116 protein-coding genes, 2 tRNA genes, 1 other RNA gene and 2 pseudogenes (2 of these 121 cut by a window edge) are annotated in these 110,564 nt (G+C 64.3%); 51 read left to right on the top strand and 70 right to left on the bottom strand.

What is annotated here, in order from left to right:
• A protein-coding gene (locus HDC29_RS15770; RefSeq protein WP_179499234.1) for a hypothetical protein crosses the window boundary here: on the bottom strand, positions 1-478 show its 5' portion. It extends 89 nt beyond the left edge of the window; only the first 478 of its 567 coding nucleotides appear in the window; its start codon is at positions 476-478; its stop codon lies beyond the left edge, outside the window.
• A gap of 150 nt (positions 479-628) precedes the next feature.
• On the opposite strand from HDC29_RS15770, the gene HDC29_RS15765 reads away from it, so the two are divergent.
• The 7 genes from HDC29_RS15765 to HDC29_RS15735 all read left to right on the top strand — a co-directional run bounded on the left by HDC29_RS15765 (position 629) and on the right by HDC29_RS15735 (position 2,960).
• Complete coding sequence (locus HDC29_RS15765) at positions 629-898, top strand: hypothetical protein (protein WP_179499233.1); 270 nt, start codon at positions 629-631, stop codon at positions 896-898.
• 42 nt (positions 899-940) lie between these two features.
• The gene (locus HDC29_RS15760; protein ID WP_179499232.1) at positions 941-1,171 is read left to right on the top strand and encodes a hypothetical protein; all 231 of its coding nucleotides are present in this window, start codon (positions 941-943) and stop codon (positions 1,169-1,171) included.
• A 284-nt stretch (positions 1,172-1,455) separates the two neighbouring features.
• Positions 1,456-1,662: a cold-shock protein gene (locus HDC29_RS15755; RefSeq protein WP_179499231.1), complete on the top strand. Its 207-nt coding sequence runs from the start codon at positions 1,456-1,458 to the stop codon at positions 1,660-1,662.
• A 2-nt stretch (positions 1,663-1,664) separates the two neighbouring features.
• Complete coding sequence (gene infA, locus HDC29_RS15750) at positions 1,665-1,925, top strand: translation initiation factor IF-1 (protein ID WP_179499230.1); 261 nt, start codon at positions 1,665-1,667, stop codon at positions 1,923-1,925.
• A 90-nt stretch (positions 1,926-2,015) separates the two neighbouring features.
• The gene (locus HDC29_RS15745) at positions 2,016-2,162 is read left to right on the top strand and encodes a hypothetical protein (protein ID WP_179499229.1); all 147 of its coding nucleotides are present in this window, start codon (positions 2,016-2,018) and stop codon (positions 2,160-2,162) included.
• Between the two features lie 25 nt (positions 2,163-2,187).
• Positions 2,188-2,391, top strand: a complete 204-nt coding sequence (locus HDC29_RS15740; RefSeq protein ID WP_179499228.1) for a hypothetical protein — start codon at positions 2,188-2,190, stop codon at positions 2,389-2,391.
• Between the two features lie 35 nt (positions 2,392-2,426).
• A complete protein-coding gene (locus HDC29_RS15735; protein WP_179499227.1) occupies positions 2,427-2,960 on the top strand; it encodes a GNAT family N-acetyltransferase in 534 nt (177 codons plus the stop codon).
• 22 nt (positions 2,961-2,982) lie between these two features.
• Here HDC29_RS15735 and HDC29_RS15730 read toward each other — a convergent pair whose 3' ends face one another.
• From HDC29_RS15730 to HDC29_RS15705, 6 genes and pseudogenes are all read right to left on the bottom strand, one after another.
• Positions 2,983-3,279, bottom strand: a complete 297-nt coding sequence (locus HDC29_RS15730; protein WP_179499226.1) for a hypothetical protein — start codon at positions 3,277-3,279, stop codon at positions 2,983-2,985.
• Between the two features lie 244 nt (positions 3,280-3,523).
• Positions 3,524-4,627, bottom strand: coding sequence for a choice-of-anchor A family protein (locus HDC29_RS15725; RefSeq protein WP_373562820.1), 1,104 nt, complete (start codon positions 4,625-4,627; stop codon positions 3,524-3,526).
• A gap of 152 nt (positions 4,628-4,779) precedes the next feature.
• On the bottom strand, positions 4,780-5,442 hold the full coding sequence (locus HDC29_RS15720; RefSeq protein ID WP_257018327.1) for a DUF6445 family protein: 663 nt from the start codon (positions 5,440-5,442) through the stop codon (positions 4,780-4,782).
• Positions 5,443-5,447: 5 nt separating this feature from the next.
• Entirely contained in the window at positions 5,448-6,761 is a 1,314-nt protein-coding gene (locus HDC29_RS15715; RefSeq protein WP_218844656.1) for an RNA polymerase sigma factor, read from the bottom strand.
• Positions 6,762-6,839: 78 nt separating this feature from the next.
• Positions 6,840-7,199: pseudogene (locus HDC29_RS15710) on the bottom strand (YciI family protein); the annotation flags it as partial.
• Positions 7,200-7,287: 88 nt separating this feature from the next.
• On the bottom strand, positions 7,288-8,301 hold the full coding sequence (locus HDC29_RS15705) for a GlxA family transcriptional regulator (RefSeq protein ID WP_179499223.1): 1,014 nt from the start codon (positions 8,299-8,301) through the stop codon (positions 7,288-7,290).
• 126 nt (positions 8,302-8,427) lie between these two features.
• Here HDC29_RS15705 and HDC29_RS15700 point away from each other — a divergent pair, with 126 nt between their 5' ends.
• Positions 8,428-9,255: an alpha/beta fold hydrolase gene (locus HDC29_RS15700; RefSeq protein WP_179499222.1), complete on the top strand. Its 828-nt coding sequence runs from the start codon at positions 8,428-8,430 to the stop codon at positions 9,253-9,255.
• A 54-nt stretch (positions 9,256-9,309) separates the two neighbouring features.
• Complete coding sequence (locus HDC29_RS15695; RefSeq protein ID WP_179499221.1) at positions 9,310-9,804, top strand: hypothetical protein; 495 nt, start codon at positions 9,310-9,312, stop codon at positions 9,802-9,804.
• Between the two features lie 49 nt (positions 9,805-9,853).
• Here HDC29_RS15695 and HDC29_RS15690 read toward each other — a convergent pair whose 3' ends face one another.
• Together HDC29_RS15690 and HDC29_RS15685 are read right to left on the bottom strand one after the other, a co-directional pair.
• Entirely contained in the window at positions 9,854-10,630 is a 777-nt protein-coding gene (locus tag HDC29_RS15690; RefSeq protein WP_179499220.1) for a CPBP family intramembrane glutamic endopeptidase, read from the bottom strand.
• 314 nt (positions 10,631-10,944) lie between these two features.
• Positions 10,945-11,664, bottom strand: coding sequence for an AraC family transcriptional regulator (locus tag HDC29_RS15685; RefSeq protein WP_218844654.1), 720 nt, complete (start codon positions 11,662-11,664; stop codon positions 10,945-10,947).
• Positions 11,665-11,756: 92 nt separating this feature from the next.
• Between HDC29_RS15685 and HDC29_RS15680 the strand changes: the two genes are divergently transcribed.
• Both HDC29_RS15680 and HDC29_RS15675 read left to right on the top strand, forming a co-directional pair.
• Positions 11,757-12,176: a VOC family protein gene (locus tag HDC29_RS15680; protein ID WP_326914583.1), complete on the top strand. Its 420-nt coding sequence runs from the start codon at positions 11,757-11,759 to the stop codon at positions 12,174-12,176.
• 65 nt (positions 12,177-12,241) lie between these two features.
• Positions 12,242-13,213 carry a nitronate monooxygenase family protein gene (locus HDC29_RS15675; RefSeq protein ID WP_179499218.1) on the top strand — a complete coding sequence of 324 codons (972 nt, stop codon included), beginning with the start codon at positions 12,242-12,244 and terminating at the stop codon, positions 13,211-13,213.
• A gap of 67 nt (positions 13,214-13,280) precedes the next feature.
• On the opposite strand, the gene HDC29_RS15670 is transcribed toward HDC29_RS15675, so the two are convergent.
• The 13 genes from HDC29_RS15670 to HDC29_RS15610 form a co-directional block, all read right to left on the bottom strand.
• Positions 13,281-13,760, bottom strand: a complete 480-nt coding sequence (locus HDC29_RS15670; RefSeq protein WP_179499217.1) for an AHH domain-containing protein — start codon at positions 13,758-13,760, stop codon at positions 13,281-13,283.
• A complete protein-coding gene (locus tag HDC29_RS15665) occupies positions 13,757-14,590 on the bottom strand; it encodes a hypothetical protein (RefSeq protein ID WP_179499216.1) in 834 nt (277 codons plus the stop codon). The genes HDC29_RS15670 and HDC29_RS15665 overlap by 4 nt, the downstream gene beginning before the upstream one ends.
• A 112-nt stretch (positions 14,591-14,702) precedes the next feature.
• A complete protein-coding gene (locus tag HDC29_RS15660; protein ID WP_179499215.1) occupies positions 14,703-16,664 on the bottom strand; it encodes a potassium transporter Kup in 1,962 nt (653 codons plus the stop codon).
• A 39-nt stretch (positions 16,665-16,703) separates the two neighbouring features.
• A complete protein-coding gene (locus HDC29_RS15655) occupies positions 16,704-17,372 on the bottom strand; it encodes a tetratricopeptide repeat protein (RefSeq protein ID WP_179499214.1) in 669 nt (222 codons plus the stop codon).
• A complete protein-coding gene (locus HDC29_RS15650; RefSeq protein ID WP_218844685.1) occupies positions 17,369-17,794 on the bottom strand; it encodes a cytochrome c-type biogenesis protein in 426 nt (141 codons plus the stop codon). The genes HDC29_RS15655 and HDC29_RS15650 overlap by 4 nt, the downstream gene beginning before the upstream one ends.
• Positions 17,795-17,796: 2 nt before the next feature.
• Positions 17,797-18,327: a DsbE family thiol:disulfide interchange protein gene (locus tag HDC29_RS15645; RefSeq protein ID WP_179499212.1), complete on the bottom strand. Its 531-nt coding sequence runs from the start codon at positions 18,325-18,327 to the stop codon at positions 17,797-17,799.
• Complete coding sequence (locus HDC29_RS15640) at positions 18,324-20,294, bottom strand: heme lyase CcmF/NrfE family subunit (RefSeq protein WP_179499211.1); 1,971 nt, start codon at positions 20,292-20,294, stop codon at positions 18,324-18,326. The genes HDC29_RS15645 and HDC29_RS15640 overlap by 4 nt, the downstream gene beginning before the upstream one ends.
• Before the next feature lie 133 nt (positions 20,295-20,427).
• Complete coding sequence (gene ccmE / locus HDC29_RS15635) at positions 20,428-20,883, bottom strand: cytochrome c maturation protein CcmE (protein ID WP_179499210.1); 456 nt, start codon at positions 20,881-20,883, stop codon at positions 20,428-20,430.
• Positions 20,880-21,035: a hypothetical protein gene (locus tag HDC29_RS15630; protein ID WP_179499209.1), complete on the bottom strand. Its 156-nt coding sequence runs from the start codon at positions 21,033-21,035 to the stop codon at positions 20,880-20,882. Before HDC29_RS15630 ends, ccmE begins: the two co-directional genes overlap by 4 nt.
• A 2-nt stretch (positions 21,036-21,037) precedes the next feature.
• Positions 21,038-21,772 (bottom strand): heme ABC transporter permease CcmC, encoded by a 735-nt coding sequence (gene ccmC / locus HDC29_RS15625; RefSeq protein WP_179499208.1) that lies wholly within the window; start codon positions 21,770-21,772, stop codon positions 21,038-21,040.
• Between the two features lie 95 nt (positions 21,773-21,867).
• The gene (locus HDC29_RS15620; RefSeq protein ID WP_179499207.1) at positions 21,868-22,221 is read right to left on the bottom strand and encodes a YbaN family protein; all 354 of its coding nucleotides are present in this window, start codon (positions 22,219-22,221) and stop codon (positions 21,868-21,870) included.
• 173 nt (positions 22,222-22,394) lie between these two features.
• Positions 22,395-23,447, bottom strand: a complete 1,053-nt coding sequence (locus HDC29_RS15615) for a Glu/Leu/Phe/Val dehydrogenase (protein ID WP_179499206.1) — start codon at positions 23,445-23,447, stop codon at positions 22,395-22,397.
• A 97-nt stretch (positions 23,448-23,544) separates the two neighbouring features.
• Positions 23,545-23,621, bottom strand: a tRNA-His gene (locus HDC29_RS15610).
• 103 nt (positions 23,622-23,724) lie between these two features.
• Here HDC29_RS15610 and HDC29_RS15605 point away from each other — a divergent pair.
• Positions 23,725-24,405 (top strand): 2OG-Fe(II) oxygenase, encoded by a 681-nt coding sequence (locus HDC29_RS15605; RefSeq protein WP_179499205.1) that lies wholly within the window; start codon positions 23,725-23,727, stop codon positions 24,403-24,405.
• A 75-nt stretch (positions 24,406-24,480) separates the two neighbouring features.
• On the opposite strand, the gene HDC29_RS15600 is transcribed toward HDC29_RS15605, so the two are convergent.
• The gene (locus tag HDC29_RS15600) at positions 24,481-25,224 is read right to left on the bottom strand and encodes an SIMPL domain-containing protein (RefSeq protein WP_179499204.1); all 744 of its coding nucleotides are present in this window, start codon (positions 25,222-25,224) and stop codon (positions 24,481-24,483) included.
• A gap of 134 nt (positions 25,225-25,358) precedes the next feature.
• On the opposite strand from HDC29_RS15600, the gene HDC29_RS15595 reads away from it, so the two are divergent.
• Complete coding sequence (locus HDC29_RS15595; protein WP_179499203.1) at positions 25,359-27,134, top strand: ABC-F family ATP-binding cassette domain-containing protein; 1,776 nt, start codon at positions 25,359-25,361, stop codon at positions 27,132-27,134.
• 105 nt (positions 27,135-27,239) lie between these two features.
• Here the strand turns inward: HDC29_RS15595 and HDC29_RS15590 are convergent, their stop codons facing one another.
• Positions 27,240-27,722, bottom strand: a complete 483-nt coding sequence (locus tag HDC29_RS15590) for a DUF6456 domain-containing protein (protein WP_179499202.1) — start codon at positions 27,720-27,722, stop codon at positions 27,240-27,242.
• Between the two features lie 88 nt (positions 27,723-27,810).
• On the opposite strand from HDC29_RS15590, the gene HDC29_RS15585 reads away from it, so the two are divergent.
• Both HDC29_RS15585 and HDC29_RS15580 read left to right on the top strand, forming a co-directional pair.
• Positions 27,811-28,371, top strand: coding sequence for a helix-turn-helix domain-containing protein (locus HDC29_RS15585; protein WP_179499201.1), 561 nt, complete (start codon positions 27,811-27,813; stop codon positions 28,369-28,371).
• A gap of 116 nt (positions 28,372-28,487) precedes the next feature.
• Positions 28,488-29,654, top strand: a complete 1,167-nt coding sequence (locus tag HDC29_RS15580) for a glycosyltransferase (protein WP_179499200.1) — start codon at positions 28,488-28,490, stop codon at positions 29,652-29,654.
• 60 nt (positions 29,655-29,714) lie between these two features.
• On the opposite strand, the gene secF is transcribed toward HDC29_RS15580, so the two are convergent.
• Genes secF through yajC form a run of 3 tightly spaced genes read right to left on the bottom strand, consistent with a single transcriptional unit; the run spans position 29,715 to position 32,710 of the window.
• Positions 29,715-30,695, bottom strand: a complete 981-nt coding sequence (gene secF, locus HDC29_RS15575) for a protein translocase subunit SecF (protein WP_179499199.1) — start codon at positions 30,693-30,695, stop codon at positions 29,715-29,717.
• A 15-nt stretch (positions 30,696-30,710) separates the two neighbouring features.
• Complete coding sequence (secD, locus tag HDC29_RS15570; RefSeq protein WP_179499198.1) at positions 30,711-32,324, bottom strand: protein translocase subunit SecD; 1,614 nt, start codon at positions 32,322-32,324, stop codon at positions 30,711-30,713.
• 56 nt (positions 32,325-32,380) lie between these two features.
• On the bottom strand, positions 32,381-32,710 hold the full coding sequence (yajC, locus tag HDC29_RS15565; RefSeq protein ID WP_052182143.1) for a preprotein translocase subunit YajC: 330 nt from the start codon (positions 32,708-32,710) through the stop codon (positions 32,381-32,383).
• A 278-nt stretch (positions 32,711-32,988) separates the two neighbouring features.
• Here yajC and HDC29_RS15560 point away from each other — a divergent pair.
• Together HDC29_RS15560 and HDC29_RS15555 are read left to right on the top strand one after the other, a co-directional pair.
• Positions 32,989-33,065, top strand: a tRNA-Pro gene (locus HDC29_RS15560).
• Between the two features lie 119 nt (positions 33,066-33,184).
• On the top strand, positions 33,185-33,928 hold the full coding sequence (locus tag HDC29_RS15555; RefSeq protein ID WP_179499197.1) for a sulfite exporter TauE/SafE family protein: 744 nt from the start codon (positions 33,185-33,187) through the stop codon (positions 33,926-33,928).
• A gap of 50 nt (positions 33,929-33,978) precedes the next feature.
• Here HDC29_RS15555 and HDC29_RS15550 read toward each other — a convergent pair whose 3' ends face one another.
• Positions 33,979-34,293 carry an EF-hand domain-containing protein gene (locus HDC29_RS15550; RefSeq protein ID WP_179499196.1) on the bottom strand — a complete coding sequence of 105 codons (315 nt, stop codon included), beginning with the start codon at positions 34,291-34,293 and terminating at the stop codon, positions 33,979-33,981.
• A gap of 94 nt (positions 34,294-34,387) precedes the next feature.
• Complete coding sequence (locus HDC29_RS15545; RefSeq protein WP_179499195.1) at positions 34,388-35,365, bottom strand: NADPH:quinone oxidoreductase family protein; 978 nt, start codon at positions 35,363-35,365, stop codon at positions 34,388-34,390.
• 72 nt (positions 35,366-35,437) lie between these two features.
• Here HDC29_RS15545 and HDC29_RS15540 point away from each other — a divergent pair, with 72 nt between their 5' ends.
• Together HDC29_RS15540 and HDC29_RS15535 are read left to right on the top strand one after the other, a co-directional pair.
• On the top strand, positions 35,438-36,007 hold the full coding sequence (locus HDC29_RS15540; protein WP_179499194.1) for a glycoside hydrolase family 108 protein: 570 nt from the start codon (positions 35,438-35,440) through the stop codon (positions 36,005-36,007).
• 64 nt (positions 36,008-36,071) lie between these two features.
• Positions 36,072-36,485, top strand: a complete 414-nt coding sequence (locus HDC29_RS15535) for a holin family protein (protein ID WP_179499193.1) — start codon at positions 36,072-36,074, stop codon at positions 36,483-36,485.
• A gap of 132 nt (positions 36,486-36,617) precedes the next feature.
• On the opposite strand, the gene HDC29_RS15530 is transcribed toward HDC29_RS15535, so the two are convergent.
• From HDC29_RS15530 to dapA, 13 genes are all read right to left on the bottom strand, one after another.
• Positions 36,618-37,103: an SRPBCC family protein gene (locus HDC29_RS15530; RefSeq protein WP_179499192.1), complete on the bottom strand. Its 486-nt coding sequence runs from the start codon at positions 37,101-37,103 to the stop codon at positions 36,618-36,620.
• 11 nt (positions 37,104-37,114) lie between these two features.
• A complete protein-coding gene (gene alaS / locus HDC29_RS15525; RefSeq protein ID WP_179499191.1) occupies positions 37,115-39,763 on the bottom strand; it encodes an alanine--tRNA ligase in 2,649 nt (882 codons plus the stop codon).
• Positions 39,764-39,826: 63 nt separating this feature from the next.
• On the bottom strand, positions 39,827-40,567 hold the full coding sequence (locus HDC29_RS15520; RefSeq protein ID WP_179499190.1) for a hypothetical protein: 741 nt from the start codon (positions 40,565-40,567) through the stop codon (positions 39,827-39,829).
• Between the two features lie 102 nt (positions 40,568-40,669).
• Positions 40,670-41,263 (bottom strand): hypothetical protein, encoded by a 594-nt coding sequence (locus HDC29_RS15515; RefSeq protein ID WP_179499189.1) that lies wholly within the window; start codon positions 41,261-41,263, stop codon positions 40,670-40,672.
• Complete coding sequence (locus HDC29_RS15510) at positions 41,253-41,903, bottom strand: glutathione S-transferase family protein (protein ID WP_179499188.1); 651 nt, start codon at positions 41,901-41,903, stop codon at positions 41,253-41,255. The genes HDC29_RS15515 and HDC29_RS15510 overlap by 11 nt, the downstream gene beginning before the upstream one ends.
• 15 nt (positions 41,904-41,918) lie before the next feature.
• Complete coding sequence (gene speB / locus HDC29_RS15505) at positions 41,919-42,734, bottom strand: agmatinase (RefSeq protein WP_179499187.1); 816 nt, start codon at positions 42,732-42,734, stop codon at positions 41,919-41,921.
• 150 nt (positions 42,735-42,884) lie between these two features.
• Positions 42,885-43,964 (bottom strand): recombinase RecA, encoded by a 1,080-nt coding sequence (gene recA, locus HDC29_RS15500; protein ID WP_037518780.1) that lies wholly within the window; start codon positions 43,962-43,964, stop codon positions 42,885-42,887.
• Positions 43,965-44,084: 120 nt separating this feature from the next.
• Positions 44,085-44,438 carry a response regulator gene (locus HDC29_RS15495; protein ID WP_179499186.1) on the bottom strand — a complete coding sequence of 118 codons (354 nt, stop codon included), beginning with the start codon at positions 44,436-44,438 and terminating at the stop codon, positions 44,085-44,087.
• Entirely contained in the window at positions 44,428-46,815 is a 2,388-nt protein-coding gene (locus HDC29_RS15490; protein WP_373562824.1) for a response regulator, read from the bottom strand. The genes HDC29_RS15495 and HDC29_RS15490 overlap by 11 nt, the downstream gene beginning before the upstream one ends.
• Before the next feature lie 90 nt (positions 46,816-46,905).
• Positions 46,906-48,957, bottom strand: a complete 2,052-nt coding sequence (locus HDC29_RS15485) for a M13 family metallopeptidase (protein WP_179499185.1) — start codon at positions 48,955-48,957, stop codon at positions 46,906-46,908.
• Between the two features lie 96 nt (positions 48,958-49,053).
• On the bottom strand, positions 49,054-49,668 hold the full coding sequence (locus HDC29_RS15480; RefSeq protein ID WP_179499184.1) for a DUF2062 domain-containing protein: 615 nt from the start codon (positions 49,666-49,668) through the stop codon (positions 49,054-49,056).
• Complete coding sequence (smpB, locus tag HDC29_RS15475) at positions 49,665-50,150, bottom strand: SsrA-binding protein SmpB (RefSeq protein ID WP_037554711.1); 486 nt, start codon at positions 50,148-50,150, stop codon at positions 49,665-49,667. The genes HDC29_RS15480 and smpB overlap by 4 nt, the downstream gene beginning before the upstream one ends.
• A 9-nt stretch (positions 50,151-50,159) precedes the next feature.
• On the bottom strand, positions 50,160-51,035 hold the full coding sequence (gene dapA / locus HDC29_RS15470) for a 4-hydroxy-tetrahydrodipicolinate synthase (protein ID WP_179499183.1): 876 nt from the start codon (positions 51,033-51,035) through the stop codon (positions 50,160-50,162).
• 100 nt (positions 51,036-51,135) lie between these two features.
• Here dapA and HDC29_RS15465 point away from each other — a divergent pair, with 100 nt between their 5' ends.
• From HDC29_RS15465 to HDC29_RS15455, 3 genes are all read left to right on the top strand, one after another.
• Complete coding sequence (locus tag HDC29_RS15465) at positions 51,136-53,166, top strand: lytic transglycosylase domain-containing protein (RefSeq protein WP_179499182.1); 2,031 nt, start codon at positions 51,136-51,138, stop codon at positions 53,164-53,166.
• Between the two features lie 702 nt (positions 53,167-53,868).
• The gene (gene gntA, locus HDC29_RS15460; RefSeq protein ID WP_179499181.1) at positions 53,869-54,543 is read left to right on the top strand and encodes a guanitoxin biosynthesis heme-dependent pre-guanitoxin N-hydroxylase GntA; all 675 of its coding nucleotides are present in this window, start codon (positions 53,869-53,871) and stop codon (positions 54,541-54,543) included.
• Positions 54,540-55,133: a DUF1989 domain-containing protein gene (locus tag HDC29_RS15455; protein WP_179499180.1), complete on the top strand. Its 594-nt coding sequence runs from the start codon at positions 54,540-54,542 to the stop codon at positions 55,131-55,133. Before gntA ends, HDC29_RS15455 begins: the two co-directional genes overlap by 4 nt.
• A 44-nt stretch (positions 55,134-55,177) precedes the next feature.
• On the opposite strand, the gene HDC29_RS15450 is transcribed toward HDC29_RS15455, so the two are convergent.
• The gene (locus HDC29_RS15450) at positions 55,178-56,227 is read right to left on the bottom strand and encodes a glycosyltransferase family 2 protein (RefSeq protein WP_218844651.1); all 1,050 of its coding nucleotides are present in this window, start codon (positions 56,225-56,227) and stop codon (positions 55,178-55,180) included.
• A 3-nt stretch (positions 56,228-56,230) separates the two neighbouring features.
• A complete protein-coding gene (locus HDC29_RS15445) occupies positions 56,231-58,384 on the bottom strand; it encodes a catalase (protein WP_179499179.1) in 2,154 nt (717 codons plus the stop codon).
• 322 nt (positions 58,385-58,706) lie between these two features.
• On the opposite strand from HDC29_RS15445, the gene HDC29_RS15440 reads away from it, so the two are divergent.
• Positions 58,707-59,351: a sigma-70 family RNA polymerase sigma factor gene (locus tag HDC29_RS15440; RefSeq protein WP_179499178.1), complete on the top strand. Its 645-nt coding sequence runs from the start codon at positions 58,707-58,709 to the stop codon at positions 59,349-59,351.
• A gap of 350 nt (positions 59,352-59,701) precedes the next feature.
• Here HDC29_RS15440 and HDC29_RS15435 read toward each other — a convergent pair.
• Positions 59,702-59,791, bottom strand: a pseudogene (locus tag HDC29_RS15435) (integrase catalytic subunit); the annotation flags it as partial.
• Between HDC29_RS15435 and HDC29_RS15430 the strand changes: the two are divergent.
• The 3 genes from HDC29_RS15430 to HDC29_RS15420 all read left to right on the top strand — a co-directional run bounded on the left by HDC29_RS15430 (position 59,776) and on the right by HDC29_RS15420 (position 62,698).
• Complete coding sequence (locus tag HDC29_RS15430) at positions 59,776-60,036, top strand: cupin domain-containing protein (RefSeq protein WP_179499177.1); 261 nt, start codon at positions 59,776-59,778, stop codon at positions 60,034-60,036. The pseudogene HDC29_RS15435 and the gene HDC29_RS15430 sit on opposite strands and share 16 nt — an antisense overlap.
• Before the next feature lie 157 nt (positions 60,037-60,193).
• Positions 60,194-60,775: a cupin domain-containing protein gene (locus HDC29_RS15425; RefSeq protein ID WP_179499176.1), complete on the top strand. Its 582-nt coding sequence runs from the start codon at positions 60,194-60,196 to the stop codon at positions 60,773-60,775.
• A 117-nt stretch (positions 60,776-60,892) separates the two neighbouring features.
• Positions 60,893-62,698: a PAS domain S-box protein gene (locus tag HDC29_RS15420; RefSeq protein ID WP_179499175.1), complete on the top strand. Its 1,806-nt coding sequence runs from the start codon at positions 60,893-60,895 to the stop codon at positions 62,696-62,698.
• Positions 62,699-62,767: 69 nt separating this feature from the next.
• Here the strand turns inward: HDC29_RS15420 and HDC29_RS15415 are convergent, their stop codons facing one another.
• The gene (locus tag HDC29_RS15415) at positions 62,768-63,115 is read right to left on the bottom strand and encodes a response regulator (protein ID WP_373562819.1); all 348 of its coding nucleotides are present in this window, start codon (positions 63,113-63,115) and stop codon (positions 62,768-62,770) included.
• Between the two features lie 898 nt (positions 63,116-64,013).
• Between HDC29_RS15415 and HDC29_RS15410 the strand changes: the two genes are divergently transcribed.
• The 3 genes from HDC29_RS15410 (at position 64,014) to HDC29_RS15400 (ending at position 68,138) form a co-directional block, all read left to right on the top strand.
• A complete protein-coding gene (locus tag HDC29_RS15410; protein WP_306455592.1) occupies positions 64,014-64,697 on the top strand; it encodes a PilZ domain-containing protein in 684 nt (227 codons plus the stop codon).
• Between the two features lie 341 nt (positions 64,698-65,038).
• A complete protein-coding gene (locus tag HDC29_RS15405; RefSeq protein WP_179499173.1) occupies positions 65,039-65,896 on the top strand; it encodes a transporter in 858 nt (285 codons plus the stop codon).
• Positions 65,897-66,137: 241 nt separating this feature from the next.
• A complete protein-coding gene (locus tag HDC29_RS15400; protein WP_179499172.1) occupies positions 66,138-68,138 on the top strand; it encodes a bifunctional diguanylate cyclase/phosphodiesterase in 2,001 nt (666 codons plus the stop codon).
• Positions 68,139-68,396: 258 nt separating this feature from the next.
• Here the strand turns inward: HDC29_RS15400 and HDC29_RS15395 are convergent, their stop codons facing one another.
• The 4 genes from HDC29_RS15395 to traA form a co-directional block, all read right to left on the bottom strand.
• The gene (locus HDC29_RS15395) at positions 68,397-69,539 is read right to left on the bottom strand and encodes a sensor histidine kinase (RefSeq protein ID WP_373562818.1); all 1,143 of its coding nucleotides are present in this window, start codon (positions 69,537-69,539) and stop codon (positions 68,397-68,399) included.
• Positions 69,514-70,323, bottom strand: coding sequence for an alpha/beta fold hydrolase (locus HDC29_RS15390; RefSeq protein WP_179499171.1), 810 nt, complete (start codon positions 70,321-70,323; stop codon positions 69,514-69,516). Before HDC29_RS15390 ends, HDC29_RS15395 begins: the two co-directional genes overlap by 26 nt.
• Positions 70,324-70,626: 303 nt before the next feature.
• Entirely contained in the window at positions 70,627-71,346 is a 720-nt protein-coding gene (locus HDC29_RS15385; RefSeq protein ID WP_179499170.1) for a DUF6118 family protein, read from the bottom strand.
• A gap of 7 nt (positions 71,347-71,353) precedes the next feature.
• Entirely contained in the window at positions 71,354-74,269 is a 2,916-nt protein-coding gene (traA, locus tag HDC29_RS15380; RefSeq protein WP_179499169.1) for a Ti-type conjugative transfer relaxase TraA, read from the bottom strand.
• A gap of 172 nt (positions 74,270-74,441) precedes the next feature.
• Here traA and HDC29_RS15375 point away from each other — a divergent pair, with 172 nt between their 5' ends.
• From HDC29_RS15375 to HDC29_RS15365, 3 genes are read left to right on the top strand one after another with little or no spacing between them, the layout of a single operon-like run.
• The gene (locus HDC29_RS15375) at positions 74,442-74,747 is read left to right on the top strand and encodes a conjugal transfer protein TraD (RefSeq protein ID WP_179499168.1); all 306 of its coding nucleotides are present in this window, start codon (positions 74,442-74,444) and stop codon (positions 74,745-74,747) included.
• A 4-nt stretch (positions 74,748-74,751) separates the two neighbouring features.
• Positions 74,752-75,027 carry a conjugal transfer protein TraD gene (locus HDC29_RS15370; protein WP_373562817.1) on the top strand — a complete coding sequence of 92 codons (276 nt, stop codon included), beginning with the start codon at positions 74,752-74,754 and terminating at the stop codon, positions 75,025-75,027.
• Positions 75,024-75,191, top strand: a complete 168-nt coding sequence (locus tag HDC29_RS15365; RefSeq protein WP_179499166.1) for a hypothetical protein — start codon at positions 75,024-75,026, stop codon at positions 75,189-75,191. The genes HDC29_RS15370 and HDC29_RS15365 overlap by 4 nt, the downstream gene beginning before the upstream one ends.
• A gap of 2 nt (positions 75,192-75,193) precedes the next feature.
• Here HDC29_RS15365 and HDC29_RS15360 read toward each other — a convergent pair whose 3' ends face one another.
• From HDC29_RS15360 to HDC29_RS15330, 7 genes are all read right to left on the bottom strand, one after another.
• Positions 75,194-75,625, bottom strand: coding sequence for a MucR family transcriptional regulator (locus HDC29_RS15360; protein WP_179499165.1), 432 nt, complete (start codon positions 75,623-75,625; stop codon positions 75,194-75,196).
• A gap of 72 nt (positions 75,626-75,697) precedes the next feature.
• The gene (locus tag HDC29_RS15355) at positions 75,698-76,201 is read right to left on the bottom strand and encodes an RNA polymerase sigma factor (protein WP_179499164.1); all 504 of its coding nucleotides are present in this window, start codon (positions 76,199-76,201) and stop codon (positions 75,698-75,700) included.
• Positions 76,198-76,689 (bottom strand): hypothetical protein, encoded by a 492-nt coding sequence (locus HDC29_RS15350; protein WP_257018322.1) that lies wholly within the window; start codon positions 76,687-76,689, stop codon positions 76,198-76,200. The genes HDC29_RS15355 and HDC29_RS15350 overlap by 4 nt, the downstream gene beginning before the upstream one ends.
• A gap of 284 nt (positions 76,690-76,973) precedes the next feature.
• A complete protein-coding gene (locus tag HDC29_RS15345; RefSeq protein WP_179499163.1) occupies positions 76,974-77,741 on the bottom strand; it encodes a hypothetical protein in 768 nt (255 codons plus the stop codon).
• A 6-nt stretch (positions 77,742-77,747) separates the two neighbouring features.
• Positions 77,748-78,671 (bottom strand): HEPN domain-containing protein, encoded by a 924-nt coding sequence (locus HDC29_RS15340; RefSeq protein ID WP_179499162.1) that lies wholly within the window; start codon positions 78,669-78,671, stop codon positions 77,748-77,750.
• 118 nt (positions 78,672-78,789) lie between these two features.
• The gene (locus tag HDC29_RS15335) at positions 78,790-80,538 is read right to left on the bottom strand and encodes a ParB/RepB/Spo0J family partition protein (protein ID WP_179499161.1); all 1,749 of its coding nucleotides are present in this window, start codon (positions 80,536-80,538) and stop codon (positions 78,790-78,792) included.
• Positions 80,539-80,801: 263 nt separating this feature from the next.
• Complete coding sequence (locus tag HDC29_RS15330; RefSeq protein ID WP_179499160.1) at positions 80,802-81,290, bottom strand: hypothetical protein; 489 nt, start codon at positions 81,288-81,290, stop codon at positions 80,802-80,804.
• Positions 81,291-81,947: 657 nt separating this feature from the next.
• On the opposite strand from HDC29_RS15330, the gene HDC29_RS15325 reads away from it, so the two are divergent.
• From HDC29_RS15325 to HDC29_RS19415, 5 genes are all read left to right on the top strand, one after another.
• The gene (locus HDC29_RS15325; protein WP_179499159.1) at positions 81,948-82,565 is read left to right on the top strand and encodes a hypothetical protein; all 618 of its coding nucleotides are present in this window, start codon (positions 81,948-81,950) and stop codon (positions 82,563-82,565) included.
• A gap of 142 nt (positions 82,566-82,707) precedes the next feature.
• Positions 82,708-87,654, top strand: a complete 4,947-nt coding sequence (locus HDC29_RS15320; protein WP_179499158.1) for a YadA-like family protein — start codon at positions 82,708-82,710, stop codon at positions 87,652-87,654.
• 42 nt (positions 87,655-87,696) lie between these two features.
• On the top strand, positions 87,697-88,137 hold the full coding sequence (locus HDC29_RS15315; protein WP_179499157.1) for a cell envelope protein SmpA: 441 nt from the start codon (positions 87,697-87,699) through the stop codon (positions 88,135-88,137).
• A 19-nt stretch (positions 88,138-88,156) separates the two neighbouring features.
• On the top strand, positions 88,157-88,687 hold the full coding sequence (locus HDC29_RS15310) for an OmpH family outer membrane protein (protein WP_179499156.1): 531 nt from the start codon (positions 88,157-88,159) through the stop codon (positions 88,685-88,687).
• 170 nt (positions 88,688-88,857) lie between these two features.
• Positions 88,858-89,262 (top strand): DUF1153 domain-containing protein, encoded by a 405-nt coding sequence (locus tag HDC29_RS19415; protein ID WP_306455591.1) that lies wholly within the window; start codon positions 88,858-88,860, stop codon positions 89,260-89,262.
• Between the two features lie 352 nt (positions 89,263-89,614).
• Here the strand turns inward: HDC29_RS19415 and HDC29_RS15300 are convergent, their stop codons facing one another.
• Positions 89,615-90,478, bottom strand: a complete 864-nt coding sequence (locus tag HDC29_RS15300) for a LysR family transcriptional regulator (RefSeq protein WP_179499154.1) — start codon at positions 90,476-90,478, stop codon at positions 89,615-89,617.
• Between the two features lie 136 nt (positions 90,479-90,614).
• Between HDC29_RS15300 and HDC29_RS15295 the strand changes: the two genes are divergently transcribed.
• From HDC29_RS15295 to catC, 3 genes are all read left to right on the top strand, one after another.
• Positions 90,615-91,046, top strand: coding sequence for an ester cyclase (locus tag HDC29_RS15295; protein ID WP_179499153.1), 432 nt, complete (start codon positions 90,615-90,617; stop codon positions 91,044-91,046).
• Positions 91,047-91,059: 13 nt separating this feature from the next.
• Positions 91,060-92,055, top strand: a complete 996-nt coding sequence (locus tag HDC29_RS15290) for an aldo/keto reductase (protein ID WP_179499152.1) — start codon at positions 91,060-91,062, stop codon at positions 92,053-92,055.
• Between the two features lie 177 nt (positions 92,056-92,232).
• Positions 92,233-92,520: a muconolactone Delta-isomerase gene (gene catC, locus HDC29_RS15285; protein WP_179499151.1), complete on the top strand. Its 288-nt coding sequence runs from the start codon at positions 92,233-92,235 to the stop codon at positions 92,518-92,520.
• A 24-nt stretch (positions 92,521-92,544) separates the two neighbouring features.
• Here catC and HDC29_RS15280 read toward each other — a convergent pair whose 3' ends face one another.
• Positions 92,545-93,705 carry an alkene reductase gene (locus HDC29_RS15280; protein ID WP_179499149.1) on the bottom strand — a complete coding sequence of 387 codons (1,161 nt, stop codon included), beginning with the start codon at positions 93,703-93,705 and terminating at the stop codon, positions 92,545-92,547.
• An 84-nt stretch (positions 93,706-93,789) separates the two neighbouring features.
• On the opposite strand from HDC29_RS15280, the gene HDC29_RS15275 reads away from it, so the two are divergent.
• The 5 genes from HDC29_RS15275 to greB all read left to right on the top strand — a co-directional run bounded on the left by HDC29_RS15275 (position 93,790) and on the right by greB (position 97,194).
• Positions 93,790-94,164: a helix-turn-helix domain-containing protein gene (locus HDC29_RS15275; RefSeq protein ID WP_179499147.1), complete on the top strand. Its 375-nt coding sequence runs from the start codon at positions 93,790-93,792 to the stop codon at positions 94,162-94,164.
• A gap of 381 nt (positions 94,165-94,545) precedes the next feature.
• A complete protein-coding gene (locus HDC29_RS15270; protein WP_179499342.1) occupies positions 94,546-94,773 on the top strand; it encodes an AlpA family transcriptional regulator in 228 nt (75 codons plus the stop codon).
• On the top strand, positions 94,770-94,976 hold the full coding sequence (locus tag HDC29_RS15265; RefSeq protein ID WP_179499146.1) for a hypothetical protein: 207 nt from the start codon (positions 94,770-94,772) through the stop codon (positions 94,974-94,976). The genes HDC29_RS15270 and HDC29_RS15265 overlap by 4 nt, the downstream gene beginning before the upstream one ends.
• A gap of 73 nt (positions 94,977-95,049) precedes the next feature.
• On the top strand, positions 95,050-96,687 hold the full coding sequence (locus HDC29_RS15260; RefSeq protein WP_257018320.1) for a recombinase family protein: 1,638 nt from the start codon (positions 95,050-95,052) through the stop codon (positions 96,685-96,687).
• 18 nt (positions 96,688-96,705) lie between these two features.
• Positions 96,706-97,194: a transcription elongation factor GreB gene (gene greB, locus HDC29_RS15255; RefSeq protein ID WP_179499145.1), complete on the top strand. Its 489-nt coding sequence runs from the start codon at positions 96,706-96,708 to the stop codon at positions 97,192-97,194.
• A 27-nt stretch (positions 97,195-97,221) separates the two neighbouring features.
• Here the strand turns inward: greB and HDC29_RS15250 are convergent, their stop codons facing one another.
• From HDC29_RS15250 to HDC29_RS15215, 8 genes are all read right to left on the bottom strand, one after another.
• Complete coding sequence (locus HDC29_RS15250; protein WP_179499144.1) at positions 97,222-97,377, bottom strand: hypothetical protein; 156 nt, start codon at positions 97,375-97,377, stop codon at positions 97,222-97,224.
• A gap of 71 nt (positions 97,378-97,448) precedes the next feature.
• Positions 97,449-97,837, bottom strand: an RNA gene (rnpB, locus tag HDC29_RS15245) — RNase P RNA component class A.
• 38 nt (positions 97,838-97,875) lie between these two features.
• Entirely contained in the window at positions 97,876-98,565 is a 690-nt protein-coding gene (locus HDC29_RS15240) for an N-acetylmuramoyl-L-alanine amidase (RefSeq protein WP_179499143.1), read from the bottom strand.
• Between the two features lie 67 nt (positions 98,566-98,632).
• Entirely contained in the window at positions 98,633-99,490 is an 858-nt protein-coding gene (locus HDC29_RS15235; protein ID WP_179499142.1) for a protein-glutamate O-methyltransferase CheR, read from the bottom strand.
• Positions 99,487-100,599: a chemotaxis-specific protein-glutamate methyltransferase CheB gene (gene cheB, locus HDC29_RS15230; protein WP_179499141.1), complete on the bottom strand. Its 1,113-nt coding sequence runs from the start codon at positions 100,597-100,599 to the stop codon at positions 99,487-99,489. The genes HDC29_RS15235 and cheB overlap by 4 nt, the downstream gene beginning before the upstream one ends.
• Positions 100,600-100,609: 10 nt before the next feature.
• Complete coding sequence (locus HDC29_RS15225; RefSeq protein WP_039575078.1) at positions 100,610-100,984, bottom strand: response regulator; 375 nt, start codon at positions 100,982-100,984, stop codon at positions 100,610-100,612.
• A gap of 76 nt (positions 100,985-101,060) precedes the next feature.
• Positions 101,061-101,498: a chemotaxis protein CheW gene (locus HDC29_RS15220; RefSeq protein ID WP_179499140.1), complete on the bottom strand. Its 438-nt coding sequence runs from the start codon at positions 101,496-101,498 to the stop codon at positions 101,061-101,063.
• Positions 101,495-103,930, bottom strand: coding sequence for a chemotaxis protein CheA (locus HDC29_RS15215; protein ID WP_257018318.1), 2,436 nt, complete (start codon positions 103,928-103,930; stop codon positions 101,495-101,497). The genes HDC29_RS15220 and HDC29_RS15215 overlap by 4 nt, the downstream gene beginning before the upstream one ends.
• A 161-nt stretch (positions 103,931-104,091) precedes the next feature.
• Between HDC29_RS15215 and HDC29_RS15210 the strand changes: the two genes are divergently transcribed.
• Positions 104,092-104,649 (top strand): hypothetical protein, encoded by a 558-nt coding sequence (locus HDC29_RS15210; RefSeq protein ID WP_179499138.1) that lies wholly within the window; start codon positions 104,092-104,094, stop codon positions 104,647-104,649.
• A gap of 11 nt (positions 104,650-104,660) precedes the next feature.
• Positions 104,661-105,257, top strand: a complete 597-nt coding sequence (locus tag HDC29_RS15205) for an OmpA family protein (RefSeq protein WP_179499136.1) — start codon at positions 104,661-104,663, stop codon at positions 105,255-105,257.
• A 21-nt stretch (positions 105,258-105,278) separates the two neighbouring features.
• On the opposite strand, the gene HDC29_RS15200 is transcribed toward HDC29_RS15205, so the two are convergent.
• Complete coding sequence (locus tag HDC29_RS15200; protein ID WP_179499134.1) at positions 105,279-105,920, bottom strand: histidine phosphotransferase family protein; 642 nt, start codon at positions 105,918-105,920, stop codon at positions 105,279-105,281.
• Between the two features lie 178 nt (positions 105,921-106,098).
• Between HDC29_RS15200 and HDC29_RS15195 the strand changes: the two genes are divergently transcribed.
• The 4 genes from HDC29_RS15195 to mtgA all read left to right on the top strand — a co-directional run bounded on the left by HDC29_RS15195 (position 106,099) and on the right by mtgA (position 109,517).
• A complete protein-coding gene (locus tag HDC29_RS15195; protein WP_179499132.1) occupies positions 106,099-107,055 on the top strand; it encodes an RluA family pseudouridine synthase in 957 nt (318 codons plus the stop codon).
• Between the two features lie 78 nt (positions 107,056-107,133).
• Positions 107,134-108,036, top strand: coding sequence for an RNA polymerase sigma factor RpoH (gene rpoH, locus HDC29_RS15190; RefSeq protein WP_179499130.1), 903 nt, complete (start codon positions 107,134-107,136; stop codon positions 108,034-108,036).
• A 91-nt stretch (positions 108,037-108,127) separates the two neighbouring features.
• A complete protein-coding gene (locus HDC29_RS15185) occupies positions 108,128-108,742 on the top strand; it encodes a hypothetical protein (RefSeq protein ID WP_179499128.1) in 615 nt (204 codons plus the stop codon).
• Between the two features lie 61 nt (positions 108,743-108,803).
• A complete protein-coding gene (gene mtgA, locus HDC29_RS15180; protein WP_179499126.1) occupies positions 108,804-109,517 on the top strand; it encodes a monofunctional biosynthetic peptidoglycan transglycosylase in 714 nt (237 codons plus the stop codon).
• Between the two features lie 187 nt (positions 109,518-109,704).
• Here mtgA and HDC29_RS15175 read toward each other — a convergent pair whose 3' ends face one another.
• Positions 109,705-110,241 (bottom strand): J domain-containing protein, encoded by a 537-nt coding sequence (locus tag HDC29_RS15175; RefSeq protein WP_179499124.1) that lies wholly within the window; start codon positions 110,239-110,241, stop codon positions 109,705-109,707.
• Positions 110,242-110,296: 55 nt separating this feature from the next.
• Positions 110,297-110,564 carry the 3' end of a polyphosphate kinase 2 family protein gene (locus tag HDC29_RS15170; protein WP_179499122.1) on the bottom strand. 518 nt of this gene lie beyond the right edge of the window, so 268 of the gene's 786 nt are visible here — the last part of the coding sequence; the start codon falls outside the window, past its right edge — the gene reads right to left on this strand; its stop codon occupies positions 110,297-110,299.

Genomic DNA, 110,564 nt, shown 5'->3' with positions numbered 1-110,564 from the left:
CGAACAACAAGGACCGCGGCAGCGTCACGTCACCCGTCCCGGTCGCAAGCACCGCGCTGTCGGCGTTGACCGCCTTGACCTGACCCAGCACGCTGTTGCCTCCGGCGCTGCTGACATTGGCGCCGACCTTCAGCTCCTTGTCGAGCGCCGCCGCATTTTCCTGTGCGGCCTGCTGGACCGATGCCACCAGCTGGGCCTTGGTCACGCTCAACGCCGGCCCGTTGTCGGTCTGCATAAAGGCGTTCGCGGGCACGACGATCCCGTTGTTGCCGACCGCGACCGCGACCCGGCCGCCTTCGACCTGCATGATCGTCCCGACGACCTCGCCCGCCGAGTCACGGACCTTGGTCCCCGGCGTCAGCGTCGCCGCAGGCGCGGCGGTCGGCGCGGGATTGCCCTGCGTCGCCAGCGCCGGCGCCCCGTGAACCGCCGCGCCCGCAAGGCACAGCGATGCGATAAAGCCGAACGGCTTTTTCATGGCTTGTCTCCTGTTGATGGATGGGAACCCCGACCATGACGGCGCCCGGCGGCGCTGGCCAACGATGGGCTGCCCGGCCGTGCCCCGCGCGGGACGAGCCGAGCCTTGCGGGCGGAATTACGTGGCTTCCTGCCCCTTGGACAGCGACGGATGGAGAAGCCACCACCGCTGACCCCATCGTCGCGGGGCAATCGTGCCAACCCGCTCGCCGCGCTCTGGAAAAACATCCCGATCGCGAATGAAGTTGCGCAGATTTCCGCCGATCCCGCTCCCGGCGCTTATGTCGAACAGACCCCCGAACAGCTCGCCGCCGAAATGACCGTCTGGACCGACCACGAAACGGGCCGGCGGCGCACCTATTTCCCGCCGCCCGACGATTTCATCGGTACCGAAGTGGGCGAATTCGGCGATTACAACTAAGAACGCACCCTCGATCCCGACGAGGAAGAGGCGTTTGTCGCCATGCGCGAAGCCGGCCTCGCCCCGCTGCGCCGCGCCGGCGAAGCCGCGCGCCGCGCCTTCCTCGCGCTGCCCGGTCCCGCCAACAACGCCGGAGCCGATACCCGGGCCGATGCCCGGGCCCGTCCGGAAATCGGCGAGCGGATAGCGCCTGCCCCGGCAGCTTTGCCCCGACGATCGATCCACCGATGCAGCGACGCGGGAAAGTCCGTGCAAAATTCGCCTCCCGCCTGAAAATAATCGCGGTTTATTTCCGCGGCCGGCCGAAATAAATCACTGCGTCCTTATCGTGTTGCGCGCCGCATCGGGCGCCCGAACGCGCTCGATAATTCGCCGCAATTTCACGGCAATTTGCCCATGATCTTGACTTTTCGCGATCAATCCTCCATATGGGTCCCGCTAACGTCGCCTGCGACGGAATTTGACGGCCCCTTGGGGCAGACTCTTCCCTTCACATGCTACCAGCTCCGCCGGTGCTTTTGCCGGTGGATTCCCGTTTCTCGTGAAAGGAAACACCCATGGCCATCGGCACAGTAAAATTCTTCAACAGCGACAAGGGCTACGGCTTCATCGAAAATGAAGACGGCTCGGGCGACAGCTTCGTCCACATCACCGCGGTCCAGGCCGCGGGCATGGACACGCTGAACAAGGACCAGCGCGTCTCGTACGAGCTCGAAACCGGCAAGAACGGCAAGGTCTCGGCGATCAACCTCCAGTCGGCCTGATTTTGGCCAAAGAGGAACTCATGACCTTCGAGGGGCAGATCGACGAGATCCTGCCCGACGGGCGCTTCGGCGTCATGCTCGAAAATGGTCATCGGGTCATCGTCTACACGGCTGGCCGGATGCGGCGTTTCCGCATCCGGTCGGTCGTCGGCGATGCCGTGCGCGTCGAAATGACGCCCTATGACCTGACCAAGGGCCGCCTCGTCTATCGCGAACGCGGTGGCGGGCCGGTCGTCCCCGGCCAGCGCAAGCAACGGCGCTGACCCTTAGCAACGACGGCCGGCGCGAGAGGCGCCGGCTTCCACGACAACAATAACTACAATGACTTGTAATTAAAAATAAAGATGATGACTATGTTTGATACCCATTCGATTTTCCCGCGTCTTGCGGGGCTTCCGCTCGCCGGCAAGGCGATCACCCTTCCCTCGGCGCCGCGCCGCCGTTCGCCGACGCTGTCGCGCCGCGAACTCCGCCGCCTGATCGCCGACATGGTCGACTAAGACCCAGCTCGAAAGGCCCGCTTCGATGTCCGCCACCCGCGAATTCTATCTGGCACAGGCCGCCAAGTGCGGCACCGAGGCCGCGGAGACGGCGTTGGGGCAGGTCCGCGACCGCAATTTGCGTGCCGCCGCCGCGTGGCAGGCGATGGCCGACAAGCTCGAACGCGCCGAAACCGCGCGCGCCGAGCGCGAAGAGGCCGTCGCCAAGCTCCGCGCCGCCACCTCCTAGACCGCTCCCGACCCCGTCCGCTACAGGCCGACGCGATGTTCACGCACCGCATCGCCACCGCCGCCGACCTCGACGCCCTGCGCGACGTGATGGCGCGCGCCATCGCCGAACTGCAAAAAGGCTTTCTGTCCGCCGCGCAGATCGCGGCGAGCCGGGCGGTCATGGGCCTCGACACCCAGCTGATCGCCGACGGCACCTATTTCGTCGTCGAGAACGGCGGCCGGATCGCGGGGTGCGGCGGCTGGTCGCACCGCGCGACGCTCTATGGCGGCGACCACAGCAAAGACCTGCGCGATCCCGCTCCGCTCGCCCCCGCCGTCGACGCCGCGCGCATTCGCGCCATGTATACCCATCCCGATTTTGCCCGCCGCGGCGTCGGCCGGCTGGTCATGACGCTCTGCGAGGATGCGGCGCGCGCCGCGGGATTCCGCCGCGCCGAAATGATGGCGACGCTGTCGGGCGAACCGCTCTACCGCGCCTGCGGCTACACGCCCATCGAACGGGTCGAGGCGCCGGGTCCGGACGGTGTCCCGGTTCCGCTCATCCGCATGGGGAAGGCGCTGCGTTGAGCCCCGGTCGTGCGCCGGGGTCTCAGTCGGCGACCCAATAATCGGCGGCGCCCCCCGGCTCAAACCCGCGCCGGCAAATCACCTCGCCCCCACTCGACAATTCGGCCCATTCGCCGATCGGCTCGCGATCCATCATCGCCAGCGCCGCGGCGACATCCTCGGCCTCGAACGCGACGCGCTTCTCCATCCCGAACCAGGCGTCGCGATATCTGAGGACGAAAGCGGTCAGGGGGCGGACGTCGGCAACGGAGTCGGGGCGCGGCAGGCAGTCGCAGCCGCCGTCGCCTTGCCCGATGGATGTGGCATGGGGGAATTTCATGGGGGAGAGCCTTCGGTGGGGGAAACGAAGGGGGCGGTCGCATCGGCCCGTCGAGCCATGACCGCCGCCGGGCGAGATTTGGCGGGTGAGTTACCTCCTGTCGGCGCGCAAGCGCGATCGGATCATCACGCCGGAACGCCGCGATGCCCATAAAAAGATACGTTATTTCATTGTCATAAGTCGCACCTCGGCCCGCCCTCACCTTCGACGAGCGGCCGGTTCAAATCGACAAACGACTTGACGGTTATCGCTCGCCCCGACGCGCGCGGCGACGTTGCCAAAGGATCAACCCGGCGACACCCAGCCCGAACAGGCCGAACATCCCCGGCTCGGGAACCGGAACCGCGTCGCCGCCGGACGAACCGCCGCCCGACGATCCCCCCGTCGAGCTGTCGCCGCCGGTCGATGTGCCGCCCGGCGGCGGGGTCACATAGCCGCCCTTGAAGGTGCCGATGTGCATTTCGCCGTTCTGCCTGAGGTTGCCGAACACCCCCGACCCCTGGATATAATTGCGCGTCTCGGCGTCGGCGAGCGGCGCGAGCACCGAACCGCCCCACGCGGTCGTCAGCGTCAGTTCCTCGGCGTCGGGAAAATTCCAGATCACCCGCTCGCCAAGGTTGTTCGTGCCGCCGAGGAAATTGTCGTTGAGCGTGGCGGTCCGGCCGCTGACGTTGACGATCGCGGTGTCGGCGCCGCCCAGGTCGAATTGAATCTCGCCGATCCTGTCGAGGTCGGCGGCGGTGATGTTGAACACCGCGAGCCCCTGCGCATTCGGCTGCGCGCTGAAAACGCCCCGATTGCCCTGCACCGTCATCCGACCGGTCGCCGCCAGCGTGCCCATGTCGAACGACAGGCTGCCGAGGCTGCTCTTGAGGTCGGCCTTCTGCTGCTGCAGCCCCAGCCCGAACGCCGGGTTCGTCGCGTCGAGGTTCGCGACGACCATATTCTGGTTGACGTTGGTGTTGCGGATCATCCCGCCGACCTTCACCGTCTGGTTCGGTCCGTTGAGGTTGAAACCGCTCGTCACATTGCCGCCGACGACCGCTCCCGACCCGTTGTTGAGGTTCTTGTGGCTTCCGTTGACGTTGCCGACGACGGTCAGCCCCGGCTGGCCGTTCGGCGACGCCAAGGCGCGGATGCCGTAATTGGACGAATTGCCCGCCAGATTGCCGCCGACGAAGGTCCGCCCCTCGACCTCGGACGAGGATTCGAGGTTGCCGAGCACGACGAGGTTCCATTCGCGAAGCGCGTCGATGCCCGTTATCGTCGCCGTCTGCGCGGCGAGTGGCGGGGTCAACGCGATCGCGAGAAGCGCGGCGGAAATCGGGATGCGTGTCGGGAAAGCCACGGGTTTGTTGTCCGGTTGCAAATGGGAAAGCGCGGGCGCTCCTAGGGTGTTCGTCGTCGCACCTACACCGAAGTGCGACGGGCCGTTGTCCCGTTCCGGAACATCGAACGATTTTCGGCGAAGGACCGTTGGAAATTTGCGACAGGCGCCGGTCAGCCGATCGACAGGAAGGCAGTCACCGTCAGCCGCCCCTCGATCGGATCGGGGGAAAGCGTGGTGGCCGCCGAAATTGCCCCGCTGTGGATGTTCCAGCTGCGATAAAGCAATGCGCGATTATAGCGTGCATGCTCGATATGGACAGATTCGAACAGCGGCGTGTCGCCCAGCACATAGGCCGGCGGCGGAACCCCGCCATGGCGCATCGCCAGTTCGAGGTGGTGAAAGAACAGCTCGCGCCGTGCCTCGTCGATCCTCTCGAACCCCGTCGCCCGGTGACGGAAGAATGCGGTGCCATCGCCGCCTTGTGGCGACAGATAATGGACGAGCGCGATACGGTCCGCGGTGAAGGCATCGACATGCGGCAGACGCTGCGGGATCGTCAGCTCGTCGCGCGGGGTCGATACGATCGAAAAGCTCGCATCGACGACGCTGACCGGGCCGGTGCGACCAAAGGCCTGGGCCGCCGCGGCGGCGATAAGCGGAAGCTGCGTCGCGAGATAGGTTTCGGGAAGGTCGGCGCGCACGCCCGGAAAATGGTTGCGCGCCGGGGTGAATTCGGCCGTCGCCGCGAAGCTTCGCAAGGCGTTGGGGTCGGGCGCGAAATCATCGAGCACGACCAGCGGCTGCGCCTCGGTGCCGATCGTTTCGATACGCATCGCGGTCATCCGCCGCATGCCGCCGCGCGGCCCAACAGGAAATCGCGCTCGCGCTCATTGCCCGTCAGTGCCGCCGCCGCCTCGAACGCCGCCCTGGCCTCACGGTGCCGTCCGGCGCGAAACAGAAAATCGCCGCGCGCGGCGGGAAGCGGGGCATAGTTGCGCAGCATCGCCGCGTCGGCGATTTCATCGACCAGCCGCAACCCCGCCTCGGGGCCGAAGGCCATGCTGTGCGCGACCGCGCGGTTCAGCTCGACCACCGGCGACGGCATCACCTGCCCCAGCCGGTCATAGAGGCCCGCAATGCGCCGCCAGTCGGTCGCCTCCGCGGTGCGCGCCCGCGCGTGGCATGCCGCGAGCGCCGCCTGAAGTGCATAGGGGCCATCCGAACCGCCCAATGCCTCAGCCCGATCAAGCGCATTCAGCCCGCGACGGATCAGCAGCTGGTCCCAGCGCGCGCGATTCTGTTCGGTCAGCGGGACGAAGCGCCCGTCGGGCCCGGAACGCGCGGCCAATCGCGACGCCTGAATTTCCATCAGTGCGAGCAGGCCGAGCACCTCGGGCTGTTCGGGCATCAATCCGGCGAGGATGCGCCCCAGCCGCTGCGCCTCGGCGCAGAGCGGCCGCCGGACAAGCGACGCCCCCGTGGTGGCGGCATAGCCTTCGTTGAAGATCAGATAGACGATCTCGAGCACCGATGGCAGCCGGGCGTTGAGTTCGGCGCCGCGCGGCACTTCAAAAGCGACCCCCGCCTTGCCGATCGCCTTCTTAGCCCGCGTGATCCGCGCCGCGATCGCGGCCTCGTTCGACAGGAACGCCCGCGCGATCTCCTCGACCGTCAGCCCGCCGACCAGCCGCAGCGTCAGCGCGGCACGCGCCTCGGACGTAATCACCGGATGGCACGCCGCGAAAATCAGCCCGAGCAGTTCGTCGCCCAGCGGATCGTCGAGCGCCGCCTCGAGGGCCTCGGCGCTCATGTCGTATTTCGCGTCGAGTTCGCGAGCGATTTGGGCATGTTTCCGCTCCCGCATCGACCGGTGCCGCGCGCCGTCGATCAACCGCCGTTTCGCCGCGGCGGTCAGCCAGGCGCCCGGATTATCGGGCACCCCGCCCTTCGGCCATTCGGTCAGCGCGATCAGCAGCGCCTCCTGCGCCAGTTCCTCGGCGCGGTCGAGGTCGCGCGTCATCCGTGCGAGCGCGCCGATCAGCCGTGCGCGCTCGATCCGGAATACCGCCTCGATCGCCCTGTGGGTGGGGTCCGCCGCCATCCGCGCCTTGTCCGCGAAAGCGGGCGCCAAGGCAAGGCGGGCGGCGGACATGGCAGCTTATTCGCCGGCCAGCCTGTCGCGCAGCCCCTGTTCGTGCGCCGCGATTTCGGGCGTCACCGCATCGCCGAAATCTTCCATTTCATAAAAGGGACGGATCTCCAGATCGCTCGGCCCGCGCATCGGATTGGGGCAACGCTTCGCCCAGGCGACCGCTTCGTCCATGTCCTTGACTTCCCAGATCCAGTAACCCGCGACCAGCTCGCGCGCTTCGGCGAAGGGGCCGTCGATCACCGTGCGGTTCGCGCCGTCGAAGTGGATCCGCTTGCCGAACGACGAGGGCTTCAGCCCGTCGCCCGCGACCATCACCCCGGCATTGACCAGTTCCTCGTTGAACTTGCCCATCGCCTCGAACATTTCGGTCATTTCCTCGGTCGGGGGCAGACCCTGTTCGCTGTCGTCGGTCGCTTTCACAAAAACCATCACACGCATTTTCCGTCTCCTTTTGTCGGGCCAACAGCGGCTCCTATCCAGACGACGAACGAGCCATCGTCAAATCGACACGAGCCGGAAAAAAATTTCAGGCGACCTCCGCCAGCGACTGCGGCGTCGAAAAACGCTGCCGATATTCGTGCGGCGACAGGCCGATCAGGCGGTGGAACAATTTGCGGAAGGCCGCCGCATCCTCATACCCCACGCTCCACGCGATCTGGTCGACCGTGCGCCGCGTGAACTCCAGCAGCTCGCGCGCCTTGCCGACGCGCAGGTGCTGGACATATTCGACCGGGGTCATTCCCGTCGCGGCCTTGAAGCGCCGCTGGAAGGTGCGCTCCTCCATCCCCGCCTCGCGCGCCATATCGGCGACAGCGACCGCCCCGGCCCCGCGCGCCTGCAACCAGTGCTGCACCTTCAAAATCGCCTCGTCGCCATGGGTCAGCTTGGGCGCGAAGCTCGCGTAATTCTTCTGTTCGCGCCCCGACGGATCGATCAGCAGAAAGCGCGCCGTCTCCATCATCACCGTCGGCCCGAGCAATCGCTCGACGATACGCAGCCCCAGGTCGGTCCACGCCATCAGCCCGCCCGCGGTGACGATATCGCCATCGTCGATCACCATCCGGTCGGCCTCCAGCCGCACGTCGGGAAAGCGGCTCCGGAACTCCTCGGCAAAAAACCAGTGCGTCGTCGCCGGCCGGCCGCTCAGCAACCCCGTCGCGGCGAGCGCGAAGGCGCCGCCGCAATTCGACGCCAGCACCGCGCCATGCGCGTGCCGGTCGAGCAGCCAGCGCGCATAGGGTTCGACCTCGCCCGGTTCGAGCAGCTTGTGCAGGCTCCCCGGCGCGATCAGCACCGCGGGCGAATTGCCCGGCGGCTCGTCGGGATGGCTGTCGTAAAAGCGCGCAAAACCCCCGCCATTCTGCAAGCGCCAGTGGCTGGCACGGATCGGCGACCGCCCATGATCGACCGCGAAGCGCCCTGCGACGTCGAACAGGTCGGTGATGCCGTGCACCATGCCCATCTGGCAGTCGGGATAGGTCATCATCCCGACCTCGATCAGCGGCACATTCGCGGCGTCGGGCACCTTCAATCTCGGCATATCGGCTCCTTTGTCGGAATCGGACCGCATAATGTCGTATCCGCCAATCCCGCGCAAGCGCGTCCAAGCCTATCTCCTGTTTCATCGGGACGGACACCCCGCCCTCCAGACTGAAAGGCAAATATCATGACCACCATCACCACCAAGGACGGCACCAACATCTTCTTCAAGGACTGGGGTCCGAAGGACGGACAGCCGATCGTCTTCTCGCATGGCTGGCCGCTGTCGTCTGACGCCTGGGACGCGCAGATGGTCTTCTTCGCAAGCCAGGGCTTTCGCACCATCGCCCACGACCGCCGCAGCCACGGCCGTTCGGACCAGGTCTGGGACAATAACAATATGGACCAGTATGCCGACGACCTTGCCGAACTGATCGAACAGCTCGACCTGAAAGACGTCATCCTCGTCGGCCACTCGACCGGCGGCGGCGAAGTCACCCGCTATATCGGCCGCCACGGCACCGCCCGCGTCGCCAAGGTCGCGCTGATCGGCGCAGTCCCCCCGCTGATGCTCAAGACCGAAGCCAATCCCGACGGCCTGCCGCTCGACGTCTTCGACGGCATCCGCAAGGGCACGTTCGACAACCGCCCGCAATTCTTCAAGGATCTGACGATCCCCTTCTACGGCTATAACCGCGACGGCGCGGCGGTTTCGGAAGCGGTGCGCGACGAATTCGTGCGGCAGGGCATGAACGGCGGCCTCAAGGGCCTGCTCGACAGCATTCGAGCCTTTTCGGAAAGCGACTTCAACGAGGATTTGAAGAAGTTCGACAAGCCGACCCTCGTCCTCCACGGCGACGACGACCAGATCGTGCCGATCGGCGCCGCGGCGCTCTCGACCGTCAAGATCGTCAAGCAGGCTGTGCTCAAGGTCTATGAAGGCGGCAGCCACGGCCTCACCGTCACCGAGCAGGACCGCTTCAACGCCGACCTCCTCGACTTCATCAACAGCTGATCGACCCGGCGGGCGGCGGCGATGCCGTCGCCCGCTCAACAAGAGAGTAAGACCATGATCCTCGGCCTCACCATATCGCAGTTCACCGCCCTGCACGTCGCGATCAGCCTGATCGGCATCGGTGCGGGCCTCATCGCCCTCCCCGCCTTCGCGCGCGGGCGCCTCCTCCGCCGCACCACCGACATCTTCCTCTGGGCGACGCTGCTGACCAGCCTTACCGGCTTCCTGTTCCCGATCGTCGCCTTCACCCCGGCGCTCGGCGTGGGCATCCTCTCGACGCTGATCCTCGTCGCGAGCTTTGCCGCCTATTACGGCCGCAAGCTCGCTGGGCGCGCCGCGACGGTCTATGCGGTGAGCGCGACCGCCGCGCTCTACCTCAACCTCTTCGTGCTCGTGGTGCAGTCCTTCCTGAAAGTGCCCGCACTGAACGCGCTCGCCCCGAACGGCACCGAACCGCCGTTTTCCGCCGCGCAGGGCGCGCTCCTCCTCGCCGCGATCCTCTTCGGATATGTCGCGGTCAAGGCCAGCCGGCGGCCGATCGCCGCCTGACCTGCCTGACGACAATGCAAGGGCGGCCCAACGGCCGCCCTATCGCGCGTCAGGCCCACAGCGCGTTGAGCGCGATCACGATTGCGACCTCGGTGAAATTGCCCAGCCCGTGCGCGACGATCGGGGCGAGCAGGCTGCGCGACCGCTCCATCAGCCAGACATAGATGAGGCCCCAGACAAAGGCGTAAATCTGCTGCGCCATCGCCTGATAGAAGGGATCGACGGTAAAGGATTTCCAGTGCGCCAGCCCGAACATCAGCGCGACCAGATAGGCCGCGACCGGCAGGTCGAGCGCCCCGATCCGCAGCCGCCCCGGCACCAGCACGACGAGCATCCCGACAAGCAGCCCCCGAAAGATCGTCTCCTCCGCCAGCCCCGTCGTGATCATGCCGAGCAGATAGCCCGCCGAATCGAGCGGTGCCTTCGAATAGCTCATGTTCGGCGCTGTCTGCGCCGCAAGCGCGGGCCAATAGTCGGCAACGAGCATCACCAGCCCCATGCCGATGCCGATCGCTATCGCGATCCCGACGTAGCTCGCGCCCGGCGGCCAGCGCAGATGCGGGTCGGCGGCGGGCAGCACCCGGCGCATGACGAGGATGGCGGCGAGCCCGAGCAGCGCCTGGAACGCGATCGCTGTCAGCAGAAAGACCGAGATATAGCCGTCCCAAAGCGGCGCCCCGGCAAAATAAAGTTCACGCGCCGCGATGCGCCCAAGTTCGAGGATGGCCTGCATCAGCACCGCGGCGACCAGGATCGGCCACAGGCGAAAGCGAAAACCGGAAAGCGCCACAAACGGGCGCGGCGAAGCAGGGGAGAGACTTGTCATGCGACCCGCCTAGCGCGCGGGTTCGGCCCGCTTCTTGAACAAATGTGACCTTTGACGGGTTTCGACCGGAAGCTGCCTTCTCTTTCTTCGTCACCCCGGACTTGGCCCGGGGGTCCACGACTTCAGCGCCGCAGTGGATCCCGGAGCAAGTCCGGGATGACGAAAGATTGAAACCGACCGAAAAGTGGCGCTTGGTGTCTCATTAACTCGTCATTCCCGCGAAAGCGGGAACCCGGTGTGGGATCAGCCGACGCACGCTCCGGGTTCCCGCTTTCGCGGGAATGACGACTGTGGGGAATGGCAGCAATCCACGCCTAAACTGTCATCCGGGCTAACCGCCACCGCCGCGGCGACATTCCGGTCAGCCGCGTCACCGCCCGCGTCATATGCGCCTGATCGGCATAACCCGCCTCGACCGCGATCCCGGCAAGGCTGTCGTCACCGCCGACGATCATCCGCCACGCGCGTTTCGTCTGGCAATCGGCGCGATAGGCGGCGGGCGAGACGCCATATAGCGTCTCGAACCTGCGCGACACATGCTCGCGCGACCGGCCATGCGCCGCGGCCCATTCGCCGATCCGCGGCGATGCCGATGCGCGCAGCGCGACGGACAACTGGTCGGGCAAATCATCCTCTTCGACCGCCGCTACGGGCGCGAGCCCGTCGAGCAATGCCGCGACCGCCTCGACCGGATCGCGTTCGGCCAGCCGGACGATCCGGTCGGGATCGGCGATCTGCGCATGTGCCGGCCAGTCGCGGTCATCGAACGGCAGCGGCAGATCGAGCACCGCCGTCCGCTTCGCCGAGATCCGGTCGCGGTGTGCCGAAAAGGGGCCGTGGAGTAGCACTTCGCCTTCGCGCACGGCGATACGCCCGGCATCGCCGGCTTCCTCATAGCCACCCGCCAGCACGACCGTAGCATAGGGTTCGCGATGACGATGACGCGCTATGTCGGCCGCGGCGGGCAACAGGCTGGGCTGGAGCAACTGCATCGCCCGACTTTGTCGCGCCCGGTCGGGGATCGCAACCGCCACCGGACCAACCTCCGTCACCGGTCGATGGACAGCCGCTCCATGCATCAATTACAAACCTTCATCCGAGCATGGAATTTCGAGGAGCGACCGCCGTGGATACACCCCCCTTTACCCTTCGCACGATCGACCATGTGGTCCTTCGCGTCGTCGATCTCGACCGCATGGCCCGCTTTTACCAGGATGTTCTCGGCTGCACCGACGAGCGCACGCAGGCCGAAATCGGCCTCTATCAATTGCGCGCGGGCGCTTCGCTGATCGACCTCGTGACCGTCGACGGCAAACTGGGCGCGATGGGCGGCGCGGCGCCGGGTACCGAAGGCCGCAACCTCGACCATTTCGCGATCGCGATCACCCCGTTCGACGAACCAGCCATCCGCGCCCATCTTGCCCGCCATGATATCGCGATCGAGCAGGCGGGGCCCCGGTACGGCGCCGAAGGCGAAGGGCCGTCGATCTACATCCGCGACCCCGAAGGCAATATCGTCGAGCTCAAGGGCCCCGCCTTCGACTGAACATCTTGCGCAGCCTTCCGTTTACGTTAAGGTCAGTTGCATAAAGCAACCGGAGAGTTTGATTCATGGCCCTTCCCCCGATTTTCGACCGTCTTCGCCTGCCCGTCATCGGCTCGCCGCTGTTCATCGTATCGGGCCCCGAGCTCGTCATCGCGCAGTGCAAGGCGGGCGTCGTCGGCAGTTTCCCGGCACTCAACGCGCGGCCGCAGTCGCTGCTCGACGAATGGCTGCACCGGATCACCGAGGAACTGGCGGCGTGGGACCGCGACAATCCCGACCGGCTTTCGGCGCCCTATGCGGTCAACCAGATCGTCCATAAATCGAACGACCGGCTCGAGGCGGACATCGCGACCTGCGCCAAGTGGAAGGTGCCGATCACGATCACCTCATTGGGCGCGCGCGAGGAACTCAACCAGGCCGTGCACGGCTGGGGCGGCATCACGCTGCACGATGTCATCGACGACCGCTTCGCGCGCAAGGCGGTCGAAAAGGGCGCCGACGGCCTGATCCCCGTCGCGGCGGGCGCCGGCGGCCACGCCGGTCGCCAGTCGCCCTTCGCGCTCGTTCAGGAGATCCGCGAATGGTTCGATGGCCCCGTCGCCCTGTCGGGCGCGATCGGCCACGGTCGCTCGGTGCTCGCCGCGCAGGCGTGCGGCGCCGACCTCGCCTATATCGGCAGCGCCTTCATCGCGACGTCCGAAGCCAATGCCGAGGATGGTTACAAGAACGGCATCGTCGAAGGCGGCGCCGCCGACATCGTCTATTCGAACCTGTTCACCGGCGTCCACGGCAATTATCTGCGCCAGTCGATCGTTTCGGCGGGGATGGATCCCGACAATCTGCCCGAGGGTGATTTGAAGACGATGAACTTCGGCTCGGGCGGCAACACCAAGGCAAAGGCGTGGAAGGATATCTGGGGCTCGGGCCAGGGCATCGGCCCGGTCACCGCGGTCCGGCCGGTCGCCGAATTCGTCGCCGAACTCGAGGAACAATATCTCGCCGCCCGCCGCGAACTCGAAGCGAAGGTGCGGCTTTAAACCCGCGCTGCCAGGCCGTTGGCCAATGCCGGCTTTGGGTGGGTAGTTCGAAACTCCACACCATCCTTCACTCGCCGAACAGCTTGTCGATTGCCTCGTCGAGATAGGGGCGGTCGACGAACAGCCGCATCGGATCGCGCCGGTTAAGCCAGAAGCCCGCACCATGCCGGTCGGTCAGCGCGCGGCGCGTGGTGTCCTGGAGCAGGCGCAGGCGCATTACCGCCACTCGCCGCGCGATCCGCATATCGACGGCGGCCTGCGCCGCGAAATGCGCGCGGATGCGCTCGACCCGGGCGGTGACGACATCGCTGTAGCCCCGGTGCGGCCCGCGATGCAGCGCGTGACCCAGCGAAAGCGCGGCGGGTTCCGATGCCGGCAGCATCAATCCGTTGCGCGCGAAATGCTGGAGCGCGAAGCCCTCGGCATGGAGCTGGTCGAACATAGCCCCCATCTGCGGTCGGTGCAGCAAGGCGATCGGGATCAGGTGATGGCGCTGGAAACCGGTTCGCGGCGGCGGCGCGCCCTGCCAACCGCCGCGCCGCGTCAATCGCCGCGACCGAATTCGACGACGACGGTCGGCTGGCGGTTTCCGGTTACCGGTCCCGGCGTCAATCCGATCCATTCGCCGGCCGCAAGGCCGCGCGTCGTGCGCGCGCCCAGAACCGGGCCGTTGAGCATCATGTCGAGCGCCAACCGCGACAGGCGCCGGACCATTTCGGCGACCGTCCAGCCCTTCGGGACAAGCGCTTCCAGCTCCTGCCCCGCGAAAAGCGCCAGCCCGCGCGTCCGCATGATCGCAGCTTCGCCGGTGTCGCTGCGGCGAAACGCAATCAGGTGCAGCACCGGCGGCATCCCGCTCGCCAGCATTTCGGCGATCGCGGTGCGAAACTGCTGGGCGTCGGACCACAGCCTTGCGGGTGACCAGAAAAGATGGCTCGCATCGAACAGGTCGATGAGCAGAACCATCATCTTGAAAAATTCGCGCATCCGCGAAGCCTGGCCGGGAGAATGCCCGGTTTCGCCGCCGCCTTCGGGTATGAACAGCCAGCATCGGCCGCTGTCGCGCCAGTCGCGCGGCAGGCTGGCGGCGAGCAGGCTGGTCGACGGATCGGCAGGATCGGCGAGATCGAGCGCCCTGTCATCCGCCCGGCCCGCCAATATCGATATGGAACCGAAGGTCAGGCGAAATCGTGGCGGTGCGATCTGCGCGGCCATGTCGGAATCGTGGTCCGGCACGCGCTCGGGCCGAAGTCCCATGTGGCGGAGCGCCCTTTGCAGCACGTCGTCCGGCCCACCCTGCATCGCGGCGCTGACGATCAGCGCAAAGGGTTCCGGGGGAACGGGCAGGATCAAAGCGTCACGATTGCCGGCATCCATAGCGGGTCGATCTTTGTGGGTCCCCGCTAGATTGCAAGACTGGCCCCGATGTTCAAACGCTTATTCGAATATGTCCGAAAGTTAACCTTGCCCGACGCCTCGCCTAGCCGCGTCAGATGGCGACCTGGCTTCCCAGCTCGACGACGCGATTGGTTGGCAGGCGGAAATATTCCATCGCGCTTTCCGAATTGCGCAGCATCCATGCGAAGAGTTTCTCGCGCCAGATCGGCATCCCCGGCTTGCTCGCGGCGATCAAGGTCTGCCGCGACAGGAAAAAGCTGGTTTCCAGCATCTTGAATTCGCCGCCGCAACTGGTGACGCGTTTGAGCGCGTCGGGAACATCGACGGGCTGCATAAAGCCATAATTCAGAATCAGCCGGTGGAACCCCTGTCCCAGATCCTCTAGCGCGCAGTGATTTTCCTCGCGCACGAACGGCACGTCGGCGATCTTGATCGTCAGCAGGATGATCCGCTGGTGCAGCACCTTGTTGTGCTTGAGGTTGTGGAGCAGCGCATGCGGCACGCCGTCGCTGCTCGACGTCATGAACACCGCGGTGCCCGGCACCCGCGTCGCGCTGTTCGCGGCCGACTTTACGAACACCGGGATCGGCATCGCGCCTTCGGCCATTTCCTGCTGCATCAGCTTGCGCCCGCGCGACCAGGTCGTCAGCATGGTAAAGATCGTCAGCCCGATCGCGAGCGGCACCCAGCCGCCGTCGGGTACCTTGATCAGGTTGGCGCCGAAATAGGCGATGTCGACGATGAAAAAGACCGCCAGCACCGGCAGCGCCTTCCAGGCCGGCCATTTCCACAGCGTGAAAAGCACGACGCTGAGCAGGCAGGTGTCGATGAACATCGCTCCCGTAACGGCGATGCCATAGGCCGCGGCAAGGTTGCTCGACGACCCGAAGAAAAGGACGAGGATGATGACCATCACCATCAGCCCCCAGTTGACCACCGGAATATAGATCTGCCCCGCCGCCGACGCGCTGGTATGCTCGACGCGCAGGCGCGGCATGAAACCAAGCTGGATCGCCTGCTGGGTCAGCGAAAAGGCGCCCGAAATCACCGCCTGGCTCGCGATGATCGTCGCCAGCAGCGCAAGGATGACGACCGGCACTTCAAGATATTGCGGCATCATCTGGAAAAACGGATCGGAAATCAGATCGGCGCGCGGCCCCGCTTCGGCGGCGAGGACCATCGCCCCCTGCCCCATATAGTTGAGCATCAGCGCGGGCAGGACGAAGGCCAGCCAGCTCAGCCCAATCGGCCCGCGCCCGAAATGCCCCATGTCGGCATAGAGCGCCTCGGCGCCCGTCACCGCGAGCACCACCGCGCCCAGCGCGATAAAGGCGGTAAACCCATCGACATAGAAAAAGCGCAGCGCGTTCAACGGATTGATCGTCTCGACGATGATCCACGGATTTTCGGCTATGTGCATGACGCCCAGCCCGGCCAGCGTCAGGAAATAGAGCAGCATGATCGGCCCGAACAGCGCGCCGACCTTGGCCGTTCCGCGCGACTGGATCGCGAACAGCCCGATCAGGATCGCAAGCGCAATCGGCACGATATAGGGAGCGAACCCCGGGTTGATATAGCGCAGCCCCTCGGTCGCCGAGAGCACCGACATCGCCGGGGTGATCATGCTGTCGCCATAGAAAAGCGCGGTTGCGAATACGCCGAGCAGGATGATCGGCCAGGTCCAGCGCTTTTCGCCCGACGACCGGCTGATCAGCGCGAGCAGCGCCAGGCTGCCCCCCTCGCCCTTGTTGTCGGCCTTCATGATCGTCAGCACATATTTGAAGGTGACGACGAGCATCATCGACCAGAAGACAAGGCTGAGCACGCCATAGATGTGCAGCCGGTCGGGCTCGATCGGGTGATGGCCGGCAAAGGTTTCGCGGAACGCGTAAAGCGGACTCGTCCCGATGTCGCCGAACACGACGCCGACCGCACCGACGGCGAGCTTCAGCTTGCCGTCGCCCTGATGGCCGTGGCCATAATGGCCGGTGTTGGCGGCAGTGGGGGCGACGCCCGAAGCGCCGCCGGCCGCCTGTTGCGACTCAGCAGTCATCGCGCGCCTTTAGACGAGCCGGCGCTTCAGGAATAGGTTTCAATTTGGGACGCCCCCGGGCGATACATCGGCCGCTTCACCCGGCAACCGCGGCCCCAGCGCCTGCCGTATCTGCGCCAGCCGCATTTCGAGATCAGGTCGCCACGGCGCATCGGCCGGGCTGCGCGCGAGAAGCTCGCTCCATACGGCCTCGGCGCCCTTCAGGTCGCCGCCCTGCGCCAGCGCCAGCCCCGCGAAGAAGGGCGGTGCAGGATGCGACGGATCGCGCTTTGCCGCCTCGTCGAACGCCAGCGCCGCCGCCGGCGACATCATCCCTCCGCCGTGCGACGCGAGCGCATTGCCAAGCCCGACCCACAGGTCGACATTGTCGGGATATTTTTCGAGCCCCTTCTCCAGAGTCTTTGCCGCAAGCTCGGTCTTGCCCGTACGCGCGAAACCGTCGGACATGCCGAGCCACTGCGCCGCGGGGCCGAAACGTTCGGCCATCCCCTGCCGCTGGTCGGTCAGCGCCTCGCCAAAGCCTTCGGGTTCCTCGGGCGCCGCGACCGGCTTGCCCGGCAGCGACGGGCTGCCCTGCAACGCATAACCCGCGAGCCCGAGCATCACCGCCGCCCCGGCGAGCGGCCGCGCCGCCGCGGGCAGCTTGCCGAGCCACAAAATCCCGCCGATCGTTACCGCCGCGGAAAGGATGACCCACAGCCAGATCATGCGATATCGTCCCCGTCGCTCGCGCCGCGCCGGAACCGGCCGAACGCCAGCCATCCGCCCACCGCGAGGAACAGCAGCGGCCCCAGCCACAGGAGCGCCGTCGCCCCGTCGAAGGGCGGATCATAGCTTACCCAATTGCCATAGCGCGCGACGAGCCAGGCCTTGATCTCGTCGGGGCTCTCGCCCGCCGCGATCTTGCTGCGCACCTCGTGCCGCATGTCGCCCGCGAGCGGTGCGTCCGAATCGGCGATCGACTGCCCCTGACAGACGAGGCAGCGCAGTTCCTCCATCAACGCCTTGGCGCGCGCCTCCTTGGCCGGATCGTTGAGCTGCTGATAGGCATAGGGCGCCGGCGGCAAACGGTCCTGCGCCGCCAGCGGCAGCGTGAACGCGCCAAGCAGGCAGAACAGGATCAGCCGCAACCTCACTTCATCGCCTCGATCTTCGCAACGATTTCGGGCACCTGATCCGCCAGGATCACGCCCTGGATCTGCTCGCGGATGATGCCCTTGCCATCGATCAGGAAGGTTTCGGGCACGCCCGAGGATCCCAGCGCGATCTGCACGCTGCTTTGCATGTCGGACCCGATGCGGTCGAACGGATTGCCATATTCATTGAGGAACATCGCGACATCATCGGGCCGGTCGCGGATCGCGATGCCGTCGATCGGGACCCCGGCGGCTTTCAGCGCCTCGAGCTGCGGCGCCTCGGCGCGGCACGGGATGCACCAGCTCGCGAACACATTGACCAGCCGCGGCTTGCCGTCGGCGAGCTGACTGCTCTTCAGCCCTTCGACCCCGGCGGTCGCGGGCGGCAGGTCGAACAGGGGCATCGGCTTGTCGATCCACTGCGACTGGATCAGCGTCTCGGCGGGCGTCGTCAGCCGATAGATGAAGGCACCGAACAACAGCCCCATGACCGCCAATGGCACAAAAAGGACCCAGCGATTCTTCATGGCGCAAAACGCTCCTGTGACTTGCGGTGGCGGCGCGAGCGCCAGATGGCGAGCAACTGCGCGCGGCCGAGCAAAGACAGCGTCGCGCCGATCGCGATCAGCGCGCCGCCGAGCCAGATCCACCACACCAAAGGTTTCCACCACAGGCGGATCTGGTAGCGGTCGGCGCGGCCGTCGTCGCTCGTCACCGGCTGGCCGAGCACCGCATAAAGCTGTCCGCCCGGCCGCGTGAGCAGCGCCGCCTCGTTCGTCTCGGTCGGCGCGGTGCCCATCAACCCCGGAAATGTCCGCGCCTCAGGACGCATCGTGAAGCGGCTTCCCGACGCGGTGGTCGCAACCAGCGTGCCCTCGATCGCGGTATAATTGGGCCCCGCGACGGGCTTCACCCCGGCGAACTTCACCGAAAAATCGCCGATCCGGATGTCGTCGCCGGGCGCCGCCGCGACCAGCCGCTCCTTGATGAAGGCGCTTTCGGCGCCCATGCCCGCAAGGCAGACCGCGACGCCGAAATGCGCGACGACCATGCCCCAGGTCGGCAGCGGCGTGCGGCGGAGGTTGCGTCCCCACAAGGGCGCGAGGCTCGCGACCGCGACGACGCCCGCGACCGTCATGCCGAGCAGCGGCAATATGCCGACCTTGCCGCCGAACAGCACGAGCCCGAACAGCACCGCCGCCCCTGCGAACACCGCCAGCGGCAGCCGCGACCACAGCCGCTTCCCGTCGTCCTTGCGCCAGCTCAGGAGCGGTCCCGCCACCATGACGAGGCAGAGGATCAGCGCGAGCGGCCCCGCAACCTTGTTGTAATAGGGCGGCCCGACCGAAATCTTCTCGCCCATCGCCTCGGCGACGATCGGATAGAGCGTCCCCAAAAGCACGAGCGCGAGGATCGTCGTGAGCAGCAGGTTGTTGATGACGAGCGAGCCTTCGCGGCTCAGCAGCGCGAATTTCTTGCCTTCGGCGACGCTGCCGGCGCGCAGCGCGAACAGGGTCAGCGCGCCGCCGATATAGATCGCCATCAGGACGAGCAGGAATGTCCCGCGCTCGGGATCGACGGCAAAGCTGTGAACGCTCGTCAGCAGCCCCGACCGCACGATGAAGGTCCCGACCATCGACATCGAAAAGCCGATCACCGCCAGCATCACCGTCCACGCGCGCAGCGCGTTGCGCGTCGCGGTCACCGCGACCGAATGGAGCAACGCCGCACCGGCAAGCCAGGGCACGAGCGACACATTCTCGACCGGGTCCCAGAACCACCAGCCACCCCAGCCGAGCTCATAATAGGCCCAGTAGCTGCCCGCCGTGATCCCCAGCGTGAGGAAAATCCAGCTGCCGAGCACCCATGGCCGCATCGCGCGCGCGAAGGCCGGGCCGATTTCGCGCGTGATCAGTGCGCCCACGGCAAAGCTGAACGCCACCGACAACCCGACATAGCCGACGTAAAGCGTCGGCGGGTGGAAGGCGAGCCCGATGTCCTGCAGCAGCGGATTCAAACCCTGCCCGTCGGGCGGCGCGACCGGCAAGCGCTTGAACGGGTTCGACGAAAAAAGCAGGAAAGCGAAGAAGCCAAGACTCAGCGCCGCTTGGGCGCTCAATGTCGCAACCAGCGTATCCTCGCGCAGCCGTTTCTCGAAAATCGCGATCAGTCCGCCCGACAGCGACAGGATCATCAGCCACAGCAGCATCGACCCTTCGTGATTGCCCCACGTTCCCGCGACCTTGAAGATCATCGGCTTCAGGCTGTTGCTGTTGCGCGCGACCAGTTCGACCGACATGTCCGATCGCACGAACAGCGCGATCAGCAGGCCAAACGCCGCTGCGGTCAGGACGCCCTGCGCAACGCTCGCCGGGCGCACCAGCGCCGCCAGATCCTTCGGCCCGCCGCGCAGGAACAATATCCCCGCGACGAGCGACAGGCACGCAAGCGCCGCGGCGATCCACAACAGGGCCAGGCCGAGCTCGGCGATCATCGGGCGAAGCCCTTACACCACAGGCCGTCATTGCGAGGAGCGAAGCGACGAAGCAAACTCCAGCTATCGGCACGAAGGATCGCGAGCTGGAGATTGCTTCGCTCCGCTCGCAATGACGGAAATGCAGTGAAGCTCATGGCCACGTCGTCGCCTTCACATTTTTCGGCGCCTTCATATTCTTCGGCATCTCGCCCATCTGCGGCGGCATATAACGCTCGTCATGCTTCGCAAGGATGCGGTCCGCCACAAAAGTCCCGTCGGCGCGCATCCGGCCGTCGGCGACCATGCCGCTCTCCTCGCCGAACAGGTCGGGGACGATGCCCTTATATTCGACCGGCACCGTCGCCTTGCCGTCGGTCGCGACGAAGCGGATCGTGAGGCCATCCGACTGCCGTGCGATGCTGCCCTTGGCGACCATGCCGCCCAGCCGCATCGCTTCGCCGACCGCGGCCTTGCCGCCCGCGACTTCCGCGGGCGTGCGAAAATAGGCCGCCTCGTCGCGCAGCGCGCTCGCCGCGAGCACGCCCGCGCCGGCAATGCCGCCCAGCGCGACCAGCGCCAGGGCCAGCCGTTGATGCTTGGCCTTCACTTGCGATCCTTTCGCAGCGCGTCGCTGCGCTTTTCGGCCTTTTTCATCGCGCGCCAGTTCGTCCACAGCACCGCGCCGGTCAGCACCGCCGTCAGCCCATAGGCCGCGGCGACGAACGCCCATTGACCGCCCCCGCTGATCACCCCCGTCACGTTCAGACCCCCTCGTCGTCGGCCAGTCGCCGCAGCCGCGCCGTGACGCGGTTGTCGGCGATTATCCGCCGCATCCGCATCAACACCAGGGCTCCGAATAACAGCGAAAAGCCGAACAGGGTCAAGCCCAGCGGCCACAGCAAGGCGCCGTCGATGCTCGAACCGCGCAGCGTGATGCTCGGCCCCTGATGCAGGCTGTTCCACCAGACGACGCTGCGGTTGATGATCGGAATGTTGATCGCGCCGACCAGCGCATAGATCGCCGCGCCGCGCGACAGCGAGCCGCCCTGCCTTTGCCCGTCGTCGCCGCTCGTCAGCGCGATGAATCCGGCATAGAGGAACAGCAGCACGAGCATCGACGTCATCCGCCCGTCCCATTCCCACCAGGTCCCCCAGGTCGGGCGGCCCCAGATCGATCCGGTCGCGAGGCACAGCGCGGTGAACAGCATCCCCGGCACCGCGATCGCGCGCGCCGCGATACCCGACAGCGGGTGCCGCCACACGAGTTGCACCAGCCCGGCGATCGCCAGCGACGTCCAGCCGCCCATGCCGAGCCACGCCGAGGGAACATGGACGTAAAGGATGCGCGCGGTCTCGCCCTGCTTGTAATCGCCGGGGACCATCGCCAGCCCCGCCCACGCGCCGGCGAGCACGAGCAACAGCCCGACGCCGAGCAGCCACGGCGTCAGCGGCTTGGCGATCGCCAGGAAACGGGTCGGATTGGCATAGGCGTGCATCGGTTTCGCGTCGTCCTTAGGCGAGCCGCGCAGGCCGGTCCAGCAATTTGCCCCGCGCGCTCGACGCACCGCTGTCACAGCGGCGCGCAGCAAAGTCACCCCTCGGGCCGCGTCCAGATCCAGCTTCCCGTCACGACGGCGGCCACCACCGGCAGCATCACCCACGGCCAGGGCGACAGGATCGCGGCAAGGACGATGCTGACAGCGAACGCGGCGGTGGCGGCGATCTTGCCCTTGCGGCTGATCGCGCCCTTCTCGCGCCACGCGACGATATGATGTCCGAAATGCGGGTGGTTCAGCAGCCAGTTTTCAAGCCGCGGCGACGAACGCGCAAAACAAAAGGCCGCGAGGATGACGAACGGTACCGTCGGCAGCAACGGCAGGAAGGCGCCGATCGCGCCGAGACCCAGCGAAGCCCAGCCTGCGACCAGATAGAAATGCCGTTTCATCGGGTGCTGGCTTAGCGGAATTGGCGGAGCGCGCCAGCCCTGCCGCGAGCGCATGACCGCTCTGGATTGCTTCGTCGCTTCGCTCCTCGCAATGACGAAACTTTGCGAATCTCCGTCATTGCGAGCGAAGCGAAGCAATCCAGCGCGTCCCAGCGGCCAGTCCGATCTTCGAGCTAACCCCGCCCGATCAGCTTCTGCGCCATGCGGTCGGCGACGACCGACGCGGGGGTGCCGCTCGTCTTGCTCTCGGCCCAGATTTCGGCGAGGCGGCCGGGGATCTGGTGGATGCGGCTTTCGACTTCTTCGCGGTTACCCTGTCCCAGATATTCGAGCGCGACGTTGATGATGCCGCCCGCGTTGATCACATAATCGGGCGCAAAGACGATCCCGCGGTCGTGGACGCGCTGGCCGTCGAGCGCGGTCGCCAGCTGGTTGTTCGCGCCGCCCGCAACGATCGGCACGCGCAGCTTTGCGATGCTCGCCTCGGTCAGGATCGCGCCGAGCGCATTGGGGCTCAGCACATCGGCCTCGACCTCCATGATCGCCGCCGAATCGGCAAGATCGGCGCCCAGTTCCTCGGCGAGCGCCTTCGCGCGCGCCAGATTGACGTCGGCGAGGGTCAGCTTGGCGCCCTCGGCCGCGAGCCGCCGCGCGACGCCGCCGCCGACGCTGCCGACGCCCTGGATCGCGATGCGGACATCCTTCGCACTGTCGGTGTTCAGGCCCTCACGGATCGCCGCCTTGATGCCCAGATAGACGCCCAGCGCGGTGAACGGCCCCGGATCGCCGCCGGCATCCGCGCCGCTCACCACCGGCAGTCCGCTGACATGCTTCGTATGTTTGGCGATTTCGACCATGTCGGCGTCGTTGATCCCGACGTCCTCGGCGGTCACATAGGCGCCGCCCAGCGACTCGACCGCGCGGCCGAACGCCGCGAGCAGTTCGGGGGTCTTCGCGGCGCCCTCGTCGGCCAGGATCACGCCCTTGCCGCCGCCCATCGGCAGCCCCGCCATCGCATTTTTATAGCTCATCCCGCGCGACAGGCGCAGCGCGTCGGTGATTGCGGCGGCGCGCTGCGGATAATGCCAGTAGCGCACACCGCCCGCGCCCGGCCCGAGGTGCGTCGAATGGACGGCGATGACCGCGGTCAGCCCGCTGGCACGATCGCGGAACATGTGGACATGTTCATGATCGTCGAAATCGGCGAAATCCCAGACAGCAGACATGCGCGGCTCCTCGCATTAGAAAATTACGTCAAAACGCAATAATCCAATAAGGGCGGAGAGTCACCCCAAATCCCGCATATGCGCAACGATCAAGTAATGGGGCGACCAACGGGGCTCGAACCCGCGACCTCCGGTACCACAAACCGGCGCTCTAACCAACTGAGCTATGGTCGCCACACGCCGCGCGAAACCGCCTGCGACAGCGCGCGGCGATAGGCGCGCCCTCCCCCTTCGTCAAGCATTGTTCGCACGCGCGCAAGCCACTAAAAGCCGCCTCATGGCTGGCAAGGATCACGTCGACTTGGCGACATCGGGCGCCGACCGCACCGCGCAGCGGCTCGCCGCCGTTCCCGGCATCCGCCGCGCGCCGACGCCAAAGCTGCAACAGTTCATGCTGTCACGCTTCCTCGACTCCGAAACCTGCGCCGCGCTGATCGCGCAGATCGACCGCGACGTGCGGCCTTCGACGATCGCCGACCCGAACGGCGACGAGGCGTTTCGCACCAGCACGACCTGCGACCTCGACCACCGCGACCCGCTGGTGATCGGCGTGAACGACCGGCTCCACGACCTCACCGGCATCCCGCGCGAATATGGCGAGCCGATGCAGGGCCAGCGTTACGACGTCGGGCAGGAATTCAAGGCGCACACCGACTATTTCGACCCGCACGGCGCCGACTGGGAAACCTATTGCGCGATCCCGGGCCAGCGAAGCTGGACGCTGATGATCTATCTCAACGAGCCGGCGGCGGGCGGCGCGACGCGCTTCCTCGCCACCGGCAAGATGCACCAGCCCGAGGTTGGCAAGCTGCTCGCGTGGAACAATGTGCGCCCCGACGGCACCGCCAACCCCGACACGCTCCACCACGGGATGAAGGTGCGCAAGGGCCGCAAATATATCATCACCAAATGGTTCCGCGAACGGCCGTGGCCGTGGGCGGAGGGGGAAATGGGCTAACGGCCATCTCAAAACCCGTTCGTGTCGCGACACGAACGGAAATAGGGGTCGATTTGCACCGACCCCTCGTTAGAATTACCGCACCAGCCGATACTGGAAATTCAGCGTCAGCGTGTTCGCGACCTGCCCCGGCTCGACCGGCGTCGCCTTCGCCTCGGCTGCCATCAGCCCGCGCGCATAGGGCATCGGCGGCTGCGGCCCGCCAAAGCTGCCTTCGCTGATCGAGACCAGCTCGACCCCGCGAAAGCCGGCGAGCCGCGCATAATCCTGCGCCTTGGCCTCGGCCGATTTGATCGCCGCGCCGCGCGCGCCGACCAGCTGCGCGTCGGCGTCCTTCATCCCGAACCACGGCCCTTCGATATTGGTGCCGCCGGCGGCGACGAGCGCGTCGAGCAGCGGGCCGATATCGTCGATCTTTCCCGTGGTCGCACGCACCGTGTTGCTGACCTGATAGCCCAGGAAACGCGGCGGCTGGCTGTCGGTGCGGTTGTTATAGTCATATTGCGGCGACAGGTTGATGCCGCTTGTCTGGATGTCCTCGGCCTTGATCCCGCGCGCCTTGGCGGCGGCGATCAGCTTGTCCATCGCGGCGGCATTGGCGCGCATCGCCTCGACCGCGGTCGGCGCGGTTGTGGTGACACCGGCACCGACCGTCGCCTGGTCGGGGCGCGAGCGCACTTCTTCGCTGACCGAAAAGGTCAGGATCGGGCCCTGGGTCGTTGCTGCCGTCACCGTCGAACCTCCTTGCTGCGCGATTGCGGGCGTGGCGGCGATCAGCGCCAGTCCGGTTGCCATAGCGGTGAGCATTTGCTTCGTCATTTCATTCTCCTGTGAACCGAGGTTCCGGCCGTATCTGATCTCCACCCCGTAACGCAGACGGAATGGACCCGTTCCGGCCTTTGCGCGGACGGCGCTTGCATGATGCTGAACGCCGCAGTAGCGCGCCGTTCATCATGGCTGCTCCCATTCTCTCCTATGAAGGCCTCGGCCTCGTCCAAGGCAGCGGCTGGCTGTTCCAGGACCTCGACATCTATGTCGGCGAACGCGACCGGCTGGCGCTGATCGGCCGCAACGGCGCGGGCAAGACGACCTTGCTCAAACTGCTCGCCGGCCGCATCGATCCCGACAAGGGCAAGCGCGTGATCGTTCCCGGCACGCATGTCGTGATGCTCGAACAGGAACCCGATTTCCGCCCCTTCGCGACGCTGATGGATTTCGCGATTGCCGCGCCCAATGCGCCCGAGGAATATGAGGTCGCCGCGATCGCCGACCAGCTCGGCATCGACATGAGCCGCACCGCCGCCAGCGCCTCGGGCGGCGAGCGCCGCCGCGCCGCGCTGGCCCGCGCGCTCGCGCAAAACCCCGACGTGCTGCTGCTCGACGAACCGACCAACCACCTCGACCTCGCCGCGATCGACTGGCTCGAATCCTGGCTCGCGCGCTACACCGGCGCCTTCGTCGCGATCAGCCACGACCGCACCTTCCTCACCCGCCTCACGCGCCAGACTTTGTGGCTCGACCGCGGCAGCATCCGCCGCAAGGAAATCGGCTTCGGCGGCTTCGAGGAATGGAGCGACGTCGTCGCCGCCGAGGAAGCCCGCGCCGCGCAGCGCCTCGATTCCAAACTGCGGCTCGAGGCGCACTGGCTCGAACGCGGCGTCACCGCGCGCCGCAAGCGCAATCAGGGGCGGCTCGAGAAGCTCAAGGAAATGCGCGCCACCCGCGCCGCAATGATCGGGGGCCCCGGCGTCGCCAAGCTCGGCCTTGCCAACGACGACGTCCGCTCGAAGTCCGTCATCGTTGCCGAGGGTGTGTCGAAAAGCTTCGGCGACCGCACGATCATCAAGAATTTCGATTTCCGCGTTCAGCGCGGCGACCGCATCGGCATCGTCGGCGCGAACGGCGCGGGCAAGTCGACCCTGCTCAAACTGCTCACCGGCGAGATCGAGCCCGACGAGGGCAGCATCACCCTCGCCCCGACGCTCGACGGCATCATCATCGACCAGCAGCGCAGCCTGATGTCGCCCGACAAGACCGTCCGCGACATCCTCGCCGACGGCGGCGACTGGGTCGAGGTGCGCGGCGTCAAAAAGCATATCCAGGGCTATCTCAAGGAATTCCTCTTCGACCCCGGCGTCATGGAAGCGAGCGTTGGCGCGCTGTCGGGCGGCGAACGATCGCGGCTGTTGCTGGCGCGCGAATTCGCCCGCGAATCGAACCTGCTCGTGCTCGACGAACCGACCAACGACCTCGACCTCGAAACGCTCGACCTGTTGCAGGAAGTGATCGCCGACTATGCCGGCACCGTGCTGCTCGTCAGCCACGACCGCGACTTCCTCGACCGCACCGTCACCGTGACGCTCGGCCTCGACGGATCGGGCAAGGTCGATATCGTGGCCGGGGGTTACGCCGATTGGGAAGCGAAGCGGGTCAAGCCGAACAGCGTCAAAGCCAAGGCCGCGACCGCCGCAGCCCCGCCGCCGCCAACCGCGCGCAAGAAATTGAGCTACAAGGATCAGCGCGACTACGACCTCCTGCCGAGCCGGATCGAGGCGATCGAAAAGGAAATGGCGGGGATCGAGAGCGAATTATCCGACGGCAGCCTCTTCACGCGCGACAACGCGCGATTTAGCGCACTGACGGCGAAACTCGAAACGCTGCGCGAGGAAAAGGCGGCGGCGGAAGACCGCTGGCTGGAACTGGCCGAAGAGGTCGAAGCGCTGGGATAATCGCCCCCCTAGCGTCTACTTTGGGGTGGGGAGCGGACGTTGACCTTCTCCCGCACGCGGGAAGAGAGACGAATGTCCACTTCCGGTCGAAACCAGCCATTCTCATCACCCCGTCCCGTAAAAGCGCGCCAGCCGGTCGAGCGCCAGCCCCAGCACCAGCTTGCCCGACCGCGCGGGCCACCCCAGCCCTTTCTCTGCGCCGCCAATCCCCTCCCCCGCGCAAATCACGCGCCAGCAAATATCGGCCAGCCCCGGCCCCACCGCATCGAGCGCCGCGTGAAAGCGCCGGTGCGCGTCGATCCGCGCGAGCGACGCGTCGGACGCGCGCGCCCCGCCCCGGCTCTTTCCCGGCGGGGCGGCGTCCCAGCGCATCGTCACGCGCGACGACAGGCCCGCGCGCTCGTAATCGGCGCGCAACCGCTCGCCCGCGCCCAGTTGCGCGGGGGTAAGCATCCCGCGTGACGCCAGCCAGCCGATCGGGCTTTCGCCGACATTCACCGTCACATGCCGCATCGCCTGCGGCCCCGTCTTGCCGGGATCGATCCGGTCGTCGGGGTGGATGCGCGTTTCGAGGCGGCGTGCGGTCATGCGATTCTCCTTTGCTGCACGCCGCGCTTGACACTGGATTATTTTGTAGGAAAGAAGAAACCGATTTGGTTATTCAAGGGTCGGCCATATGATCAACAGCATTCGTTCCGTCCGCCGTGCCAAGGGCCTGACGCTCGAGGAAGTCGGCCAGCGCTGCGTTCCGCCGACCACCGCGCAGACGATCGGCCGGCTCGAAACCGGCACGCGCACGCTGTCGCTCGGCTGGATGAACCGCATCGCCGCCGCGCTCGGCGTCGATGCCGCCGAACTCGTCCAGCTGCCGCAGGACACGCAGCTCACGATCACCGCGCTGCTCGGTGCCGAGGGCGCGCAGGCGCCGACACGCATCGAACAGGCGCTCACCGCGCGTCCGGGCGAGGATATGGTCGCGGTGCGCGTCACATCGTCGATCGGCGACTATCGCGCGGGTGATGAAATCTGGTGTCGCCGGATCGAGGGCGACTGGGCCAGCGCGCTCAACCGCGATCTGCTCGTCCCCCGTCCCGCCGGCCGCTTCTTCTTTGCGCGCCTGCTCAACGTCGACGGCGAAAAGCTCCACCTGCTCCCGCTCGGCACCGGCCAGCGCCAGCAGGTCGTCAGCAACCCGCCTTGGGCCGCGGTCGCCGTCCGCCTGCTCCGGTCGCTGTAAACCCATGACCCACATGACGGGATTCGTCATTGCGAGCGAAGCGAAGCAATCCAGGGCGGTTAACGCAAACCCTGGATTGCTTCGCTTCGCTCGCAATGACGCCCGGGGTTGATCGGATGCCCCCCCTCCGCGTCCTCAGCATCGCAACCCTCTTCCCCGACGCCGCGCGCCCCAACTTCGGCCTGTTCGTCGAGAAGAGCCTTCGCGCGCTCGCCGCAGAGCCCGGGATCGACCTCACGATCGTCGCCCCGGTCGGCCTGCCCCCCTTTCCGCTGTCGCTTCACCGGCGCTACCGCGCGCTTCGCGATCTGCCGCCGGCCGAGCAACGGAACGGCCTCACCGTCCTGCGCCCGCGCTTCACCTTGATCCCGCGCTACGGCGCGCGCTTCAACCCGGCAGCGGTCGCGCGCGCGGTCCTCGCTGCCGTGCAAAACCGCCCATTCGACGTCGTCGACGCCCAATTCTTCTACCCCGACGGCCCCGCCGCGATGCGCGTCGCCGATGCCCTCGGCCTCCCCTTTTCGGTCAAGGCCCGCGGCGCCGACATCAGCCATTTCGGCCATGATCCCGCGACACGATCGCAAGTGATCGAAGCCGGCGCGAAAGCCGCGGGCCTGCTTGCCGTCTCCGACGCGATGCGCTGCGATATGGCCGCCATCGGCGTCGATCCGGCCAAGGTCGCCGTCCATTATACGGGGATCGACACCGCACGCTTTCACCCCGGCGACCGCGCTGCGGCGCGCGCCGCGCTCGGCATGGGGGGCGCCCCCGCGATCCTGACGGTCGGCGCGCTCATCGCGCGCAAGGGACAGGCGCTGGTGATCGACGCCCTGCCCGCGCTGCCGGGCGTCCATTACTGGATCGCCGGGGCCGGCGAAGAGGAAGCCCGCTACCGCGTGCGCGCACGCGACCTCGGCGTCGAACCCCGCGTCCATTTTCTGGGCTCCGTCGCTAACGTCGACCTGCCGCAACTCTATCGCGCGGCCGACGTCGTCGTTATGCCTTCGGTCAGCGAAGGCCTCGCCAATGCGTGGGTCGAGGCGCTCGCCTGCGGCACGCCGATCGTGATCAGCGACGCGGGCGGTGCCGCCGAACTCGTCACCTCGCCCGTAGCGGGCCGCATCGTCGCCCGCACGCCCGAAGCGATCGCCGACGCGGTGCGAGCCGTAATCGCGGATCCTCCCGCGCCGTCCGGCGTGGCGGCCAGCCTCGGCGGACGCTTCGACTGGGATCGCAACGGCCGCGAACTCGCCGACCATCTGCGGCGCTGCGCGGGGCGCTAGATACGACAACGCCGGCCCGCTCGAACAGCGGACCGGCGCCGGTTTTTCCGATATCGGGCCTCAGACGACCGCGCCGTCGTCCTTGCGCTCGACCCGTTCGCCGCCCTCGGTCGCGGCCGAGACGCGCGGCACGAAACTGTGCGGGCCGACCTTCAGCCACACGAGAACCGGGGTCGACATCAGGATCGACGAATAGGTGCCGACGAACACGCCGAACAGCATCGCGGCGGTAAAGCCGAAAATGACGTCGGGGCCCATCACCAGCAGCACGCCGAGCGCGAGCAGGATCGACACGCTGGTCATCACGGTCCGCGCCAGCGTCTCGTTGATGCTGAGGTTGAGCAGCGGGACAATGTCCATCTTGCGATATTTTTTCAGATTCTCGCGAATGCGGTCATAAACCACGATCGTGTCGTTGAGCGAATAACCGACAATCGTCAGCAGCGCCGCGACGCTGTTGAGGTCGAACTGGATCTGCGTCACCGCGAAAAAGCCGAAGGTCAGCGCGACTTCGTGGAACAGGCGGCCGAGCGCGCCGACGCCGAACTGCCATTCGAAGCGGATCCAGATATAGATCGAGATGCCGAGCATCGCGAGCGCGAGGCTGATCGCGCCGGTGCGCAGCAGCTCTTCGGACACTTTGCCCGACACGGTTTCGACCGATCCGGTCTTCGCAGTCGGAAAAGCCTTTTTGATGCCCGCCACAAGCTGCTGCCCCGCACGCTCGGCGGCGGCCTTGTCGCCATCGGGAAGCGCGGTGCGGATCGACACCGCGCTGTCCGACCCGAATTGCTGGATCGTCGCCTCGCCGACGCCGATCTCGCCCACGGCTTCGCGGATATCCTCGATCGGCGGCATCGCTTGGGTGAATTCGACGCGAACCGACTGGCCGCCGACGAAGTCGATGCCGAGGTTCAGCCCCTTTACCGCGACCAGCGCGATCGAAATCACGACCAGGAAAAAGCTCATGAAAGAGGCGAGCTTGCGCCACTTCAGGAAATCATAATTGGTGTCGTCGGGGACGAGTTTGAGCAGGCGCATCTTTCGGTCCCTCCTTTAGATATTGATCGTCGTCGGGCGATTGGTTCGCAGCCAGTGGGCGACGAACATGCGCGTGACGGTGACGGCGGTGAAGACGCTGGTGACGATGCCGATGGTCAGCACCACCGCAAAGCCCTTGATCGGGCCCGAACCGAACCAGAACATCAGCCCCGCGGCGATGACATTGGTGACGTTCGCGTCGAAAATCGCGCGGCTTGCCTCGGTATAGCCGAGCTCGACCGCCTGGAACGGCCGCCGCCCGCGTTTCAGTTCTTCGCGAATGCGCTCGTTGATCAGCACGTTCGCGTCGACCGCGGCGCCGACGGTGAGCACGAAGCCGGCGATACCGGGAAGGGTCAGCGTCGCGTTGAACGCGGCCATGATCGCGATGATCAGGAAGACGTTGAAGATCAGCGCAAGGTTCGCATAGACGCCGAAACGGCCATAAACGACGAGCATCAGCGTCAGCACGGAGACCGTCGCGATGATCCCCGCCAGCACGCCCTTTTCGATCGAATCCTGACCGAGTTCGGGCGAAACGGTGCGCTCCTCGACCACGGTCATCTTCACCGGCAAAGCGCCCGAACGCAGCGAGATCGCCAGCGCATTGGCGCTCGCGACGCTGAAGCTGCCCGAAATCTGCGCGCTGCCGCCCAGGATCGGCTCGTTGATCGACGGCGCCGACAGCACCTTGCCGTCGAGCACCATGGCGAATCGTTTGCCGACATTCTGCGCGGTCACCTTGGCAAAGGTGCTCGACCCGCCCGAATCGAAGCGGATCGACACGACCGGCTGATTGCTCTGCGGGTCATAGCTTTGCTGCGCGTTGATCAGCTGTTCGCCGCTGATCATCACCTGGCGGCGGAGCACTTCGAAAGCCGCGCCATTGCCCTCGCCCTCGGCATAGGGGACGATCTCGCTGCCCACCGGCACGCGGCCCGCGGCGGCTTCGGCCGGGTCGGCGTTGGTGTCGACCATGCGGAATTCGAGCCGCGCGGTCTTGCCGATCAATTCCTTGAGCGCGGCGGGGTCCTGAAGCCCCGGAACCTGCACGACGACGCGGTCGTCGCCTTCGCGGATGATCGTCGGTTCGCGCGTACCGAGGGCATTGACGCGCTTGTCGATGATGTCGCGCGCGGTATCCATCGCGTTCGCGACCGCCTGCGACTGTCCGGCGCTCGTCGGGGTCATCACGATCCGCTGCGAATCGACGACATTGATGTTCCAGTCGCGCTGCCCGGTCAGCCCCGCGCCCTGCGTCTCGCTGAACAGTCGCTCGCGCGCTTCGTCGAGCTGCGCCTGATCGCGGACGAGGAAGCTGATCTTGCCGCCCGCCGTCGACAGTTCGCCGATCGCGATATCGTCGTCGGGACCGCTGTCGCCGCGCATCGCGGTGCGCACCGTCTTTTCCATGTTGGTGAGCTGCGTCTTGCGCAGGTCGGCGATGTCGGCCTCGAGCAGCAAGTGGCTGCCGCCGGCCAGGTCCAGCCCCAGATTGACCTTCGCCTGCGCAAAGCCCGGCAGGCTCTCGAACGTCTTGGTGGGCAGGAAACTGGGAATAGAGAAGAGAATACCGAGCAGCAGGATGATGCTGATGCCGATGGTCTTCCAGCGCGGGAAATCGAGCATGGTCTAGAAATCCGATAGCAAGAGCGGAGGCCGCAGAGAGAGCCGGCCCCGCCGCGTCAGTCGTTGGCGGGCTTGCCACCGGGCTGCAGAACGTCGGCGAGGGTCGACTTCACGACCTTGATCTTGACGCCCTGTGCGATTTCGACATCGACGAAATCATCGTCGACGCGCGTGATCTTGCCGACGATGCCGCCGCCGGTCACCACCTGATCTCGCGGCTTCACCGCCGCGACCTTGGCGCGATGTTCCTTCGCGCGCACCTGCTGCGGGCGGATCAGGAAGAACCAGAACACCGCGAAGATCAGCAGATAGGGGACCAGCATCAGGAAACCGGCAGCCCCGCCGCCCGATCCGGCCGCCTGGGTCAGAAGCAATTGCGTCGACATGGATGAAGAACTTTCGTTACAGGCAGCGCCCGATCCCCTCCGGAGCGAGCGCGCAAATATGGCGCGGCGCCTATCATGCAGGGGCCGTGCGCGCAACCGGTCGTGCGCGCCCCTCCCCCATGGCAAGCGCGGCCGAAATGGGGTTCCGGACCGCAAGATCAAGCCCGCGGCGTCAATCGGCCGTAAAGCAACCATCCCCCTGCTTCGACTTTGCTCAGGAGAGCCTTGCATCCCCCGCCAAGGCGCGCTAGGGGCCTCGCCTGCCCAATCGGGCCGGTCGGGACGTAGCGCAGCCTGGTAGCGCATCACACTGGGGGTGTGGGGGTCGGAGGTTCGAATCCTCTCGTCCCGACCAAAATTACCTGACAATCCGACAGCATCCTGACAGGATTGCGCGCCAAGGGGCCCCGGCGCCGCGCTGCGCCGCAATGCCATCGACGCGCGGTGCCGCGCACCAACGGAAAGCGCAAGGATATGCAGGCAGGCCTTTTGATCGTTGCCGCCGCATTCCTTACTTCCATCCTTTCGGGCATTTTCGGCATGGCGGGCGGGCTCCTGTTCATGGGGGTGCTCGCATGGATGCTGCCCGCGACCACCGCGCTCGCGCTCCATGGCGTCATCCAGTTCGCGTCGAATGTCTGGCGCGCCACATGGCACCGCGCACACGTCGCCTGGCCCGTCCTCGCATGGTTCGGGATCGGCGCAGCGGCGGCGATCGGCTTCTTCTCGCTGCTGGTCCTCACCCCGACCAAATTCTACGTCTTCCTTGGCCTCGGCCTGCTGCCGATCCTCGTCTGGCTGCCCGAACGCTGGCTGGCGCTCGACGCGACCAATCGCTGGCACGCGATCGGCGGCGGCTTCGTCTCGACCGGTCTTGCGCTCGTTTCGGGTGTTTCGGGCCCGGTGACCGACCTGCTCTTCATCCATAGCAAGCTGAACCGGCATCAGGTTGTGGCAACCAAGGCGGTGATGCAGGCGATCGGCCACGCGTCGAAAATTTTCGTCTACGGCGCGCTGCTGCTCGGCGCCCAGGCGCGCGATATCGTCCCTCTGAGCGTCACCGTGATCGCGGTGCTCGCGTCGATGGCGGGCATCATGGTCGGCGCCGCGATCCTCGACCGCATCAGCGAGGCGCATTTCCGCGCGAGCCGCCGCTGGCTCGTCACGATCATCGGCGCGACCTTCCTTGTCCAGGCGATCCGGATCGCCGCCGGCTGAACGCGCCACGAATCCGCGGCCGGGCCCGTCCAGCCCGGCCGCGTCCCCGGTTACTCAGCCGGCGCCGGCGGTGCGGCGCGCGCCTTGCGCATCGCCGCCAGTTCGGCCTTGTCCACCGCGCCGTCACCGTTGGCATCGGCGCGCTTGATGAAGGCGTCGATCTTTTCCGGGCTCTTCAGGCTCGCGTCGCCGCGTCGCTCGGCGCGCTTTTCCATCATGCTGGTGACTTCGGCCCTGTCGAGCTTGCCGTCGCCATTGGCGTCGACCATCGCGAACATCCGTCCGCCGTCCTTCGGCTGTTGCGCTGCTGCAAGCGTCGGCAGCGAAAGCGCGACCGAGGCGGCAATCAAAATAGCTGTCTTCAAGTCATATCCTCTCAGATGGTTCGGCGAACTCGCCGGGCACCCCGGCGCGGGCATGGCGGCACGATGTCGCAAAATTATCCCAATATAAGAGGCGTCACGGCCGCAGCACGACCTTCCCCACCACCTCGCGGCGCTCGAGCATCGCAAAGCCTTCGCGCCAGTCGGCAAGGTCGAGCGAGGCATGGACGTGCGGCCGGATCCTGCCCGCGGCGGCCAGCGCATCGATCGCGTCGACATTCTCCGCGCCTCGTTCGGGAAAGCGGCGGCCATATTCGCCCGCGCGCACCCCGACGACCGAGAATCCCTTGATCAGCGGCATGTTCACCGACACCTCGGGTATCCGGCCCGAAGCAAAGCCGACGACGAGCAGGCGTCCGCCGAAACCGATACAGCGTGTCGATTCGTCGAATATATCGCCGCCGACGGGATCGAAGATCACATCGGCGCCCTTGCCGCCGGTCAGCGTCTTCACCGCCTCGCGAAAGCCCGGCTCGGCCGCAATCACCGCGTCGGGCGCATAGAGCCGCGCGATCGCATCGCGCTTTTCGGCGCTGCCCGCCGCCGCGATCACGCGCGCGCCGAGCGCCTTTGCCAGATCGACCGTCGCCAGCCCGACGCCGCCCGCCGCGCCGTGGACGAGCAGCCACTCGCCGGGTTCGATTCGCGCACAGCGGACGAGCGCGACATGGGCGGTCAGATAGGCGACCGGATAGGCGGCGGCCTCGTCCCAGTCCAGGCCGCCAGGTTTCGCTCGCAGCGCGCTCGCAGGAACGACGGCATATTCCGCCATCGCGCCGAAGCGATTCCCGCCGACGACCTTGTCGCCCGCCGTCCAGCCCGCCACCCCCTCACCCACCGCGTCGACCTCTCCGGCGAACTCCAGCCCCGACACGAAAGGAAGCCCCGGTTTCAGCTGATAGCCGCCGGACGTCATCAGAAGGTCGGGGAAATTCACCCCCGCCGCACGCACGCGCACGCGCACTTCGCCGGGACCCGGGACCGGCACCGGCAGATCGGCCAGCCCCGCACCGCCATGATCGGGGCGCAATTCACGCACCTGCAACGCCCGCATCGCGAAAAGCCTTTCCTACAATATTCCAATATGGTTCGTTTTAACCGTTCAACCAACCAAAAGGAGCGAATCATGCCACGACCCGACCCACTCGCCAGCGACGCCGACGCGTTGATCGACGCCGTCATCGACCGCGAAGGCCGATATGTAAACCACCCCGCCGACCGCGGCGGCCCCACTTGCTGGGGGATCACCCAGGCCGTCGCACGGGCCGAAGGCTATGCGGGCAGCATGCGCGACCTGCCGCGCGCCGAGGCGGCATCGATCTATCGCCGCCTCTATTGGCTGCGCCCCGGTTTCGACCGGGTCGCGCTGCGCGCGCCGCAGATCGCCGCCGAACTGTTCGACACCGGCGTCAACATGGGCACGGGCGCCGCGGCGGGTTTTCTCCAACGCGCGCTCAACGCGCTCAACCGCGCCGCGCGCGACTATCCCGACATCGCGGTCGACCGCGACATCGGCCCGCGCACGCTGTCGGCGCTCGACGGCTTTCTGAAAGCGCGCGGCAAGAGCGGTGAAACCGTCCTCCTCCGCGCGATGGAGGCGTTGCAGGGCGAACGCTACATCGCGCTCGCCGAACGCCGCCCGAGCCAGGAGGCCTTTCTCTACGGCTGGCTCGCAAACCGCGTCGGAGAGGGGTGACGGGTATCATTGTACCGGGACGTATCGTGAACTTTGACAACTTCCAGCAAAAGGACATGCGAGTATGAGCATCATCGAAGGCCTGATCGGCCCCATCGCCAAGCTGATCGACAAGATCATCCCCGACCCCGAGGCGCGCGACCGCGCCAAGCTCGAACTGCTGAAAATGGAAGGAAGCCAGGAAATGGAAGCGATCCGCACCCGGATGACCGCGATCGTCGCCGAGGCGAACAGCGCCGACCCGTGGACCAGCCGCGCGCGGCCGAGCTTCCTCTATGTCATGTACGCGCTCTTGCTCTGGGCGATCCCGATGGGGCTGATCGCCGCCGCGCGGCCCGAGATGGCGAAGGGCATCGCCGACGGCATGAACGCCTATCTCGCCGGAATCCCGGAGCCGCTCTACGCGCTCTTCGGCACGGGCTATCTGGGGTATACCGCTGCCAGAGCCTGGGGGAAAGCGAAGGGGCTCGAAAGCTAACACCCACATCCGTTCGTGCTGAGCTTGTCGAAGCACCGTTCTTCTTCGGAACATCGCAGGAGAAAGAACAGCCCCCTTCGACTGACTTGTCAGTCGCTCAGGACAGGCTTCGACAGGCTCAGGGCAACGGATTCAAAGGTGGGTTTCCTCCACCACCGCCGCCAAATTCGCGAGCGAGCTATTGAGCCCCGCTTCATGATCCTTCGCCGAAATCCCCGGAGGCACGTGATGCGCGTCGATCGTCACCAACGTCCCGCCGCTCTGCCGTGACAGATACCAGTGCATCTCCATCGTCCCCGAAAAGCGCGGGTCGTCGGATTCGAATTCGACCTGCCACACCACCAGCCGCCCGTCGTCGAGCGTCGGAATATAGACTTCCACGACATCGCTATCGTCGTCGCTCTTGGTCTCGACATCGGCATCGTCGAAGGTCAGCCGCATCAAAAAGCCGCCGCCCGCGCGCAGGTCGACATGCTCGAACGTCCCCGTCGCCCCCTCGGGCGGCAACCATCGCGCGAGCTTCGCCGCGCTCGTGAACGCCGCGAAGACATCGACCAGCGGCGCCGCGATCAGCCGTTCGGCATGATCGGTGCGCCGCGTCTTCTTGGTCGGTTTCAAGTCGGCCGGCTTCAGGCGAGCGCGGCTTTGACCGCCGCGACGGCGTCGTTCGCCGCGCCGCCGTCGGGGCCGCCGCCCTGCGCCATGTCGGGTCGCCCGCCGCCGCCCTGCCCGCCAAGCGCCGCGACCGCCGCCTTGACCAGGTCGACCGCGCTATGGCTGCCGGTCTTGTCGTCGGTCACCCCGACCGCGACCGAAGCGCGTCCGTCGTTGACCGCGACCAGCATCGCGACGCCGCTGCCGACCTGTTTCTTGAGGCCGTCGACCGTTCCGCGCAGTTCCTTGGGGTCCAGCCCGTCGACGACTTGCGCGAGGAACGCGGTATCACCCACCTGCTCGACCGCCGGCGCGCCGTTCGCGGCGCCGCCACCGCCCCCCATCGCCAGCGCTTTCTTCGCATCGGCCAGCTCGCGCTCGGCCTTCTTGAGCGCGTCGGCGAGCGCCGCGACGCGCGCCGGCACATCGTCGGGCGACGTCTTGAGCGCCGCGGCGGCCGTCTTCAAAGCTTCGTCGCGGCCGTTCAGCCACTGGCGCGCCGCTTCGCCGGTCAGCGCCTCGATGCGCCGCACGCCCGAAGAGACCGCGCTTTCGCTGACGATCTTGAACAGGGCGATGTCGCCCAGAGCGCGGACGTGCGTCCCGCCGCACAGCTCGACCGAATAATGCGTGTCGGTCGCCTTGCCCATGCTGAGCACGCGAACCTCGTCGCCATATTTCTCGCCGAACAGCGCGAGCGCACCCGCCGCGACCGCATCGTCGGGCGTCATCAGCCGCGTCGACACGGCTTCATTACCGCGAATCTGCGCGTTCACATCCGCCTCTATCTGCGCAATTTCTTCCCCGGTCAGCGCCTTGGGATGCGAGAAGTCGAAACGGAAACGGTCTTCGGCAACGAGGCTGCCCTTCTGCGTCACATGCCCGCCGAGCCGATTCCGCAGCGCCGCGTGCAGCAGGTGCGTCGCGCTGTGATTGGCGCGGATGCGATCGCGGCGTTCGGCATCGACCGTCAGTTGCACCGTGTCGCCGACCTTCAGCGTTCCCGCTTCCAGCTTCGCCTGATGCGTGTGCAGGCGGCCGAGCGGCTTGCCGGTATCGCTCACCGACGCCTTCGCGCCTTCGAGCGTCGCGATTGTCCCCGCATCGCCCATCTGGCCGCCGCTCTCGCCATAGAAAGGCGTCTGGTTGGTCAGCACCACCACCGCGTCGCCCGCCTGGACCTCGTCGACCGGCTTGCCATCCTTGACGAGGCCGATGACCGTCGCCTCGCCCGCGGTCGAAGTATAGCCGGTGAATTCGGTGCTGCCGTTGGTTTCGACCAGGTCGAACCAGATTTCGTCCGACGCCTTTTCGCCGCTGCCCTTCCACGCCGCGCGCGCCGCCGCCTTTTGCTGCGCCATCGCGGCGTCGAAACCCGCACGGTCGACCGCGATATCATTCGCGCGCAGCGCATCCTCGGTCAGGTCGTAGGGGAAGCCAAAGGTGTCATAGAGCTTGAAGGCGACCTCGCCCGCCAGCGTATCGCCCTTGCCCATGCCGGCGGTCGCCTCGTCGAGCAGCTTCAGCCCCTTGTCGAGCGTCTGGCGGAATTTCGTTTCCTCGCGCTCGAGCGTCTCGGCGATCAGCGGCTGCGCGCGGATCAGCTCGGGATAGGCGGCGCCCATCTCGGCGGTCAGCGACGGCAGCAGCCGGTGCATCAGCGGGTCCTTCGCGCCGAGCAGATGCGCGTGGCGCATCGCGCGGCGCATGATCCGGCGCAGCACATAACCGCGCCCCTCGTTCGACGGCAGTACGCCGTCGGCGACGAGGAAGCTCGATGCGCGCAGGTGATCGGCGATCACGCGGTGGCTGGCCTGCGTCGAGCCCTCGGCCGGAATCCCGGTCAGGTCGACCGATGCCGCGATCAGCGCCTTGAAGGTGTCGGTGTCATAATTGTCGTGGACGCCCTGCAGCACCGCCGCGACGCGCTCCAGGCCCATGCCGGTGTCGATGCTCGGCCGCGGCAGATCGACGCGCTCGCCACCCGGCTGCTGCTCATATTGCATGAACACCAGGTTCCAGATCTCGACGAAGCGGTCGCCGTCTTCCTCCGGCGATCCCGGCGGGCCGCCCCAGATATGGTCGCCATGGTCATAGAAGATTTCGCTGCACGGCCCGCACGGGCCGGTGTCGCCCATCGACCAGAAATTATCGCTCGTCGCGATACGGATGATGCGCTCGTCGGGCAGGCCGGCGATCTTCTTCCACAGGTCGAACGCCTCGTCATCGGTGTGGTAAACGGTCGCCGTCAGCTTCTCGGGCGCCAACCCCCAGGTCTTGGTGATCAGCGTCCAGGCGTGGTGGATCGCCTGCTCCTTGAAATAGTCGCCGAAGGAGAAATTCCCCAGCATTTCAAAGAAAGTATGGTGCCGCGCCGTATAGCCGACATTGTCGAGATCATTGTGCTTGCCACCCGCGCGGACGCACTTTTGCGCCGATACCGCGGTGCTGTAGGGGCGCTTCTCCAGCCCGGTGAAGACATTCTTGAACGGCACCATGCCCGCGTTGACGAACATCAGCGTCGGGTCGTTGTACGGCACCAGCGGCGCCGACGGTTCGATATGGTGGCCCGTCCCCCCGAAATAGTCGAGGAACGAACGGCGAATGTCGTTGGTCGATGTCATGCGCGCGATCTAGTGCGGAACGACGCGTTTCTCAAGCGCGATACGCGCGGCGGCGCTTGCCGCCTAGCGACGGCAAAGGCGATCGAGTTCCTCGTCGCTCATGCCCTCCTCGTCGATCAGCTTCTGCGATACATAGCGCACGTCATATTGCGCGATCCGATATTTGCCATCGTTGACGCGATAGAGCAGCACGCCGCCGCATGTTCCGGCAATTCCGGGATGCGAGCTGATGACGGCGAACAGTGCGTAGGCGCCCGGATAGGCCGCGTCGGGCGGATTGTTGAGCCAGCCGTCCAATCGGGCGGTGAAACGGCCGCTGCCCGTCTGGTGCATCTTCGCTTCGCGGCTGAACCGGGTCATCTCGTCGGTCGTCGCCTCGAGCTGCGGGTCCATCATCGCAGCCAGCGCGCGCCCGTTCCCGGCGTCGAGATTGTCCAGAAAGCGCGTCATATATTGGGTCGCCCCCGCGGTTTCGGCCGCGCTCGCCTTCCAGTCCGCGGGCACGGGCTTATAGGGATCGGTGGCGGGATCGAAGCAGGAAAAGGCCTGGCGAAAGTCCTTGATGATCGTGACGCCGCGGTCGACGTCGATCTCGTTGTCGAAAAAGAAGCGCCCGAACCGGGCGCTCTGTCCGCCGCATCGCTCGGCCGCCATCAGCTTTATCCGCTCGATGACCGGCGTATATTGGTTCTCGTCGATGAGCGGAACCGTTGCGGCATAGCCGCGGCCGGGCACCGCCTCGATCTTGATTTCGGGCGCGCCCGGTGCCGCCGCAAGCAATGCCGCCACGAAAATCGTCGCCATAATCCGTTCCCCACCTCTTCGCGCATCGCCCCCCGGCGCCGCGTCCTGCGCGCTATCGTGCGCAGGCGCGCGCGCGCCGGCAAGCCCAAATTTCGCTTGGGATCACAGGGCGGTCGCAATGCCCTTGCCGAGGTAGCAAGGCAGTTGGCGCAACACATCGGCCTTCGGCACGCCGTCTTCGATCAGGTCGGGCGGCACTTCGGACGTGTCGGTGCGCACGACGGTCCAGCCGGCGGCTGGCTCGGCGCGGTGAACAACGACGTAGCCGCAGTCCATCGTCCCGTCCTTGCGGTCGCCGCGAAAGTCGAAAGCGGCATAGACACCCGGCGGCTGCCCGGCGGGATCGATATACCAGCTGAGGCGCAGCGGGCGGATTTGCCCGTCGGCCCACAAGGTGCCCCGCTTGCGCTGGTTCATTTCCCATTCGAGCCGCGGATTGGATGCCTGGAACGAGAGGCGCAGCATCGCATAGGCCGCTGCGAAATCGCGCTTTGCCAGTGCAAGCGTATATTCGGCGAACCGGTCGACCGCTCCCTCCTCGTCGGATGCCGACGGCTGAAAGGACATCCCTTCGGGCGCGACGATCTGACGCTCCACTTCGGGCGCGAGCGTCAGCGGCGCGGCGAAAGCGGCCGGAAGCCCCGCCATCAAGGCCGCGGAGGCGAGCAGCGCGCGGCCTCCAGGCTCAATAGCCATAATAGGCGCCACCCTTCTCCCGCGCGCGCTGCCATGCCGGGCGGTCGTGACAGGCGTTCACAAATGAGGCCAGTTTGGGGTAGCGCGGCGCCATGCCCTGCATGACCGCAATCTCGGCGGGGAAGCTGAGCATGATATCGGCGGCCGACAGGCTGTCGCCGATGAAATGACCGCTCTCGCCGACGCGGCTTTCCATATATGCGAAGTGCGCGTCGAGTTGCTGCGCGATGCGCGGCTCGAGCGGGGCCGCCGCTTCGCCGAGGCGCGCGGTATAGATGCGCAGGAGGATCGGCGTCATCGCCGAGCCTTCGGCGAAATGCAGCCATTCGAGGTGCGTGATATAATCATCGCTGCCGCGTTCCGGCACCAGATGGCCGCCGCCGTGGCGTTCGCACAGATATTCGGTGATCGCGCCCGATTCGGTGATCACACGGCCCTTGCCGCCGGAGACGGAATCGTTGAACTCCTCGATCACCGGCGACTTGCCGAGCGGGTGAACCGCGAGCAATTCGGGCGGGGCGAGATTAGTGACGGGATCGCGGTCGTAATATTTGATTTCGTAAGCCGCGCCGATTTCCTCGAGCAGCCAGAGGATGCGCTGCGAGCGGCTGTTGTTCAGATGGTGGACGATCAGGTTCATGGACTTTCCTTTGGATCAGGGGCGATAGGGGCCGTTGCGGTCGATCAGCGCCGCGAGTTCGCGGACGAGTTTGGCGCCGAGAATGGCTGTCACATCGCCTACATCGCGACCGGGATGCAGTTCGACAATATCCGCCCCGACAATCGGCGCGGTCTGCTTGTGCAGCACGGCGAGCAGTTCGCGAACCGTCAGGCCGCCCGGCTCGGGATGCGCGACGCCGGGCGCTGCCGACGGGTCGAGCCCGTCGAGGTCGATCGATATATAGAGCGGGCCGTCGAGCACCGGGACGCGGTCGGGCGAGAAACCGGCCATCGGCACAATCTCGACGCCGAAGCGCTCCGCCTGCTCGCGGCAATGACGGTTAAGGGTGCGAATGCCGACCTGCACCAGCCGCTTCGCATGACCGGCCTCGCAGATACGCGCGAAGGGCGAGGCGTGGCTGCGCGGATTGCCGGCGAAATCATCATAGAGGTCGGGATGCGCGTCGAAGTGGAGGATCGTCACCGGTCCGTGGCAAGCGGCCGCCGCCTCGACGAGCGGGAAAGTGACCGCGTGGTCCCCGCCGAGCGCGAGCGGAATGTCTCCATCTTCGCGCACATAGGCAAGGTGGCGGCGGATCGCCGCATCGTCGCGCGCCGTGTCTTCGGTCAGCGGCAGGTCGCCGTCGTCGGTGAGGGCGATGTCGGTGCCGATTTCGACGCCGAGCTCGCTCGCCATATTGCCGCGGTCGCTCCACAGGGCGGCGCGGATCGCCGCGGGGCCGGCGGCGGCGCCGCGTTCGAAGCTGCTGTTGATGTCGGTGGGCAAGCCGAAAAGGCGGATCGCGGGCATGCGCCGCTTGTAGCCGCTGGCAGAAGCGGCGCAAGGATCAACGGCGGGCGGGCCGACCTGCTTGGGAGGGGGAGAGTGCAGGTCAAAGGGGCTGGTGGCCCGCCGCCGTCGGCCGGCCGGTTCAAGCAAGGCGAACCGGCCGGATGGCAATCAATTGTCGTCGTCGCCCTCGTCGTCGGGGCCGGCCATCATTTCCTCGGCCACCGCCTCGGTCCGGCCGCGGATCGCGGTTTCAAGCCGCTCCATCAACTCGGGATTGTCCTTGAGGAAGGTTTTGGAATTTTCGCGGCCCTGCCCGATACGGATCGAGTCATAGCTGAACCAGGCGCCCGATTTCTCGACGATGCCGGCCTTGACGCCCAGATCGAGGATCTCGCCGATCTTGGAAATGCCCTGCCCGTACATGATGTCGAATTCGACCTGCTTGAACGGCGGTGCGACCTTGTTCTTCACCACCTTCACGCGCGTCGTGTTGCCGACGATCTCGTCGCCATTCTTGATCTGGCCGGTGCGGCGGATGTCGAGACGGACCGAGGCGTAGAATTTGAGCGCGTTGCCGCCGGTCGTGGTTTCGGGATTGCCGTACATCACGCCGATCTTCATGCGCAGCTGGTTGATGAAGATCACCATGCAGCGCGAGCGGCTGATCGAGCCGGTGAGCTTGCGCAGCGACTGCGACATCAGACGCGCTTGCAGGCCGACATGGCTGTCGCCCATTTCGCCTTCGATTTCGGCGCGCGGAACGAGCGCCGCGACCGAGTCGACGACGAGCACGTCGATCGCGTTGGACCGGACAAGAGTATCGACGATTTCGAGCGCCTGTTCGCCGGTGTCGGGCTGCGACACGATGAGTTCGTCGATGTTCACCCCGAGCTTGCGGGCATAGACGGGGTCGAGCGCATGTTCGGCGTCGACGAAGGCGACGGTGCCGCCGCCCTTCTGCGCTTCGGCGAGCGTATGCAGCGCGAGCGTCGTCTTGCCCGAGCTTTCGGGGCCGTAGATTTCGATGACGCGGCCGCGCGGCAGCCCGCCGACGCCAAGCGCGATGTCGAGGCCGAGCGAGCCGGTCGAGATCGCCTCGACCTGCATGGCTTCCTTCGAGCCCAATTTCATCACCGAGCCCTTGCCGAACGCGCGATCGATCTGCGCGAGCGCGGCGTCGAGCGCCTTCTGCCTGTCCGTGTTGTTCACTGATTTCCCCGATTCGACGAGTGACAATTGTCCGGCCATGACCGTCCCTTTCCAGCTCTAGAGCGACGGCAGAAGCATCGCAATGCCAGACTATGTGCCACATTTGTTCTCATGGAACAAGAGGGGAACAATATAAAATCGACTTTGTCGAAAAGCGCGTTATTCCGCCGAAAACTCATCGAGCGCCGCCTCGATGTCGCTGATCCGGAACGGTTTCGTGATCAGCTTGCGATGCGCGTGCGCGGGCGGAAGGACATCGCCGCCGCCCGAAGTGAACGCAAAGGGAATGCCGCGTTCGGCGAGCGCATCGGCGACCGGCCAGCCCTTTTCGTCGCCGAGGTTGATGTCGACGAGCGCCCCCGCGAGCGATTCGGCGGCAATCAGCGCGAGCGCCTCCTCGTTGCTCGTCGCCTGCGCGGGCTCGGGAAGGTCGAGCGCGTCGAACATGTCGGCAAGCATCATGCCGATCAGCACATCGTCTTCGACGAGCAGGATGCGGCGATCACTGGCCATTGGGCACCCGATGCGCAGCATCGTCGAGCGCCGCCGAGGTCGCCTCGGCGAGCTGCGCGACCGAAAAGGGCTTGGGCAGAAAGGCGACATCGTCGATGTCGATCGACTGGCGGAGCTGTTCTTCGGCATAGCCCGACATGAACAGGACCGGCAGGTCGGGGCGTTTGGCGCGCATCGCACGCACCATCGCCGGGCCGTCCATCGTCGGCATCACCACGTCGCTGATGATCAAATCGACCTTCTCCATCTGTGCGAACCGTTCGAGCCCCTCTTCGCCCTGCGAGGCGGTCACGACGCTATAACCCGCGCGGGTCAACGCGCGTTCCGCCACGGCGCGCACCATATCCTCGTCCTCGACGAGCAGGATGGTGCCGGTGCCCCACTGGCTCTTCTTGGGCTTCGCGGGTGGCGGCGGAGCGACGGGAGCGTCGCCGCCGGCGCGGTGAACGGGCAGGTATATCGAAAAGCTCGTCCCCTGCCCCGGCTTGCTGTCGGCGAAGATATAGCCCGCCGACTGCTTGATGATGCCATAGACGGTCGACAGGCCAAGTCCGGTGCCCTTGCCGACATCCTTGGTCGTGAAAAAAGGTTCGAAAATCTTGGGCAGCACGTCGGCGGGAATGCCCGTGCCGGTATCGCTGACCTTGAGCGCGCAATAGTCGGCAGGGGGCATGAATTCATTGCCCATCTGCCGCACGTCGGCGGCCGAGACGGGATAGGTTTCGATCGTCAGCGTCCCGCCGCCCGGCATCGCGTCGCGCGCATTGACCGCAAGGTTGATGATCACCTGTTCGAGCTGGCCCGGATCGGCACGCACCGCGCCAAGGCCGCGGCCGTGATGCACCGAGAGCTGGACGGTCTCGCCGATCAGGCGCTTCAAAAGATGCGACACCTCCGAAATCACGTCGGGCAGCTGCAATATCTGCGGGCGCAGCGTCTGCTGTCGCGAGAAGGCGAGCAACTGCCGCGTCAGGCTGGCGGCGCGATTGGCGTTGCTGCGAATCTGCTGGATGTCGTCATAGTCGCTGTCGCCGGGCGTATGGCGCATCAACATCAGGTCGCACGCGCCGAGCACCGCGGTCAGGATATTGTTGAAATCATGCGCGACGCCGCCAGCAAGCTGGCCGACCGCCTGCATCTTCGACGCCTGCGCCACCTGGCGCTTGAGGCGCGATTCCTCGCTCGAATCCTTGAGGCTCAAAAGCACGGCCGCCTCGCCGAGCCCGCGCACGCCGACGACGCGCATCGACACGGGATCGCCGCTCTGCCCTGCGAGCCGGATCGACAGGTCGCCGCCGACCTGCTGTCCGCTGCTGTGGCGGCGGATCATGTCGGCAAGCGGCCCCTTGTCTTCACCGACGACGATGTCGCCGGGGTAGCGGGGCATCTTGCCTTCGGGAAGGCTCGCCGCCCGGACGAAGGCACGGTTCATATAAAGGAAGCGCCCGTCGCGATCGACCATCGCCAGCCCGAACGGCAGCAGCGACAGCAAGGTTTCGACATAGGTCTGCGCGGTGCCGCGGTCGGCCGGCCCCATTTCCTCGTCGAGCAACGCGAGCAGCATCGGCGTATTGCTGTCGGCGGGCGCTAGCGGGATCTGAATCAGCCGCACGGGCGTCGCGCGGTCGCCCTCACGCGCGAAATAGAGTGCGCCCGCGTCATCGAGCCGGATCATCGGCGCAACGTCGCGGCCGGCATAATGCAGCGCGTCATCCTCCCCCAGCGCGCGGAGGAGGAAGGCCTGGTTGGCGACGCGCAGCCGCCCTTCGGCGCTGACGAGCGCGGCCATCACACCGGCATGACCCAGCGTCCGGCCCGCAGGCCCGTCGAGATGACGGACGATTTCAGCGACCAAGTCGAGCCGTTCGAGCGCCGAGAAGCGCCAGACGAGATAATCCTCCGACTGCCCGGCGCGCGTCACCTGCGCGCGCAACTGCAGCGGGCCGATCGCGATATCGTCGGCATGCCCCTCGCCGTCGCGCCACGCGATGCGGCCGGCATTTTTAAGCATTTCGGCGCCGCGTCCTTCGAGCGGGAGGCCAGGCGGCGTCACGAAACCATTGAACCAGGTGCCGAACAGGTCGTTCGCGCAGACCATCCGCCCCGCGCGGTCGGTCACCGCGATCGCGACATCGTCATGATTGACCGCCTGGCGCAGCATCGTCCAGTCGGGCGCGGCAGCCTCGCCCGACACGGCTGCGGGAAAGACCCGGCGCACAAGCAGTACGCCGGCCGCCGCAACGGCCAGGCCCGCCACGAATCCTGCCGCCAGAATCGCGCTGCCCGTCGCCCAGAACAGCAAGGCTGCCGAAAGCAGCACAAGGCCGCCGAGCAAGCCCGCGTCGAGCCGCGAGAGGCCCGCCGGAGCCGAAAGCAGCCCGGCGGCAGGGCCCGCCCCCCTGATGACATCACCATCAGCGGAGGGCAGGCTTTGCACGGTCAAATGACACTCTTTCTCAGTGGCGCATCACCAGATGCGAACGCGGTCCTCGGGTGCCAGATAGAGCTTCTGGCCCTGCTTGATCTGGTAGGCCTTATACCAAGGGTCAAGATTGCGCGAGACCCAAGTCCGCTGGATCGACGGCGAATGCGGATCGGTCGTGATGCGCTGCGACAGATTCTGCTCGCGATAGTTGCGCCGCCACACCTGCGCCCAGCCGAGGAAGAAGCGCTGGTCGCCGGTCAGCCCGTCGATCACCGGCGCATCCTTGCCACCGAGCGACTTTTTATAGGCGTCATAGGCGATGGTCAGGCCGGCGAGGTCGCCGATATTCTCGCCCAGCGTGAAGGTGCCGTCGAGCTTTTCGCCCGGAAGCACTTCATAGGCGTCATATTGCGCGATCAGCGCCTTGCCCGCCGCCTCGAAGGCCGCGACGTCGGCCGGGGTCCACCAGTCGGCAAGCTTGCCGGTCTCGTCATATTTCGCGCCCTGATCGTCGAAATGATGGCTGATTTCGTGACCGATGACGGCGCCGATGCCGCCATAGTTGATCGCGTCGTCGGCGTGCGGATCGAAGAAGGGCGGCTGGAGGATCGCGGCGGGGAAGACGATCTCGTTCATGCCGAAATTGGCGTAGGCGTTGACCGTCATCGGGGTCATCCCCCACTCCCAGCGGCGGATCGGGCCGCCGAGGCGGCTGATATTGTCATCGTGCGCGAACTGGTTCGAGCGAAGCGCGTTGCCGAACAGGTCGCCGGCCTTGATCTCGAGCTTGCTGTAATCCTTCCAGCGGTCGGGATAGCCGATCTTGGTGGTGAAATTGGCGAGCTTCTTCTTCGCCTTCACCTTTGTCGCGGGCTGCATCCACGTCAGATTGGTGATGCGTGTGTCGAGCGCCGCGAGCACATTCTTGACGAGCACGTCCATCGCCGCCTTGGTTTCGGGCGGGAAATATTTGGCGACATAATCCTTGCCGACGGCTTCACCCATATTGCCCGTGGTGAAGTCGACCGCGCGCTTCCAGCGTTCCTGCATCTGCGGCGTGCCGGACAGCGCGGTGCCGTAAAAGGAGAAAGCCTCATTGGCGACCGCATCGGGCAGTACGTCCGAAAAGCCGTCGAGGCTGCGGACGACCAGCATGTCGCGGATCACGCCGATCGGCGCGTCGGCGAGCAGCTTCGCCTCGCCGGTGAAGGCGCTCGGCTGCGACACGAGGATCGAATCCTCATTGACGCCGATGCCGCGAATGAAGGTCGCCCAGTCGAAACCGGGCGCGGCCTGCGCCAGCTCGGCGATCGTCATCTTGTTATAGACCTTGGTCGCGTCGCTGCTGTCGTTCTTGTCCCAGTGGACGGTCGCGACCTGCTTTTCGAAGTCGTAGATCGCCTTGGCGCGCGCCGCGGCGTCCTTTTCGCCGGCGAGCGTCAGGACATTTTCGAGATGCTTCAGATAGGCAGCCTGCAGCTTGGTGTTCCGCTCATTCTCCTTGAGGTAGAAATCGCGGTCGGGCATGCCGATGCCGCCCTGGAACATCGTGTAGATGTAAACGTCGGGATTCTTGTCATCCTGACCGACATAACCGCCGAAGAAATGCTGGACGCCGCTGCGGTCGGCCTCGGCGAGCAGCTTCGCAAGCCCCGCCTTGTCGACCGCGCGAATCTTGTTCAGCCACGGCTCGATCGGCGCGAGCCCCTTGGCCTCGACGGCGGCCGAATCGAGATAGGAGGCGTAAGCGCGGCCGATCATGCTGTTCGGATCGGCCTTCGCCACGTCGAGGATTTCGCGCGTGCGCGTTTGCGACAGGTCGGCGAGCGCGGTGAACATGCCGTAATTCGATTTGTCGGCGGGGATCTGGGTATTCATGGCCCAGGTGCCATTGGCATAGGAGTAGAAATCGTCGCCCGGCTGGACGCCCTTGTCCATGCCCGAAAGGTCGAAGCCGAAATCGCCGATTTCGGGCTTGGCGGCGGTGGTGGCAGGCGCCGCCTGCTCCTGTGCGGCGGCCGGAACGGCGGCGAGCATGATTCCGCCAAAAGCGGCGGTCGCGAGCAGGCGCGAAGAAATATTCAAGCGAGTCATGATATTCCCCAGTTATCGATTTGAAGCGAAGAACCGCGCCGCAAAGGCACGCCGCGGATCAGCGATGCGACAGCTATACGCCTGCTTCTTGGGGGTTCAACCGGCGGCCGTGTCGCTGGTCGATGCCTCATGTCGTTGGTCGCGTGCGCGCGCCAGCTTGCGCCGCCAGCGGAGGCGTATCCAATTGTCCCAGAACAATGTCGCGAGCACATAGCCGACGGCCGCCGAGACGACCGAAATCACGAACAGCCCCGCGAGCATTGCGGGCGCCGCATCCGAAAAAACCCAGCGCACCCACTCGCCCGCCGACGCGCCATGCTCGATCATCGACGAAAAGGTCGCGCTGTTCGCGTGGAGGCCGAACAGCCAGTCGCCGAGCCACACCGAAGCGATGATGATGAACGGCGTCGTCACCGGGTTCGACAGGAAGGTCATCGCCGCGCCGATCGGGATATTGGCACGGAACGGCAGCGCGAGCAGCGCGACGCCCAATATCTGCACGCCGGGGATCAGGAAAAAGATGCCGACGAACAGCCCGAGCGCGGTGCCGCGCGGCACCGAGGTGCGCGTGAAGCGCCACAGATGGCTGTGCGCGACCCGATGCGCGAACGGCTTGATGAAGCGGCTCGCCAGCAATTCCTCGCGCGTCGGCGAGTTGCGGCGGATCCAGTTCATCACCGCAGCCTTGTCGCGGGGCTTGCCGCCGCTCATCCGCGGTCCTTCATCAATCTTTGCTTGTCGCGCTTCCAGTCGCGTTCCTTGATCGACTCGCGCTTGTCGTGCGCCTTCTTGCCCTTCGCGAGCGCGAGTTCGACCTTGGCGCGGCCACGGCTGTTGAAATAGACGCTTAGCGGCACGAGCGTCATGCCCTGGCGCATCACGCCGGCGTGCAGCTTGTTGATCTCGCGCCAGTTGAGCAGCAGCTTGCGCGGCCGCTTGGGCTCGTGGTTGAAGCGGTTGCCGTGGCTGAATTCGGGGATGTTGGCGTTGATCAGCCAAACCTCGCCGCCGGTGACCTCGGCATAGCTCTCGGCGATCGTGCCCTCGCCGAAGCGCAGCGACTTCACTTCTGTCCCCTGCAGCGCGATGCCGGCCTCGAACACCTGTTCGATGGCATAGTCGAAGCGCGCGCGCCGGTTCTCGGCGACGACTTTCTTCTTGTCGAATTCGGCGGCGGACTGCGGACGGGCCATGGCGAAAGCTTACATCACTCCTGCCGACGACAGCGCGGCATCGACGGCCTTGCACGATGCTTCGGACGCCGGGATGATAGGTAGGCGCACTTCGGGCGAAAACCAGTCGTGGAGACGCGACAGCGCATATTTGACCGGTCCCGGCGAGGTGTCGGAGAACATCGCCTTGTGAAGGGCGAACAAGCGGTCGTGGAGCGTCAGCGCGCGTGTCCAGTCGCCAGCGGCGCAAGCGGCGGCGAAATCGGCACAGAGGCGCGGCGCAACGTTGGCGGTGACCGAGATACAACCGACGCCGCCCATCACGGCGTGCGGGAGCCACAGATCGTCGTTGCCCGAAAGCTGGCAGAAATCCACACCTGCCCCGGCGCGATGCTCCGTCACGCGCGCAAGGTCGCCGCTCGCATCCTTGACCGCGACGACGCTCGGAATTTCGGCGAGCTTGCCCATCGTTTCGGCGCTTATGTCCGCGACGGTGCGGCCGGGGACGTTATAAACGACGATCGGCAGGTCGCTGGCGTCGGCAAGCGCGTGATAATGTGCGATCAGCCCGTCCTGGCTCGGCCGGTTGTAATAGGGCGCGACGATCAGCGCCGCGGTCGCGCCGGCTGCCTGCGCATAGCGCATGTGGCGGATGGCGGTCGCGGTGTCGTTCGATCCGCAGCCCGCGATCACCGGCACGCGTCCAGCGGCCGCCTCGATGCAGGTGTCGATGACCTGATAATGTTCTTCGAAGCCGAGCGTGGGGCTCTCACCGGTCGTCCCGCACGGGACCAGCGCGCTGGTGCCCTCTTTGATCTGCCAGTCCACAAGGCGCGCGAAGGCGGGCGCGTCGAACGCCCCATCGCGGAATGGCGTCACCAAGGCGGGAATCGAACCCGAAAACATGCACCGCTCCTTTACAAGAACATGGCTGAGCCGATAGAATCCGGCCGGCGCGCCGCTATTGGACGTCTATTCAGCGCCCCGCAAGGAGTTTGGCATTAGTATGGCCATCATGACCACGCTGCCCCGCATTTCCCGGCTCGCGCTCGCGCTGGCCCTCGCCATCCCCGCCGCTGCGAACGCCAGCGAGCTGACACCCGAGCAAATGGCCTGGTATCGCGCCCAGATGGGGCTCGCCTCCGTATCGGGTCCGCCGCCCTCGCCCAATTCGGTCGGCGATGCGGTGATGGAATGGCGGCGGCTGACCGCCAACACCGGTGCCTCGTTCGACCAGCTGTCGCGCTTTCTGATGGCGAACCGCGGCTGGCCCGACGCCGAGAAGCTGCGCACGCGGGCCGAAAAGGCGATCTCGCTCGACAGCTATGATCCCGCGCGCACCCTCGCCTATTTCCAGTCCTATCCGCCGCAAACCGCGAGTGGACAGCTCCGCTATGCGCTCGCGCTCAACGCATCGGGCCGGCGCGAAGATGCCAATGCCGCCGTCCGGCGCGCTTGGACGAGCGGACCGCTCGACGATTATGAAACAAGCCGCGCGCTCAGCATGTTCCCCGGCGCGATCGCGCCCGCCGACCATGACGCGCGCATGGACAAGCTGCTTTGGCTCGGAGCCACCTCTGCCGCCAGCCGCCAGCTCGCCTATACGTCGCCCGACAAGCGCAACATCTTCGCGGCGCGGCTCGCGATGCGCAGCGGCGCGGTCGATGCCGCCTTCCAGGCGTCGGCGGTCGAAAGCGCCAACCCGTCGCTGACCCGCACCGACCCCGGCTATATCACCGACAAGGCGACCTGGCTGCGCGCGTCGGGCCGCGTCGGCGAAGCGCGCGCACTGCTCGCGGCACCGCGATCGCTGTCGAAAGCGCCGACCGATGCCGAGGAATGGCTGGAAACGCTGCTCACCAACGCGCGGCAGGCCGACGCGGGCGGCGACAAGCTGACCGCATATAATATCGCGCGCCAGCTCGACGACGCGCTTCCCCCCGGCACCGTCGTCCGCGAAACCCCGCTGGGCGTGCGCGACGATTACACTTCGCTCGCCTGGCTCGCTGGGCAGCTCGCGTTCAAGGATCTGCGCCGGCCCGCGGAGGCGGTGAAGCTCTACCGCGCTTATGGCGAAGCCGCACGCTCGGCGCAGACGCGCACCAAGGGCTTTTACTGGGCCGGCCGCGCCGCGCTGGCGGCGGGCGATCGGGCCACCGCGAACGCGCATTTCGCCGATGCGGCGCAGCATTATGATCAATTCTACGGCCAGCTGGCGCTCGAGCGGCTGAACCGTCCGCAGCCCAAGCCGACGCCGAACCCGACGATCGAGGTCAGCAGCACCGAAAAGCGTGCCTTCGAAGACGACCGGCTGGTGCGCGCCGCGCGCGCGCTCGGCGAAATCGGCGCATGGCGCGAGCAATCGGCGTTCCTGCGCGCGCTCGCGCAAAAGGCGAGTTCGCCCGCCGACCATGTGCTCGCGGGGCAGCTTGCCAATCAGATCGGCCGCCCCGACCTTGGCGTGATGATCGGCCGCAGCGCGCAGGCGAACAGCCTCGACGCGGTGGAGGTTTCGGGTTTCCCGACGGTGCGCGTCCCTGCAGGCCATGAAAGCAACTGGACCTTCATCCACGCGATCACGCGGCAGGAAAGCCAGTTCGACCGCGCCGCGATCAGCCACGCCGGCGCGCGCGGCATGATGCAGCTGATGCCTGGAACGGCGCGCGAAGTCGCGGGCAAGCTCGGCCTCAGCTACGATGCCGGCTCACTCACGACCGACACCAACTACAACATGATGCTCGGATCGACCTATTTCCAGCAGATGCTCCGCTATTATGGCGGCAGCTATCCGCTCGCGGTCGCAGCGTACAACGCGGGGCCCGGCAATGTGAACAAGTGGCTGCGCGCCAATGGCGACCCGCGCACCGGATCGATCGAGATGCTCGACTGGATCGAAGCGATCCCGATCTTCGAGACGAAGAATTATGTCCAGCGTGTGCTCGAAAACGCCGTCGTCTATGACACGCTGCGCGAGAGCGGCAGCGCACGAGCGCAGGCGCCGCTGAGCTTCTATCTCGGCAAGCGCACGCCAGGCTGATCTGGTCGTTGCTTTCCATCGTCATCCCGGCCTTCCCGGGCACACCATTGTTATAACTCTCTGGAACTTGCCATTTGACGTTACTCCCAGGGCAAAGAACGCGGGTTTTGCGCCCGATCAAAGCCGTAGCAGCATTGGGCCACGAAGATCGCGGCGGTGCCCAGCATGGAGAGTTGGATCGCCGCATTGCTTGGACGTCACGATAGCATCCGCTCGAAGACCAGGCAGCATTTATATGACGATTGCGGCGCGAATAACATTCCCAGCCGCGAAAATCGCCTCTTGTCTAAGTATCAGGGTAAATCGACGCGCAACCCGCTTCCTTTCGGTGGCATAAGGAGGCTCCCGGGCAGTCTTCTCCGTCCTGAAGTCAGAAATTACCTGATATCTAAGTTGCTCCGCTCTTCAACACCCCGCATACAGCCCATCGTCCCCAGTGTGCCAGCCGTGGTGGCGGGCTGCGCAAACTCCGGCGGGTGCTGCTGCCAGAGCAGCTATCTCTCTCCAACGATCCTGAGGTGCGCATCATGCTCTCGCACGCAAGAGCCGGCACTGCCATCCCGGGGATCAAGACGCCTTCCATAATTTGTTTGTGCCGCGCTTCGCAGCAGGTCGTCCCGTCCGGAACTCTCGGCGAGCGGCGGCGTTGTGTTGTAGCTAAATGAACAATAGGCCAATACAAGATTGGAGAGGGCGTCAGAAATGATTGAGTCCGCTGATCACGTTAAGCTTGAGAATGGAATTTTTGAAACAGTAGATGAGAATAACTTTCCATGCCTTGGTGCAAAATCTGCCTTGGCTCGCGGAACATTAAAAGTCATTTCTTGTACTTCGCTTGTCAGTAGCTGGGATGATATCAGAATCTACACCGAGATTATGGAATGGGCAACTGAGTACCGGCGAAGGCCCGTAGGCCTGCGGAGCCTTGCTATTGTCTATGAAGAACCTCTGAATCTGGACGAAACTGCATTCGAAAAGGCGATGTGGGAACGCATCCAGTCCTTCGCCGACAAGGATCACTGGCTCGGCCAGCCATTCGACCATCGCGTCAGTCCGGATGCGGACGATCCGCATTTTTCTTTGAGTTTCGGAGGCGAGGCATTTTTCGTCGTCGGGCTCCATCCCAATGCCTCTCGGCCCGCGCGCCGGTTTCCTGCGCCCACGCTTGTCTTCAACCTGCACGACCAGTTCGAGCGCCTCCGCGAGGAAGGCCGATACGAGCGCATGCGTCAACGCATTCTCGAGCGCGACGGGAAACTGGCGGGGTCGCATAACCCCATGCTGGCGCGCCACGGCGAAGTCAGCGAGGCCAGGCAATATAGCGGACGGGTGGTGGGCCCGGACTGGCAGTGTCCGTTCAAGGATCCGCGCGCATGACGGAAATGATGGAAATCCCTCCGAGGAGTGGGACTGCCTTTCTGCTACCAGCCGGCGCGGCCCTGACCGTGATCGACCCGTGCGGTCAGCAGGTCAGCGATCTGGTGGCGTTCAGTCAGATCGATGTGAGGGAAGCCATTTCGAACGGCCGGACCTTCGACTATGAAGAGACGATGCTGCTGACAACGGGCAATCGGCTGTGGTCGAACAGATCGCAGCCAATGCTCGAGATTATCGCGGACATGGTGGGCCGCCACGACTTTCTGCTCACTCCGTGCAGCGAAGCGACATTTCGCCACTTCTATTCCGGCAAACCCGTGCACCGCGGGTGCCTGGGCAATCTGGCCGAGGCCTTGGCGCCCTACGGCGTAGGGGCCGACGGCATTCCAACGGCATTCAATATCTTCATGAACGTGCCCGTCGACGGGGAAACCGGGCGACTGCGCGTCCTGCCACCGCTCAGCAAACCGAACGACAATATCCGCTTTCGGGCGCTTATGGATCTTGTCATCGGCATGACCGCCTGTTCGGCTTTTGATTCGAATGGCGGAAGCTTCAAACCGATCCGGTACGCGATCGCGCGAGACTGACTATCCGAAGCACTTCTTCGCGCATTGTCGCTTTGGAAGCTGTGTCAGGAGACAGCAGGATAATGTAGTCCGGTTCTTGACCCGCGCTGATCCGCAGCATCTTCTCCGCCACTGTCGCGCGCTTCCTGGATCCTCCGCTCGAGTAGGCGGCGCGGCGTAGCCGCATGTTTTAACCGCGTGGTGCGATAGCGCACGCCACCCAGAAAAAGCCCTGTGCCCAATGCTATCCACGAGGTGAAGGCACGCTCGGCAAGCCAGGCGGGTGCCCAAAGAGCGCTGGCCGGAGAGAAAGCGGTTCGACCATTTGCCTTGCGACGGCCGAATTCGGCGGCCGCGACGCCGCAAGCGGCGGCGGCGATGAGCGCGACCGGTCCGCCAACGAGCGTCAGAAGCACGCCCCCGGGCACGGTGCCCAACTGGGCGGCGAAGCGTGCCGGTCGTGCCCATTCGTCATAGGCTTGGCGAACGCGCTGCGAGAAAAAGTGCCGTACTGGCGGTGGCCGCCGCGCAACGAACAGATCAAGCGGCACGGTCTCGCGTCCGCCGGCTGCCTTGATAGTGCGGACCAGTTCCAGATTTTCGAACAGCACCTCGCCCGAATAGCCTCCTGCATCCAGCAAGACCGATCGGCGCACGCCGAGCGTTCCGGGCCAATCGCCGCCGGCCAGACGGTTCAGGAGACTGCGCGCCGCATCCCAGCGCGCATGCCATGGTTGGGGACGGAAGATGTTCTGCGGACGCACGATCTCAAAATGCCGCAGCAGGGACAGTATGCGTTCGAGCTCGGCCTGGCGATAGCGCACGTCATCGTCGGCGACGATGATCTGTTCGTGGCGTGCGGCCAGCACGCCCGTCATCACGCCGCCAACCTTGCCGTTCGTCGTTCGCGCTATCGGGCGCATGTGCCGCACCGGCCCTGACCAGGCACGTGCGTGCGCCTCGAATATTTCGTCGGGCGATCCGTCGACGACGATCACATCATCGACGACGCGGCCGAGTCGATGGAGATAGCCGGTCAGTGCGCGGACTTGAGCGGTTTTCGCGGCGATAGGGAGGACATAGCTGGCGTTCACCGGCGAGTGATGGAAAGGCACCGCTTATCCCTTTGCGTCTAAGTCCACCTTCGCCTCGCGGCCCCAGAAGCGCATCGCCCGGCAAGCCCCGATGAACGATGACGCATCGCCTTTCGCGGCGAGTTCGATGCAGGCCTCGTCGAGATCGCCTGCCAGGCCCACTCGCTCGAACAGGGGCATGACCTCGGGCGAATAACCGATGAACTTGCAATGCGCGAAGGCGTCGGTGACGAAGTCCTTCGCCGTGGCGTCTCCCGCCAGCAGCGCCGCGCCGTCGTCCGACGCGATCACCGCGACGGCGTCATAGAGGACCGAAGGGCCGCCATCGATCTTCTGGTTCGCCGGTACCTTGCTGCCGTCGGACAGGGTCGCGCCGCCGATCTTCGGGGCGATGACCTCATAAACGGCCTTCTCCTTTTCGATCGCCGCGACGAGCGCGTTGAACAGCGCGGCCTCCGCTCCGTCGGTGATGAGAATGCCGAGCTTGCGGCCGGCAAAGCTTTCCGGGCCATTTTTGACGATGCTGAGCGGATCCGAAGGCGGCAGGTCGCCGATCACGCTGTTCGCCGCCTTGGCGGGCTGGGGAAGGTCGAGGCCGAGCCCGTCCGCTACGGTGGCCGCAAGGCCCTTGTCGATATGGATCAGGTGCGAGACGACGCGCGATCGGATGTCGGAGCGCTCGCATTTGCTCAGCTCGAACACCAGCGCGTCGCCGATATGCTTCTGTTCGATGGGCGTCTGGCTGATAAAGAACTGCCGCGCCTGGCTGTAATGATCGGCGAAGCTCTCGGGGCGCAGCCGGGCCTTGGGCCCGTCGTCGCTCGCGGCGAAGCTGCGGAAACCGCGCACCGGATCCTCGCGCGGGCCCCCTTCGGCGCCCCAGCTGTTGGGTTCGTAATTGGCGCGCCCCGTGGGATTGCGCATCGCCATATGCCCGTCCTGCTGGAAATGGGCGAAGGGGCATTTGGGCGCGTTGATCGGGATATGGGTGAAGTTGGGGCTGCCGAGCCGCTTGAGTTGCGTGTCGAGATAGGAGAAGTTGCGGCCCTGGAGCAGCGGATCGTTGGAGAAATCGATCCCCGGCGGCACATTCTGGGTCATGAACGCGACCTGCTCGGTCTCGGCGAAGAAATTGTCGACGACCCGGTCGAGCACCAGCCGTCCGATGATGCGCACCGGGACCTCCTCCTCGGGAATGATCTTGGTGGGATCGAGGACGTCGAAGGCGAACGTCTCGGCGAACTTTTCGTCGAAGAGTTGGACGCCCAGCTCCCATTCGGGAAAGTCGCCGCTGTTGATCGCGTCCCACAGGTCGCGGCGGTGGAAGTCGGGATCGGCGCCATTGATCTTGACCGCCTCGTTCCAGGCGACCGACTGCAGGCCGAGCTTCGGCTTCCAGTGGAATTTGACGAAGGTCGAGCGATCCTTCTCGTCGAGCAGGCGGAAGGTGTGGACGCCGAAGCCTTCCATGAAGCGGAACGAGCGGGGGATCGCACGGTCGGACATCGTCCACATGATCATGTGAAAGCTCTCGGGAGTCAGCGAAATGAAATCCCAGAAATTGTCATGCGCCGACTGCGCCTGCGGGAAGGCACGGTCGGGGGCGGGCTTCACCGAATGAACCAGGTCGGGGAATTTGATCGCGTCCTGGATGAAGAAGACCGGGATGTTGTTGCCGACAATGTCCCAATTGCCTTCCCGGGTGTAAATTTTGACCGCGAAGCCGCGCACGTCGCGGGCGAGGTCGAACGAGCCCTTGCTGCCCGCGACCGTGGAGAAACGCACGAAGGCTGGCGTCTTCTCGCCGACGCGCCGAAGAACATCGGCGCGTGTCACATCGGCGAGGCTGTCGGTCAGTTCGAAATAACCGTGCGCGCCATAGCCGCGGGCGTGGACGACGCGTTCCGGAATGCGTTCATGGTCGAAGTGAAAGATTTTCTCGCGGAAGTGGAAATCCTCGAGCAACGCCGGTCCGCGCGCGCCGTGGCGCAGCGTGTTCTGATCGTCCGCTACCGGTCCGCCCTGCGCCGTGGTGAGCGGCTCGATCTCGCCGCCCGCAATCTGGTGGGTCTCGCCGCCGACGCCTTGCTCCTCGACATAGCTCGGCTCAAGTTTCGCGCCGGGTTTAGCGGAGACATTCTTGCGTGAACCGGCGGACTTGTTCTGGCGGGCGGGCATGATGATTCTCTCCATGTTGGACATGGCGGGGAGCAGCAGAATTATGGATAACAAGAGCGTTTTCGACGGCTCCGGCCTTGTGAGATCGTTACGCCCCGCATGGTCGAAAGTTCCGGCAACCCATCTCCTTCGGGTCATTTGCCGCCGACCTGATCGAGCCCCTGATTGCATCCGCAAAGATAAAAAGGTCCGGCATGCTGCTGCCGGCGATTCCGGACCGGACCGCGTGCTCTGCTCGCGGCCGACGTCCGGGCCGGAACAGACGAGGTCGAACTATCGCGAACTGGATCAGTTGGCGAAATAGATTGCCAAGCCTCCATAGATGGCGACAAATGCCATGATCGGGAGAAAGGAACAAATGGCGCCGGCAACTTTGGGTGATGTCTTATACGCCAAGTCCAAGCCTCCGGTGGATGAGCGGGAATGGGTGGCGATTGTCCAATCGATTGCGGTGGGGGATCAACTTGCACTGCATGCGCTGTACGAGAGGGCGCATCGTGTCGTCTTCACCCTGGCGCTGCGTATCACCTCTAACCGGGAAACCGCCGAGGAAGTGACCATCGATGTCTTCCATAATGTCTGGCGCGATGCGACGCTCTACGATGCGGCGAATGGCACCGTGCTCGGCTGGATCATGAACCAGGCGCGTTCGCGGGCGATCGATCGCCTCCGCTTCGAGAATCGCAAAAAGCGTACTCCCGACAATTGCGAGCAACCGGCGGCGGAGCCAGCGCCCGACCCTCACGACATCCTCGAGCTTCGCAAGCAGGGCGAGTCGCTGCGCGCGGCGCTGTCCGTGCTCACGCAGGATGAACGGCAGGCCATCGAAACGACCTTCTTCGCCGGGCTGACATATGCCGAAGCCGCGGTGCGGCTGGATCAGCCGCTGGGGACGATCAAAACGCGAATTCGTTCTGGATTGTACAAGATGCGGCATATGCTGACTGCGGGAGCGGGGGAACTATGACCGGGACCCATAGGGAGCGCTGCGAGCAAAGCGAGCATGTGAGCGCCTATGCCTTGTAGACCCTGCCTGCGGAAGAGATGGCCGCTGTCCGGGTTCATATTGCGTCGTGTGACGATTGCGAGCGGGAGTTGGAGAGCCTGCGGCCGGTCATCGACCGGTTCGTCGCCTGGCCCACCGATGTGCTTCGTCCGACACGATCGCTTCAGGAGCGGCTGGCGCTGCGCATTGCGGAAGAAACCAGCGCGGAGCTGGTGCCACCGCCCGCGCGGCAATGGTCCGAACCGGAGTGGGAGAAGGTCGCGCCGGGGATCGAGTGTGGCCGGCCCCCACCGAGTAGTCCGGGTAGATTGTTAGTGCATTGACGTCTCCATCGCCAGTGTCGGCCGTAGGTGGAGCGAAGCGGAACCGGAGGGCGACACTGGCGATGGAGCTGCTCGCGGCCGACGCCGAACGGCAGCGGATCAGCATGCTGGTCCGCCTTGCACCCGGCGCAAGCTATCCGCCGCACACGCATGCCGGGGTGGAGGAACTGCATCTTCTCGACGGCGAGCTGTGGATCGACGAGCGCAAGCTCTTGCCCGGCGACTATAATTACGGCGCGCCCGGCGCGAGCGACGAGCACGTCTGGAGCCAAACGGGCTGCACCTGCGTCCTCGTCACCAGCACTAGGGATGTCCTGCGGTGAAATGCTCGGCCGTCCAGTTGTCGCGCTTACCGGTGTTCGGAGTGTCTGTTCGTACATAGGAGATTTTTGGCTCGTCAGTCGGCCGGAGTTTCCGTCTCGTTCGTCTTCGCCAGAACCTCGAGCCAATCCAAAAGCTCGCGTTTGACGTTTTAGGGTTATGGACCCGAACTCGGACCCGAAGCGCTGCGAACAAGGCGAGCTGACGAGCGCCTATGCCCTGCAAGCCCAGCCTGTAGAGGAGACGGCGATTGCCCGCGCGCATATTGCGTCGTGCGGCGATTGCGAGCGGGAATTGGAGAGCCTGCGATCCGTCATCGACCGGTTCGTCGCCTGGCCCACCGATGTGCTTCGTCCGACACGATCGCTTCAGGAGCGGCTGGCGCTTCGCATTGCGGAAGATACCGGCGCGGATCCCGTGCCACCGCCCGCGCGGCAATGGTCCGAGCCGGAGTGGGAGAAGGTCGCACCGGGGATCGAGTGCAAGCTGCTCGCGGCCGACGCCGAACGGCAGCGGATCAGCATGCTGGTGCGCGTCGCGCCCGGCGCCAGCTATCCGCCGCACACGCATGCCGGGGTGGAGGAACTGCATCTTCTCGACGGCGAGCTATGGATCGACGAGCGCAAGCTCTTGCCCGGCGACTACAATTACGGTCCGCCTGGCGCGAGCGACGAGCACGTCTGGAGCGAAACGGGCTGCACCTGCGTCCTCGTGACCAGCACCAGGGATGTCCTGCGGTGAAGATGAATCCCGCTCCCCGATCGCGCTTGGCTGGGCGGTCCCCTGCCTTGAACGCAGGAAAAGGGAGCTCGCGGCGGAGGCGGCACCACAGAATTTTTGGATGAAATGGAGAAAATCATGTCCCTGTTAGATTCGGCGCGCGCGTCCCCTTTCATCCAGTCCCTGCCCAGCGAACTGGGCGACGATCTGCTGCTCGATAGCCTCCCTGTCGGCGTGTATGCTTGCGACGCGGAAGGCCTCATCGTCCGCTATAATCGAGCGGCTGCGGCTTTGTGGGGACGCAAGCCGCAGCCGGGTGAACCCGGCGAACGGTTTTGCGGCTCTTACCGACTTCTCGACCTCGGCGGCACGCATATTCCTTCCGCTAAGTGTCCCATGGCCATCGCCCTCACCACCGGCCAAAATTTCCGCGACGAACGCATCCAGATCGAACGCCCCGACGGCAGCCGGATCGTGGTGCTCGTGACCATAAGGACGTTGAAAAATGTCCGCGGCGAGGTGACGGGCGCGGTCAATATGTTCCGCGACGATGGGCTTCCGGTCCGGGAAGGCGTCCGAACGGTCGACCGGGCGGGCGAGTTGGAGAGCGTCCTGCAGGCTCTCCCGGCAGCGATCTACACGACCGACCTCGATGGCAGGATCACCTTTTTCAACGAAGCTGCCGCCGAGCTATGGGGCGTTCGACCAGAACTCCACCGCAGCGAGTTTTGTGGCTCGTGGAAGCTTTATTGGCCGGATGGGACCGCTCTGCCTCACGATCAATGTCCGATGGCGATGGCGTTGAAGGAAGGAAGAGCGGTAAAAGGGAAAGAAGCCGTTGCCGAAAGGCCGGATGGAACACGCGTCCCATTTCTCGCGCATCCTACGCCCCTCTTTGACAAGGCGGGCCGCATGACGGGCGCGGTCAACATGCTCGTGGACATCAGCGGCCGAAAGGAAGCTGCGCTTGCCGTGCAAAGGCTAGCCGCCATCGTGGAATCCTCGGACGACGCCATCCTGTCAAAGGACTTGAAAGGGATCATCACTAGCTGGAACCGGGGAGCGGAGCAGCTCTACGGTTACCCCGGCGAGGAAGTCATCGGACAGCCTGTAGCGATCCTAATACCCGAGGATCGGCGGGACGAGGAACCGAAGATTCTTGCGCGCATCCGCCAGGGCGAACGCATCGAGCATTACGAAACCATGCGCAGGTGCAAGGATGGTTCGCTGGTCGATATCTCGCTGTCCGTCTCTCCCATCATCGATGCAACCGGGATGATCGTGGGGGCTTCGAAGATTGCTCGCGACATCACCGACAGACGCCGTGCGGAAGAGCAGAAAGATCTCCTGCTCCGGGAAATGGACCACCGCATCAAAAATCTGTTCGCGCTGGCTAACGGCATGGTAACCTTGAGCGGCCGTGAGGCGGCGTCCGTATCCGACCTGGTATCGGATCTTCAGGACCGCTTTGGCGCGCTTGCCCGGGCCCATTCCCTGACAATGCCGAACGGCTCGAACAGGGAATCGGAACAGGTCGCGACGCTTCATGCCCTGATCTACAAGGTGACCGAGCCTTATCTATGCGATCAGACCGAAGGCCGTATCACCGTGACCGGGCCGGACTTCCCGATCGGCCCGGCGACGGTCACGAACTTCGCGCTTCTTTTCCATGAATTCGCGACCAATGCGTTGAAATATGGCGCGTTGGCGGTTGCACAAGGAAAGGTACGGATCGAATGCCGCGCCGAAGGCGACAACATCTGCATTGACTGGCGCGAGTATGACAAGCCGGGCGGCAGCGGAGGGCCATCTGAGGATGGCTTTGGCAGCCGGCTTGCGCGGGCAACGATCGAGGGGCCATTCGGCGGCAGCTTTTCTCGCGAGTTCAAAAGCGATGGCCTGGAAATTAGGCTAGGATTGCCACGACATCGCATCAATGGGTGACCGGCTCCCTCTGAAATGAAATCATCGGCGCCGTTCAAATGCGAAATTGACGATGAGCCGCTCGCGCGGCTAGTCTCGCGGCAGCGTCAGCATATGGACGCACCCGAGGATATCGGTCCGCGAATAAGGTTTGCCGATGAATATTGCACCTTCGGGCAATTCATCCGAGCCCGGCTGAAAGCGCCCGGAGGTTATGATAACGCCGATGTCCGGCCAGTCCGCATAAATCCTGTGGGCTAGGGCGATCCCGTCGATCGATCCCGGCATTTCGATATCGGTCAATATCGCGAGAAAGCCGCAATCCGCCCGCAGGATTTCCAGCGCCTCAGACGCACAGCTTGCCTCGAAGACCCTGTATCCGGCATCTTCCAGCATTCCGGCCGCGCTCATCCGCAATATGGCGTCGTCCTCGACCACCAATATCGCCGCGACCGAGGGCGCGGCAGCGTCATTCCCAATCACCCCGACAGTTCCTCCCAGCTTCTTACCGGGTCAATCCACCGCGCCGAGTTTCGTTCCGAGCGATGATTTCTTCAATCTCAAATCAACTCGGTAACCCTCGGGGCGAGACTGTTGTGACGCTCGCGGAGTACGGCCTGCCGCTGAGCGCGCGAATGACGTTTCTTGACGCCCACGGCTCCGCGATGGATAGGGAGCGGACCATAATGCGATCCGTTTTCCTTCTTCCATGGGCAAACGGCTTCTTCCCGCACCGCTTACTAAGGTGGGTCGGTTGTGTGCGTACTGCTCCGTTCCTCTTTGGTCACGCACGCCGCCTTTGTATATCGCGCGTCAGCCGCGCCGTGCTTCGCCGATTGCGTGGTCCCCCCACGTCGCGCAGCGAGAAGCGACACCCAGCCTAATGCGGGCGGAGGCTGCTTCGCTAACTTTCGTGCCGAAAGCAGCCTTACTTCTATCGGCCGGCTCGCTCAGGGGATCGCGTTCGTAGTGCGGATTCGGTTCATGGGTCAAAGCGAAACACTCCGCGATTCCTCGCGGTACTAACAAACTAGCTCACCGATTTCGCCAGAGGCAAGTGGCATAACACCGAAGTCGGCGGACAATTGGTGGAGCGCAATTGTTAATGAAAGCCTGCAGAACGATCCCCCATGCAATTGACATAAGTGTAACTACAGCAGATGCTTAGTAAGCCAAGTGCACACAAAATTGCCTACTACTTTTAGTAGAAAATCTTGTGCATACGTATGTTGCCGTTTCGGCGTCTTTACGCATACATGCCTTGGACCAGCTCACGCCGCGTATTGACGCCAATTCGTGGATGCATTCATGGCGAAATTTATCGTCTCATATTTAAATGTCGCGCGTGTTCTGCGAAGGGCTGCTTGCGCGTGTGAGAGGGATGCGATTGGCAGACAAGTATCTCCGCGGGCCCGACGGCGATCGGCGCAGGCTCTTGGCGGCAGCCGACCGTCGGAGCGGCAATCGTCATCGAAGTGTGTGCCGCATAGCGCGCGTCAGCCGGGCAACGGACATCGGCCTCTGGCTCGTGCGAAACATCTCCAACAAGGGGATGATGCTTCAGACAAGCGTCGATGTCGGGGGCGGCGAAGATGTGGAAATTGCCCTTTCCGAAGACACCGTCGTCACCGGGCGGATAGTGTGGGCTGACAATGGGCTATGCGGAATTGCATTTTCCGAGCCTATCGACGTGGAAGAAACGCTGGCCGATCTTGCGAGGCAGCAGCAATCGGAGGGCTATCGTGCGCTGAGGCTGCCGGTCGATGCGGAAGCAATGCTTATAACTGCGAGCGACGCGTTCCCGATCGATCTCGTCGACATATCAAAGAATGGAGCCGGATTCCGGTGCCGGACCCTGCTCGAGCCCGGGCAGCTTATCAATCTTGTCCTTCCTGGCGACGGCGAGCGGCGCTCTGCTCTCGTCCGCTGGGTAGCAGACGGGCGCGGCGGCTTGTGGTTTACTTCACCGCTCCCAAGACAGGCTTTGGAAAGTGTGGAACGCTTCAGGCCAAAGACATGACGCCTCCAAATTTGGATTCATCCACCGCCCGTGACGTTTCCCTAATCAAATAGTGCTGCAGCGCCCTGGCATTTGTAACGTTGCCTGGCGCGGTGCGACGTGTTCAGCCGTAAGCTGTCGATGAGCAACCCTTCGTCCGCGCGCGGCTTGCGCCGCCATTCGCGTCGGCCGGGGATCGCGGCACTCTTCCTGGCGAAAACGAACGTCGGTGCCATCGCTTTCGATGCGAACGGTGAGTCGGCCGGGCGGGCATGGATGCGGGGCTGGCGGTAACGCCAAAAGATCAGGCATCGCTGGATTAAAGTGCACCCGCCATTCGTTATCCCGACGAGAGTCCGGCGATGATCGCCGCGATAGAGGAGAGCCAGCCCGTGCGCAGAAGTCCGATCGCCGCCGTTATTCTAGCCGCTACGACGCTTTCGATTGCCATCCAGTCCTCCGCACGAGCGCAAGAACTGGAACCCCGTCCCTCGCCGCTTGATGATCAAGCGGCCGAGATTTTCGCCGGGGTGGATTACGAACGGGGAGATTATGGAACCGGCGCGAAAGTCGAAACAGTTTCGACTTTGATCGGTGTCGCTACGCGCACAGGACAAGTGCGGGTGGCTGCTGCCATTCCGTACCTTCGAACCACTGCGCCGGTCGATGTCGTGATCAGTCAGGGTGGCTTGTTTGGCACGCAGTTCCTCGCGGACGACAGCAATCAGACGGTAAGGACTCGCCGCGAGGGACTGGGCGATGCGACTTTGCAGGCGGCCTATGAGCTACCCTTCGCCGGTTTTGCCGCTTCGCTCGGCGGCGGGGTGAAATTGCCGACGGCCTCGCGGGCCAAGGGGCTCGGCACCGGCAAGGTCGATTATGCGGTCAACGCGAGCCTCGCGCGACCTTTGCGCGGCGGGGTCACGCCATTTGCCGCGGTCGGCTATTCGATCCTCGGCAAACCCGAGGGCTTTACGGTGCGCAATACTCTGTCAGCTACCGCGGGAACGCGTGTGGCGCTTTCTGCCGGGACATCCGCGGCGTTGTCCTATTCATACGAACAATCGGCCTCACAGGCACTGGCCGACCGCCAGGGCATCGGCCTTGGCCTTGGCGTTGCGCTGGGACGCAAGTTGCAACTGCGACTTCAGGGCGAAGCCGGGTTGAGCCGGGGCGCTCCCGACATGAAGCTGGGTTTGCAGATCGGCGCGGGCTTCTAGACGGACGCATTGACACCGATTTTCACCGTTCGCTTTCGGGGGTTCTCGATTCCTGCTTTGCCGCCAATCAAGTTTCGGGAAGCACCTGAACTTTGCCAGGCAAAGGCGGCCTCACCGGCACCACGCCGAGGCCGCGGACTCCGGTTTCCGGCAATGATTGTCTATCGACGGGACATTGGACACCCGTCGTCAAGGTGAATCGCGGAAGCCTTCCTTAACCTTTGCGCTCGAAAGAATTCGCATGTGGATCGCCCCGCGCATCTGGTGGAATCGTTACACGTGCGCCGGGGAAACTGTCACCGGCGAGGGGCGGGCGATGCTGCGGACGCGCTATGCCGCGCTGAAGCGCCAGATTCCCTTCATCTATGCGATATCGCTCCTCAACTTTATCGGCTTCCATTTCGCGACGTCGCGGGAATGGCAGGCGTCCTTGTGGCCGGGCAGTCTGCTGATCGCCTTCATGCTGGCCCGGCTCCTGTACTGGATGAAGCGAGAACCCCGCGATCCCGAGCTGGAGGTGATCTTGGCGCGGGTGCGCCCGATGCCGTTCATTGCCGCCATGCTAAGCCTGGCTTTCGGCATCTGGGGGCTTATCGTCTTCGAGAATGGTAACCCCGCCGAACTCGACTATGCGATCCTGTTCGGGAGCCTGACCGCGCTCGGGTGCGCTTACGGACTCGCGAGCTTTCCCAATGTGGCCCGTATGCCGCTTGTCTTTCTTGCCCTTCCGCTGGCCGCGCGCCTGGTGTTCACCGGCGAGGCGGCGCCAGTCGGCCTCGGGCTCTGCCTCATTCTCGTCATCTGCCTCGTCCTTCGGTTGCTCGACACCCATGAGCGCGGGTTCGTGCAGCTTGTGCACACGCGGTCAGTAGTCGAGGTGGAGCGTGCCCGCGCGCTGGAAGCCGAGCAGCGCGCTTTGTCGGAAGCGGCACGCGTGCAGATCATCGCCAACACCGACGATCTAACAGGCCTACCCAATCGCCGGGCCTTCCTCGAAGCCGCCGAAGCATGGGCTGCCTTGCCGGGGGAGAGGGCGGTCGCTGTCGCAATCATCGACCTCGATAATTTCAAGCCCATCAACGATGTTTTTGGCCATATCGTCGGTGATCGGCTGCTCCGGCAGATCGGCGCGAGGCTTGAAACGCTGCGCGGTGACACGGACATGGTCGCGCGCATCGGGGGCGACGAATTCGCGCTTCTCGCCCGCTGCGCCGATGTCGACGCCGCGTGGCAATTGGGGATCGCGATAACGAATGTCCTGCGGCCACCTCTCGTGGAAGAGGACCGGGAGTTTTGCGTGACCGCGGGCTGCGGCATCGCCCTGCTCGGAATCGGGGGCGACGCGTTCGAGGTCGCGCTGATGCAGGCCGATACCGCCTTGCAGGCGGCGAAGCAGCGCGGCCGCGGCGAGGTTTCGGTATTTCATCCGGCGCTCGAAGCGGCGCGCAAGAGCCGCTCGGACATCGCGAATGCGCTGAAGGCCCCCGGCGTGGCCGAGGACATCGGTCCGATTTTCCAGCCGGTCTATGAACTCGCAACGATGCGTCTGCTCGCTTTCGAGGCGCTTGCGCGATGGAAGCATGACACGCTGGGCGATGTCTCGCCGGCGGACTTCGTCCCGATCGCCGAGCAGCTCAATCTCATCGAGCCGATCAACGATGCCTTGCTGATCAAGGCGATGCACGCCGCGCGCGACTGGCCGAAAAGTGTCCGCCTGTCAGTCAACCTGAGCGCGGTCCAGCTCTGCTCGCCCTCCTCGGCCAGGGAGTTGATTGAGAAACTCGCCGAAGCTGGGCTTTCTCCCGCCAGATTGAGCGTCGAGGTCACCGAAACGGCCTTGCTGATCGATTTCGAAGCCGCGCGGTCCAACCTCGCCGTGCTCAAGGCCGAAGGCATCCGCATCATTCTCGACGATTTCGGCGCAGGCTTCGCCTCCATTGCCTATCTGCGCGAGATCCGCTTCGATGCGATCAAGCTCGATGGATCGCTTATTGCCCCCATTATCGATTCAGTCGCCAGCCGGCGTCTTCTCGAAGGCGTCCTGCAGCTTTGCGCCGCACTGGGTACGCCCTGCGTTGCCGAGCATATCGAATCCGAAGAGCAGTTGTTTTTGCTGCGCAAACTCAAATGTGCGCGAGGCCAGGGTTTCCTGCTCGGTGTTCCTCTTGGCGCTCAAGAAGCCGGCGAGCTGGCCGCCGCGACGTGCTTTCCCGAGGCAGCGGCCTACCCCATAGAGCGCTGAGTCTCGCTTCGGCTCTGCGCCACCGGGGCCCCGCCGAAGCCGGCTGTCCCACCTCGGCCGCTTCCTCGTGTCGCCCGGCGACATCCTTGAGTTCGCCCTTGGTAATGCCGCTGATGAGCACATCGCCCGTATCATTAGGGCTGGCGGCGGGATCCGGTCGATCGCAGGCGCAGGATAGCCGGGTCATCTTTGTTGTCGTCCCGGGTTCGTCGGTGAACTCCGGCCGTTCCGGCCGGTTCGCGCATCGGCCGCCGATGGTCAGTCGCCTGCCATGGAGCAATCTGCGTCCGGTTTCTTGACTGGCATTGTGAGAGTGAATCGCGTTTCCTCGTCGCTGGACGATACGCTCATCTTTCCGCCGTGCGCTATGGCAATTTCATTGACGATGAAGAGCCCGAGGCCCAAGCCCTTAGCGCCGCCCGTGACCAGCCCCCTCTCGAAGGGCTGAAACAGCTTTATGTGCATATGCTCGGGGATGGGGTTGCCATGATTGGCGACGGACAGCTGTAAAAGCTTGCCTTCAATTCGGGATTCGAGTTTGATCGGCCTTTCGCGATCTCCATATTTGACGGCGTTGGACAGCAGATTCGAAGCCAGCTGACCTATCCGGTCGGGATCACATTCCACCTCGTCGAGATCGTCGAGAGCGCAGACAATCTTGTGCGCGGGTGCGATTGTCTGAATTTCGTGGAGAACCTGACGCAGCATCGCTTCCAGCTTTGGCTGATCAGGGTAGTCGAGTTGAATACCCGTCCCCAGCCTGCCCATCGCAAAGTCCAGTACATCGTCGATCAAGTCGTTGGCCCTCGAAATGCTCGCCTGCATTTCGTTGAGGATCAACTCGCGTCTTTCGGCGGGCGGCTGTTTACCGAGCAGCCGAATGCCCGCTCCGACCGCCGCCAGCGGATTGCGCAGGTCATGTCCGAGCACTGCGATGAACTGGTCCCGCAATTCGAGCTGGTCATGCTCGGTCTTGAATCGCTCTTCTGCCCTTATCTTTGCCTCGATCAGCGAGCGCTCGAACGTCCTGCGCTCGACTGCCTTGAACAAGGTCAGCCGCGTGAACAGGTGCTCGCCGCTCGGACCACGCTTTTCTCGTGCATTGCCGATAACCGGAATCTTCTCTCCGTGCGCGTTCTGAAGGTCGAGGGCAATTTCATGCACCTCATTCTGAAGTCGCAGCATGGGGGCGAGATGGGTCTCGAAAGCAATCTTGCCGCCAAAGGAAAGGATGTCATGTATGGATTCGCCCACAAGCTCGTCGGGCGAGCGCAGCACCCAGTCCGCCAGCGTCCGATTGATCTTGGCAATGCACGCGCGCGGCGTGATGGAAACATATCCACACGGGGCCGCGTCGTAGAGGTCCAGTAAATCTTCAGCGGGAAGGGGCGAGGAAGTCACGTATCGCTCTCGTTACTTCTTCGGGGGCGCTGAGGTTCGGGCAATGGCCGGTCGCATCGAGCAAGATATATTCGCTGTGGGGGACTTTGGCGTGCACATATTCGCCCACCGCCTCGGGTGCGATGATGTCCTGTTGGCATTGCAGAACCAGGGTTCTTACAGGGATTTTGGGAAGGTCTTCGCGATTGTCGGAATAGAATGTGACCCCGGCAAACTCGCGAGCGATCTCGGGGTCGGTCGCGCAAAAGGACTTTGTGAGCCGATCGCCCAGCTCGGGCCTGTCAGCATTCCCCATAATCTGGGGGGCAAGAGCGGCAGACCAGCCAAGATGATTTTCCTCGAGAAAAATCAGAAGCTCGTCAATCTGCTCGCGTGTAAATCCTCCAGTGTAATCCCCATCGTCGATGTATCGCGGCGAAGGTCCGACCATGACAAGCTCGCTGAACATTTGCGGACGGGCGATCGCTGCTAGGGCGCCGATCATGGAACTGACCGAGTGCCCGACTATCACGGCGTCGCTTAGGTCCAGCGCTTCGCCAATTTCGACAAGATCCTGTGCATAGCCAGCCAGCGAAGCGTATTTTCGGGAGTCGTAGGCCGCGAGATCGGATTCACCCGCCCCGACATGGTCGAACAATATGGTACGATAATCTTCCTCGAACTGGGTGGAGACATCGGTCCACATATGCTTGTCGCATCCGAAACCGTGGGCAAAGACAAGCGCTCGGCTCCCCTTGCCATGCAGCGTCACATTGTTGCGGACTAAGACATCCTGTTTTTCCATATGGTCCGGCTCTATCGTTGAACGCGAGGCTTGCCAAATTGTATTGGCCTGAAATGCTGTTTGACGTTTTGATAGTTGTGCAATGAAGCGTTCGGCGTCTTACAGCACGTGCAAACACGCAGTCATCGGCCTCGGCGGAGCACACCGTTGCACGACGCCAAGCGCAGTGTCTGCGTCCACGCGGGATGACCCCGCCGCGGCGTGCAGACGCCGATGGTCGAATGCATGATCGCTACCTATGTCGGGAATGCCGCCTCGGGGAGCGCGGCGTTCGGGGGACTGCAGCATTCGTGCTGATGGAGGTTACTCATTGCTCTCCGGCGGAGGGGCGACTGTTACCGCGCATCTGACGGTTCGTTTCATCTTGTTCGCGGCCTTCTCGCAATTGGAAATCGTCTCGCGGTTCTGATGTCGCATGTCGGCGGCATCGGAAATCGCCCGCCACGCCTCGGGGTTCCCAACGCGCAGCAAGCGTATCCCAGCTTCCCATATCGACGGTTCGCCGAGCACGCGGGTCGCGACTTTCTCCGGCATACGCCAGCTCTCGGGAAGCGCACGGGCGATCGGACCGGACACGATCGCCCACAACAGACAACCCGCCACAACGCCCCCACCGCCGGTCAGCTTCAGCCACTCTCGCTGCTCGTGCGCCGACTTTGCCGATGCCACCATTCGCCCAAGTTCGCGCACCGCATGGTCGTATCTATTCTCCGCCGCGCCGATCTGCTCCCGGTCAGACTGGCGCGCTTTCCGTGCGGCCTGTTCCATCCGTTGCCCCATGGTCTCCGGCGTCATTTCCATGGCGGGTTTCGCGGCGATGGCGGCCAGCGTCTTCGTCGCCGTGTCCAGGTGCTGCGCCATCTCGCCGAGCGTTGGGTTGTAATCCGGTATATCGATACTGGCTTTTTCGGTCGCGAGATTCTCGACCGCGCGGCGCATCAGCGCAATCTCACCTTCGAGCCGCGAGAACGCCGCTGCAGCGGGATCCACTGGCTCGATTAGCTGAACATCAGTCGTCATCATCCTTCTCCTACATGCCTATTCCGATGCCGAGCGACCGGCTGCGGCCGATGCCCGCAATCTCCGCAAGCTCCTGTCCGATCGGCCGCACCGAGCGCACATCGATCCCAAGCGCGGCCTTGCGAGACCCAAGGATCGATTCCACCTGCGCATCGCGTTCGAGGCTTTTTGCCATCGTGCCCATCTGGCCGCCGATCTTGCGCGCTGCGTCATGCTCACCGTTCCGGCGGAGCGATGCGCGCTGCTGATGGAGCCGCTGCCAGGTTTCGGTGAACCGGTCGGCGCGTTTGGCCGGATCGATGCGGATTTCGGCTTCGAGGCGCATCGCACGGACCGCGGCCTGCGTGTTTCCTTGTGCCGACGGACGAACCAGCTCGGGCTGGCGCTCGAACGCTGCTGCCAGATCGGCGCGGGCGTGCGGCCGAATCGCATCGAGCTCGCTCCCTGCCTTGTCGAGCGCGCTGCGCTGGTGCGCGAGTGTCGGGAAGCCTTTTGCCGCCATGCGGTCGATGTCGGCCTGCGCGCGGGCGTAACGCTCGACCGCGCGCTGCGTGTCATTCGTTCGCAACGTCTCGCGGGGTTCAATACTGGCCCGCTTCACGGTCGGGTTAAATCCGGCGAAGATACTGCGGGCTTTCTCGGGCACTTGCTTCGCAAGCTCGGCAACTCGCTCGCGCAAGGCAATGCCACGCCGCTCGGCGAACGCGCGCGTCGGATCGGTGCGGGCATAATCGCTCGCCATATCCTTGGCGCGCTCACGCGACAGCGTGCGCACCAGCTTGCCCTGATCGGCAAAGTCATCGCGACCGTAATGGATATCGATGCCGTCGCGGTGACGCGACATCGCAACATAGGCGCCGTGGCTGTCCATGCCGGGGGTCGCCAGCACATGGGCGCGATCGATGGTCATGCCCTGCGCCTTGTGGATGGTCGCCGCATAGCCATGGTCGAGGTCGCGATAATCTTTGACGTCGAACGCGACTCGGCGCCCGTCGTCGGTGCGCACGGCCATATGCTGTTCGCTGACACGCTCGATGGTGCCGAGCGTGCCATTCTTCACGCCAAGGCTACGCTCATTGCGCAGGAACATGATGCGGTCGCCGGATGCAAAACTCCGGTCTCCGCGCTCGACCTTGATCGCAACATCTTCGCCAAGATCGCCCGCGGCGCGCATGCGGTCGCGCGAGGCCTCGTTGAGCGATCGAACCTCGTCATTGGTATGGGTGAGGATGATCCGGCTGGCGCCGGGATTGTCCTGCCGGTCGCGGTCCCAACGATCGATCAGTTCTGCGCGCGCGACTTCGCGTGTCGCGGCAGAATGGACCATGCCCGCCTCATCATAGGCGCGGATCGCATCGCCGGTTCGGCCCGTCGCGAGTTCACGGGTTGCCTCTCGCTGCCAAACTTCATGCTGGCGCCGCACCTCGCCGATTTCGACGCCGCCGTGCCGTTCGTGAAGCGAACGGAACGCCGCGCCCGCCTCGATCGATTGCAACTGCTGCGGGTCGCCGACGAGCACGACCTTGGCGCCGGCATCAGCGGCGTGTGACAGGACACGCTCCATCTGCCGTGTGCCGACCATTCCGGCCTCGTCGATGACGAGCACATCGCGTGGGCCAAGCAGATCGCGGCCCTGCGCCCAGCCATGCTCGAGGCTCGCGATCGTGCGCGAGGCGATGCCCGAACCATTCTCCAGGCCCTCTGCCGCGATGCCCGAGAGCGCCGCACCGCGGATCTCCAGTCCGGCACTTTCCCAAGCTTCGCGCGCAACCCCAAGCATCGCGCTCTTGCCGGTCCCGGCGTAGCCGACGACGATTGCGAGATCCTGCCCATTTGTTATATGTTCGAGTGCGGCCTGCTGCTCACGACCGAGCACCAGACCGCCACTCCCGGCTGCGTCAGCGGCTCTCTGCAAAGACGCGGCCGGGAGACCATGACGCGACGGACCGGCGAGCCGATCCGCCGCGAGTTGGAGGCGCTGTTCGGTCTCGATCATGTCGCGCGATGTGAACCGATCCTCGCCGCGTCCGTCCGTGCCGAGCACGATCAGGTCGGGCGATGACCGCACCGCGCTTGTCACAGCATCATACTGCTCGCGCCCGCCGCTGTGCCGATGCGCAAACATGGCAAGATCGCGGTCGGTAAAAGTCGCTTGGCCGTGGGTAATTGCATCGAGCGCCACGCGCGGATTGGCGATGATCCGCTCGCCATTGCGCTGCGCGATATCGCGGTGCTCGGCGAGCCGTTCGGCCTCAAGGCCGCGATCGCCCATGCGCGATGCCGCGGGGCCGATCTTGTCCTGCGGTTCGAGGGCGATGCCCTGCGCTTCGAGACTTCGATGATCGACGCGCGCGTCGATATCGAGTTCGGCAAGCCGCTGGTTCACATGGTCGGCCCAGCGCTCGCGCCATTGCTCGACAAGCTCGGTGCGGTTCCAGTCGCGCACCTTGGCGCCGAAGCCCGCCTCGCCATCTTCCCCGACGACAATCTCGCGCATCGTCAGCATGACGTGCGCGTGGGGTTTAGCGAGGCCATCGGCGCCGATGTCCCAATGCACATTGAGGTCGGCGACCATGCCCTGATCGACAAACTCGCGCTGCACGAAGTCGCGAGCAAGCTCAATGCCCTGCGCCTGGTTCATCTCGCGCGGGATCGCGAACTCGACCTCGCGGGAAAGCTGCGCATCCTTTCGCTTTTCGAACGCCTCGACGTCATTCCAGAGGCGTTCGCGGTCGCGCCACTCATCGGGCGCGTTCTCGGGCAGCAGGACTTCGCTGTGTACGACACCAGACTTGTTGGTGAAGTCATGCGCGCGATCGAGCCGTTCGTCGTGCAACCGCTCCGCGGAGCGATAGGCGGCAGCCGCGACGGCGCTGCGGCCTGCAGCGCGGCTGATGACTTTGACCGAGAGATGGAAGATTGCCATTGCGGCCATCCATCTACACGTCAAAAGCCACGTCGGCACGACGTATAAGCGCGCCCTCACACGGAAAAATCCGCGGAGGGACTAGGCTGTGTCAGACTGTCCCGACGACCTTGCTGCGCATCAGGAGGCGCATCCCTATGATGGGTGCATCACCCCATCATGGAGATACGACATGCGCAAACCTCGCGATATCGATTCGGAACTGAAAGCGCTCGAAGCCAAGGCGAAGACCCTCAAGGAACGCCGTGTTCGCCAGCTTGGCGAACTCGTCATTGCCACCGGCGGCGACCAGATCGACACCGAAATTCTGGCAGGTGCATTGCTTGGCGCCGTTGCGACGAAAGACACGAACGCGAAGGAGGGTTGGCGCAAGGCGGGCGCGGTGTTCTTTCAGCGCGGGGCTCGAAAAGCTGCACCGGGATCTGATCGCGGCGCGGCGAATGACGCGGCGCCTGACGGCCATGCGGCATCGGCTTGAAGCCGTGAAGGCACGAACCGGCACGCGCGAATGGCAGGTAAAGCGCCGCGAGCGCACGCGCCAGCTCATCGAACTTGGCGGGCTCGTCGTAAAGGCCGGGCTGGTCGATCTCGCCGGCGACGATCGGGCAAAACTCTATGGCGCCTTCCTCTGGATGGCCGACAAGTTGCGGAGCGATCAAGGCGAACACGCCGCTGCGCTCTGGCAGCGGCGCGGCAAGCGCGCGTTCGAGGCCGATGCGTTGCCGCGCGAGGGCGCCTATGCCATAGGCGCGCCATGACACAGGAACTGACGGATACGATCCTGCGTGTGGTCGAGCGCGCGCCGCAATGGCTCAAGCGCGATCTCGATGCCAAAGACCCGGTCGCGCGCATCCGCGCCGAAGAATCGCTCGCGGCGATGATCGCCGACGCGTTCGAACGACAGACCGACGCCGCCGCCTGAGGCTATTTGGCCCGGCGCGCGGGCGCCTTCTTGGGCCTGCCGCCGCGGCCCTTTGTACCAAGCCCGATTTCCTTGGCGAGCGCGCGCCGCTTCTCGGCATAGTTCGGCGCGACCATCGGATAATCCTTCGGCAGGTTCCATTTGGCGCGATAGTCATCGGGCGTCATATTGTAGTGCGTCATCAAGTGACGGCGGAGCATCTTCAGCTTCTTCCCGTCCTCAAGGCACACAATGTAATCGGGTTTCACCGACGACCGGATCGACACCGCAGGTTCCTGTTTGACTTCGGGTTCGGCTTTCGTGCCAAGTCCCGACAGCGCTTCGTGTACCGAGCGGATGACGAGCGCTATGTCCGATATCGCCACGCTATTGTTGCTGACATGCGCGGCGACAATATCGGCCGTCAGCGTGACGAGCGTTTCGGTATCTTCCATTTGCGCCTCCGTTGCGATGCTATTTACATAGTTTGCTACCCATCTTCTCCATGCACGTTGGACGGCGCCGCTTCAACCATATCGCGTTGCAAACGCCTTTCGGCATCGCACCAGGGCGCGGGTCATATGCTTTTCTACGGACTTGACGCTGATACCGAGTTCGTCGGCGATTTCGCGGTAGGTCTGTTGCCGGAGCCGGCTCATCAGGAAGATGCGGCGGGTCCGTGGTCGCATGGCGAGCAGCGCCGGCCGAAAGACGCGGCGGATATCAAGCTCTTCCATTCGCCGTATCTGTTCGGGCGGCTGGGCGGCGTCGCACGCCTCATCGAACGGAAAGGTCGCTCCTTCACGGGCCTTTCGGCGTGTGCGCTCGAACACCAGATTGCGCGCAGTGCGAAGCAGATAGGGGCGCGGATAGTCGATCCGGTCGAAGGCCCCGGAACGGAGTACGCGCATGAACGCCTCCTGCGCCAAGTCGGGAGCCGCGTCGCGGCCGACGCGCCTCCGGAAATAGCGCAGCAGCATCGCCTGCTCGGCCCGGCAGAAGGCGTCGAAGGTGGTGGCGGGCGCGGTCATGGCCGTGCGTCCTTGCGATCGCGTGGCAAGGGCGCATCGCGCGACTCGCGATAAAGGGTGATGCCTGCTTCGATCCGGTCGAGGATGAAGGTGTCGCGCTCGGCCTTGGCGATGCGGATGTCGGTTCTGGAATAGAATTCAAGGCCGACTGCACAGCGGTTGCCGAGCTCGCGGTCGATGACATCGCGGGCGCGGGTCCAGCATTCCGCTTCCTTGAACAGCGGATGATTGACGATGATCCAGAACTCGTAATCGGAAAAATTGATCGTATCGTCGTCTTCGTACCAATTCTTCCGCGCATAAGGGCCGATCAGGACGATGCGTCGGATCACGCCCGGCTCGGGCGCCTGCACCGCATCGGGGTCGAAGCAGGCGCGCAGGATGCGCGTGACGCGTTCGACCTCCTGCTGCTTGCGGCGGATGAGGTGGCCGACGCGCGCCATCACGACTTCGCGCGCGTAAACGTCGTTCGCTTTGGGGGTGTTCATTTGCAGCTCGCACAACGGCGGTTCGCGCACTGGTGCGCGAATGTGCAAGCGGTGTCCGCTGTGTGCCGCTAGTGCGGGCTACAGCAACTGCCCGACCCACGGCCGGACCTGCATGATGCCTGGCAGGATGATCCTCGGGATGGCCGCCAGTTATTCCATCCCGTGGGCAGGATCATGCCAGAATCTGGGAGTCTCGACAAGTTGCGGTACGAGCGCAAATCATCACAGAAGCTGTTGCCCAATCTCGCATATCTTGCTCGGCTCGCTGACTGAAAGCGGCCTTGTTAAAGCTCCGCTGCGCTTTCGACTGGAGGGGCGGGCAAGGTAGTCAGCATATCGAGCCGTTTCCATTCGTCATTGCGCTGCCGCATCTCGGCTACCTTGGCGTTCGCATCGTTGCCGAACACGATGTCGGCGAACACCTTGTCGTTCGTATTGCAGTTCTTGGCCCAACCAAGAAAGTGGTTCCAAATGTGGGTTGAATGACCGAGGCAATCCGAAAGCATCAACTGCCCAGTTGCTTCGGCATCGTTTAGGAGCCGCCATGACCCTGGAACCGGATGCCCGCCCAACTCGCAATGAAAGCTATAGTCGGCACTACGGAAGTGACCGCCAGCCGCTTTGCGAAGCTTGGCTGGCGTGAAAAACGAATGCCGTTCTTCGCGTGTGCTGCGAAGCCAACGGCGGCATTCTTCATCGTTCTTTTCGAACGCCCAAGCCAAATATTCAATTTCGACCAGTTGGCGGACAAGTGACGCACCGGCGTAATGACGGCGGCTGTTCACGAGGTCGGCGCAACCCGATACAAGTTCGCTCGCAATTCGTAGCAGCATCGAAACCGCGACCACGGCGTCATCACCATGACCAAACGGTGAAACGCCATCACGCCTGTCGGCACCAAGTATATGGCCGCAGACGAACAGCTTCTCGCCCAGGCTCTTGAAGGTATCGGCGGTGAATGCCGCAAAATTTGACCGTGCAGTAATACTCGGCGGATCAACCGCCGCTCGTCGAATAGCTTCGCGTGGTAAATCGAGATCTATATTGGTCACGCCACCTCATACCGAACGAGCCGCCAACTTCAAAGCAGCGATGCGTTCCGAACAAACCTCATGGACCACGCGACCCAATTCCTCGACGCGTGCGTCGAGCCAGGTCAACTCTTCTTCACTGATCCGGTAATGTTTTGAATACCTTGCCTTCGTGTAGGCTTCCTTCAGTTTCTGGAACATTGCTCGCTCGCTGCGATTGCTCTCCGGCCAAATGCCATGAAGGCGCCGGTCAAGCCCTTCGGCTAGTGATCGAAGGAACGCGATGTTATGATTGTAGGGCGTGTAGTAAGTCAGCGTCAAAAGTAGACAAGAGTAGAGCCGCTCGGTTGTTTGATGAAAATCGAATGCAGCGTCTTTGAGTAACCCTTCTCCCAGCGCGTACTTCGCCAGTTTTTGGCGTGACATCGCTCCCGACATGCCGTCTTCAAAATATTCTCGTGCCGCCGCCAACGCTTGTTCCGGCGTCTTCGGCTTGGGCGTTGCAAGGTCCCGGTCGTCGGCCTCATACAGTGCGATGCCGTCCTTCGCGACCTCCATGAAGAAGACGCGGCCATGCGCGAGTCCATCGTTCACCTCGTGCAACGAGTGAACGATGAAGTTGACCGGCGTGCGCAGCGCCTTCTCGATGGTATAGGTGCGAATAAGCCGTTCCTCGGCCTTGGCCCAATAGGCGGCGCGGTCGGTCAGCTCCTTCTGGCTGACGATGACGAGAATATCATAGTCGGACTTATATTGGTTCGCCGACAGCGGCGCATCGACCCAATCGCCGCGGGCGTGGCTGCCGAACAGGATGATCTTCAAGATGCGGGCGCCCTTGCGGCGTCCGGTCGCGTTTTCGGTCGCCTGACCGAACTCGTCGAACAATATCTCGACGATACGCTCAAGCTCGCGCTGCTTGGCGGCAGGAAGATGATCGACGTCGGTTCGCATTCCTCAAGAATCTTCGGGCAATGCCCGTCACTTGGCAAGAACAGATTGCCCGGCGCTTTGCGCCGGGCGAAAAAATCTGGAGGAACGGCAACGCCGTTCCTCCAATGATGGAAGCTGGTCAGGCGGCCTCACGCAGCTCCGGTTCCCCTGCGACTTCGGGCTGCGCGACAAGCGCCGCAATATTCTCGCTCCGCTCGACACAGCCGATACCGCCACGTTCGGTATAGCCGGACGGCGGGAAGGCGAACCAGCGGGGAAGCCAACCCTCGACCTTGGCGCGTCCGATGCCGCCGGTGAGGCAATCGACGAGGATGCCGCGCTGCACCTTGGCGGTCGCCCCGGCATTGGCCTCGGCGACGTCAGCGCCCGCGACCTCTGCAACAACAGCATTGAGCAATTGCTTGTCGCGAATGAGGTCGGGCAGCACGGTGGTATCGTTCCAACTGGTGCGCATGTCGGTGCCGGTAAGCTGGCCAAGCAATTCGACCTCCGCACTGCCGACCGCCAGCGTTTCGCCCATGACGACAGGAAGGATGCTCATCACCGCATCATCGGACAGCGCCGCCAAGCGGGCGTACAGACCGGCAACGCCATGATCGCCGTCATATCCGCCGACGACGGTTGGAGCTTCGGCATCGAACCCAAGCAGGTCGAGCACCGTCCGCCGCGCCTTGTCGAACGCCGCCTCGCTCGCCGACACCTCGACGCTCTCGGCGATGGCATCGCTCGCCGCGCGCTGCTTCTCGACATCGACCCGCCACAGCGGTGACTCGACGATGGCATGGATAACCATCATGCGAAGCGCAACGCCCGGTTCCGACAACAGCGATGCGCGGACGGCGCCATGGCGGTGCAGGTCGATATAGTTGCCGAGCGCCGCGCTGACTTCGGGGCGCACCGGCTTGGGGGTGTCTGCCTGTCCCTTGGCGCGCTGCCGCGCTTCCTTTTTGGTGATATAGCCTTCATGAAATGCGATCTCGCCGCGATAGCTGACAGACGCGTAGACCTTGCCGCCTTTCTTCTTCGGGCAGCGTTCATGCTCCCACGAATTGAAATAGGCCCCGCGATTCATGACGACGACATCGGCCCAGCCGTTATCGCGATAGAAGTCGGCCTGCTTCTCGACCTCGGCCATCTGCGCGGTCCAGAAAGCATCGGCATCGGCAAAATAGCTGTCTTCGCCGAACAGGTCCGAAATCACTGCGCCCCTATATTCGGCAAGGTCGAACATCGCGACCTTGGTCACAATCGCACTGCCGCCGAACAGCCATGCCTTGAGCTGGGTGCCGGTCGGGGCGTGCTTCTCGGGGCAATCGACCAGCGCCAGCCACTCGCGCTGCTGCGCCTTGGTAGCAAGCGTCAGGTGGCGCATCGTCACCGCATCGATCTTGTCGCTGCGATAGAGGGTGCGGATGCGGGGCAAGAGATTGCCGATGGCGAGCGTCCGCTTCACCTGCAAGCTGGTCAAACCGAATGTCAGGCCGATGTCCTCGATTCTCCGCCCTTCGCGAACAAGCCGGGTGAAGGATTCGCAGCGCGATACCTCGTCGGGGTCGAGACGGGCGATGTTTTCGATAAGCGATGCTTCGAGCGCCGCCGCATCGTCCCCGGCCTCCATGACCGCGCAGGGCAGCGGATCGATGCCGCCCTGTTCGTCGGCAATGGTCAGCGCCGCATGGTAGCGCCGCTTGCCCGCGACGATCTCATAGGCATCTTCCGCGCCATTGGGGCGAACGATCAATGGGACCAAAATCCCGCGCGCCCGCACGGACGGCAGGATGTTGGTGAGGTCTGGCTTCTTCGCAACGCCGCGCATGTTGGCGGGCGACACGACAAGCTGCGACAGTTCGATATGCTTGAGTTCCATGATAATCTCTCCTTTGCTCTTTCAAACCACCGCAGCCCCGGCTGAGCGGGGTGGGCGGCGAGAGCGACCGGAGAGGCCCGCCTGCAAGCAGGGCGCACCGCAGGCCGAAATGCAATGGAGGACCCCGCAGGGGTTGCGCCCTGCCGGGCGGGCCTCAGAGGAGATCGACCGGCCACCCCGCACGGCCGGAGGCCACGCCAGCGCGCGGCACGCGCGATGACCTCCGAGCGGAGCCAGGCTCCGGCCATTCGCGTCAGCGATCGTTACGGCGTCAGCCGACGAGACGGCGCGCAGCGGTGGCTCGGTAGAGCGAAGCGGAATAGAGCGCGGCCGCCGCAGGCGGGACGCCGAACCTGTTTGCCTTTCATGTGAAGCGGGAATTCTACTTCCCTCAGATAATCGTCCTCCACTCCGACTCGCGCCGGGTCTGCTCTGCTGAAAGGTTCTTGAGTGGGTGGGGATGTCCAATCAAAGTCGTGTTTTGGGCCAAACTGGCCGTTTCCGGTCAGGCTGCTTTTGGCGGGAAATTGAGAGAAGCGGACGCTGACCGTATGCCGGTCGGTTATGACCGGAATCCACCGGTCGCGGAAGCGATCTGCGACCCTTCCAACCCTTCGGAAGATCAACGCGCCGATCAACCACGCTGCACTAGGGCTCAGAAACGGCAAGAGCACTGCTTCCACCAACGCTGGCATGTTGCCAGCAATCAGCAAGGCCAAGGCCAACGCGATCGCAAATGCAAACTGCAGCATGGTCAAATCCGAGCGCGAGAAGGCCAACCCCTAAAGGGCAAGGACGACCTGTTGCCAAGACTAGGAACACTCTGCGGGTTCGACAACGCACCGACGGCTGGCTTTTCATTTTCAAACCAGTAACCCTTTGTAAACTATACAAAGTGACTATCTCCACCTGATAGGATGTGTCATTGTATCATTGTTGATGCGCCGGTAGCGGGAGCCGATTTGTCGGCAACTCCGGGAATATCTGGTGTCCCGGTTCCACGCGCCATCAATGGGCACTTTATGTTTTCGGCAGAGCACGACGTCGGGCCACGCGCGTCGCACCTGAAAGGCACAGGCGATGTCGCACGGGGTCATAATGAGGAGATCCACTAGCGGCAGACTGAGGACGAGGAGGACTGCTCAAAGCTAACCAAGCAACCGCAGGGATCATGAAAAAGTATAAATCAATTCTGAATTTGTTAAATTCAGGAGGCTGTGAACTATTATATTCTTAATGGCTGTTAACAATTCACTAAGACTCTTTCTTATAAAAATTGATTTGACGCCTCGAATTCCGATTCTTACCTATGTACATGAAATATAGTGATTCGGTCACTTACATATATGTCAACTAACCTTACATTAGTGTAAGCATACGTATATTTCAACGAAAATAGGGGTCGCCAAATGAATCATTACGTAAAACTCCATGGAATGGAGGTTGGAGCTTTGACTCTTTCGAAGCGGAAGAAGAGAATTCTCCTGGTCGGCTTGGCGATCGTTAGCACGGCCGGCGCTACCGCATCCGCAGCGCCAGCGACGGCTCCAACCCCTCCGCTCGCGGCCGGGGCGATTTCACCTGGCGCTCGCGTGTTCTCCGAACAGGCCAGCAAGCTTGGGGCCCAAAAATGCGCCCGGCTTTATTCGGTGCTGGGCGACTTGGTCTCGCAGGGCGCCGACTATGCGGTGCGCACCGAGACGAACAAACAAGCGCCCGACGCACATGTCGTTCAAGGCACCGTCGGCTTGACGTATAATCTGCCTGATCTGAAAGGAAAGGCAGCGGGGCTGGTCTTCGCCGCGCCCTCGGCGAAGGGCTGCGAGGGACATTTCGTGCGGGTCGCCCCCTTTCAAAAGCCGTGCCAGCAGGTTGTGAAGGATCTGCCGGCGGGGAGCATCTCCGCGGCCGACCTGTCGGGCGTTCCAGTCTATCAACTCGGCGGCGGACAAGGACAGGCGCTGATGATCGCGAGCGGCGCAAGCTGCGTGGTCGTTACCGTCACGCCGGGTAGCCAGACACCCTAGCCAGAAGCCGGCGTCCGCAGGCGCGGCTGTCGATCATTCCAACAAACCGCAGATTCCGGGCGTGCCTCGTCGCGCGGCGGCTCTCTCCCCATTTTAGCACCCGATATCATCGATCGGATCGGGCCAGAGCAGGAGAAATATCATGAGCAATTTCGAGACTGTATCGAACGGACGACGCAATGCGGAACTGGCACAAGGCTGGGTACTGGGCGCGGCAGGCATGGGCTGGACCCAGCGGCGCCGGTTGATGGCGGTGCTGCGTCGGGCACACCGTGTGCTCGGAGTGAACCGCGACCAGCTTGGACTGGGCGCCCTCGGCGGCGGCGGGATGGCCGCCGTGCTTGCGGTGGGCATGATGGCTCCGCAGGCGGCGTTCGGGCAGACCGTTATCGGTAATGGGGTGCTGACCAACACCGCCAACTGCACCAATCCCTCTGCAGGGAATCAAAGCACCGCCATCGGTTGTGGCAGCAACGTTACCGGCTCCGCCTCAACCGCAATCGGCGCCAACGCCGATGTAAATGGCGACAATGGCGTCGCGATTGGCACCGCCGCTACCGCGACGGGCAATGCTTCGATCGCCATCGGCTATGCGATGGGGGCCAGCGGCCTCAACGCCATAGGCATCGGTGTCTTTGCGAACGCAACCGGCGTCAACGCGCTCGCCGTGGGCGGAAACGCCCGCGCCATTGCGGATGGCGCATCTGCCTTTGGTGTCAACAGCACCGCCAGCGCGGCGAACGGGACTGCCATCGGTTCCACGGCCACCGCTAGCGGCGGCGCCGCAACGGCCGTCGGCGTATCGAGCCAGGCAACCAGCGCCAATGCTGTCGCTGTCGGCAGCTTGAGCCAGGCGACAGATAGTGCGGCCACCGCTGTCGGCAACGGCGCCAGGGCGACCGGCAACAGCTCGCTCGCGCTCGGAGCGCAGGCTTTAGCCATCGGCAGCGGTACCGTTGCTGTCGGGCAAGGCGCCGGCTCCGGATCCACCACCGGCAACGCCAGCTCGGTTGCGGTGGGCCTCGCATCCGGGGCGCTCGTGACCGGCGCGCAGAATACCGCCATGGGCGGCGGCATCGCCAGCGTGATGCGCGGCGCCGGCTCCGGCGTCACAGGGACACGCAACGTCGCTCTCGGGACCGGCGACGGGACCGTTGCCTATGACGCTACGCTCTCCGCCTCCGCAGGCAGCCTGGTCACCGGCAGCGACAACGTCGCGATCGGAACCAATGCCGGTATCGGCGTCGCCGCCAACGGCACCACATCGATCGGCCACAATGCCTTGGCCAGCCAGACCAACGGCACTGCGATTGGCTTTGGAGCAACCGCCACCGGCGTGAACGCCGTCTATCTGGGCGGACGCACGGGCGCCGGAACGGGTGCTCTCGCTGAGAGCGCCATCGCCATCGGGACGGACGTGACGGCAAATGTGGCCGACGCCACCGCGATCGGACGCCAAAGCGTGGCATCGGCCCAGTTCGCCGTTGCGATCGGGGTAAATTCCCGTGCGTCCGGCATAAGCTCGTCAACGCTCGGTCCCAATGCAAATGCTTCGGGTAACTTCGCACTGGCACTGGGTAATGCTGCTGTGTCCAGCGGAATTGGCTCGATCGCGATCGGGTCGGGCGCCGAAGGTACGGACATTGCCGCCGTAGCGCTCGGCAATGGCACTCGTGCGACCCTCGCGCGCTCGACGGCGCTCGGGGTAAGCGCTTTGGCGAGCGGCGCAAGCGCGCTGGCCATGGGCGACACCGCGACCGCGAGCGCCCAGAATGCGATTGCGGCCGGAACGAACGCGATCGCCAATTCGGCCGACTCGGTCGCCATCGGCACCAATACCACGGCCACCGGCGGCAAGGCGGTGGCGATCGGCGCGGGCAACGTCGCCAATGGCGACGGCGCAGTGGCGATCGGCGACCCCAGCACCGCGACGGGCGACGGCGCAGTGGCGCAGGGCAAGGACAATACTGCGACCGGCAATGGCTCGGTGGCTATGGGCAACACCAACATGGTCGGCGGGGGCGGACAGGCGATCAGCACGCCCGGCACGGCGGCGCAGGGTGCGGTTGGCATCGGCTATCAGAATACGGTGGTGGGCCAGGGCTCGGTCGCGATCGGCAGCACCAGCAGCGCGCTGGCGGCAGGCGCGGTCGCGTTCGGCGATACGGCGATGGCCAACAATGCCGGCGACGTGGCGCTAGGCAGCGGCTCATCGACTCTCGCGGCGGTGGGAACGGCGGCCGCCACGATCAACGGCACCAACTACGCCTTTGCCGGTACCACGCCCACCAGCACGGTGAGCGTCGGTGCGACGGGCAGCGAGCGGACCATCACCAATGTCGCGGCGGGTCGGATCAGCGGCGGCTCGACCGATGCGATCAACGGCTCGCAGCTGTTCGCGACCAACCAGGCGGTCGACAGCATCGGCACGCAAGTGACCCAGAATACCACTGACATCACGAACCTCGACGGGCGCGTGACGACCACGGAAGGCAACATCACCAATCTCGACGGCCGGGTGACGACCGTCGAGGGCGATCTCACCAACCTCGGCAACACGATCACCACCATCAACAATGGCGGCGGGATCAAATATTTCCACGCCAACTCGGTGCTGGCGGACAGCCAGGCGCTGGGAACGGACTCGGTCGCGATCGGACCGAACGCGGTCGCCAACAATGCGGGGGATGTCGCGCTCGGAAATGGTTCGACAACCGATGTTGCGGTGGCGACCACGGGTACGACGATCGGCGGCACCAACTATGCCTTTGCGGGCACAGCGCCGACGTCGACGCTGAGCATCGGTGCGCTGGGTGCCGAGCGGACGATCACCAACGTCGCGGCTGGCCGCATCGACGGCAGCTCGACCGACGCGGTAAACGGTTCGCAGTTGTTCGCGACGAACACGCAGGTGACGCAGAACACCACCGATATCGCCAATCTCGACGGGCGCGTGACGACCGTCGAAGGCGATGTCACCAATCTCGATGGCCGGGTGACCACTGTCGAGGGAGACATCGTCAATCTCGATAACCGCGTCACCACCGTCGAGGGCACCGTTACCAACCTCGGCGACGCACTCACCGAGATCGCCGGCGACACCTCGACCACTTACACGGACGCGAATGGCGATGGCATTCGTTATGCGCGTACCAATGAAACCGGCCTCGCAGAAACCGACGCTTTCGCGCAAGGCGTAGGGTCCACCGCACTCGGCTATCAAGCCGCGGCGACTGGCGCGAATACGGTCGCACTGGGCCGGGACAGCCAGGCCACCATCGACGGGTCGCTGGCGCTGGGATCGGGCTCGGTTGCCGATCGCGCGATTGCGCCGGTCAGCGGGACGATCCCGGCAGGCATCGGCTTCGTTCCCTATAATACCACCGATGCGACGCTGCTGGGCGCAGTCTCGGTCGGCAATGCCGCGACCAGCGAATATCGCCAGATTACGAATGTCGCGGACGGCACCCAAGCACAGGACGCCGTGACGCTGCGCCAGTTACAGGGCGCGATCTCCTCGGTCTCGGTGACACCGATCCAATATTTCCACGCCAATTCGAGCGCGGTGGACTCGCTCGCGGCAGGCTTGGAATCGATCGCGGTCGGCCCGACCACCGTGGTCAATGGCGACAATGGCATCGGCATCGGCAATGGCGCGATCGTCGACCAGACCGCGCCGGGCGGGACGGCGATCGGCCAGAACGCCCGGGTCAGCCAGGCCGACGGTATCGCCTTCGGCACCAACTCGATCGCCAACGGAATCCAGTCGATCGCGATCGGCCCCGGTGCCAATGCGAGCTTCGCGGGCAGCGTGGCGCTCGGTGCGGGCGCGACGACGAGCGTGGGATCGCGGACCGGCTATGCGGGCTATGGCCTCGCCGCGCCGCAAAATTCGGCGGGCGAGGTTTCGGTGGGCAGCGCGGGGGCGGAGCGGCAACTCACGAACGTCGCCGCGGGCTCGGCCCCGACCGATGCCGTGAACGTCAGCCAGCTCAATCAGGTCGCGCAGAATACTGCCACCAGCCTTGGCGGCGGAGCGTCCTATAATCCGACCACAGGCGCCTTTACCGGGCCGACCTATAATGTCGGCGGAAACACCTATAATAATGTCGGCGACGCGCTAGGTGCCCAGAATACGGCGGTCACCAATCTCGACAATCGCGTAACCACGGTCGAGGGCAACGTCACCAATCTTGGCGACAGCGTCGCGGCGGGTCTCGGGGGCGGCTCGACCTATAACTCGACGACCGGAACGGTCACCACGAACCTCAATGTCGGCGGCAATAATTATAACAACGTCAACGACGCGCTGCAGGCGCTGAACCAGACGGCGAGCGCCGGCTGGAACATCCAGGCCAATGGCGGGCCTTCGACGAATATCGCTTCGAACGGTACGCTCAACGTGACCGCGGGCTCGAATACGGTGGTTACGCTGAGCGGCAATCAGCTGCAAATTGCCATGGCCGACAATCCAACGTTCAATGGCGTGGTCAATGCCAATGGCGGCCTCAACGTGGGCGCCAACACCAGCGTCAACATGGGTGGCAATGTCGTCCAAAATATCGGAGCCGGCGCGATAAACGTCACGTCGACCGATGCAGTCAACGGATCGCAGCTCTACCCGATCCAGCAGCTGGCCAATAATTCGGTGCAATATGATGCGGCCGGCAACTCCGTGACGTTCAATCCGGGTGGATCCGCCACAACGCTGCACAATGTCGCAGCCGGCGTGGCGCCGACTGATGCGGTCAATGTCCAGCAGCTGGGCGACGGGCTCGCGAGCACGCTCCAGTCGGCCAACGCCTACACCGATTCGCGCTTGGCGAACTTCGAGTTCGATCTGGGTAACGCGCGGCGCGACAGCTTTGCCGGGACGGCGGGCGCGCTTGCCGCCGCGGGGCTTCCGCAGGCATTCGAACCCGGGCGCGGAATGCTCGCCTTCGGCGCGGGCACCTATCGCGGAGAATCGGCCTTCGCGCTCGGCCTGTCGCGGGTGATGGATGATGGCCGCACCGTCATCAAGGCCGGAGCGACCTATGACACGCAGCAGCGCGCCGGCGCCAATGTGGGGGTCGGGTTCCAGTTCTGATTTTCGTCCCTCATCGATCGCTCATTCCTCAAGGAGGATATTATGAAAACCAAGTTTTTCGCCGCCCTTTGCCTCTCGGGCGTCTGTTTGACGAGTCCGGCCCTGGCTATCGAAGAGGCGCCCCAGCCCGCATCGACCGCTCCCACCTATCAGGCGACGGTCGATCCCGCAGCCTTTCGGCCGGTGGTGCTTGAGCACAAGAAGCTGGGCGTCACCACCACCCCGGCCACGATTCGGCTGATCACGCCCGGCGTCGACAAGTTCAGCATCTATCCGCTGATCGGCGCGCCGCATTTTGCAGAAGGAATTACGCGACGATGGAATTATGTCCTGTTTTTCCCGGTCGCACCGGGAAGCACGGAACGCGTGCGCTGCCGCATGGAAATCCGGTTCGAGCGTCCGCGCGGGCACTATAGCGTCGTGGTGTCCGAGGTCGTCTGGCAGGAGCAATCCTGCGCCGACCGGGTTGCAGCGGCAAGCTGATTGGGCAAGAGGTGGCGTCATGCGCATAATCGTTCCTTTTGCCGCCTCTGTCCTTGCCTTCGCCAGCATCACCGCTTCGGCGCAGACCTTCGGCCCGCCGATCCAGGGGCTTTGCCTGCTCTCCCGGAATGGCGCTATCGCCGCGTCGCGGGCCGGCCAGTCGATGCAGGCACAGCTCAAGCAGATGCAGGGTGCGCTGTCGGGCGATCTCGCCCGGCAGCGTTCCTCGATCGATCAACAACGCCGAACGCTCGAGACGCGACAGAATTCGACGGCGCCAATCGAGTATCAGCGGCAGGTTTCCGCCCTCAATCAGCAAGCGCAGTCGATCGAACAGCAGCAAAATCTGCGATTCATTTCAGCACAAACGCGAGGACAGCAGCAGATCGACCAAGCTCTCAATGCGGCGTTGGGCCGTATGGTAACGAAAGCTAACTGCAGCGTCGTCCTCGAGCGCGATAATAGCTACGGCTGGAACAACGCGATGGATATCACGCCGGCCGTCACCCGCGAAATGGACGCCTTGCTTCAGAGCGTGGCGTTGCAATAACGAACCGGATAGATGGATTAGCGTGCGATGCGCTTGACCTACCGCCGTAAATTAACGTGATGCTCACCTCGACGGCCGATCTGGTCAGACATGCAGCGAAAACTGAAAAGCAGTGAGCTTGTGAGCTTCATGCTCCTGCTGGTGGCCCTATTGGTCCTCGCGCTAAGATAATGATCGAGCTGGGCGCGCGCTCCATAGGTCGAACGATAGCATTTTCTGTCAATTTTTTTGCGCGCAGGCCTCGACTTCAAACGCTTTGCCAGCCTGCCTCATGGTCCCTCGTCACGCCGGTAATTGGTAACATCTTGTTAACCAATTTGGCGCAAGCTCGGTTTGGGGGGCACGTAGGCGGCGCGAGCCGTGCGAATGGAGTTCTTCGCGGTGTTCGAATGCGATACGAAGCCCTCATCGGACCGTACGGTCGTCTGACGACCGGCGATTTGCCGTCTTCGCCCACCACCTATTGGGTGAGCCGACGCAAAGCCGAAGTGCTCGCCGCGATCGACGGCGGTTTGCTGACTGTCGACGAGGCCTGCAAGCGATATCGATTAAGTCTCGAAGAGATTTCCGCGTAGCGGCGCTCGCTGGCCCACGCCGGCGTTGCCGGACTTCGCATTACGAAGGACCACCGCTATCGCCACCCCTTGTAGTTTAAACCAGAAATGCCGCGCCACCCCCACCACTGGGCGCGGTATCGACGGCGCGAGGTAGTTGGTCCTCCTCGCGTCGTCCACGACGTGCGGCGATGCTGACCGAACGTCAGCCCTCGCTTGGAATAACTATGTGCGCGCTTACAATGGCCGTTTTAAGACGGGCGGTTTTTGGATCGAAATTGTGCGAAGCGGACATGGCGTTCACAGCTGACACGCTACACGATCGGACGTCTTGATTCGCCAATCCTAAGCCTCGCATCGGTTCATCCTCCTGTTACTCCAGACGTCTGAGGTCGCGAGACAGCGCCTCCCGTAGGCAGTTTGCGACGGCTCGAACGGGCGCAGATCCTTTCAAATCTGTGTGAAATGTGAGCCACACCTCGCGCCGTATTATTTCGTCGTCCGTGGCCCGCACGAGCTGAGGATCCGGCGCCGCGAGGAAGTCGGGTGCCAACACCACCCCACCGCCTGCCCGCGCCAGTGCCATCTGCAACTCGATCGTATTCGAGCGCAGGGCTAGTGGCGTTTCGCCGGCCAAGCGGCGTAGTGCGACCTGCTGTGGTGCGGCATCGAGAGCTTCGTCATAACCGATGAAACTGCGATCCGAGACGGCGGTATTCACAAGATAATCGGCTCTGCCATAGACGTGAAAAATTACCACTCCGACTTTCACGGCGGTGATGTCGCCCGCGGTCGGGCGACCGAACCTGATCGCGATATCGGCTTCCCGCTGGCTGAGCGAGGAATAGTGGGTTTCTCCCAAGATACAGATCAGAAGGTCGGGATGCTCATCGCGCAAGCGGACGATGGGATCGGCGAGCATGGCCGCCGCAAACGCAGGCGGAGCGCTGACCGTAACCTGACCCGCCACCTCGGACCGTTCCCCGCTTGCGGTGCGTTCTATCGCGACGGCCTGCGCCGCCATCTGGGCGGCCATGGCCGCGACCTGCTCCCCAGCCAGGGTCAGGGTGAGGCGTCTGCCGCGGCGATCGACAAGTCGCGCGCCGAGTTCTTGCTCCAGCGCCGCGATCCGTCGTGCCACCGTCGCATGATCTACGCCCAGCTCGCGGGCAGCAGCCGTAAGCGTGCCGCCGGTTGCCAGCGCGGCGAAGTGTTTCAGATGCTCCCAATCAGGCATTGTGCAGAATTTCCCATTCGATGGGCGTTCCTAAAGAATTTCATGAAGAAAGTCAGGCGCTACATATCCGCCAGGGCCGCATCGGGTGGCCCGGCGTCGCGGGGTACTCCGCGAAGTGGCAGAACAAGGTGCAGTGATGATACGGCAGGAAAGCGTCGCGATCGTGGAGCGTTTTTGGGCGGAGGTCTGGCAATCGCCGCAAAATCCGGAGGCGATCGACCACATGGTAGCAGAAGACTTCGTGATCACATCCGGCGGCAATGACATCGTCTCCCGGGCTGCGTTCAAGGCTTGGGTGATCAAGTTCGGTACCAAGGTCGACGATATGGATTTCGAGATCATCGAGAGCTTCCAGAGCGCTGACGGACGACGCGTCGCATCACGGTGGCGGCTGACCGGCCGAAACAACGGCTTGATGGGAACCGAGCCGAACGGCGCGCCGATCAACATGGTCGGTACGGCGATCTGGGAAGTCGGAGACGACGGCCTGTTGCGGCGCAACTGGGTCGAACGCAACGCCTGGGAGGTTTTCGGCAGCATCGCCGCGGCCGACAGGAACATCTTCTGAGAAAGAATAATCGATGAACTACATTAAGCTCGGATCGACCGGCCTCGATATCTCACGCCTGTGCCTCGGATGCATGACCTTTGGAGAGCCCGACGTGGGCGTACATGAATGGACGCTCGGCGAATCCGACAGCCGTCCGATCATCAAGCGTGCGATTGAACAGGGCATCAATTTCTTCGACACGGCCAACAGCTATTCAGCGGGCACGTCCGAACTGATCGTCGGCAAGCTGCTGAAGGAATTTACTCGCCGCGAAGAGGTGGTGATCGCCACCAAGCTGTTCTTTCCCGAGCGCATGCTCGAAGGAGGTGCCGCTCCGAACCGCAAGGGCCTTTCCCGCAAGGCGATCATGACCGAGATCGATGCGAGCCTGACGCGGCTGGGTACCGACTATGTCGATCTATACCAGATTCACCGCTGGGATTATGACACGCCGATCGAAGAAACGATGGAAGCGCTTCACGACATCGTGAAGGCTGGCAAGGTCCGTTATATCGGTGCCTCCTCGATGTTCGCCTGGCAGTTTGCCAAGGCGCAGGAGGTTGCGCGTGCCAATCGCTGGACGCCCTTTGTTACCATGCAAAACTATGTGAACCTGCTCTATCGCGAAGAAGAGCGCGAGATGATCCCTCTTTGTCGCGATCAAGGTGTCGGATTGCTGCCATGGAGCCCGCTCGCGCGGGGCCGACTGGCACGCTCAGCCGGTGAACAGACGAAGCGCACCGAAACCGACAGCTTCGGCAAGTCGCTCTATGCCGCCACCGAGGACGCGGACAATGCGGTGATTGGGGCCGTCGAACGGATCGCCCAAGCCCGAGCTTTGCCAATGGCCCGGGTCGCGCTCGCCTGGGTGCTGGCGAAGCCCGGCGTTGCCGCCCCAATAGTTGGCGCCTCAAAAGCGACGCAGCTTGACGATGCAGTCGCCGCCCTCGACGTCCGGTTGACCGACGAAGAGATCGACGTGCTGGAGGCTTGCTATGTGCCGCACGCCGTCGTCGGATTCGAGTGAGGCTGACGGGTTCCACCCCGCTCCTATTCCAATGACAAGATAACAGAGTAGGCCCGTTTGGTATGATTAGCTCGGGCAGATCGACACCGCCTATGTGCCTTACCCGGTCACGAGTTTCGACTGATCGACACAGAAAACCCAACATGCCGACCCGGACCGGTTTGAAAGGATAACATCATGCTGTTTCATGTCGAAATGATCATCGAAATCCCCCCGGATACCGATCCGGACAAGATCGCGAAGCTCAGCGCCGAGGAGACGGCGCTTGCCAAGGAACTCCAGCGGTCGGGCACATGGCGCCACATCTGGCGGGTCGTCGGCAAGCGGGCCAACATCAGCATTTTCGACGTGAAGGACGCGGAAGAACTCCATGCCATCCTGTCCGGTCTTCCCCTGTTCCCTTATATGCGGATTACAGTCGTCCCGCTTTGCCGCCACCCGGCCAAATATGATGGTACCGGGTGAAACAGGCCGCGAAGGCCATCGCGGTCAGCCTGTAGCGTTCGCAAGCCCGGCTGCCGAATATGCCGGGAAGTCCGTGTAGCCCACCTCTCCGTTCCGGGTGTAATAAGTCGCAGGGTCCGCCTCGGCCAACGGCCAGCCATGCTTGAAGCGCTCAACAAGATCGGGGTTTGCGATATAGGGTCTACCGATGGCGATCAAATCCACCAGCCCGGTGTCAAGCGCGGCCTGAGCACTCTTGCGGCCGCTGAAGCCGCCGCACCAAATGATTGCGCCGGGAAACATCGCCCGGACCCTGGCAAGCAGAGCATGATCGATATGACGATCCTTGAACTCGGCGCTGTCCATGTTTCCCTCTGGCATCAGCTGGTAGACCAGATGGACATAGGCCACGCCCCGGCGGCCGAGTTGCTCGCAAACATACAGCAATGTTTCCTCGACAAGAGGATCCGCCGGCATGGAGTTGAATCGGCCGAACGGTGACAGACGGACGCCAACGCGCCCCGGACCCAGTTTGCGTACCGCCGCGTCGACAATTTCCATCAGGAAGCGCGTGCGATCCTCCGGACGCCCCCCGCCGTAGCGGTCGGTGCGCGTGTTGAGCGCGGAGTTCATGAACTGGTCGATCAAATAACCATTGGCTCCATGAATTTCGACACCATCGAAGCCGGCTTCCCGCGCGCCGCAGAATGCCTCGGAAAAGGTGCCGACCAGCGCCGATATTTCCTCCGTCTCGAGGCGTCGGGGCGTACCCGCACGAATAAAGCCCAGCTTGCCGTCGGCGTCATGAGCAAAGACATCCGAATTTTCAGCCCGTTGCTCGGTCACCCCCAACGGAGCCTGACCATTTGGCAGGAGCGACGGATGCGCCATCCTGCCGACGTGCATGAGCTGCAAAAATATCGTTCCGCGGTTACGGTGAACTTCGTCGGTCACCAAACGCCAGCCCTGCCGCTGGGCTTCCGTGTAAATGCCCGGCATCATTGCGTAGCCTTTGCTCGAGGGAGCGATATTGGCTACTTCAGTGACGATCAGGCCGGCACTGGCCCGCTGTCCGTAATAACAAGCCATGAGACGGTTCGGAACATCGCCGTCGGACGTCCGTGTGCGGGTCATGGGCGCCATGACAAAGCGGTTTTTCAACGAAATAGCCCCATCGAGGGCGTATGGTTCGAATATGTCTGCCACAAATTTTCCTTCGGTCTGATTGGATCGAAGGTTTACCGCGGCGCGGTCATTCCTATCTACACACCGATTGGTGAGTGACGACGAATGAAGATTATCAAACGATTGCCGGCCTTGCCGGTCGAGCGCGCACTGGGTGTCCTGTCCGGGCGCTGGAAGGCGGTCATCCTTTATGCGCTGCTCGATGGTGCCCAACGGACGTGCGAGTTGGAGAAACGCATCAGAGGAATTTCGCAGAAGGTGTTGATCGACCAGCTGCAAGCGCTTGAGGAGCACGGCATGTTAAGCCGGCGGCCAAGCGCAGGGGATCGCCAAGGGATCGAATATCTACTCACTCCACTCGGGGAGAGCTTCCGGCCGGTCCTGGAGACTTTGAGCGAATGGGGCGCGCTCCATGCGAAGGATCTCGATGAAGCTCACAGGCTTTTGCCGTGCAGCGCGGTCGTTCACGGTCGCGACTGATACTCACGTGCACGGCCAACGACTGCTTTCAAGGGCCAAGTCAATTCAGTCCGAACGGCCGAGATCGGGCGCAAACCTGCCGATCTCTGCTTGAAAATGGATTGCTTCATGCAACAGACACGGCCGAGCCGAATCGGCCCTTTCGGTCTAGGGCTACGCGGGAGGGTGCCAATCTTGGCACCAAACTTCCTTGCTGGGACAGCATGGGAAATTAATTTCGACCCGAAAATCACCCGCCGGGAACCGACAGGAAACGACAAGAAACGACAGGAGACGACAGAGGCAGTTGGCACCATTTTTGGCACTCTTGCGCGATTTTTTCGGATCGCCAATTCTACACCCAGGGGAGCCCAACCGACGCCAGCCGATGGAGTGATTGCCATGCCCGTCTCCGAAAGGATCATCCGCCTACCGACCGTTCTCAATCGCACCGGACTGTCACGTTCCACCCTCTACCGTAAGATCGCCGAGGGCACCTTCCCGGCGCAGGTGCAGATCAGCGTCCATGGTGCCGGATGGTGGGAGTCGGCAATCAATCGGTGGATCGCCGACCCGCCCGGCTACCGCGCCGAAAATGACAATCGGCCCCTTGGCGATGGGCCGGTATGAAAAAGGACGAAGCGCCGCATTCGCGGCCGCTCACGGCCGCGAATGACAACTCTTCCTCACTTGCTCCTGCCGCCGTTGACGCGGCCTTGACGCGCATCGCAGAGGCGATCGGGCGGCACATCGCACGTGAGCATGTTCGCGCGCGGAAAGCCGCCAACGACAATGACGTCGCGCCGAAAAACCCGAAGGCGCCACAGCATTGACCATCGGGTGTTCGCGCGGGACACTGTCTTAACCGGCTGTGCGGGGCTTTGTCCCGCCACAAGAAAGGAAGACATGATGATCCGCGCCGCGCTCTACGCCCGCTATTCCTCCGATCAGCAGAATGCCGCGTCGATCGCCGACCAGCAGCGCATCTGCCGCGAGCACGCGGAACGCGAGGGATGGCAGATTGTCGGCAGCTTCGAGGATGCCGCCATCTCGGGCGCGAGCATGATCCTGCGACCCGGTGTCCAGAAGCTGCTCGCCGACGCACAGGGGGACAAGTTCGACATCGTGCTCGCCGAAGCGCTCGACCGGGTGTCGCGCGACCAGGCCGATGTCGCGACCTTCTACAAGCACCTTCAGTTTGCGCGGGTGCCGCTGATCACGCTCTCCGAAGGCGAGATTTCCGAGCTGCACGTCGGGCTCAAGGGAACGATGAATGCGCTGTTCCTAAAAGACCTTGCGAAGAAGACGCACCGCGGCCTGAGGGGGCGCGTCGAGAAGGGCTTCTCGGCGGGCGCGGTAGGCTATGGCTATCGTATGGTCCGGCGTCTCAACAGCGAAGGCGAGCTGGTGCGCGGTGAGCGCGAGATCGATCCCGCCGCGGCGCTGATCGTCGAGCGCATCTTCCGCGAGTTCGCGGCGGGCAAGAGCCCGCGCGCCATCGCCTGCGACCTCAACGCCGAAGGTATCGCCGGCCCGGCAGGAAAGCCGTGGCGCGACACGAGCATCCGCGGCGACGTGCGCCGGGGAACCGGTATCCTCAACAACGAGCTTTATGTCGGGGTTCGCGCCTGGAACCACAAGCATAGTGTGAAAGACCCGAACACCGGCAAGGAGGTCACCCGGCTCAATCCTGAATCCGAATGGATCAGGAATGCGGTTCCCGAGCTTCGCATCGTCAGCGATGCGCTCTGGGAAGCGGTCAAGCGTCAGCAGCAGGCGCTTGCTGAGCGCTTCGCATTGGTCAAGGAGGCCGCACAGTCGAGGAGCGCGCAAGGGCTGCGCCGTCCCGCCTATCTGCTCTCAGGTCTGCTCGAATGCGGCTCCTGTGGCGGAACCTATGCCGTCGTCGTCGGCGATCGTTATGGCTGCGTCGGCCATCACCGCAGCCGCACCTGCACCAATAACCGGACGATCCGGCGCGAGGCGCTGGAGCGCCGGGCGCTCGCGGGCATCGCCGAAAAGCTGGTGTCGGCCGACAAGATCGAGGCGGCGGTTGCCGCCTATGCGAACCATATCAACCGCGAGAACCGTGAACGGCGCATTCAGGCTGATGCCGATCGGCGGGCGCTCGCCAGGGTCGAAAAAGCGGTTGCGGGCATCATGGCGGCTATCGAGGATGGGCTGTATCAGCCTTCCATGAAGGCGCGCATGGCCGAACTCGAACGCGAACGCGTCGAGATCAACGCGCGGCTTGCGGAAGCGCCGCAGGAGGTTCCCGACGTGCATCCCGGCATTGCGGAGATCTATAGGCGCAAGGTCGCAAGGCTCGCCGAAGCGCTTGGCGATCCCGACATGCGGCTCGACGCCTCAAGCGACATCCGCTCGCTCGTCGGCAAGATCGTCCTTCATCCCGGCGACAGGCGCGGGGAGGTCCACGCCACCCTCCATGGGTCGCTGATGGGCATCCTTGACTTTGTGAACGACAATCCGCAGCCCGACAACAGCCGAGTTATAACAAAGGTGTCCTTGGGTTCGCCGGGATGACGAGATAAGGATCAGGGGATGGCGGGGGACAAGACGAACATCATCAGCCCGGCCGGCTACGCCGCGCTGCGCGCTGAATATGACGCGCTGCTGGGCGACGAGCGGCCGAAGCTGGTCGACGTGATCAGTTGGGCCGCGGGCAACGGCGACCGCAGCGAGAATGGCGATTATATCTATGGCCGCAAGCGGTTGCGCGAGATCGACCGGCGGCTCTCCTTCCTCGCACGGCGGATGAAAGCGGCGCGCGTCGTCGATCCCGCCGAGCAGCCCGACAAGGGTCGCATCTGGTTCGGCGCCACCGTCGAACTCGCCGACGACGACGATGCGAGGCGGATCATCACATTGGTGGGCGATGACGAGGCGGAGGCCGGCGAAGGCCGGATCGGCTGGAACAGCCCGCTTTCCCGCGCGCTGCGCGGCGCGGCGGTCGGCGACCTCAGGACCGTCCAGCTTCCCGCCGGGCCCAAGGAGTGGGAAGTGATAGCGGTCAGCTATCCCGCGGGCTGATTGACCGCACGGCTCTCTTTCCTCGCGTCAGGGCTGCAACAGCGCGGGAACGATCCAGATTGCCGACAGGACAATCACAACCGCTGCCAGTGAAAAACCCAGCACATAGCGGACATTATGCCCCTTCACCCCGCTGCTCGCCTCGGTCTCGGACACCTCGACATGGTCATCGACGACTTTCATGGTTCGTCTCCTTTTCTGGTCCGCTTAATACGCGGCCCGGCCCGGCGCGGTTCCCGCGCGCCCCGCGGGAATATGCCAGAGGGTCTGTAAGCCGGGTTCTGTCCACCCCTTGCGGGGATAGGCGATCATTCCTCTAGGCGGACGGTTACCCGAACGCTCAAGCAGTCAACCCGGACGGCGGGGCCGGAACCGGCCCTGGATAAATCCGTGCCATCCCTATTCGACCTTGCTCCCGGTGGGGTTTGCCGTGCCGCGTCCGTTACCGTCCGCGCGGTGCGCTCTTACCGCACCCTTTCACCTTTCGCCGGGCCGAGGCCTTGGGCGGTCTTCTCTCTGTGGCACTTTCCCTGAACCGGCCCGAAGGCCGGCCCGCCGGACGTTATCCGGCACCGTGGTTTCCGTGGAGCCCGGACTTTCCTCCCCCTCGCTTGCGCGAAGCGGCGATCGCCCGACCCTCTGGCGAGAAGCAATATAGGCCTTTCGGCCCGCCTTGACGAGTCAATTGCCTTCGGGCTGCGGCAGCAGCAGCGCGAGCAGGATCGCGCGGCATTCGCCGCAGATCGTACCGTCGATCAATTCGGGGCGGAACCGCCGCTGGAAGGCGACCGTCGCCGCGAAGCCGTCGGTCACGTCATAGCCGAAGCGTTCGAGCGCCAGCAGGAAGCCCGCATCGGTCCACAGCGGATCGGTAAGCTTTTTGGTCGGGCGCGGCAGCGCGAGGCGGCGGCGCGCCAGCTCCTCCCAGGGGAACAGCTCGCCCGGATCCTGCTTGCGCGTCGGGGCGATGTCCGAATGGCCGACGACGTTGCCGCGCGTGATCGCATAGCGATCCTTGATCATGTGAACGAGCCGGACGACCGACGCGACTTGCGGGTCGGGAAAAGGCACATAGCCCCATTCGTGCCCGGGATTGACGATCTCGATCCCGACGCTCGCCGAGTTGATGTCGCTGATGCCGCGCCAGTGCGACTTCCCCGCGTGCCAGGCGCGCTTGTCCTCGGGCACCATATGGGTGATCTGGCCATCTTCGCTGACGACATAATGCGCCGACACCTTGGATTCGGGATTGGCAAGCCAATCAATGGCTTCTGCGCCGCTCTTCATGCCGGTATAATGCAGCACGATCATCGAGATGGGCAGCGCGCGCTCGTCGAAATTGGGAGACCAGCGTTCGATAAAATCGCTCATGCGCTCCGGGGACCCGTCCTGTACTTGCCAAGCCGTCGATTGCGCCACTGGCGCGCAAAAAGCAAGGTCAGGCGGCGGCCGCGCTGCGTACCTGCTGGTCGGCGGGCTCATAAAGGCCGCGCAGCCGCGGGCTCGCGACGAACTGGTCGGTCTGCCCCAGCACCGTTTCGCCCGCGCCGAGCACGAGGAAGCTTTGCGGCGCCGCCATCGCGCGCAGCCGCGCAAAGGCCTTCTGGCGCATCGGCGCGGAAAAATAGAGCAGCAGGTTGCGGCAGAAGATGAGGTCGGCGGGACTGGCCAGCGGCGGCCGGTCGGTCAGCATATTCTGCACCGAAAAATCGATCCGGCGGCGCAGGTCGGCCTTGGCGAGCCAACCGCCCTCGGTCTGGTCGAACCAGCGCACCATGCGCTGAACCGGCAAACCGCGCTGGATCTCGAACTGGCTGTAGAGGCCAACGCGCGCGCGGCCGATTGCATGATAGCTGACGTCGGTGCCGACGATATCGACCTGCCAGCCCGCCCATTTGTGGCCCTGCTCGGCGATCAGCATCGCCATCGAATAGGCTTCCTGCCCCGTCGAAACGCCGCAATGCCAGATCGTCAGCCGCCGGCGCTGCTTGTTGATCTCGCGGATTTGTTCAAGTGCAGTCGCAGCTATTTCATCGAAAACGCTGTATTCGCGATAGAAATATGTTTCGTTATTCAGCATCGCGTCGACCGTGTCGTCGAGCAGCCCGCGGCTGGTCGAGGTGACGAGCGCCGCGACCAGCGCGTCGAGATCGGCGATGCCGTGACGCTGCATCACGGGTTTGAGCGACATTTCGATCCGCCAGATGCGGTTCGGCGAGAGCGTCTGGCCGGTGCGCGATTCGAGCACGCCCATCAGGACGCGATAGGCCGATTCGCTGGCGCTGCCGCCCATCATGGCTTGCGCCGCCCTTGCCCGCGTCCCTGCAGGAAGCTGCCGAGCAACAGCGCGATCGCATCGGGGTTGAGCGTCGCCGCCGCGATGCCCGATTTCGCCACCGCCCCGGGCATCCCCCAGATGACGCAACTTTCGGGCGCCTGCGCAAAGATCGTCCCGCCCGCTTCCTTCAGCCGCGATGCCCCGATCACACCGTCGCGACCCATGCCGCTGAGGATCACGGCGATGCCGCCCTTGCCATAAACGTCGGCGACCGAGTCGAGCATTGGGTCGGCGGACGGGCAACAGCCATTGTCGACCGGGCGATGATCGAGCGCGATCTCGCGGCGCCGACCATTGGCCACGACGATCAGATGCGCGTCGCCGGGAGCGAGATAGATGCCATTCGGCTCGACCGCCATCCCCGCTTCCGCGACGCACACGCGGCGCGCCGTCATCATCCCGATCTGCTTCGCGTAAAATTCCATGAAGGCGTCGGGCAAATGCTGGGTCAACAGGATCGGCGCGCTGATCCGCGGATCGAGGTGAGCGAGGAAGTTGGTGAAGGCGGGAATGCCGCCCGTCGATGCCGCTACCGCGATGCACTCGACCGGCTGGTCGGTATCGATCGCGAGCGCGACCGGCGCCGGCGCCTGACGTTCGGCGACAGGCACCGGCGCCGGATGATCCTGCAGATGGCCGAGCGTCATGATCCGCTCGGTCAACACCTCGGCGAAACGCCCCGAAAAGCTTCCGCGTCCCGGTTTGGCAAGCGTGTCGCTGGCGCCCAGCGCAAGGGCTTCGATGGCCGCGGGGCCGCCTTCGACACAGTTCGACGAGAGGATGAGCACTCGCGCCTTTTCGGCCCGTTCCAATATGTGCGGCAGCGCGTCGATTCCGTTCATGCCCGGCATCTCGACGTCGAGCACGACGACATCGACGGGCTCGCGCGAAAGATAGTCGAGCGCGTCGTGCGCCGAAGCGACCGAGGCGCAGATCTTGAGACCCGGCCGCTGGTCGACGATCCGTTCGAGGATGCTGCGAACGACGAGGCTGTCATCGACCAGCATCACGCGCACGGTGCGGGCGGTCGGCTCGATATCCGGAATTCGGGGTTGCGGCTGGGCCACGGGCAAAACCTCAAGCGATGCCGACGAGCTGCAGCTTTCCTTCGAGCGTTTCGCGGTCGAACGGCTTCATCACATATTCGTCCGCTCCGGCTTCGATCGCGGCGCGGATATGGTCGATGCTGTTTTCGGTCGTGCAGAAAACGACGCGCGGGCGTTCTTCGCGCCCATAGTCGAGGTCGTTGAATGCGCCGAGGAACTCCATCCCGCTCATCACCGGCATGTTCCAGTCGAGCAGGATGACATCGGGACGATTGGCGCGGCAGAAGGTCAGCGCCTCCTGGCCATCGGCCGCCTCTTCGACGGCAAAGGACATGCTTTCAAGGATATGGCGCGCGACCTTGCGAATGACTTTGCTGTCATCGACGACCAGACAAGATTTCGACATTCAATTAACTCCGACCCCCGGGGATTTGGGACATTTACGACCAAGGCGTGTGCAGCCCGTTAATAAACGGCCAGATTCATGCCGCCTTTAAGGCCGGCAGCGTGATAAAATTGGACGGGTCGACGACGAGCAGCGAGGCGCCGTCATATTCGATCACCGCATCAGCGACGCGCGCCCAGCCCGGAAGCAGCTTTCCGGTGACGCGCGTTTCGGGCGCCTCGATGAAACAGACATCCTCGATTTCGTCGGCGAGCAGCGCATAGCCATGCTCGGTGACCTCGACGACGATCACGCGCTGGCCCGGAACGACCGGCACCGCCGAAAGGCCGATGACGACATGCGGGTCGATCAGCGTGAACACGCGGCTGCGCAGCGCGAAAAGGCCCGCGACATGCGGCGGTGCACCGGGCACCTCCACCGGCGCGCCGACGGTGACGACCGAATGGATCGCGCGGCTGCGGAGCGCCACGCGCGTGTCGGCGATGCGCGCGACGAGATAGAGCCTTTCCATCATTGCCCCCTTCCCCCGACGCTGCGGCGCATCGCGTCGAGCAGCGCCTGGCGGTCGTAACGATAGACGCTTTCGTCCTCGGGCCCCGTCGCGGCGATCGACGTGCGCAGGCGGATCACCGGCACGTCGCACTCGATGTGCGGGCAGATTTCGCCGTCTCCGGTCAGGCAGAGGAGGACGTCCGCCGCCTCGTTGGACGGGTCGCCGTCCGCGATCACGCGATAGCCGGCGCTGCGCAGGATCGGGGCGAGGAAATGGTCGCCCCAACCGTCGCGATCGTCGGCAAGGCGGCACACCGGCTGGCGCAGCGACGGTGCCGCGGCCGCATCTCGGGCATATTGCTCCATCAGCCAGAAGGGATCGATGAGCTCGACCGGCTCGCCGCCCACGAGCACGACACCGGCGATCAGTCCGGGCGCGGCCGAGGGTTGCACCGCGTCGGGCAGGCGGACGATGTCGATCACCTCGGCGATCGGATAACAGAGCACGGCCTGCCCGTCGTAGAGACGAAGCAGCTTCAGCGTCCCCTCGCCGCCCGGCAAGGTCGCCGCATGAACGGGGAAGATATCGTCGCCGATCCGGGCCTGGATCCGCCCCGCGCTTTCGAACAGGCTCGATGCCGGCACTTCTTCGACCCGCTCGATCACCGACAGGCGCACCCCGCGAATGCGGGCGTTCGTGTCGCGGAAAAGCAGCAACTGCGCTGCGTTGCGCGCCGCCACCGCCTCGGCTTCGACTTCGGCGGCACGGTCGCGGCCGCGCCCCGCTTCGTTCGCATCGATCGCCGCGGCGGCGAGCAGGCCCTGAACGTCGAGCAGCAGCACGGGGCGGCCGTTGTCGGGTAGCGTGGTCCCCGCATACAGCCCCGTCGCCATGATCATCGGCGCCGCCGGTTTGATCACCAACTCCTCATGATCGTGGATAGCCGCGACGCTCAGCGCGTAGCTTTGCCCCTGCCCCGGCCGGACGATGACAAGCGCGCGATCGTCGAGGTCGTCGCCATGATGGCGCCCGCGGCCGAGCGCGGTTTCGAGGCGGAGCAGCGGATATTGCTCGCCGCGCACCGTCGCAAGCTCGCCGCCGCCGATCCGGTCGATGCGCACGCTATCGCCGCCTTCGAGCAGGATTTCACGCACTGCGCCGCGCGGGATGGCGAAATATTGCCCCGCCGCGCGCACCATCAGGCCCGAAATGATCGTCAGCGTCATCGGCACGCGAAGCAGGATCGTCAGGCCTCGGCCCTCGTCATTGCGCAGTTCGACGACGCCGCCGATCTTTTCGACGTTCGCCTTGACGATGTCCATGCCGACGCCGCGGCCCGAGATGGCGGTGACCGTCGCAGCCGTCGAGAAGCCGGGCCGGAAGATCAGCTCGAGCTTTTCCTTCGGCCCCAGCGCACGCGCTTCGGTTGCGGAGACGAGACGCGCCGCAACGGCTTTCGCGACAAGGGCATCGGGCGAGAGCCCGCGGCCGTCGTCGCGGATTTCGATCTCGATCTGGTTTCCCGATTGACGCGCCGATACCGAAATCGTCGCGGTGATCTCCTTGCCCGCCGCGACGCGATCCTCGAGCGGTTCGATACCGTGATCGATCGCGTTGCGCACGATGTGGATCAACGGATCGCGGATATTCTCCATCATCTCGCGATCGAGTTCGACCTCGCCGCCGCTCGTCTGGAAAGCGATCTTCTTGCCCATTTCCTGGGCAAGATCGCGAACGATCCGCGGCAGCGGCGCGAAGAGCTTGTCGATCCGCTGCATCCGCATCTGGCTGACCGACTGGCGCATGCCGGCGATCGAATCGGAGAGGCGGTCGAACGAGGCGATCAGCGAAAGGTCGGCGCCCGATTCGCGCAGCATCCGGGCGAATTCGTTGCGCGCGAGCACGATGTCGGTGACGCCCGTCATCACGCTGTCGAGCAACGGCAACGGAACGCGGATCGAGCGCCAGCTCTGCAGGTCGGCGCCAAGGTCGTCCTCCCTGCGCAGGGGAACACCAGCGATTTCAAGCCGCGCGTCGTCGTCGGCCGATCGTTCGGCGAGCGCGCCGATCACGTCGCGGTCGTCGCCCGCCGGTTCGGTTCCATCCTGCCCGAGCGCGGCGCAAAGGTCGTTCAGCCGGTCCACGACGCCGAGCACCGCCGTGACGAGCGCGGCATCTGCGACACGGTTGCCGCGGCGCACCTGATCGAGCGCGTCCTCGGCGGCGTGCGAGAGCGCGGTGACGCGCGGCAAGGCGAGGAAGCCCGAGCTGCCCTTGATCGTGTGCACGAAGCGGAAAATGGCGTCGAGCTGCGCGCGGTCGGCGGGATCCGCCTCCCACGCCACGATCGCCCCGCCCGCTTCGGCCAGGATTTCTGCCGTTTCGGCCAAAAAGTCGTTCAGCAGATCGTCCATCGCCGTATCGGTGCGCCCCAAAAACTGAGGCTTCACCATGGCGGACAATGGTTAAAAGTGGCTTTACTTGCGCTGCTCCGCCGAGGGACGGCGGGGCGACAACCCATTCTTTCGCGCCAGCTGGCCCGGTCGCCGGGCAATGCGCGGAACCCTGCAGGCGGTCGTGCGTATTCGGGCACGAGCTGACCGGGAGGAATTTCATGCAATTGAAGATATTTACGCTGGCCGGCGCGGCGGTTTTGGCGCTAGCTGCATGCGCGGCGAAGGAAAAGCCGACGCAAGACGACACGGCAGGTGCTGCCACCGGCGGCGTGATGCGCGACGAGGCCAAGGCCGAACCGGAAACCTCGCCGGTCACACCGATGCCCGCCGCGACGGTGATCCAGTCCCAGCCCGGCCCCGACGGATCGCAGGTCGACCTGCTTTCGGTCAAGGTCACGGGCGACATCTTGACCGTCACCCTGCGTTGCTCGAGCCCCGAGCGATACAATCGTGAATCGATCCGCGTCGCCCAGGTCAGCGTGATCGACGATGCCACGTCGCAGCGCATTGGCGTGCTGAAGGATAATGAAGGCAATGCGATGGTGTCGAACCTCAACCGCAGCAGCAGTCCGGAAAACGATAATATGATGGTCGATTGCACCTCCAAGCCCGGCGTGATGTGGGCCAAATTCCCGGCGCCGCCGGCCACGAGTCCCACGGTTTCGATCAGCCTTCCCGGGGTCGCACCCTTCGACGGCATTCCCGTCCAGCGATGAAGCGGGCGCTCTTGTCCATCGCCACGGCTGCTTCGATCGGCGGCTGTTCGGCGAACGCCCCGGCCGATGCCGCCGACGAGGACGAAAGCCCGATCGCTACGCCGGCCCCCGCCGCCGACACGACTCCGCCGCCGGCGCGCCCCGGCCTCAGCGCAAAAGTCAGCCCGCTCACGGGCACGGTGAGCGGACTTCAGACGCGGGTCACCGACATGGGCACGATCATCGACCTGCCCGCCGACGCCTTGTTCGAATATGACAAGGCCGTGCTGACGCCTGCGGCCGAGGTGGAACTGCGCAAGGCAGCCGAAATGATCCGTCGTAGCCCGCCCGGGGCGATACGGGTGGTCGGACATACCGACAACAAGGGCGATGAAGCGTACAACCAGACGCTTTCCGAAGCGCGCGCGAACAGGGTCGCGGACTGGCTTCGCGAGCAGGTCGGCGTTCGCCAGCGCGAGTTGCTCGTGTCGGGCCGGGGCGAGACTGCGCCGATCGCGCCCAACGAAAAGGCCGCGGGCGCCGATGATCCCGTCGGGCGCGCAAAGAACCGGCGGGTCGAGCTGGTCGTGCCGACCACAGACAGCCGATCATCAGCCGCCGCCGGATGACGCCGTCGCGGGAGAAGCCCGTCAGTTACCCCTAAGCACCGCGCCGACCAGCAGCGAGGTCGGCGTCTCGCGCGCGAGCATCACAGTGCCGCCGTTCTGCCGCGCGACCGCCTGCACCAGTACCGCGGGCGCGGTGCGCGAGGTCATCGCGGTCGCGCCCTCACCTTCGGCAAGGATGCGCTCGACGTCGGCGTCGAGGAAGATGCGTTCGGCCTCGACATGCAGCGCGATCTCGATGCCCTCCCCCTGCTTTTCGCAGCCGATGTCGAGCCGTCCGCCGCGCACCAGCGCATCGACGAGAAGCAGCGACAGGTTGAGGATGATCTTGACCGCGGGCTTGGGCAGCGGTTCGGCGCCGATCATCCAGTTCAGCTCGATCGCGCGGTCGCCGATGATGCCCTGGATCGCCGATTTGGCTTCATCGGCCGGGACGAATTCGCCGAAGCCGCCTGCCGAACCGAAGGCGAGGCGGAAGAATTTGAGCTTGTTCGCCGAGGTGCGCGCGCTCTGTTCGAGCAGATCGATGCACCGGGCCCGCATTTCGGGATCCTTCTCGTCCGCGAGCAGTTCGAGGCCGTTGGCAAAGGCCCCCACCGGGCTCAGAAGATCGTGACACAGGCGCGAGGCCAGCATCGAGGCGAAATCGACGCGATCGTCGGACATGGATGAACAGGCTCCCCAGCGCAGCGGCCGGATGTTTCCGGCGTGGGTCGTCCCTAGGGCAGGCACGGCGCCCAGGGCAAGCTGGTTCCTTTTCCATTCACCCCTCACCGTCATACCGGCGAAGGCACGGCGCCCCCGGCCCCTTGAAAATCGGCACGCCAAACACATATCCCGACCAATGTTGGGGGACGACGAGATACTGACTGTGACGCTGGAGGACAGCGCGGCCGGGCTGCGGCTCGACCGCGCGCTGGCCGAGGCGCTCCCCTCCCTTTCGCGCGAGCGGTTGAAGACCTTGATCAAGGGTGGACGCGTCGCCGATGCGACCGGCGTGATTCTGTGGGACCCCTCGGCGAAGGCCGCCGTGTCCTCGACGATCGAGGTCCGCCTGCCCGCCGCGACGCCCGCGCACAATGTGGCGCAGGACATGAGCCTTGTCATCGCTTTTGAGGACGAGCATCTGATCGTCGTCGATAAGCCCGCCGGGATGGTCGTCCATCCTGCTGCGGGCAATCTCGATGGCACGATGGTCAATGCGCTGCTCCATCATTGCGCCGGGCAATTGTCGGGGATCGGCGGCGTCGCGCGCCCCGGAATCGTCCACCGGATCGACAAGGATACGAGCGGGCTGATCGTCGCGGCGAAGCACGACAAGGCGCACGAAGGCCTTGCGAAACAGTTCGCGGCGCACAGCATCGACCGCCGTTACCTCGCGATCGCAACCGGGCGCCCGATGCCCGCGAACGGGACAATCGACGCAGCGCTGGGCCGGTCGAGCACGAACCGCAAGAAGATGGCGGTCGTCGCCGAGGGGCGCGGCAAGCATGCGATCACCCATTACCGGACGGTCGAGCCGCTGAACGGGGCGACGCTGGTCGAATGCCGGCTCGAGACGGGCCGCACGCACCAGGTCCGCGTTCATATGACCCATATCGGGCATCCGCTGGTCGGCGACACGGTCTATGGCCGCGCCAGAAAGCCGCTGTCCGAGGTTCTGAAAGCGCGGAATTTCGAGCGGCAGGCATTGCACGCGGCCCATTTGGGCTTTATTCATCCGGTGACCGGTAACAGGATCGCGCTCGACAGCGAACTCCCAGCGGACATGCGGGAACTGATCGATGAATTGCGCGTTTAGGTTTCGAATGAAAATCTATTTTGACCGCCGGGCCGAACCGGGGCAGAATGATTTCAGGTTTTAGGGAAGACACTCTCCATGGCTAACAAAAGCAATGTTCCGGCAACGGTGCCCGCGCTCGGCGGTGAGGCGAGCCTGAACCGCTACCTGGCCGAAATCCGCAAATTTCCGCTTCTGACGCCCGAGCAGGAATATATGCTCGCCAAGCGTTTCCAGGAGCATGGTGACAATGAAGCCGCCGCGCAGCTCGTCACCTCGCACCTCCGCCTCGTCGCGAAGATCGCGATGGGTTATCGCGGCTATGGCCTGCCGGTCAGCGAGCTGATCAGCGAAGGCAATATCGGATTGATGCAGGGCGTGAAGAAGTTCGACCCCGAACGCGGCTTCCGTCTCGCGACCTATGCGATGTGGTGGATCCGCGCCTCGATCCAGGAATTCATCCTGCGCTCGTGGAGCCTCGTCAAGATGGGGACCACCGCGGCGCAGAAGAAGCTGTTCTTCAACCTTCGCCGGATGAAGAACAATCTCGAAGCGTTCGAGGACGGCGATCTTAGCCCCGAGCATGTCGCGAAGATCGCGACCGACCTCGGCGTCACCGAGGACGAGGTCGTCAGCATGAACCGCCGCATGGCGATGGGCGGCGACACCTCGCTGAACGTGCCCATGGGCGAGGATGGCGACAGCCAGTGGCAGGATTTGCTCGGCGACGAAGGTCCGCTGCAGGACGAACGCGTCGCCGAAGCGCAGGAGCGCGACGTGCGCCATTCGCTGCTGAACGAAGCGCTCGAAACGCTCAACGAGCGCGAGCGCCATATCCTGACCGAACGCCGCCTGACCGACGACCCGAAGACGCTCGAGGATCTGAGCCAGGTCTATGACGTCAGCCGCGAACGCGTCCGCCAGATCGAGGTGCGGGCGTTCGAAAAGCTGCAGAAGGCGATGCTCAAGCTCGCCGGCGACCGGCGCCTCGTCTCCGCCTGACCGGCGTTTCGATGTCATAAACCTGCGATTTGACTCGCGGGTGCAAAAGGACCAGCCTCCCCCTTAGGTTCGACCGAAGGGGGAGGTCCTCATGTGGAAATGGATCCGAATTCCGAAAGGCATCGCGCTGGCGGCCTTCCTGCTGCCATGGATGACTGTCAGCTGTTCCGAACAGAAGCTCGTCGAGGCGACCGGCTTCGGCCTCGCGTTCGGCCGCGTCACCGCGATGGGCCAGGCGGCGCAGGCAGGCGACAGCGCGTCGCTCAACCTCTGGTTGATCCTCGCGCTGCTCGCGATCGCGGGCGGGCTGGCGCTGCTCTTCATGAAGGGGCGGGAGGCCGCTAAACTCGTGCTCGGCACATCGATCGCGGCGGTTGCGCTGATCTTCATCGGCACCTGGCGATACAGCAAGCACGCTCTCCTCGAGGAGGCGGCGAAGAACGGCCAGAACAGCGGCATGGACCAGGCGGCGCTGGCGATGATCCAGGTTCATTGGGAAATCGGATATTGGCTCGCGATGCTGTCGCTAGTCGTCGCGGCGGCGATGGCGTGGCTGGTGATGAGCGGCAAGGAAGGCGAAGCCGAGGCGAAGATGCGCTCGCTTGCGGCCGAGGCCGGCGAAAAGGCGAAAGCCGCAGCGGCGAGGGCGGGCGAAGCGGCCGACAACGCGACCGGCAAGAAAGAAGACGACCCGCCTAAGCCCTGAGATAGAGTGACAATCGCAATCAGCCGCTTGCCGGACGCGGGCAAGCGGCTATGGAAATCGAATGACGACCGCCGCCAGGAAACAACAGAAGCGCCGCAAATTGCCATGGTATCTGCGGCCCTTCAAATGGCTGCTCTGGTTTGTCGTGATTTCGATCGCGTGGGTGCTGGCATATGCCGTCGTACCGCCGCCGGTGACCTTCACCATGCTCGCCGACAGCAACGGCATCACTAAGGATTGGGAAAGCCTGTCGAATATCGACCGCAATATGGTGCGGGCGGTGATCGCGGCCGAGGACGGAAAATTCTGCAGCCATGACGGGTTCGATCGCGACGCGATCGAAGAGGCGATCGAGCGCAACGCCAAGGGCAAGAAGCTGCGCGGCGGATCGACCGTGAGCCAGCAGACGGCAAAGAACGTCTTTCTGTGGCAGGGCAGCGGCTGGACGCGCTATGTGCGCAAGGTGCCCGAGGTGTGGTTCACCTTCCTGATCGAGACGATCTGGGGCAAGCGCCGGATCATGGAAGTCTATCTCAACGTCGCGGAGACGGGCATCGGTACCTATGGAGTCGAGGCCGGCGCCCAGCGTTATTTCAAGCATGGCGCAGCCAAGCTGACCCCGCGCGAGGCGGCGCGCATCGCGGCGATCCTGCCGCTGCCAAAGAAGCGCGAGGCGATCAGCCCGTCGGGTTTCACGCGCCGTTACGGCAACACCATCACCGCGCGCATCGGCCAGGTCCGGCGCGACGGACTGGATGCTTGCGTTTATAAATAGCGGGCGCTTTGGGGTGGGAAGCAGACGTTCATTCGCTCAGCTTCGTCATCCCGGACTTGATCCGGGACTCACGGCAGCACTGGAGGCATCGACCCCGGATCAAGTCCGGGGTGACGAGGAGAAGAATCCTCGCCATCGCTCCGCGACAGGGAGGATATTCTTGTCCGCATCCGGTCGTTTCCGGCCTTTACGCCGGCTTCCAGCTCTTCCGCTCTTCAGCCTGCTTTAACACCTCGAACGCCGCCTGCCCTGCCGTGAAACGTTTCGCCGCGTCGGCGTCGCCGGGCTTGACGTCGGGGTGGCATTCCTTCGCAAGCGCGCGCCATGCCTTTTTGGTCGCCTCGAAATCGGCGTCAGGTTCGAGGTCGAGGATTTCGAGCGCGCGCATTTCGTCGGCGCTGCGGCTGCCGTCGCCCGACCCGCCCCAGGCATAATGCTGTGCGCGTGCATAGCTATTCGCCCCGCGTGCTTCCTCGGCGGCGCGAGCGGCAGCGTCTTCGGCGCTCAATCCCTCAAAATAGTCCCATCCGCGATTATATTCGGCGGCGTGGGTTTCGCAGAAATACCAGCGTTCGGGGCTGTTCGGCGACTTGGGTGCCGGACAGTTGCCGGGGTTCGTGCAGCCGTGGCGGTCGCACAGACGTATCTTTTGCGCTTCGCGCGACGAGCCATAAGGGCGCCAGCGGGGAAAACCCCAGTCGTCGGATCTCTTGGCGCGGCTCATTCCACCCCATGTAGCGGCTGGAGGCCGGAATTGCTAGCCGAGCGGGGCGAAAAACCTAGTCTTTAGGCCTGTAGCCGAACGCCTTGCTCGCGAGCTTCACGACCGCGGGGTCGAGATCGGGCGGCGTCATCGGCACCGCCGCCTCAAGCGTTTCGATGATATAAGTCAGCGCCGCGATCCGTGCCGCCTTCTTGTTGTTGCCATCGATCACCTTCCACGGCGCCCAGCGCGTGTTCGTCTGCGCGAACATCTCATCCATTGCGGCGAGATAGTCATTGCGCTTCGCCCGGTTGCGATAGTCCTCGGTGCCGGTCTTCCACCGT

Origin of the sequence: Sphingopyxis sp. JAI108, assembly GCF_013410105.1 — a bacterium.
Taxonomy (GTDB): domain Bacteria; phylum Pseudomonadota; class Alphaproteobacteria; order Sphingomonadales; family Sphingomonadaceae; genus Sphingopyxis; species Sphingopyxis chilensis.
Note: the sequence above shows the minus strand (reverse complement) of the source record. Positions and strands in the feature narration are given on the sequence as shown.

Excerpts from the sequence above, each read along its gene's own strand:
- HDC29_RS15765 (WP_179499233.1), top strand. The coding sequence starts at position 629 with ATGGAGAAGCCACCACCGCTGACCCCATCGTCGCGGGGCAATCGTGCC.
- HDC29_RS15760 (WP_179499232.1), top strand. The coding sequence starts at position 941 with ATGCGCGAAGCCGGCCTCGCCCCGCTGCGCCGCGCCGGCGAAGCCGCG.
- HDC29_RS15755 (WP_179499231.1), top strand. The coding sequence starts at position 1,456 with ATGGCCATCGGCACAGTAAAATTCTTCAACAGCGACAAGGGCTACGGC.
- HDC29_RS15745 (WP_179499229.1), top strand. The coding sequence starts at position 2,016 with ATGTTTGATACCCATTCGATTTTCCCGCGTCTTGCGGGGCTTCCGCTC.
- HDC29_RS15740 (WP_179499228.1), top strand. The coding sequence starts at position 2,188 with ATGTCCGCCACCCGCGAATTCTATCTGGCACAGGCCGCCAAGTGCGGC.
- HDC29_RS15735 (WP_179499227.1), top strand. The coding sequence starts at position 2,427 with ATGTTCACGCACCGCATCGCCACCGCCGCCGACCTCGACGCCCTGCGC.
- HDC29_RS15730 (WP_179499226.1), bottom strand. The coding sequence starts at position 3,279 with ATGAAATTCCCCCATGCCACATCCATCGGGCAAGGCGACGGCGGCTGC.
- HDC29_RS15720 (WP_257018327.1), bottom strand. The coding sequence starts at position 5,442 with ATGCGTATCGAAACGATCGGCACCGAGGCGCAGCCGCTGGTCGTGCTC.
- HDC29_RS15715 (WP_218844656.1), bottom strand. The coding sequence starts at position 6,761 with ATGTCCGCCGCCCGCCTTGCCTTGGCGCCCGCTTTCGCGGACAAGGCG.
- HDC29_RS15705 (WP_179499223.1), bottom strand. The coding sequence starts at position 8,301 with ATGCCGAGATTGAAGGTGCCCGACGCCGCGAATGTGCCGCTGATCGAG.
- HDC29_RS15700 (WP_179499222.1), top strand. The coding sequence starts at position 8,428 with ATGACCACCATCACCACCAAGGACGGCACCAACATCTTCTTCAAGGAC.
- HDC29_RS15695 (WP_179499221.1), top strand. The coding sequence starts at position 9,310 with ATGATCCTCGGCCTCACCATATCGCAGTTCACCGCCCTGCACGTCGCG.
- HDC29_RS15690 (WP_179499220.1), bottom strand. The coding sequence starts at position 10,630 with ATGACAAGTCTCTCCCCTGCTTCGCCGCGCCCGTTTGTGGCGCTTTCC.
- HDC29_RS15675 (WP_179499218.1), top strand. The coding sequence starts at position 12,242 with ATGGCCCTTCCCCCGATTTTCGACCGTCTTCGCCTGCCCGTCATCGGC.
- HDC29_RS15665 (WP_179499216.1), bottom strand. The coding sequence starts at position 14,590 with ATGGATGCCGGCAATCGTGACGCTTTGATCCTGCCCGTTCCCCCGGAA.
- HDC29_RS15660 (WP_179499215.1), bottom strand. The coding sequence starts at position 16,664 with ATGACTGCTGAGTCGCAACAGGCGGCCGGCGGCGCTTCGGGCGTCGCC.
- HDC29_RS15655 (WP_179499214.1), bottom strand. The coding sequence starts at position 17,372 with ATGATCTGGCTGTGGGTCATCCTTTCCGCGGCGGTAACGATCGGCGGG.
- HDC29_RS15645 (WP_179499212.1), bottom strand. The coding sequence starts at position 18,327 with ATGAAGAATCGCTGGGTCCTTTTTGTGCCATTGGCGGTCATGGGGCTG.
- HDC29_RS15640 (WP_179499211.1), bottom strand. The coding sequence starts at position 20,294 with ATGATCGCCGAGCTCGGCCTGGCCCTGTTGTGGATCGCCGCGGCGCTT.
- ccmC (WP_179499208.1), bottom strand. The coding sequence starts at position 21,772 with ATGCACGCCTATGCCAATCCGACCCGTTTCCTGGCGATCGCCAAGCCG.
- HDC29_RS15620 (WP_179499207.1), bottom strand. The coding sequence starts at position 22,221 with ATGAAACGGCATTTCTATCTGGTCGCAGGCTGGGCTTCGCTGGGTCTC.
- HDC29_RS15615 (WP_179499206.1), bottom strand. The coding sequence starts at position 23,447 with ATGTCTGCTGTCTGGGATTTCGCCGATTTCGACGATCATGAACATGTC.
- HDC29_RS15605 (WP_179499205.1), top strand. The coding sequence starts at position 23,725 with ATGGCTGGCAAGGATCACGTCGACTTGGCGACATCGGGCGCCGACCGC.
- HDC29_RS15600 (WP_179499204.1), bottom strand. The coding sequence starts at position 25,224 with ATGACGAAGCAAATGCTCACCGCTATGGCAACCGGACTGGCGCTGATC.
- HDC29_RS15595 (WP_179499203.1), top strand. The coding sequence starts at position 25,359 with ATGGCTGCTCCCATTCTCTCCTATGAAGGCCTCGGCCTCGTCCAAGGC.
- HDC29_RS15590 (WP_179499202.1), bottom strand. The coding sequence starts at position 27,722 with ATGACCGCACGCCGCCTCGAAACGCGCATCCACCCCGACGACCGGATC.
- HDC29_RS15585 (WP_179499201.1), top strand. The coding sequence starts at position 27,811 with ATGATCAACAGCATTCGTTCCGTCCGCCGTGCCAAGGGCCTGACGCTC.
- HDC29_RS15580 (WP_179499200.1), top strand. The coding sequence starts at position 28,488 with ATGCCCCCCCTCCGCGTCCTCAGCATCGCAACCCTCTTCCCCGACGCC.
- secF (WP_179499199.1), bottom strand. The coding sequence starts at position 30,695 with ATGCGCCTGCTCAAACTCGTCCCCGACGACACCAATTATGATTTCCTG.
- secD (WP_179499198.1), bottom strand. The coding sequence starts at position 32,324 with ATGCTCGATTTCCCGCGCTGGAAGACCATCGGCATCAGCATCATCCTG.
- yajC (WP_052182143.1), bottom strand. The coding sequence starts at position 32,710 with ATGTCGACGCAATTGCTTCTGACCCAGGCGGCCGGATCGGGCGGCGGG.
- HDC29_RS15555 (WP_179499197.1), top strand. The coding sequence starts at position 33,185 with ATGCAGGCAGGCCTTTTGATCGTTGCCGCCGCATTCCTTACTTCCATC.
- HDC29_RS15545 (WP_179499195.1), bottom strand. The coding sequence starts at position 35,365 with ATGCGGGCGTTGCAGGTGCGTGAATTGCGCCCCGATCATGGCGGTGCG.
- HDC29_RS15540 (WP_179499194.1), top strand. The coding sequence starts at position 35,438 with ATGCCACGACCCGACCCACTCGCCAGCGACGCCGACGCGTTGATCGAC.
- HDC29_RS15535 (WP_179499193.1), top strand. The coding sequence starts at position 36,072 with ATGAGCATCATCGAAGGCCTGATCGGCCCCATCGCCAAGCTGATCGAC.
- alaS (WP_179499191.1), bottom strand. The coding sequence starts at position 39,763 with ATGACATCGACCAACGACATTCGCCGTTCGTTCCTCGACTATTTCGGG.
- HDC29_RS15520 (WP_179499190.1), bottom strand. The coding sequence starts at position 40,567 with ATGGCGACGATTTTCGTGGCGGCATTGCTTGCGGCGGCACCGGGCGCG.
- HDC29_RS15515 (WP_179499189.1), bottom strand. The coding sequence starts at position 41,263 with ATGGCTATTGAGCCTGGAGGCCGCGCGCTGCTCGCCTCCGCGGCCTTG.
- HDC29_RS15510 (WP_179499188.1), bottom strand. The coding sequence starts at position 41,903 with ATGAACCTGATCGTCCACCATCTGAACAACAGCCGCTCGCAGCGCATC.
- speB (WP_179499187.1), bottom strand. The coding sequence starts at position 42,734 with ATGCCCGCGATCCGCCTTTTCGGCTTGCCCACCGACATCAACAGCAGC.
- recA (WP_037518780.1), bottom strand. The coding sequence starts at position 43,964 with ATGGCCGGACAATTGTCACTCGTCGAATCGGGGAAATCAGTGAACAAC.
- HDC29_RS15495 (WP_179499186.1), bottom strand. The coding sequence starts at position 44,438 with ATGGCCAGTGATCGCCGCATCCTGCTCGTCGAAGACGATGTGCTGATC.
- HDC29_RS15485 (WP_179499185.1), bottom strand. The coding sequence starts at position 48,957 with ATGACTCGCTTGAATATTTCTTCGCGCCTGCTCGCGACCGCCGCTTTT.
- HDC29_RS15480 (WP_179499184.1), bottom strand. The coding sequence starts at position 49,668 with ATGAGCGGCGGCAAGCCCCGCGACAAGGCTGCGGTGATGAACTGGATC.
- smpB (WP_037554711.1), bottom strand. The coding sequence starts at position 50,150 with ATGGCCCGTCCGCAGTCCGCCGCCGAATTCGACAAGAAGAAAGTCGTC.
- dapA (WP_179499183.1), bottom strand. The coding sequence starts at position 51,035 with ATGTTTTCGGGTTCGATTCCCGCCTTGGTGACGCCATTCCGCGATGGG.
- HDC29_RS15465 (WP_179499182.1), top strand. The coding sequence starts at position 51,136 with ATGGCCATCATGACCACGCTGCCCCGCATTTCCCGGCTCGCGCTCGCG.
- gntA (WP_179499181.1), top strand. The coding sequence starts at position 53,869 with ATGATTGAGTCCGCTGATCACGTTAAGCTTGAGAATGGAATTTTTGAA.
- HDC29_RS15455 (WP_179499180.1), top strand. The coding sequence starts at position 54,540 with ATGACGGAAATGATGGAAATCCCTCCGAGGAGTGGGACTGCCTTTCTG.
- HDC29_RS15445 (WP_179499179.1), bottom strand. The coding sequence starts at position 58,384 with ATGCCCGCCCGCCAGAACAAGTCCGCCGGTTCACGCAAGAATGTCTCC.
- HDC29_RS15440 (WP_179499178.1), top strand. The coding sequence starts at position 58,707 with ATGGCGACAAATGCCATGATCGGGAGAAAGGAACAAATGGCGCCGGCA.
- HDC29_RS15430 (WP_179499177.1), top strand. The coding sequence starts at position 59,776 with ATGGAGCTGCTCGCGGCCGACGCCGAACGGCAGCGGATCAGCATGCTG.
- HDC29_RS15425 (WP_179499176.1), top strand. The coding sequence starts at position 60,194 with ATGGACCCGAACTCGGACCCGAAGCGCTGCGAACAAGGCGAGCTGACG.
- HDC29_RS15420 (WP_179499175.1), top strand. The coding sequence starts at position 60,893 with ATGTCCCTGTTAGATTCGGCGCGCGCGTCCCCTTTCATCCAGTCCCTG.
- HDC29_RS15410 (WP_306455592.1), top strand. The coding sequence starts at position 64,014 with ATGTCGCGCGTGTTCTGCGAAGGGCTGCTTGCGCGTGTGAGAGGGATG.
- HDC29_RS15405 (WP_179499173.1), top strand. The coding sequence starts at position 65,039 with ATGATCGCCGCGATAGAGGAGAGCCAGCCCGTGCGCAGAAGTCCGATC.
- HDC29_RS15400 (WP_179499172.1), top strand. The coding sequence starts at position 66,138 with ATGTGGATCGCCCCGCGCATCTGGTGGAATCGTTACACGTGCGCCGGG.
- HDC29_RS15390 (WP_179499171.1), bottom strand. The coding sequence starts at position 70,323 with ATGGAAAAACAGGATGTCTTAGTCCGCAACAATGTGACGCTGCATGGC.
- HDC29_RS15385 (WP_179499170.1), bottom strand. The coding sequence starts at position 71,346 with ATGATGACGACTGATGTTCAGCTAATCGAGCCAGTGGATCCCGCTGCA.
- traA (WP_179499169.1), bottom strand. The coding sequence starts at position 74,269 with ATGGCAATCTTCCATCTCTCGGTCAAAGTCATCAGCCGCGCTGCAGGC.
- HDC29_RS15375 (WP_179499168.1), top strand. The coding sequence starts at position 74,442 with ATGCGCAAACCTCGCGATATCGATTCGGAACTGAAAGCGCTCGAAGCC.
- HDC29_RS15365 (WP_179499166.1), top strand. The coding sequence starts at position 75,024 with ATGACACAGGAACTGACGGATACGATCCTGCGTGTGGTCGAGCGCGCG.
- HDC29_RS15360 (WP_179499165.1), bottom strand. The coding sequence starts at position 75,625 with ATGGAAGATACCGAAACGCTCGTCACGCTGACGGCCGATATTGTCGCC.
- HDC29_RS15355 (WP_179499164.1), bottom strand. The coding sequence starts at position 76,201 with ATGACCGCGCCCGCCACCACCTTCGACGCCTTCTGCCGGGCCGAGCAG.
- HDC29_RS15350 (WP_257018322.1), bottom strand. The coding sequence starts at position 76,689 with ATGAACACCCCCAAAGCGAACGACGTTTACGCGCGCGAAGTCGTGATG.
- HDC29_RS15340 (WP_179499162.1), bottom strand. The coding sequence starts at position 78,671 with ATGCGAACCGACGTCGATCATCTTCCTGCCGCCAAGCAGCGCGAGCTT.
- HDC29_RS15335 (WP_179499161.1), bottom strand. The coding sequence starts at position 80,538 with ATGGAACTCAAGCATATCGAACTGTCGCAGCTTGTCGTGTCGCCCGCC.
- HDC29_RS15330 (WP_179499160.1), bottom strand. The coding sequence starts at position 81,290 with ATGCTGCAGTTTGCATTTGCGATCGCGTTGGCCTTGGCCTTGCTGATT.
- HDC29_RS15325 (WP_179499159.1), top strand. The coding sequence starts at position 81,948 with ATGAATCATTACGTAAAACTCCATGGAATGGAGGTTGGAGCTTTGACT.
- HDC29_RS15320 (WP_179499158.1), top strand. The coding sequence starts at position 82,708 with ATGAGCAATTTCGAGACTGTATCGAACGGACGACGCAATGCGGAACTG.
- HDC29_RS15315 (WP_179499157.1), top strand. The coding sequence starts at position 87,697 with ATGAAAACCAAGTTTTTCGCCGCCCTTTGCCTCTCGGGCGTCTGTTTG.
- HDC29_RS15310 (WP_179499156.1), top strand. The coding sequence starts at position 88,157 with ATGCGCATAATCGTTCCTTTTGCCGCCTCTGTCCTTGCCTTCGCCAGC.
- HDC29_RS19415 (WP_306455591.1), top strand. The coding sequence starts at position 88,858 with ATGATCGAGCTGGGCGCGCGCTCCATAGGTCGAACGATAGCATTTTCT.
- HDC29_RS15300 (WP_179499154.1), bottom strand. The coding sequence starts at position 90,478 with ATGCCTGATTGGGAGCATCTGAAACACTTCGCCGCGCTGGCAACCGGC.
- HDC29_RS15295 (WP_179499153.1), top strand. The coding sequence starts at position 90,615 with ATGATACGGCAGGAAAGCGTCGCGATCGTGGAGCGTTTTTGGGCGGAG.
- HDC29_RS15290 (WP_179499152.1), top strand. The coding sequence starts at position 91,060 with ATGAACTACATTAAGCTCGGATCGACCGGCCTCGATATCTCACGCCTG.
- catC (WP_179499151.1), top strand. The coding sequence starts at position 92,233 with ATGCTGTTTCATGTCGAAATGATCATCGAAATCCCCCCGGATACCGAT.
- HDC29_RS15275 (WP_179499147.1), top strand. The coding sequence starts at position 93,790 with ATGAAGATTATCAAACGATTGCCGGCCTTGCCGGTCGAGCGCGCACTG.
- HDC29_RS15270 (WP_179499342.1), top strand. The coding sequence starts at position 94,546 with ATGCCCGTCTCCGAAAGGATCATCCGCCTACCGACCGTTCTCAATCGC.
- HDC29_RS15265 (WP_179499146.1), top strand. The coding sequence starts at position 94,770 with ATGAAAAAGGACGAAGCGCCGCATTCGCGGCCGCTCACGGCCGCGAAT.
- HDC29_RS15260 (WP_257018320.1), top strand. The coding sequence starts at position 95,050 with ATGATGATCCGCGCCGCGCTCTACGCCCGCTATTCCTCCGATCAGCAG.
- greB (WP_179499145.1), top strand. The coding sequence starts at position 96,706 with ATGGCGGGGGACAAGACGAACATCATCAGCCCGGCCGGCTACGCCGCG.
- HDC29_RS15250 (WP_179499144.1), bottom strand. The coding sequence starts at position 97,377 with ATGAAAGTCGTCGATGACCATGTCGAGGTGTCCGAGACCGAGGCGAGC.
- HDC29_RS15240 (WP_179499143.1), bottom strand. The coding sequence starts at position 98,565 with ATGAGCGATTTTATCGAACGCTGGTCTCCCAATTTCGACGAGCGCGCG.
- HDC29_RS15235 (WP_179499142.1), bottom strand. The coding sequence starts at position 99,490 with ATGATGGGCGGCAGCGCCAGCGAATCGGCCTATCGCGTCCTGATGGGC.
- HDC29_RS15225 (WP_039575078.1), bottom strand. The coding sequence starts at position 100,984 with ATGTCGAAATCTTGTCTGGTCGTCGATGACAGCAAAGTCATTCGCAAG.
- HDC29_RS15220 (WP_179499140.1), bottom strand. The coding sequence starts at position 101,498 with ATGATGGAAAGGCTCTATCTCGTCGCGCGCATCGCCGACACGCGCGTG.
- HDC29_RS15215 (WP_257018318.1), bottom strand. The coding sequence starts at position 103,930 with ATGGTGAAGCCTCAGTTTTTGGGGCGCACCGATACGGCGATGGACGAT.
- HDC29_RS15210 (WP_179499138.1), top strand. The coding sequence starts at position 104,092 with ATGCAATTGAAGATATTTACGCTGGCCGGCGCGGCGGTTTTGGCGCTA.
- HDC29_RS15200 (WP_179499134.1), bottom strand. The coding sequence starts at position 105,920 with ATGTCCGACGATCGCGTCGATTTCGCCTCGATGCTGGCCTCGCGCCTG.
- HDC29_RS15195 (WP_179499132.1), top strand. The coding sequence starts at position 106,099 with ATGTTGGGGGACGACGAGATACTGACTGTGACGCTGGAGGACAGCGCG.
- rpoH (WP_179499130.1), top strand. The coding sequence starts at position 107,134 with ATGGCTAACAAAAGCAATGTTCCGGCAACGGTGCCCGCGCTCGGCGGT.
- HDC29_RS15185 (WP_179499128.1), top strand. The coding sequence starts at position 108,128 with ATGTGGAAATGGATCCGAATTCCGAAAGGCATCGCGCTGGCGGCCTTC.
- mtgA (WP_179499126.1), top strand. The coding sequence starts at position 108,804 with ATGACGACCGCCGCCAGGAAACAACAGAAGCGCCGCAAATTGCCATGG.
- HDC29_RS15175 (WP_179499124.1), bottom strand. The coding sequence starts at position 110,241 with ATGAGCCGCGCCAAGAGATCCGACGACTGGGGTTTTCCCCGCTGGCGC.